Below are 115343 nucleotides of genomic sequence, written 5' to 3'. Positions count from 1 at the left end.
CGCGTCAGGGGTGCGGGCGGAGAGGACCCACGGAACCGCTTCGGGGACGTGCGCTTCCGGGGCGGCCCCGGCCTCGTACGGCTCGGACGCGCCCGCCTGCGGCTCCGGCTCCGGTTCGGTCTCCCGCAGTGCCTCCGGCTCCGGCTGTTCGACGATGATGTGCGCGTTGGTGCCGCTGAGGCCGAAGGAGGAGACGCCCGCCCGGCGCGGGCGGCCGGCTTCCGGCCAGGGCGCGGCCTCGGTGAGCAGGGAGACGGCGCCCGTGCTCCAGTCGACGTTGGGGGTCGGCTCGTCGATGTGCAGGGTGCGGGGCAGCACGCCGTGCTCCATCGCGAGCACCATCTTCATGATGCCCGCGACCCCGGCGGCGGCCTGGCTGTGGCCGATGTTGGACTTCAGCGAGCCGAGGAGCAACGGCCGCCCGGCGGCCCGGTCCTGACCGTACGTCGCCAGCAGCGCGTCGGCCTCGATGGGGTCGCCGAGGCGGGTGCCGGTGCCGTGCGCTTCGACGGCGTCCACGTCGGCGGCGGTCAGCCCGGCGTCGGCCAGCGCCCCGCGGATCACCCGCTGCTGCGCGAGTCCGCTCGGCGCGGTCAGGCCGTTGCTGGCGCCGTCCTGGTTGACGGCGGAGCCGCGGACCAGCGCGAGGACCGGGTGGCCGTTGCGGCGGGCGTCCGAGAGCCGTTCGAGGACCAGCAGGCCGACGCCCTCGGCCATGCCGAAGCCGTCCGCCGACGCGGCGAAGGACTTGCAGCGGCCGTCCTCGGCGAGCCCGCGCTGGCGGCTGAAGCCGGTGAACGACAAGGGGGTGCCGATGACGGTCGCGCCGCCGGCCAGGGCCAGCGTGCACTCCCCGGCGCGCAGCGCGCGGGCCGCCAGGTGGACGGCGACCAGGGAGGAGGAGCAGGCGGTGTCCACGGTGATCGCGGGCCCCTGGAGCCCGAGCTGGTAGGCGACCCGGCCGGACAGGACGCTGGTGGAGATGCCCGCGATGAACAGGCCCTCCAGTTCGTCGGGCACGTCGCGCATGCTGCCGCCGTACCCCTGGTACGAGGCGCCCGCGAAGATGCCCGTACGGGTGCCGTGCAGGGTGGCGGGGTCGATGCCCGCGCGTTCGATCGCCTCCCAGGAGGTCGCGAGGAGCAGCCGCTGCTGCGGGTCCATGGCCAGAGCCTCGCGCGGGGAGATCCCGAAGAAGGCGGGGTCGAACCGTCCGGCGTCGTGGACGAAGCCGCCCGCCGCCGCGTAGCTCTTGCCGGGCCGGTCGGGGTCGGCGTCGTAGAGGTCGGCCAGGTCCCAGCCGCGGTCGGCGGGGAGTTCGGTGACGGCGTCTCTGCCCTCCGCGACCAGGCGCCACAGGTCTTCGGGGGTCCGTACGCCGCCGGGGTAGCGGCAGCTCATGGCGACGATGGCGATGGGGTCGTCGTCCGGCGGCGCGGCGGCGGCCGGTACGGGCAGGGGCCCGGCGGCCGGTACGGGCAGGGCTCCGGCGGCGAGGGGCGCCCCCTCTCCCGTACTCGCGTCGCCCAGGAGGAGGGCGCCCAGGTGGCGGGCGAGGGCGGTGGCGGAGGAGTAGTCGAAGACGACGGTGACGGGCAGCTTGAGGCCGGTGGCGGCGGTGAGCCGGTTGCGCATGTCGACGGCGGTCAGCGAGTCGAAGCCCAGGTCGCGGAAGGCGCGGCCGGGGGTGACGGCGTCCGGCGAGTCGTGGCCGAGCACGCCGGCCGCGTGCGTACGGACCAGGTCGGCGAGGGTCCGGTGGCGCTCGGCCGCCGGCTGCGCCAGCAGCCTGCTCCGCAGCGCGGCGGCGGCCCCTCCCGCACCGGCCTCGTCGCCTTCCCGCTCTGCCGTCAGTACCGCTTGTACGTCCGGGAGTTCGCTGATGAGCGGACTGGGCCGGGCCGAGGTGAAGACGGGGGCGAAGCGCTCCCAGTCGACGTCGGCGACGAGCACCACGGTCTCGTCGTGGTCCAGCACCTGTTGGAGCCCGGTGATGGCGACCGGGGGCGGCATGAAGAGGATGCCGTGGCCGCGCAGCTCCTCCTCGACGAGGTTCGCGGCCATGCCGCCGCCGTCCTCGGGGCTCCAGATGCCCCACACCACCGAGGTCGCCGCCCGGCCGCGGGCGCGGCGGCGCTCGGCCAGCCCGTCGAGGTAGGCGTTGGCGGCGGCGTACGCGCCGTGGATGGCGCTGCCCCACACGCCGGAGATGGAGGAGAACAGCACGAACGCGTCGAGCGGGCCGCCTCCGCCTTCGCCTGCGCCTTCTCCGGCACCGTCGCCATCGCCGTCGCCATCGCCGTCGAAGAGCAGGTCGAGGTTGCGGGCCCCGCCGACCTTCGCGTACAGCGTCTCGGCGAACTCGGCCAGGTCGGTGTCGGGCAGCGGCACGAGCGAGCCGCCGCCCGCGGCGTGCAGGACGGTGCGGATCTCGCAGCCGTCCCGCTCCAGGCCCTCCTTGAGGGAGCGCAGCGCGGCCAGGTCGGCGACGTCGCAGGAGGCGAGGGTGGTACGGGCGCCGAGGCCGGTCAGTTCCTCGGAGAGTTCGGCGGCGCCGGGCGCGTCGGGGCCGCCGCGGCTGACCAGGACGAGGTGTTCCGCGCCGCGCCGCGCCAGCCAGCGGGCGATCTGGGCGCCGATGCCGCCCGTACCGCCGGTGATCAGGGTGGTGCCGCGGGGGCGCCAGTCGCGGGGCGCGGGGGCGTCGCCGAGCGGGGCCCGTACCAGCCGGCGGCCGTGGCAGCCCGACGCGCGGACGGCCACCTGGTCCTCGTCGCCGAGGCCGCCGGCCAGGGTCCGGCAGAGCCGGGCGGCGGTGGCGTCGTCCAGGGTGTCGGGGAGGTCGACGAGCCCGCCCCAGCGGCGCGGGTACTCCAGGGCGGCGACGCGGCCGAGGCCCCAGAGCAGGCTGGCGGCGGCGCTGACCGGCCCGTCGTCGGGGCCGGTCGCGACGGCTGCGCGGGTGGCCCACCACAGGGGCGCCTCGACTCCGGCGTCGCCGAGCGCCTGCGCCAGGGCCAGGTTCAGCGCGGTGCCCATGGGGACGGTGGTGTGGACGGGGTGGGGGTTCTCGTCCAGGCCGAGGAGGGACAGCACCCCCGCGACCGGGCCGCCCACCGCGTCCACGGTCTCGGCGAGGCGCGCCGCGAGGGTCGCGCGGTCGGTGTCCGCCTCCGTGAGGAGGAGGCGCAGGGTGACGGCCCCGGCCGTCGCGAGGGCGCGCAGGCAGCCGGCCGAGCGCGGGTCCTCGGCGTCGGCGGCCGACGACAGCACCAGCCAGGTGCCGGACGGCGCGGCGGGGGCGCCCTCCGGCAGGGCGCGCCAGTCGAGGCGGTACCGCCAGGAGTCCACCACGGACCGTTCCTGACGGCGCGTCCGCCAGTCGGTGAGGGCGGGCAGTACGACGCTCAGCGGGTCGTCCGGGCCGACGCCGATGGTCGAGGCGAGGCGGTCGAGGTCGCCGCCGCCGATCGCCTCCCAGAACCCGTCCTGGTCCGCGCCGCCGGCCCCGCCCGTGCCGCCGCCCCGCGCGCCGTCGGGGTCCTGGAGCCAGTACGAGGCGCGCTGGAAGGCGTACGTCGGCAGCGCCACGTGCCCGCCCCCGGCGCCGGGGAACACCCGTCCCCAGTCGAGCCGCAGCCCGCCGGCCCATGCCTCGCCCAGCGAGAGCAGCATGCGGTCCGGGCCGCCGTCGTCCCGCCGCAGCGTGCCGAGCGCCACGGCGGGCCCCTGCCCGGAGTCGGCGACGCCGGCGGCGTCGGCGGTCTCCTGCACGCCGAAGGTGAGGACGGGGTGCGCGCTGGGCTCCACGAAGAACCGGAACCCGGCGTCGAGCAGGGCGCGGGTGGCCTTCTCGAACTCGACGGTCTGCCGCAGGTTGCGGTACCAGTACTCGGCGTCGAGGGCCGTGGTCTCCAGCAGGTCGCCGGTGACCGTGGAGTAGAACGGCACGTCGGCCCGGCGGGGCGTCAGTTCGGCTAGTTCTGCGCGGAGTTGGCCGTGGATGTCCTCGACGTGGGCGGAGTGCGAGGCGTAGTCCACCGGTACGCGCCGGGCCCGCACCCCCCGCTCCTCGGCCCGCTCCAACAGCTCATCCAGCGCGCCCGCGTCACCCGACACCACGGTGGAGGCAGGGCCATTGACAGCGGCGACCGAAAGGCCCTGAGAATGACCGACGACAGCACCCGGCTCCACGCCGTACGAACGCCACACCGCTGCCAGCGACACCATCACCGCGAACAAGGCAGGCTGCACCACGTTGACCCGTTCCAATGACGGCGCGTCAGCCCCGGCCCGTAGAACCGCTTCCAACGACCAGTCGACGAACGGGGCCAGAGCCCGCTCACACTCGGCGATCCGAGCGGCGAACACCGGCTCCGCGTCGAGGAGTTCGGCGGCCATTCCTGCCCACTGCGAGCCCTGGCCGGGGAAGACGAACACCGTGCGGCCGGTCGTCCCGACCGCTGCCTGGATCAGGTGCGGCGCGGGCGCGCCGTCGGCCAGCGCCCGTACCCCGGCCGTCAGCGCGTCGAGGTCGGCGCCCACGACGACGGCCCGGTGGGTCAGGGCCGCGCGCGTGGTGGCGAGGGCCCGGCCGATCCCGGCGGGCGGCGGCGCGGGCGCGGCGGCATCGAGGTGGCCCAGCAGCCGCCGCGCCTGGTCGCGCAGGGCCGCCTCGCTGCGCGCGGAGAGCACCCAGGGGAGGTTCGCGGGTACGGGGGCGGGGGCGGGTGCGGCGTTGCCGTCCGGGTCGGGGGCGGCCGGGTCGCCGGCGGCTGAGTCCGAAGCGGCCGTACCAGTGGCGGTCACGGCGGGGGCGGCCACGCCTGGGGCGGTCGGTTCGACGGCGGCCGGCTCCGGGGCGTCTGGCTCGGGTACGTGTTCCAGGATCAGGTGGGCGTTGGTGCCGCTGACGCCGAACGCGGAGACGCCGGCCCGCCTCGGGCGGCCGGTCTCGGGCCACGGCTCCGACCGGCTGAGCACCCGGACCGCGCCGGCCGTCCAGTCGACCATGGGGGTGGGCTCGTCGGCGTGCAGGGTGGGCGGCAGTTCGCCGTGCGTCATGGCCAGCACGGTCTTGATGACGCCGCCCACACCGGCGGCGGCGGAGGTGTGCCCGATGTTCGACTTCAGCGAACCGAGCCACAACGGCCGTTCCGCCGGGCGGCCCTGTCCGTACGTCGCCAGGAGCGCCCGCGCCTCGATCGGGTCGCCCAGCCGGGTGCCCGTACCGTGCGCCTCCACCGCGTCGACGTCGGCGGCCGTCAGCCCCGCGTCCGCGAGCGCGGCCCGGATCACCTGGCGCTGGGCGGGGCCGCTGGGCGCGGTGAGGCCATTGCTCGCGCCGTCCTGGTTGACGGCGGAGCCGCGGACCACGGCCAGCACGGGGTGGCCGTTGCGGCGGGCGTCCGAGAGCCGTTCCAGCAGCAGCACCCCGGCCCCCTCGGACCAGCCGGTGCCGTCCGCGCCCGCGCCGAACGCCTTGCAGCGGCCGTCCGCGGACAGCGCCCGCTGCCGGCTGAAGGCGATGAAGGCGTCGGGGGTGGCCATCACGGCCACGCCGCCCGCCAGGGCGAGCGAGCAGTCGCCGGCCCGTAGCGCACGGATCGCCAGGTGCAGGGCGACCAGGGAGGACGAGCAGGCGGTGTCCACGCTCACGGCGGGCCCTTCGAGGCCCAGGGTGTAGGCGACGCGCCCGGAGGCCACGCTGCTGGCCGTCCCGGTATCCAACAGCCCTTGCACTTCCGGGAGCTGACGGGACGTCGCGCCGTAGTCATTGCCCATGGCCCCGAGGAAGACCCCCGTCGGGGTACCGCGCAGCGAGGTCGGGTCGACCCCGGCCCGTTCCACGGTCTCCCAGGCGGTCTCCAGGATCAGCCGCTGCTGCGGGTCCATCGCCAGGGCCTCGCGCGGTGAGATGCCGAAGAACTCGGCGTCGAACTCGGAGGCGTCGTGGAGGAAGCCGCCGTGCCGGGTGTAGGAGGTGCCCGGCCGGTCGGGGTCCGGGTCGTACAGGGCGTCGGTGTCCCAGCCCCGGTTGACGGGCCAGCGCGTGATGGCGTCGCGGCCGTCGGCGACGAGGTCCCAGAGCCGTTCCGGCGTGTCGGCGCCACCGGGGTAGCGGCAGCCCATGGAGACGATGGCGATCGGCTCGCGCCGGGCGTTCTCGGCGTCCCGCAGCCGCCGCTTGGCCTCGCCGAGGTCGGCGGTGGCGCGCCTGAGGTAGTCGAGCAGCTTCTTGTCGTCCAGTTTCTGGGCGTCGGACATCGGTGTCAGCTCTCTCTCACGTCTCTCAGGCGTCTCTCAGGCCATGCCGAAGTTGTCGTCGAGCAGTGCGAACAGCTCGTCGGCCGAGGCCGTGGCCATCGCGTCGGCGGAGGCCGGGTCAGGGGCGGCCACCGGGGCCGCCTCGTCGGCCGGGTGGCCGGCGGGGGCGTCTGCCGGCCTGCCGGTGGGGTCGGTGGGCCTGGCGGGTGCGGTGGAGCCGTTGGGTGCGGTGGGGCTGGTGTGACCGGTGAGGCCGTTGGCTGCGGCGGAGCCTGCTGGGTCGACGCGCCGGGTCCAGTCGCGCAGCAGGTCGGTCAGCCGGTCGCCGATCTCCTCGGTGCCGGGGGCGCCCGGCGTGAGGGCGGCGAGCTTGGCCGCCAGGTCGTCCAGCTCGGTCAGCCGGACCGGCGCTGGGACGGCGGCGCTCAGTTCGTCGTGGAGGTGGTCGGCGAGCGCGGCGGGGGTGGGGTGTTCGAAGACGACGGTCGGAGGGATGGACAGCCCGGTGGCCGTGCACAGTCGGCTGCGGAACCGCATCGCGAGCATCGAGTCGAAGCCCACGTCGGAGAAGGCGCGGTCCGGGGGTACGGCGCCGGCGCCGGGGTGGCCGAGGACCGCGGCGGCGTGCCGGGTGACCAGGTCGAGAACCGCCTGGCGGCGCCCCGGCTCGTCCAGCGACGCCAGCCGGGCCGCGAGCCGGGCGGCGGGCGACTCCACCTCGTCGGCTTCGTCGGCCGCCGAGGCGTGCTCCGGGGAGGCGTTGGCGCCGGGGGCGGCGACTCCCAGATCCGCCGTGTCGGACGCCGCGGCGAGATCCGCCGAACCGGCCGTCGCAGCGAGACCCGTCGCGTTGGCCTCAGCGGTGAGGCCCGTCGCGTTGGCCGCCGCGCTGAGGCCCGGCGTGGTGGCTTCCGCGGTGAGGTCCGGCGTGGTGGCCGGTGCCCGCTCGGCCAGGGCGAGGGCGCCGCTGCGGCCCGGGGTGGGGAGCCAGTAGCGGTCCCGCTGGAACGGGTAGGTGGGCAGCGTTACGGGCCGGGCCTCGGCGTCCTCGGGCAGCAGCGCGCGCCGGTCGAGGGGGGCGCCGGCCGCCCACGCCTCCGCCGAGGAGGCCAGCAGCCGGTCCGGGCCGCCGTCGTCGCGCCGCAGCGTCCCCACGCCCGTCACCGTCCGGCCGGCCGCCTCGGCGACGCGCTCGGCCCCGGCGAGCAGCACCGGGTGCGGGCTCACCTCGATGAGCAGATCGTGCCCCGCCACCAGCAGGGCGCCGGTGGCGCCCGCGAAGTCGACGGGTTCGCGCAGGTTGCGGTACCAGTAGTCGGCGTTCAGGAGGGTGCCGTCGATGGGCCCGCCGGTGACCGCCGAGTACATCGGTACGACGCAGGAACGCGGGCGGACCCCGGCGAGTGACTTCAGCAACTCGTCCTTGATCTCGGCTACTTGGGCGGAGTGGGCGGCGTAGTCGACGGGGATGCGCCGGGCCCGCAGGCCGTCCCGTTCGCAGGCGGACAGCAGCGCGTCGAGCCCGTCCGGCTCGCCCGCGACGACCACGGCGTCGGGGCCGTTCACGGCGGCGACGCAGCTTCCGTCGCCGTCCGCCAGCAGTTCGCGCACCCGCTCCTCGGACGCCGCGACGGACACCATGCCGCCCCGGCCGGCGATGCGGAGCAGCGCCTTGCTGCGGAGCGCCACCACCATGGCCGCGTCCGGCAGCGAGAGCGCGCCCGCCACGCAGGCGGCGGCGATCTCGCCCTGGCTGTGTCCCACCACGGCGTCGGCCCTGACGCCGATGGCTCGCCAGTACTCCGCCAGCGCGACCATCACGGCGAACAGCGTCGGCTGCACGACATCGACCCGGTCGAGTGACGGCGCGTCAGGCTCGTTGCGCAGTACGCGCGTCAAGGACCAGTCCGTATGGGGGGCCAGGGCTGCCGCGCACCTCTCGATGGCAGCGGTGAACACCGCTTCCCGGCCGAGGAGTTCACTCCCCATGCCGACCCACTGCGACCCCTGCCCCGGGAACACGAAGGCCGTCCGCCCGCCCTTCCCCCGCCCCCGGCCCGCACTGGTCAGGACCTCCCCCTCGGCAACCGCACCGAGCCAGTCCAGCAGCTCCCCCCGCCCGGTCCCGACCGCAGCCGCCCGGCAGGAGAAAGCCGTACGCGTCGTAGCAAGCGCCACCGCCACATCAGCGGGCCCCAGCCCCGAGTCCTCTTCCAGCCACACCGCCAACTGCCGCGCCTGCCGGCGCAGCGCGCCCGGGGTACGGGCGGAGAGCAACCAGGGGACGGGGGACGCTCCGACAGACGCGGGCCCGGTGGGCCCGGTGAACCCGGGCTCCTCGGTGGCGCCGGCGGACGGAGCGGCCTCAACCACCGTGACCGCACCGAGGGCATCCCGGCCCCCGGCGCCCGGAGCCTCGGGCCCGTCAACATCGTCAGCACCGTGCGAGGCCGGTGCGGCAGCAGCGCCGCGCGGGCTCGGGGCGGCGTGGTGGTGCGGAAGCGGCGCGGCCTCTGGGGCCTGTTCCAGGATGGCGTGGGCGTTCGTACCGCTCATACCGAAGGCGGAGACGCCGGCACGGCGTGGCTCGTCGCCGGTGTCCCAGGGGCGGGGGTCGGAGAGGAGCCGGACCGCGCCGGTGGACCAGTCCACGCGGCGCGACGCCTCCTCGGCGTGCAGGGTGCGCGGCAGCACTCCGTGGCGCAGGGCCATGACCGTCTTGATGACGCCGGCGACACCGGCGGCGGCCTGGGTGTGGCCGATGTTGGATTTCAGCGAACCGAGCCACAACGGCCGCCGCTGCGGGCGGTTCTGACCGTACGTCGCCAGCAGCGCCTGCGCCTCGATGGGGTCGCCGAGCGTCGTACCGGTGCCGTGCGCCTCGACCAGGTCGATCTGTTCGGGCCGCAGTCCGGCGCCCGCGAGCGCGGCGGTGATGGCCCGCTGCTGCGCGGGCCCGCTCGGCGCGGTCAGCCCGTTGCTCGCGCCGTCCTGGTTGACGGCGGTGCCGCGTACGAGCGCCAGTACGGGATGGCCCAGGCGCCGGGCGTCGGAGAGCCGCTCGACGAGCAGTACGCCCACGCCCTCGCCCCAGCCCGTGCCGTTCGCCGACTGGGCGAAGGACCGGCAGCGCCCGTCTGGCGACAGCCCCTGCTGGCGGCTGAATTCCACGAAGACGTCCGGGCTCGCCATCACGGCCGCCCCGCCGACCAGCGCGAACGAGCAGTCCCCGGACCGCAGCGCCTGCCCCGCGAGGTGGAGGGCCACCAGCGAGGACGAGCAGGCCGTCTCCACGGTCACGGCGGGCCCCTCCAGGCCCAGGATGTAGGAGATCCGGCCGGAGGCCACGCTGGTGACGGTGCCGCTGAGCAGGTGCCCTTCGACGTCGGCCGCCGGGTCCTGCGCCCCGGTCCCGTACCCCTGCGAGGCCACGCCGATGTAGACGCCGCCCTGGCCGCCGCGTACGGTCTCCGGGTCGATCCCGGCCCGTTCCAGCGCCTCCCATCCGGTCTCCAGCAGCAGCCGCTGCTGCGGGTCCATCGCCAGGGCCTCGCGCGGCGACACCCCGAAGAACTCGGCGTCGAACTCGCCCGCGCCGTCCAGGAACCCGCCGCCCGTCGCGTAGAACGTGCCCTGGCGCTCGGGGTCCGGGTCGTACAGCTCGGCCAGCGGCCAGCCACGGTCGGCGGGGAAGTCCCCGATGGCGTCCACGCCGTCGGCCACAAGCCGCCACAGGCCCTCGGGCGAGCGGACGCCGCCGGGGAAGCGGCAGGCCATCGACACGATCGCGAGCGGCTCACCGGCCGGGGCGGCGGGGGCGTCGGGGCCGTCGGGGATAGCAGCGGCATCGAAGGCAGCAGAGGCAGCAGAGTCCACAGAGACAGGCGTGGCCGCCGAGGTGGAGAGCCACCGCGCCGCGCCCCCCGAACCGGCACCCTGCGGACCGGCACTCGCCAGCCCCGCACCGTCCCGCTCGCCGCCCGTCAGCTCGGCGACCGTCAGCTCGGCGAGCAGGTGGTCGCCGAGGGCCGTGGCCGTCGGGTGGTCGAAGACCGTGGTGAGCGGCAGGGCCAGGCCGGTAACGGCGATCAGACGGTTGCGGAGTTCGACGGCGGTCAGCGAGTCGAAGCCCGCGTCGCGGAACGGCCGGTCGGCGTCGATGGACCCGGTCGAGTCATGGCCCAGCACCTCCGCCGCCTCGGCTCGTACGAGTTCGCGCAGCCGGTGCCCGCGCTCGTCCGGCGGCAGCTCCGCCAGCGCACGCCGCCACGCGTCGTGGGCGTCCGCCCCGGACTCCGCGGGGCCCTCGGCGTCGGGACCGGCGGTGGCAGCGGGCGCGGCGTCCGGGAGGCGGCGCAGCAGCGCGCTGTCGCGGGCCGACAGAAACGCCGGCAGGAAGCCCTGCCAGTCCATGTCGGCGACGACCAGTTCGCTCTCGCCGTACGTCAGCGCCCGCTGGAGCGCGTCCAGTGCCGCCGCGGGCTCCATCGGCACCAGGCCGTGCCGCCGGAGCCGGCGGCCGACGTCCCCGTGCGCCATGCCCGCGCCGGACCAGGGGCCCCAGGCGACGGAGGTCGCCGCGAGCCCCCGGGCGCACCGCGCGGCGGCGAGCGCGTCGAGGTGGGCGTTGGCCGCCGCGTAGGCGGCCTGGCCGCCGCTGCCCCAGGTCGCGGAGATGGAGGAGAAGAGGACGAAGGCGTCCAGCGACGGGCTGTCGAAGAGCGCGTCGAGGTGGTCGGCGCCGCGCGTCTTGGCGGCGGTCTCGCGCGCCACGCCGTCGGGCGTGCAGTGCTCGATCCTGGTGTCCGAGGTGAGCCCCGCGGTGTGCACGACGGCCCGTACGGTCTCCTGCTCGGCCCGCAGCCCGTCCAGGACCCGCGTCAGCGCGGCGCGGTCGGCGACGTCGCAGGCCAGGACGGTGCTACGGGCGCCGAGCGCCGACAGTTCGGCGGTCAGCTCCGCCGCGCCGGGCGATCGCGGGCCGCGCCGGCTCAGCAGTACGAGGTGTTCGGCGCCCTCCGCCGCCAGCTTCCGCGCCACGTGCGCGCCGAGCCCGCCCGTACCGCCGGTGATCAGCACGGTGCCGCGCGGCTTCCACACCTCGGCGGCGGGCCGGGCCGGAACCGACGCCCGGTCGAGCCGGCGCCCGAAGAGCCGCGCGCCCCGGACAGCGACCTGATCCTCGCCGTCCGCCCCGCCGAGCACCGCGCACATCCCGTCCAGCGCACCGTCCTCCAACTCACCGCCGTCCAACGCACCGGTCAGGTCGATCAACCCGCCCCAGAGGCGCGGGAGTTCGAGCGCGGCGACTCGTCCGAGGCCCCAGATCTGGGCCTGTACGGGGTCGATGGGGACGGAGTCGGTGGGGGCTGAGTCGGTGAGGGCGGGCTCGTACGGTCCGACTGCGGAGCCGTCGGGCAGGACAGGGGCTTCGGGCGCTGTGGCCACATGTGCTGACGCCGCATCAGGCCCGACCGGCGCCACGGCCCCGCTCGTCACGCACCACAGCGGCGCGTTCAGCTCGCGGTCGCCGAGCGCCTGAATGAGCGTCAGTGTCGCCGCGAGAGGAGCGCTCGGCGCGTCGGAGCCGAAAGCCGAGCGGCCGTCCTCCACATCCGCATGGGCATCCGCATGGGCCTCCGCATCGGCGAACGCGAGGAGGGACAGGACGCCCACCACGTCGGAGCGGTCGGCGGGCAGCAGACCGGCCAGCTCCGCGCGCCCGGTCCCGGCTGCGACCCGCAGGACCGAGACCTCGGCACCGTGCCGGACCAGGGCCTCTTCGCAGGCAAGGGCCAGCCCCGCGCAGCCCGGCCCGGCGGACCCAGTCGCCCCGTCCTCCGGGACGACGAGCAGCCAGGTCCCCGGCAGGTCGGGGGCGGGCGGGACGGCGAGGGGCTGCCAGCCCACGCGGTAGCGCAGGCGCTCGGCGGCGGCGTCGGCCGCGCGCCGGGAGCGGCGGGAGGCGAGGGCCCCCGGTACGTCCTGCAACGTGGCGCCTTCGCCAAGCCCCAGTTCGGCGGCGAAGGCCCGTACGCCGTCCGGACCGTCCAGCAGGTCCCACAGCTCGTCCGACGCGCGCCCCGCGACCGGGGTCGGTGCGGGTTCGGACGGCTGGGGCCAGAAGCGCTTGTGCTGGAAGGCGTAGGTGGGGAGGCCGACGCGGCGTACGTCCACACCGCGCCAGCCGGCCGTCCAGTCGACCGGCACGCCGCGCACGTGCAATCCGGCGAGCGCTCCCCGAACGGCCGCCGTCTCGGGCCGCCCTTCGCGCAGCACCGGCAGCGTCTCGCAGCCGTCGGCGTCCGCCAGGCAGCCGTGCAGCATGCCGGAGAGCACTCCGCCCGGCCCCAGTTCCAGGAACGTCGTCGCGCCCTCCGCCCGCAGCCGCCGGGCCCCGTCCAGGAACCGCACGGTGCCGCGCACGTGCCGTACCCAGTAGTCGGGGGAGCACAGCTCCTCGGCGGTGGCCGGCTCGCCGGTGAGGTTCGAGACCACCGCGATCCGCGGCGCGGAGTACGTCAGCCCCTCGGCGACTCGCCGGAACTCGTCGAGCATCCCGTCCATGCGGGCGGAGTGGAAGGCGTGGCTGACGGCCAGTCGCTTGGTGCGGCGGCCACGGGCGCGGAACGCCTCGGCCAGCCGCAGCACCGCTTCCGTGTCACCGGATACCACGGTGGAGTCGGGCCCGTTGACGGCGGCGATATCCGCAGCCACAAGCCCACTTGACTGCTCATCACCTACGGCACTCCGGACCTCTGCCTCCTCCGCCTCGATCGCCACCATCGCGCCGCCCTCCGGCAGCGCGTCCATCAGCCGGCCGCGCGCCGCGACCAGCGCGCAGGCATCACGCAGGTCGAGGACGCCGGCGGCGTGCGCGGCGGCCAGTTCGCCGATCGAATGGCCCATCAGCAGATCTGGCCGTACGCCCCAGTGCCGTACGAGCCGGAACAGCGCGGTCTCCAGCGCGAACAGCGCGGGCTGGGTGTAACGGGTCCGCTCCAGCAACTCCGCCTCGGGGGTCCCGTTCTCCGCGAACAGGACGTCGTGCAGCGGCACTTCGAGGTGCGGATCGAGTTCGGTCAGCACCTCGTCGAGGGCGTCGGCGAAGACGGCGTCGTCGCGGTAGAGCCGCGCTCCGGCGCCCGCGCGCTGGCTGCCCTGCCCGGGGAAGAGGAAGGCGGTGCGGCCGGGCAGCCCCGCCGTGCCGGTGAGCACCGAGGCCGGGCGGCGGCCCTCGGCGTACGCCCGCAGCGACCGCAGCACGGACTCCGGCTCCGTACCGAGGACCGCCGCCCGGTGTTCCAGCGCGGCCCGTCCGGAGGCGAGCGAGTAGGCGACGTCCGCCAGGTCCGTGTCCGGGTGGGCGGCGAGGTGGGCGTGCAGCCGTTCCGCCTGGGCCCGGAGCGCCGGGCCGGTCGCGGCGGACAGCAGCAGCGGTACGGGCAGGGGGCGAGGCCCCTCCGTACCCGCCGGCGTGCCCCTCCCCGCCGACCCGTCCGTACCCTCCGGGGCCTGTTCCAGGACCACGTGCGCGTTGGTTCCGCTGATGCCGAAGGAGGAGACGCCCGCGCGGCGCGGGCCGTCGCTCTCCGGCCAGGGCGTCCGTTCGGCGAGCAGCCGGATCGTGCCCGCGGACCAGTCGACGTGCGGGTTGGGCTCGCCGAGGTGCAGGGTGCTCGGCAGTTCGCCGTGGCCGAGCGCCAGCACCATCTTCATCACGCCCGCGACGCCCGCCGCGGCCTGCGTGTGCCCGATGTTGGACTTGACGGAGCCGAGCCACAGCGGCCGGCCGGCGGCCCGCCGCGCGCCGTAGACGGCTTGCAGCGCCTGGGCCTCGATGGGGTCGCCGAGCGTCGTGCCGGTGCCGTGCGCCTCGACCGCGTCGATCTGCTCGGGCCGCAGGCCGGCGTCGGCGAGGGCGGCACGGATGACGTTCTGCTGGGCGGGCCCGTTGGGCGCGCTGAGCCCGTTGCTCGCCCCGTCCTGGTTCACGGCGACGCCGCTGACCAGCGCGAGTACGGGGTGGCCATGGCGCCGGGCGGCCGACAGCCGCTCCAGCAGCAGCACGCCCGCGCCCTCGCCCCAGCCGGTGCCGTCGGCGTCCGCCGAGAACGCCTTGCACCGGCCGTCGGGCGCGAGCCCGCGCTGGCGGCTGAACTCCACGAAGAGCTTGGGCGTGCTCATCACGGTGACGCCGCCCGCGAGCGCCTGCTCGCAGTCGCCGCGGCGCAGCGCCTGCACAGCCAGGTGGAGGGCGACGAGCGAGGAGGAGCACGCGGTGTCGAGGGTGAGCGAGGGCCCTTCCAGGCCGAGGGTGTACGAGACGCGGCCGGAGAGGACGCTGGCGGTGTTGCCGGTGAGGAAGTGCCCCTCGGAAGCGCCCGGCGAGCCCTCCAACTGGGCGAGATAGTCCTGCCCGTTGGTGCCGAAGAACACCCCGACTTGACGCCCTCTCAGTGCGCTCGGGTCCTGCCCGGCCCGCTCGATCGCCTCCCAGGAGGTCTCCAGGAGCAGCCGCTGCTGCGGGTCCATCGCCAGGGCCTCGCGCGGCGAGATGCCGAAGAACTCGGCGTCGAATCCGCTCACATCGGCGATGAAGGCGCCCTGATCGCTGTAGGTGGTGCCCGGGTGGTCCGGGTCGGGGTCGTACAGCCCCTCCGTGTCCCAGCCCCGGTCCAGCGGCCAGTCCCCCACCGCGTCGACGCCCTCGGCCAGCAAATCCCAGAATTGCTCCGGGCGTTCGACGCCGCCGGGGAACCGGCAGCCCATGCCGACGATGGCGATGGGATCATCGTCGTCGTCGCGGGACGAGTACGGGCGTGCGTGCGCCCGGGCGTCCTCAGTCGCCGGCTCCGTAGGGGCGACGGCAGCGCCCACGGCCTCGGACAGCTCGCTGAGGAGCCGTTCGGCGAGCGCGCCCGGCGTGGGGTGGTCGAACACCACGGTGGCGGGCAGCTTGAGGCCCGTCGCGCCGCCGAGCCGGTTGCGCAGTTCCACGGCCGTCAAGGAGTCGAGGCCCAGCGCGGCGAACGCCTCGGCGGGCCGCACGGCGTCGGCCGTACGGTGCCGCAGCACGGCGGCCGTGTGGGTGCGCACCAGGTCGGTGACGCACTGGATACGGTCCTGAGCACTCGTCAGCGCGGCCAACCGCGCCCGCACGGACCCGTCCTGACCGCCCGTTCCATCACCGGCCCCGGGCACCCCGGTCGCCGCGCTCTCGCCGCCTGCGCCCGTCCCCGGCCTCGGGTCCGGCAACTCGGCCAGCAGCGCACCGGATCGCAGCCCCGTGCCCGCGGCGTACCGCCGCCAGTCGACGTCCGCCACCAGGACGAGGCCGTCGTCCTCCGCCATGGCCCGGCCGATGGCGGTGACGGCCGTGTCGGGTTCCATCACCGGCATCCCGGCGTCCCGCAGCCGCGCCGCCACCTCGCCGTCCAGCATCCCGGTCACGGCCCACGCTCCCCAGGCGATGGAGGTGCCGGGCAGGCCGTCGGCGCGGCGGAGCGCGACCAGGGCGTCCATCGCGGCGTTCGCCGCCGCGTAGTTGCCCTGCCCGGCGTTGCCGACGACGCCCATCACCGAGGAGAAGACGACGAACGCGGAGAGGTCGAGGCCCGCCGTGACCTCGTGCAGGTTCTGAGCGGCCGTCAGCTTGGCCCGCAGCGAGACGGCGAGCCGGGCGGGGGTCAGCGCGTCCAGCAGCCCGTCGTCCAGCACGCCCGCCGCGTGGAAGACGCCGGTCAGCGGGGCCTCGTCCGGGATACCGGCGACCAGCGCGGCCAGCGCCTCCCGGTCCGCGATGTCACAGGCCACGACGGAGGCTTCTACCCCCAACTCGGCTAGTTCCGCGCACAGTTCCCCCGCGCCTGGGGCGTCGGGGCCACGTCGGCTGACGAGGAGGAGCCGTTCGACGCCCTGCTCCGCGAGCCGACGGGCCGTGCACGCGCCGACGCCGCCCGTACCACCGGTCACCAGGACCGTACCGCCGCTTTCCCAGCGTCCGGCGGTCTCGTACGGGCGCGGGGGCGCGGCCAGCAGCCGCCGCCCGTGCACTCCGGTCGAGCGCACCGCCACCTGCTCCTCGTCGGCCGCCGCCGCCCCGGCCAGCACCGCGCACAGCCGGCGGGCCGCACGCTCGTCCAGCGCAGCCGCGGGCAGGTCGATGAGCCCGCCCCAGCGCTGCGGGTGTTCGAGCGCCACCGTGCGGCCGAGCGCGGCGACGGCGGCGTGCGCGGGGGCGCCGGGCCTCTCGGCCCCGCCCACGACCGCCGTGCCGCTCGTCAGCAGCCACAGCGGGGCCTCGACCCCGGCATCCCCGAGCGCCTGCGCCAGGGCGAGCGTAAGCGCCAACGCGCCTGGAAGTCCCGGGTGTTCGGGGTGGACTCGCTCCTCCCAGGCGAGGAATGAAAGCACCCCGGCGACGGGCTCCCGATCGTCGGCCTTGTCGGCCCCATCACCCCCTTCGACCCCAGCCCCGTCGACAGCCGAGGCCGTCGTGGCCGCCGTGGCCGCTGAAGCCGCTGAAGCCGCCGAGACCGCTTCCGACAGTGCGGCGGACAGTTCCTCTCGGGTCGCGCCCGGGCCGGTGGCGGTGACCACGGCCAGGCCGACGCCGGCCGCGGTGAGAGCGGCGAGGACTGCGGCCACGGCGTCGCTCGCGTGGCCTCCGGCGGGCCCGGAAGGCTCCGACTGCTGAGGGACCACGGCCAGCCACCGGCCGGTGAGCGGGACACCCGGCGAAGCCGGGATCGGCACCGGGACCGGACGCCAGCCGACGTGGTAGCGCCAGGAGTCCGCGCGCCGCTCGCGCGAGCGCACGGAGCGCCACGCGGCCAGGGCGGGAAGGACCTCCCCCAGCGCTTCGAGGCTGACCCCGAGGGTCTGGGACAGCCGCGCGGGATCCTCCCTCTCCAACCCTTCGAAGAGGTCGTCGGCGGCAGCGGCGGACGACGCCACCGGCGCGGCCGGAGGCGGAGCCTCCAGCCAGAAGCGTTCGCGCTGGAAGGGGTAGGTGGGCAGCTCCACACGGCGCGCGCCGGGGTACGTGCCGGAGAAGTCCACCGGCAGTCCGCTCGCCCACGCCTGCCCCAACGCCAGCAGCAGCCGGTCCCGGCCCCCCTCGTCACGCCGCAGCGTGCCGAGCACCACGGCCTCGACCCCGGCGGCCTCCGCCGACTCCTGCACGCCGACCGTCAGCACCGGGTGGGCGCTCGGCTCCACGAAGCACCGGAAGCCCTCCGCCAACAGCGCCCGCGTCGCCTCCTCAAAGCGCACCGTCTGCCGCAGATTGCGGTACCAGTACTCGGCGTCCAGAACAGTCGCGTCCAGTAGCCCGCCAGTGACCGTCGAATAGAACGGCACGTCAGCTTGTCGTGTCGTCAGTTCATTTAGCTCAGAAAGCAGTTGTTCGTAAATGTCCTCTACGTGCGCGCAGTGCGAGGCGTAGTCCACCGGCACGCGCCGCGCCCGCACCCCCCGCTCCTCGGCCCGCACCAGCAACGCGTCCAACGCCCCCGCGTCACCCGACACCACGGTAGAGGCGGGCCCATTGACAGCGGCGACGGACAGCTCACCGCCCCACTCACCGGCCAGCCACTCCCCCACCTCCCCGGCGGGCAGGGCGACGGACACCATGCCGCCCCGCCCGGAGAGGACCCGCAGCGCCTTGCTCCGCAGCGCCACCACCCGCGCCGCGTCCTCCAACGACAACGCCCCCGTCGACGAACGGCGCCAAAGCCCGCCCACACTCAGCAACCCGATCCGCGAACACCGGCTCCGAGTCCAGCAGTTGAGCAGCCATACCCACCCACTGCGACCCCTGTCCAGGGAAGACGAAGGCCACCTCGCCGCCCGCGCCGACCGGCCCCTGTACGAGGCCGGGGGCCGCCGAGCCGGCGGCCAAGGCGGTCAGGGCCTGCCGGAAGTCCTCCGCGTCCGTGCCGATCAGCACGGCCCGGTGCTGGTGAGCGGCCCTGCCTGTGGCCAGCGAGTAGCCCACGTCCGCGAGGCGCGAGGGAGGCACCGTGTCCGCCGCACTCGCTGTCGCGCTCGCTTCCTCGCTCAACTCTGCCTGGGCTTCGAGCAGTCGATGCGCCTGCTCCCGCAGCGCCTGCTCGCTCTTGGCGGAGAGCGGCCACGCCAGGACCGGCGATCGGTAGGGCGCACCGTCGCTCTCAGTACCCATGCCCGTGCCCATGCCCGGCGCCACCCGCCCCGCCGTCTCCTCGGGCGCGGGCGGTGCCTCTTCGAGGATGACGTGCGCGTTGGTGCCGCTGACGCCGAACGACGACACGCCCGCCCGGCGCGGCCTGTCGACGGCCTCCCAGGGGCGGGCCTCCGTGAGCAGTTCCACCGCGCCCGCCGACCAGTCCACTTCCGGGCTGGGCGTCGCGCCGTCCACGTGCAGGGTCTTCGGCATGATGGCGTGCCGCATCGCCAGCACCGTCTTGATCACGCCGCCCACGCCGGCCGCCGCCTGCGTGTGACCGATGTTCGACTTCAGCGAGCCGAGCATCAACGGCCGCTGGGCGGGGCGGTTCTGACCGTACGTCGCCAGCAGCGCCTGCGCCTCGATGGGGTCGCCGAGCCGGGTCCCCGTACCGTGCGCCTCCACCAAATCCACATCGGCGGCCCGTAGCCCGGCGTCCGTCAGCGCCGCCCGGATCACCCGCTGCTGCGACGGGCCGTTGGGGGCCGTCAGGCCGTTGCTCGCGCCGTCCTGGTTGACGGCGCTGCCGCGCACCACCGCCAGCACCGGGTGCCCGGCCCGCCGCGCGTCCGACAGCCGTTCCAGCAGCAGCATCCCGACGCCCTCGGCCAGGCCGAACCCGTCGGCGCCGGCCGCGAACGCCTTGCAGCGCCCGTCGGGCGCGAGCCCGCCCTGGCGGCTGAACTCGACGAACATGCCCACGGTGGACATCACCGTCGCGCCGCCGGCCAGGGCCATCGAGCACTCGCCGGAGCGGACAGCGCGGGCCGCGAGGTGCAAGGCCACCAGCGAGGAGGAGCACGCCGTGTCGACGGTGATCGCGGCGCCCTCCAGCCCGAGTGCGTAGGCCAGCCGACCGGACGCGACGCTTCCGGTATTGCCGGTGAGCAGGTGCCCGCCGACCTCGGCACCGTCCTGGAGACGCGGCCCGTAGTCCATGGTCATCGCGCCGATGAACACCCCGGTCCGGCTGGCACGCAGCGACGTCGGGTCGATCCCGGCCCGTTCGAAGACCTCCCATCCCGTCTCCAGGAGCAGCCGCTGCTGCGGGTCCATCGCCAGGGCCTCGCGGGGCGAGATGCCGAAGAAGCGCGCGTCGAAGTCGGCCGCCTCGTGCAGGAAGCCCGCTTCCCGCTGGTAGTAGCGGCCGGGCCGGCCCTGCTCCGGGTCGTAGTGGGCCGCCGTGTCCCAGCCCCGGTCGGTCGGGAAGGGCGTCACGGCGTCGGTGCCGTCGGCCACCAGCCGCCACAGGTCGTCGGGGGTGCCGGCGCCGCCGGGGTAGCGGCAGCCCATCCCCACGATCACGACGGGGTCGTCGTCCGCGGCGGCGTCCTTGATGCCCCCGGTCTCGTCGTCGTCTTCCGCCTCGGCCTCGGTCTCGGCCTCTGTACGGTCGCCGGTCAGTTCCGCGCCGAGCGCGTCCGCCAGGGCCCCCGGCGTCGGGTGGTCGAAGACCGCGGTGGCCGGTATCGGCAGCCCGGTGGCCGCGCCGAGCCGGTTGCGCAGCTCCACCGCCGTGACGGAGTCGAAGCCGAGGTCGAGGAACGGCTCGTCCGCCGGTACGGGCCCGGGCCGCCCCAGGAGCCCCGCGACCTCACGGGCGACGAGCTTCAGCAGCGCGGCGCGCCGCCCCGCCGCCGGAAGCGCGGCCAGCTCGGCGCGGAGCGCGCTCCCCGGAGCGTCGGCGGCCCCTTCCACACGGTATGCGAGGTCCGCGCCCCCACCGTCCGGTCCGAGAACTTCGAGCGCTTCCTGTGGTTCCCGCGCTTTCTGAACTTCCTGAGCTTCGAGCGTTTCGAGGAGTTCACGAAGTTTACGTAGTTCGCGTAGTTCGCGCAGTTGCCGGGTACGTACCGCCTCGGAGTCGGCGTGGTCAGCGGCGTTCTCGCCACGACGGTCGTCCTCCGCGTACACCGCCCGCCAGTCGGGCTCCACCCCGTGCACGCACAGCTCCCCCAGCGAGATCAGGAACCTCTTTCGGTCCCCCTGGTCCCGTCGGAGCGTCCCCATGACGTGCGCGTCGACGCCGCTCTCCTCGGCCGTGGCCTGCATGGCGGAGGTGAGGACGGTGTGCGGGCTGACCTCCAGCAGCGTGCGGTAGCCGTCGGCGAGCGCGGCTCTGGTGGCCTCCTCGAACCGCACCGTCTGCCGCAGGTTGCGGCACCAGTAGTCGGCGTCCAGGGCCGGCGCCTCCAACAACCCGCCGGTCAGCGCGGAGTAGTAGGGGAGCCGGGCGGGACGGGGCCGGATGGGCGCGAGGTCCGTACGCATCCGGGGGACGATCTCGTCGATGTGCGCGGAGTGGGCGGCGAGGCCGACCGCGACCTTCCTGGCGTGCACCCCGGCCCGTTCGAGATCCGTGAGCAGTTCCTCGGCGGCGTCGGCGTCACCGGAGACGATCACGGACCGGGGGCCGTTGACCGCGGCGACGGCCAGCCGCCCGGACCAGCGCTCCAGCCTCGGGGCCAGATCCTCCGCCGCCGCCATGACGGAGACCATCTCGCCCCGGCCGGCCAGCGTCGCCTGGGCCTGGCTCCACAGGGCGACGACCCGCGCCGCGTCGTCCAGGGACAGCGCGTCGGCGACGGCGGCCGAGGTGATCTCGCCGACGCTGTGGCCGAGTACGGCGCCGGGCTCCACACCGTACGAGCGCCAGAGCTCCGTCAGCGACAGCGTCATCGCGAACAGCACGGGCTGCACGACATCCGCGCGGCCGAGGCTCGGCGAGCCTGGCGCGCCGCGCAGCAGGTCGACCAGCGACCAGTCGGTGAAGGGTTCGAGCGCCGCGGCGCAGTCGTCCATCCGGCGCCGGAAGACCGGGGAGGTCTCCAGCAGCCGCGCCGCCATGCCGGGCCACTGCGCGCCCTGGCCCGGGTATACGAACACGGGCCCGCGGCCGTTGCCCGCGCTCGCCCGCGCGTCCGAGGCCGCGCCCGCGCCTGGCACGCCCCCGCCGCTCTGGTTCTCTCCCCCGGCTCCGCCCTCGCCCTCCCCCTCGGTCAGTCCGGGCGCGCCCCGCCCGTCGGCCAGCGCGTCCAGGAGGTCCAGGAATCCGGCACGGTCCTCCGCGACCAGCGCGGCGCGCCGCCACCCGATGCGAGCGGAACCGGCGCAAGGGGCCCCTACGCACGCGGAACCGACGACTGCGGTACCGGCGGGCGCGGGATCGGCGAACGCGGTACCGGCGAACCCGGACTCGACGAGAGCACGCCCCACCTCAACGGGGTGCCAGTCCTCCTGACGCCGGAGGTGGTCCCGCAGGCGCCGTGCCCGGGCCGCCAGCGGTCCCCTGCCGCCGCCGCTCAGCATCCACAACAGGGGCGAGCCGGAACCGGTTCCATGCACCATCGCGCCTCAGGGCTCCTTCGCAGCGAGTCGGGCCATAAGTTCGGTGCTCTCAGCGGTTGCTCCAGAGCGCGCCGGTCACCTGCGGTCTGATCGACGTCCTGGCAGCCGCTACGGGACATGCGGTTGAGATCCTGCCGGGTCGGTGTAGCAACCCGATATCGCAAGGCGCGACAGCGGCGGACGGTGTGGGCGGTCGCCGCTCGGGTACGTGCTCCGGGAAACGCGAGTGAGGTAGCCGGACAACGTAAGAGGCATGGCCGTACAAGGCAAGAGAAGTGACTGGGGGACGCCAGAGGGACGGCCGGGGGCTACCGGGTCGCATCCGCACCACATCAGCAAGGGAACGGAGTTCACGATGAAGCGCGTCATCGCCACCGCGGCGACAACCGGGCTGCTGCTCCTCACGCCGCTCGGCAGCGCCGCCGCGTCGGCCGAAGCGCCCAGCGGCGGCGTTCTGGGCACGAATGGCTATAAAAGCCTCCATCTCGGGCAGTCCGAGCAGGCCGCGGAGCGGACCGGGCTCTTGGTGGACAAGAAGGGGGGCGGCGGCTGCGCCGTCTACCGGCTGCGCCCGGCGGAGGGGAAGCCGAACCCCGGCGGCGGCGTCTTCATCGAGTCCCGCAAGGGCGTGGCGATGATCACCGGTACGGACCGGATCCACACCCCCGAGGGCGTCACCATGGGCACCGCCCTGGACCGGGTCAAGGCCGCCTACCCCCGGCTGAAGAAGATCGACGACTGGATCTACGAGACGCCCGCTCCCGGCGGGAAGCACGGCGAGCGGTACCGCGTCGCCTTCGACGAGCGGAACACCGTGTCCGACTTCGCGCTGGAGGCGGCGGACCGCGGTCGCTGCGACGGCTGAGACCGCGACACGTATGACCCAGCCGACGGCGCTGTCGGCCGGGTCATACGTGTGACGGCCTCAGTACGACCGGGAAGCGCCTCGGCCCGGAAGCACCGCGGTCCGGAAGCACCGCGGTCCAGAAACGCCGCGGCCCGGAAACGCCGCGTCCGGAAACGCCGCGGCCCGAAGGCGCACAGGCGAATACGGCCCGCCTGGGGAATCCGAAGCCCCCGCGGCGACATAGCCACGACAACCCGCGCGGCATTGCCCTCATACGGCCATTGCGCCACGCGCAACCACGCAGCCATTGCACCCCGCGCAATAGCGCCCGTGCGCCCGCCATTGCGTCGGCGCGCGGCGTTCGCCGGGTGAATGCCGAGCACCCGCCGAGAAAACATCTGACGGCTGGAGCATGAGCCTCCGTCTCCGAGTCGACCCAGAGCAATGTTTTGGTTCAGGCCAACGCAGATCGAGCTTGAGCAGGGCCCGGAAGACTGTCAAGAACTATGTGGCCCAGGTCACATATTCGTGACACCGCGTCACACAACGCTTCCGGAGCGCCTCTCCGCAGAGGTCTAGACATGATGCTTGGGGCCTTGTTAAGTTCACCTCTCATTGATCGCCACGTATACCAACTGCGTTGCTGAGAGCACCGGTTAGTCAGGCTCTCCGCACTCCCCCAGAACCCCGGCCGTGGGGCCGCCCACTAGGCGCGGCCTCGCTTCAGCGGCCGCCCATTCCCAGCGTGTCGAAACCGAATCCCGGTCAGCCGCGACCGATCCGGGCTTTCTTCCTGATGAGGCATCAGTCATGGGTCTGCCTGACTTCGCAGTATCCCCCTTACCCGGCACACACACCGAAGCGGCCGCCAAATCGTGCACCACCCACGGACGCAGCCGAGGGGATTGTCGATGAACATCACACGGACTTCGATCGAATCCCATACGCCGCCAAGGCCGGCTACGCCGTCACGCCGCGACGAACGGGCACCCCGGAGTCGCCCGAGCCGGGCCCCCTTGACATTCAGTCCGGGTCAATCCCCCTTGAGATGCATACGCCTTGAAAGACGCGCCCGCCTTGATGAGCGTCTTGACGGACGTATCGGCGGACGTCTCGACAGGCGCCTTCACGGGCGTCTTGACGGACGGCTTGACAGGAGGGGCGCCCCACCCGCCCGTCGACCACCGATCGGAGCCGCCGCCGTCGCCCGCTCATGAGCGACGGAATCCGCCGCCGGGACGAGGTGCTGCTGCGCGCGGCCTTCATCGTCTCCAGCGGCGGCGACTGGATCTTCCGGTTCGCGCTGCCGGCCCTGGTGCTCCGGCTGACCGGCTCGGCGATCTCGACGGCGCTCACCTACGCGGTCGAGTTCGTGCCCTACGTCGTCATCGGACTGTTCAGCGGGGTCGTCGCCGACCGTGCCGACCGGCGGCGGCTCATGATCCGGTGCGACGTGGCCTCCGCGGTGATCGTCACGGGGATCGGCGCGCTGTGCCTGGCCCACGCGTCGGTCGGCCCCGTCATGGCGGCCGCCTTCCTGCTGGGCTGTGTTCGGCCGTTTTCGTTCCCCGCGTTCCAGGGGTTCCTCACCGAGCGGGTCGCGCTGGAGCGGCGCGCCGCGATGAACGCCTGGCTCCAGGCGGCGGACGGCACGCTGAGCATGGTCGGCCCCGTCGCGGGCGTGGCGGTCGTCGCGCTGCTGGGGCCGACCGTGGCGAGCCTCGCGAACGCGGTCTCGTTCACCCTGTCCGCCGCGCTGATCAGCGGCACGGCGGTGCTGGCGGCCGGGCGGCGCGGGCGGTTGCCGCTGCGCGCCTGGTGCCGTTCGCTGGGCGCGGACTCGGTGGCCGGGCTGCGCGTCGTCGTCAAGAACAGGGGGCTGCTGTGGGCCACGGCGCTGCTGACGCTGTCCAACTTCTCCTTCCCCGCCGTCACGGCCAATCTGATCTACATCGTGGCGGGTCCGGACGGCCGGCTCTCCGCGTCGCTCGCGGTGGTCTCCGCGGCGCAGGGGCTCGGCGCCGTGCTGGGCGCCGCGGCCGCGCCCGCCCTGCTGCGCAGGTTCTCGGCGGGCGCGCTCATGCAGAGCGCGATGGGGGCGATGGCCGTCGCGCTGCTGCTGCCCGCCGTCCGAATCGATGTGGGCGCGCTGACCGTCTCCTGGTTTCTCGCCGGGGCCTCGACTTCACTGTTCATCGTCCCGTGGCGGACCTACCGTCAGGGGGCCGTCGACGCCGCGTACTTGGGGCGGGTCGTCGGGCTGCAACGCGCCGTGCCCTTCGCGGCCGTGCCATTGGGCGCGGTGAGCGGCGGACTGCTGCTCACCGAGTTCGGCGCCCCGGCGCTGTTCGCGGGCGCGGCCGCCGTTCAGTTCCTCGTATGGCTCGGTACCAGGTTTTCTCCGCTGGGCAGCGCGAGTTCGCCGACTGCCCCCGATACCCGGGAGGTCGCCGAACCGACCGTCGAACGCCCGGCGCCGGCCACCCCCCGCATATCCCCACCTCGCGATACCGAGCGCGTCTCGGTCATTGATCCCGTAGATATGAGGGCCCAGCATGAGGACCCGGTATGAGGGCCCGGTATGCCGCCGCCGCGAATTTCCCAAAGCTTGACCAGAACCTTGACCCGAACCCCGCCCATGCCGCTCACAGTCGATTGGCACGGAATCCCCACCGGCCTGTACCGGCCCGCACCGGCCCGGCCGGTACGGAATCGCCGCGGCCGCCCCGGCACCTGTCCGGCCCGCAACAAGCCGTTCTCCCCGCATTCCAGTGAAGCTACCGAGCGGTATCGAAGAGTCATTGAACCGGGTTCGTCCCATGGAAACCCCATGAAAACCGGCCACTTGCAAGACACGTTCACGACGAGATCGTCACGTGAGAGGGTGTGAATGCCCACATGCCACCGATATACAAGGACAGCGGGACCGTCCTGACGCGCCGGGAGCAGTTCGCGGAGTCGGGATACCTCGTTCTCCCCGGCTTGCTGCCCGAGTCGCTACGGGATCGCCTCACGGTCGAGGTGGACCACTGGGTGGACGACGGACTGCGCGCCCGCTCCATTGCCGCCTGTGTCGACCCCTCCCCCGACGATTTACTGCCGTTCCTGGAGTTGGAGCTGCCCGCCCACGGCGAACTCCTGACCTATGAGCCATTGCTGGGCGTGCTGCGGGAACTCATCGGAAGCTCATTCGTCTTCCATCATCTGCACAGCGACCGGCACAATCCCGGAATGGCCGGCAAGCCGTGGCACCACGACTACGAACCCAACGACGACGGGGACCCCTCGCTGCTGATGGTGCACACGCTGCACTACATCGGCGGCCTGGACGGCACGATAGGCAACCTCACCGTGCTGCCCGGCTCGCACCGCGAGCCCCGGAGCAAGTCCGCGCTGGCCCACCTCGGCACGGCCGAACTGCCCGGCGAGGTCGAGATCGACAGCCTGCCGCCGGGCTCGACCGTGCTCGTCAACTCGGCTCTGCTGCACGCCCGCAGGCCCGTGCCGGGCCCCGACGAGGCGGCCCGCCCCCGCTACTTCGTCGACGCGTCGTACTGCCAGACCGGTGCCCGGTGGCGGCCCGTGAAGCCCTACTGGCGGGGGATGCTCGCCCGGGCGCGGGACCTCGGCCTCGGCGGCGGCCGGTGGCCGGAGCTGTTCGCGGAGCGGCACTTCACCGAGTACGCCGAATCGCTATGAGAAGCCGGCTCGGAACGGGGGCCGGGCTCATTATGAGGAGCCGACCCGGTATCAGGAGCCGACTCACCATGAGAAGGGGCATCGCGCATGCGGTTCGTCAGTTCAGTCACCTTCGACGAGGTGCAGCGGGAATTCCGGCGGGAGCACCCCGTCGCCAGGCAGCACCAGGGAAACACCAATCAGGACACGGAGAACTGCCTGGAGTTGGCCGACAAGAGCTTCGGCCGCTGGTCGGAGGTCCGGCTGTGCCGCGCGGACGTCCTCGACGTCATGCTGCCCTGGCACCTGAGCGAGGGCGGCGCGTACGAGATGGTGCCGCGTACGGGGCTCACCGTCGGCCAGGCCGCGCGGATCGTCCGGGCGCGGGGGACGGAGTGGGCCGGGGGCAATCCGGTGTGCACGGCGAAGCTCGACCTCTTCCGGGACTCCGCGTTCACCTCGCTCTACCTCAGCACCCGCCCGGTACCGCATGACCACTACGCGGACGTGCGCGTCGGCGACGGCTTCATCCACCTCGACGGGCTGCACCGCATGGTCGCGTGGGAGCTGTCCGGCCGCCTCCCGGCCGGCGAGGAGCTGACCGCCTTCATCGCCGGAGACATCTCGTCGCGTGCCACAACCGGAGGCCAACGAACATGACGTCTGCCCTTCGATCCACCGCATCGCTGTCCGACCTGCTCATCCGCAACGCCGCGGGCCACCCGGACCGCCCCGCCCTGAGCGACGGCGACCGCACGTTCGACTACCGGTCGCTCGATGTCGTGGCGGGCCATGTCGCGGCCCGGCTGAGCGGCCTCGGCGTCGGGCGTGGCGACCGCGTGGCATTGTTCGGGGCCAGGGACGCCAGGATGTGCGCCCTGCTGTACGGGGTGCTGCGCTCGGGCGCCGCGGCGGTGCTCGTCGACGCGGGGTGGAGCGCGGCCGACGTGCTGCGGCGGCTGGCGTCGGTCGAGGCGCGCTGCGCGCTCACCACCACCCCGGCGATCCGGGCGCCCGAGCCGTACGGGACCGAGGTGCTCGACATCGACGCGCTGGCCGTCTCCGCCCCGGTGGAGTCGCCCGCCGCCGACCGCTGCCGGCCGGCGGACATCGCGTACCTCTCCTTCACATCGGGGTCGCGCGGGGAGCCGAAGGCCGTCGCGGTCACCCACGCCAACACGGTGCACTACGCGCAGGGGCTCCGCGACCGGCTGGGGCTCACCGACGCCGACGCGCCGTGCGTCGCCCACGTCACCACGCTGGCGGCCGACCTCGGCCACACGGCATGGCTGCTCGCGCTCGCGACCGCCGGTTCGGTGCACGTCGTGCCGGACGACCGGGCGCGCGACCCGGAGTCCTTCTGGGCCACGCTGCGCGCGGCGGGCGTGTCCGTGCTCAAGACGACGCCGTCGCACCTGACGGCGCTGCTGCCGGGCCGCCCGGGCGACGCCCCGGCCCTGGACACCGTGCTGCTCGGCGGCGAGCCGCTGCCGCGCGCGCTCGCCGCGGGCCTCCTCCAGCAGGGGGTCGCGGCGCGCGTCGCCAACCACTACGGACCGACCGAGACGACGGTCGGCGCCACCTGTTTCCTCGCCTCCTCGGCTGCCGAACTGCCCGCGGACGAACCGACGGTGCCCATCGGGACCGCGATCGGCGAGACGGAGCTGCGCCTGGTGCCCGCGGGCCCGGAGGGCGAGCTGCACATCGGCGGCCGGGGCGTCAGCGCGGGCTACTTCGGCCGGCCGGAGGAAACGGCGCGCAGTTTCATCCAGCGCGACGGGGCCTGGGTGTACCGGACGGGCGACGTGTGCCGTCGCCGCCCGGACGGCAACCTCGTCTTCGTCGGCCGGTCCGACCGGCAGGTCAAGGTCCGCGGCTACCGCGTCGACCCCGTCGAGATCGAGCACGCCGTCGAGCGGTTCCCCGGCGTCGCCCAGTCCGCGGTGATCGTCCGCGACACGCCGACGGGCCGTCAACTGCTGGCCGCGGTACGGCTGTCCGAGGGGCACGAGGAGGCCGCGACGATCGCCGCGCTCGGCTCGTACCTCCGCGACCGGCTGCCCGGCTACTCGGTGCCGCAGCCGATCCTCGCCGTGCCGCACTTCCCGTACGGGCCGAACGGCAAGCTCGACCGGGAGCGCCTCGCCACGGTCGTGACGGACCTCATCGCGACCCGGGCGCGCGGGGCGGGACGGGGAGGTACGGAGCTGGGCGGCGCGGGCCGGGGCGTGGTGGGTCAGAACGCCGCGGGGCAGGGCGGCGCGGGCCAGGACGGGACGGCGCACGATGTACGGGCCGGGGGGACCGCCCCGGAGCCGGCGCCGACAGCGGGAGCGGAACCAGGAACGGCGGGCACGGGACCGGAGACGGCAACGGGCCCCGGATCGGGAACGGACACGGCACCGGCTGCGGTCACCGGCCTGCCGGCCGCAGGCCCCGAGTCGGTCCCGGACCCGCGGCCGACGGGCCGGGCCGAGGAACCGTTGACCCGTGCCATAGCCGAGCTGTGGGCGGAGGCCCTCGGGCTGCCCGTCGTCGACGCGCACGCAGACGTGCTGAGCCTGGGCGGGGACTCGATCCTCGCGATGCGCACGATCGCGTTCCTGCGCCGGCGCGGCCACCGGGTCGCGTTCGAGGACTTCTACGAGCACCCGACCCCGGCCCTCCTGTCGGCGGCGGCGCTCGCGGCCCCCGACCACCCCCGGCCGCGCGCGGTCGCGGCGACCGCCGAGCGGCGTCGGCGGCTCGCGCCCGCGCAGCGGTGGCTGTTCCGGCAGCCGGTGGACGAACCGCGGCACTGGAACCAGTCCGTCGTGCTGCGCTGTGCCGTACGGGTCGACCCGCGCGCCCTGTCGGCGGCGCTCGCGGCGGTCCTGGGCCGCCATCCGGCGCTGCGGCAGCCGGTCGGCCCGGGCGGTCCGGGGGAACCGCGCCCGGTGGCCGACCTGGACGTGGTCTCCCACTCCTCGATCCGGCCGACGGGCCCCGCCGCCGTCGCCGAGACGGTGCGCAGCCTCTGCACCGAGCTGCACCGCAGCCTGGACCCGGAGGCCGGGCGGCTGCTGCGCGTCCATCTCTTCGCGGGCGGGCCCGGTGTCGAGGACCGGCTCGCGGTGATCGCTCACCACCTCGTCGTCGACGGGCTGTCCTGGCGCATCCTGCTGGACGACCTCGCCGCCGCGTACCGCGCCGAGCTGGCCGGCGCCCCGGCGGAGCTGCCGCCGACGGCCGACTTCTACGAGTGGGCCGCCGCGTCGCCGCCGGACACCGCCGCCGTGCACGGCGCGGTCGCCCCGCTGCTGCCCGTGGACGACCCGACGGGCGACGCCGAACCGGCGACGCTCACCTGGACGCTCGACGAGCGGGCGACCGAACGGCTGGTGGCCCGGCACGGGCGTGCGCAGCGGCTCGAAGCGGTCCTGCTGTCGGCGTTCGCCGACGCCATGGCGGATTGGAGCGGGCAGCCCAGTCTCGGCGTGGAGGTGGAGACGCACGGACGGGACACGCACGGACGCGGTACGAGCGGGCCGAACACGAACGGACACCCCCCGGCCGCGCAGGGCACAAGCGGGCCGGGCACGAACGGACGCGGCCCGGACGCGCACGGCACGAGCGCGCCGCGCACCGTCCCCGACGCCGGCCGGTATCTGGACACGGTCGGCTGGTTCACCGCCGTGAAGTGGGTGGCCCTCGACGCCCCCGGCGACCGGAGCGGGGAACGGCGGATTCGGGAGGCGGAGGAGCGCCTGCACCGGGCCGCGCAACTGCCGATGGACGTCGACGGCATCCGCCCCGAGGTGGCGTTCAACTACCTCGGTACGTTCCGGCTGCCCGACGAGCCGTCGCTGGGCTGGTCGGTGGCGGACGAGCAGGCCGGTTCGGCCCGCTGCACCACGGGGGACACGCTCTACCGCGTCCGCCTCACCGCCCGCGTCGTGGGCGGCAGGCTGGTGACGGACCTCGTGTACGCGTGGCCCCGGCTGTCCCACGAGAACGCGGAGCGGGTCTTCGCCGGGTTCGCCCGGACCGTGGCCGCCGCGGCGGACGCCGCGCCCGCCCCGTACGCGCGGGCGGCGGTGTCGACGTCGGGGCAGTTGCTGCACACCGGCGCCCCCGCGCCCCGCGGTCGATGGCGCGTCGTGCGGGAGCCGGTCCACGCGCTGCTCACCGGGGCCACCGGCTATCTCGGCGGTCACCTGCTCACCGAACTGGCCGAACGCGGCGCGCGGGTCACCTGTCTGGTGCGGGGCGAGAGCGACGCGGCGGCGGTCCGGCGGCTCGGCGGTGCCGCCGGCACCAGGGGCGTCGACGTGATCGCGGGCGACATCGACCGGGAGGGCCTGGGCCTGTCCCCCGCCGGGCTCGCCCGGGCCCGGGAGGCCCAGGTCGTCGTGCACGCCGCCGCGGACACGCGCCTGGTGGCCTCGCCCACGGAGCTGGAGCGGACCAACAACCTCGCGGTCCGGCGGCTGCTGGCGTGGATCGACGCCGAGGCCCCCGCGGCGCGCTTCCACCACGTGTCCACGCTCGCCGTGTCCGGCGGCGTCGACGGGCCCGTACGCCGGTTCAGCGAGGCGGACCTGAGGATTGGTCAGGTCTTCCGTACGCCGTACGAGAGGGCGAAGTTCCGGGCCGAGGAGACCGTACGCGCCTGGGCCTTGACGGGGCGTCAGGCATATATCCACCGCAGCGGCCACATAGCGGCGCACAGCCGCACCGGCGCGTTCCAGCGCAACGTCCAGGACAATCGGATCTACCAGACCGTCCGCGGCTACATCCTGGCCGGGGCGGCGCCGAGCCGGCCGTCGACGACCTTCGAGTTCTCCCATGTCGACACGGTGGCGGCGGGGATCGCGGCGATCGCGGCCCATCCGCACGCGGCGCCGGGCGTCTACCACGTCGAGACGCCGCACACGGTGGCCCACGACGAGCTGGTGGACTGGATGATCGAGCACGGCTATCCGATCAGCCTGACGGACGACGACACGTTCGCGGCGGCGCTGGCCCGCGCCGAGCGGGACGATCCGATGACGGCCCGGCTGGCGTCGACTTGGTTCCAGCTCGGCGACCGGAACGTCGCCGTGGACAGCGCGTGGACGACGTCCGTACTCGACCGGCTCGGCGTACGGTTCGCGGAGCCGAGCGCGCGGTGGTGGTCCGCGGCCCTGACCTGGGCGGCGACCGTCGGCTTCCTGCCCGCGTCGGCGCCGGCCCCGCAGTTGACCCGATGACCGCGACGACCGGAGAAGCCATTCCCCCGATGACCGCAGCGACCGGAGGACCACCGACCTGTTGAGCCCGCCCGTTCCCACCGTCCCGCCCGTTCCCTCCATTCCCTCCCCTCCCTCCCTCTTATCCGACTCTCCCGTTCCACCCGTTCCAACAGAAGGTGAAGCCATGTCCCAGCTCTCGCCCATGCTCAAGCAGGCCACCCCCGTCGTCGCCACGCGGGGTGAGGGGATGTATCTCTTCGACGCCGACGACCGGCGCTATCTCGACTTCACCTCCGGTGTCGGTGTCACCAACACGGGCCACTGCCACCCCCGCGTGGTCGAGGCCGTACAGCGACAGGCGGGCCGGCTGATCCACGGGCAGTACACGACGGTGCTGCACGACCAGTTGCTGACGCTCAGCGAGCGGCTGGGCGAGGTGCTGCCGCCCGGTCTGGACTCGCTGTTCTACATGAGCTCCGGCAGCGAGGCGGTGGAGGCGGCGCTGCGGCTCGCGCGGCACGCCACCGGCCGGCAGAACGTGATCGTCTTCGACGGCTCGTTCCACGGCCGCACCATGGGCGCGGCGGCCATGACGACGGCGGGGCACCGCTTCCGCGCCGCCATCGGCCCGGTGATGCCGGGCGTCGCGGTGGCCCCGTTCCCGGACGCCTTCCGGCTCGGACTGAGCGAGGAGGAGGCCGTCGAGCACGCCCTGCGCGGGCTGGACCGGGTGCTGGCGACGGTCAGCGCGCCGGAGGAGACGGCCGCGATGTTCGTCGAGCCGGTACTGGGCGAGGGCGGGTATGTGCCCGCGCCCGCGGGGTTCCTGACGGGACTTCGGGAACGCGCGGACCGGCACGGGATTCTGCTGGTGTTCGACGAGATCCAGACCGGGTTCGGCCGGACCGGGAAGTTCTGGGCGCACCAGTACAGCGACGGACTCGTCCCCGACATCCTGACCACGGCCAAGGGGCTGGCGAGCGGCTTCCCGCTCTCGGCGATCGCCGCGCCCGCCGCGCTGATGGCCAAGGCCAGGCCGGGGTCGCAGGGCGGTACGTACGGCGGCAACGCCGTGGCGTGCGCGGCGGCCCTCGCGACGCTCGACGTCATCCGCGAGGAGCGGCTGGTGGCGAACGCCGCCGAGCAGGGGCGGCGGCTCGCGGACGGGCTGCGGAGGATCGCCGCGGACGCCCCGGCCATCGCGGACGTACGGGCGCTGGGGCTGATGGCCGGCAGTGAGTTCTGCCGGCCCGACGGCTCCCCCGACCCGGAGGCCGCCCAGCGCGCCCAGCGCGCCGCCTCCGACCTCGGCCTCCTTCTGCTGTCCTGCGGGGTGCACGGCAATGTCATCCGCATGATCCCGGCGCTCGTGGTGAGCGCCGAGCAGATCGACGAGGCGCTGAGCCTCTGGGCGAAGGCGGTCTCGTCGTCGGCCGCGGCGGCGTGATGACCGCCCTCGTGGTCGGCCGCGGCGGCGTCCTGACCGCCGACGAGAACCACGACCGCACGCCGGGCACCCACCCGGTGGACAACCACCCGGTAATCGACCGCACACCGAACGACCGGGGCATGAGCACCCGCACACCGAACGACCGCAAGTCAGCACGGCTCCCGAAGGGATGGATCGCATCATGACCGGAACCACGATCGGCGACATTGGTTGGACCAGTGAGTATCTGGAGTCCGCACGCGATGTGTGGTCGCTGACGGTCGGCGACGCGGACCGGCGGCTGCTGGAGGCGGACTCCCTGGCCGAGCGCTGGGGCGCGGGCGAGCAGGCGTATACGGCCGTACGCTCGTTCATCGGGCGGAGCCTGGACACGGTGGGGTTCGTGAACGTCCGCAACGTCCTCTCGCCGGAGGCGTCCGACGCGGACCTCATCACGCAGCTCTCGTTCGTGCTCCGGGAGGTGGCCGCCCCCATCCCGCAGAACGCGCAGGGCGACCTGTGGACCATCCTGCGCGACCGGGACGGCGACGGCGCCACCGAGCTGGGCTTCCACTGCGACACGTGTGACCTGCTGGTGCTGCTGTGCCTCCAGCCCGCCGTGGACGGCGGCGGCAACACAAAGCTGGCCAGCGCCCGGCACGTGCACGACATCATCGAGCGGGAGCGCCCGGACGTGCTCGCCCTCCTCAAGGAGGAGTGGACCTTCGACCGGACCGGCCGGGCGGGCCAGCAGATCCTCACCACGCCCATCCTGTTCACCCAGGAGGACGGGACGATCGGCTGCTACTACCAGACCCGGACCGTACGGGCCTCCGCCGACCTCGACGCCGACCGGCTGGCGGCCCTCGACTTTCTGGACGAGGTGCTCTATCGCCCGGAGATCGCCTTCGGGATGCGGCTGGGCGCGGGCGATCTGCTGATGATCCGTAACAGCCGGGTGCTGCACGGCCGTTCGCCCTACGTCGACGTGCCCGGCCCCCAGGCCCGGCGGATTCTGCGCGCTTGGATGAACGAGCGGTGAGCGGCGAAGGGAAGACCGGCGAGGGGAAGATCGCCGTCGTCACGGGCGGCGGCAGCGGGCTCGGCCGGGCGAGCGCGCTCGCCCTCCTCGACCAGGGCTGGTCGGTGGCGCTGGCCGGGCGCCGCAAGGACACGCTGGAGGAGACGGCGGCGAGTTCGGGCGCCGGCCCGGACCGGGTGATCGCCGTGCCCACGGACATCCGGTACCCGGGCGAGGTGGCGGCCCTGTTCCAGACCGTACGGGCCCGGTTCGGCCGGCTGGACCTGCTGTTCAACAACGCGGGCGCGGCCGTGCCGCGCCGGCCGGTCGCGGACGTGGACTTCGAGGACTGGGGCCGGGTGATGGACACCACCGTCACCGGCACGTTCCTCTGCGCGCAGGAGGCGTTCCGCGTGATGCGGGATCAGTCGCCGCAGGGCGGACGCATCATCAACAACGGCGCCCCGTCCGCGCATTCGCCCCGCCCGAACGCCGTCGCCTACACCACGGCCAAACACGCCGTGCTGGGGCTGACGCGCGCCCTGTCGCTGGACGGCCGCCCGTACGGGATCTCCTGCGGGCAGATCGACGTCGGGAACGTGACCCCGGTGGACGGCAGCCCGCAGCCGCCCGCGATGCAGGGCGACGGGACGATGGCCGTGGAGGCGACGATCCCGGTCGAGCGCTTCACGGAGTCGCTGCTGCTGATGGCGTCGATGCCGCTCGACACGAATGTGCAGTTCCTGACGGTCCTGCCGACGACCATGCCCTTCATCGGCAGAGGGTGAGGCGGTGCGATGCTGATCAGCGCCCGTTCCTTCGACGAGTACCGCGCGATGTTCGCACTGTCGGACGACGATCTCGCGCTGCGCGTGCTGGACTGCCCCGGCGGATCGGCGAGCTTCACGGCCCTGGCCGGGGAGCGCGGCACCGACGCCGTCGCCGTCGACCCCCAATACGGCGCCGGCCGGGCCGAGTTGGGGGAGCTGGTGGAGCGTGAGATCGCGCACAAGCACGCGTTCATGACGGAGAACGCCGCGAAGTTCGTCTGGAGCTGGTTCGGCGACGCCGAGCGCTACACCCGGCTGCGCACGGAGGCCGCCCGCACCTTCGCGGCCGACCTGCGCGCCCGCCCGGAGCGCTATGTCGAGGGCTCGCTGCCCAGCCTGCCGTTCCCCGAGCGCTCCTTCGATCTCGTGCTCAGCTCCCATCTCCTGTTCTCCTACGGGGCCCAGCTCGACGAGGCGTTCCACCTGAGTTCGCTGATCGAACTGGCCCGCGTGGCCCGGCGGCAGGTGCGCCTCTTCCCGCTGGTGCACCACACCAGCGACATCCGGTACGAGCCGCTGGACCGGCTGCGCAAGGCGCTGGACGGCTTCGGCGTCGCCTCGCGGATCGACCGGGTCGACTACGCGTTCCAGCCCGGCGGCGACGAGATGCTGGTCCTGGAGTGCGCCGACCGGGGCGCGCTGCCGACGGCCAGGGAGGGGGCGGACGCGCACGATCCGGTGCGCTGGCGGCACCTGGGCGACGCGGCCGAGAAGCCCCGCTGACGCCGACGGCACGGCCGGCCGGCTGCCCCTCCCACCTTGAGCGGGGGGCAGCCGGCCACCCAACTGCCCCCGGTGCCAAGGCGTCAAGCCGTCAAGCCGTCAAGGCGTCAAGGCAGCGAAGCCCTCAGCGCGCGGCCGCGAGCGCCCGCACTCCCGGCGCGCACCGCTCCTTGAGGGCGTCGAGTTCACGGGACGGCAGCCTCCGGGAGGCGCCGCGCCGCCCGCTGTCGAGCAGGTCGCTCCCGGCGTCGAGCCACTGGGGCAGCGGTTCGACGCCGATGAACTCGGCGAGCCGGGTCAGCTCCTCGCGGGGCGCGTCGAGCAGGTCCTCGTAGGAGAGCCGCGTCCGCATGTCGGCGGGCACCTCGCGCAGGGACTCCTCCCCCTCGGCCACCAGCTCCGACCACAGCGCACCGAAGTCTTCGAGGGGCAGGTCCCGGTCGCGTACGAGCGCGGGGTCGAAGCGGGGGCCGAGCAGCGCCGACATCTCGGGCGGCAGCGCCCGTACGTGCTCCTCGGTCAGCTCCCTCATCTCCCGCACCCCGGCCCGGTCCCGCAGCTCCCGCAGCAGGTAGATCATCCGGAAGCCGACGTGGCGGCTCATGGACAGCGCGCAGTCGGGCCCGTCCCGGAACAGGTGCACGAACCGCGCCCGCGGAAACGCGGCCCGCAGCCGCGGCACCAGATGCGTCGAGTACCCGGAGCGCTCCACCACGGCCCCCCGCCCGAACCGCGCGCACAGCGTCCGGAACAACGCCTCGTAATGCTCCCCCGCGCTACGGGCCGGCCACCGCGGTACCTCCGCTTCGAGCTCGTCGAACAGCCCGTCCGGGTCGTCGGTGAGATGCGGCAGCACCATCAGCGACAGCGCGGGAATCCCCGTGGTCTCCACCCCGAACCGCCCCGGCTCGCGGATGTAGACGAACTCCGGCAGCGGCACCCCGCTGCGCGTCATCGCGTCGAACACCCGATTGGGCTCCGCGAGCAGTCTCCAGAACTCCCCGCCGTCCAGCTCCTCCACCGGCAGCCCGTCCGAACCCACCGAGGCCATCAGCTCGCTGAGGCTGAGCACGTCCGGATGCGCGTTCACGATATGGGAGAGCGCGGTCGACCCGCTGCGCCCCGTACCGACGACGAAGGTCAGCGTACGCATAGCCGTTCCCCTTCCACGACAGCCGGGCACCACCGTCCGCCAGGTGATCACCCGCGCCCATCCTTACCCACGGTGACCCGAGCGACCCGGTTCGTATCGGCCGAACCGCAGGGAACCGGCCGGTGCCCGATCATGGGGCGGCGCGCCCCCTCACCCCCCGCCGAAGCGCCCGACAACAGCGAAGGGCCGCATCAGATTTCTCTGATACGACCCTCTGACCTGCGACTCTTTCGAGTCGGGACGACAGGATTTGAACCTGCGACCCCTTGACCCCCAGTCAAGTGCGCTACCAAGCTGCGCCACGTCCCGATGCTCACCCGGCCTGGGCTGCTGCCTTGGCCGACCGCGCATGAGAACGATACCGCACTTCGGCGGGTGGTCGCTCCCACCTTCTGACCTGTGGGTCTGTGCGGGGCGAAGGGGCGGGGGAACGGGTGGGAGCGGGGTCGGGCGTCACCGAGCGGGCACAGCGCGCGTACGGGCGGGCGGTCAGGCTTCGGCCGCGCCCGTGAGGCCGGGGTGGGCGTCGGCGATCTTGCGGGGGGCCGCTTGGCGCCAGGAGTCGGTGAGGATGGCCCGCAGCTCGTCGGTGTCCTCCAGGGCGGCGAGCCGCACGCGCATGAAGTCGTAGTGGTCGTCGTGCCCCGGTCGCAGGAAGAACTTCTCCGGCTCCGCCGCGATCAGCTCCGCGCGCTCTTCCTTGGGGCACTTCACTCCCATGGAGGTGTCGTCGTCCGCGAGGGAGGCGAAGATCTTGCCGCCGACGCGGAAGGTGGGGCGGCCCCAGGCGAGCTTCTCCTGGGTTTCGGGGAGCGAGAGCGCGATGGCGCGGACATCCTCGGCGGTGGGCATCGGGGTCTCTCCGTTCGGCCGTTCGTGGCGACAGCGGGGCATGCCGGTGGGTGGCGCACCGGTCCGAGCTGGATCAGTACGGTACGAACGACCGTAGCGCCCGGCACTGACAACGGCTCGGGCGCGAAAGCGGAGGCCAGGGCTCCGGCGAAGGGTTCGGGCGGAGCTTCGGCGGGAGGCTCGGCGCGGCCCCGGGCCCCGGGTGTCCGCCGGGCTCGGGGCGCCCGCGTTCCGCTTACGACGATCTTGTGACGTGGTGTTGACCAAGGACCTGGGCGGGAGGCAACCTGCCCAGGTCCCACCCCTGACCCGCACGATCCCCGCGCCCCAGGAGGACAGTTGGCCACCGCCGACCCCACGGAAACCCCCGAGCCCGGCGCCCTCTCCCGGCGCAGGTTCCTCCAGACGGCGGCCGGGGCCGCCGCCGCGGCGGGCGCGGTGGTGGCCGTCCCCTCGGAGGCCCTGGCCGCCGGGACGGCCACCACCACCGCCGCCGCCGCCACGGCCACCGCGCCGGCCACCCTGTCGTTCACCGCCGCCACCAACGGCTCCGGCACCCTCTCCCCCGCCGGGGACCGCCTCGTCGTCGAGGTGCAGAACATCCTGTGGTCGATCCCCCGGGTGACCTCCGGGGGACGTGAGAAGCACGAAGGCGGTACGGCCGTCCAGCTCACCCAGCCCGATCTGGAGCCCACCCGTCCGGTCTTCTCGCCGGACGGACGGAAGCTCGCCGTCTGCGCGTACCGGGGCGGCGGCTTCCACATCTGGACGCTGCGACCCGACGGGAGCGGGCTGCGGCAGCTCACCGACGGGCCGTGGGACGACCGCGGCCCGTCCTGGTCGCCCGACGGCACCCGGATCGCGTTCGCGTCAGAGCGCGGCGGCGACCCGGTGCAGGGCAGCCCGTACCGCGTCTGGGTGGCGGACGCCCGGACCGGGTCGCTGCGGCAGATCACCGGGCTCGCGGGCCAGGAGGGTCCGCTGCAGGACGGCGCGTGGGAGGACTTCGACCCGTCCTGGTCGCCGGACGGCTCGCGGCTGCTGTTCGTACGGGCGAAGGCCGGCGAGTCCGGGCTGGATGCCCGTACGGTCGCGTCCGTGCCGGCCGACGGCGGGGGCGCGGTCGAGACCGAGCACACGGAGGAGACGGACGCGCAGGTGATGACCCCGGCGCTGTCCGCGGCGGGGCGGCTCGCGTATCTGCGGACCGCCGGCGCGGCCACGTCCGGCCACGGGTCGTGCGCCCTCGTCGTGGACGGCAAGGCCGTGGCGGTGCCCGGGGACGTGGCGCCGGTGCCGGTGCGCTGGGTGTCGCGGGACGAGGTGCTGCTGACGGTGGACGGGCGGTTCCGGCTGGTCCGGCCGGACGAGCCCGATGCCGGGACGGCGATCCCGTTCAAGGGGACGCTGTCCGTGGACCGGCCCCGCTACCGCGTCAAGCGCTACGACTTCGACGGCTACGGGGTCCGTCCGGTGCGCTCCCTGCATCTGCCCGCGCTGTCCCCGGACGCCCGGCAGGTGGCGTTCGCCGCCCTCAACTCCCTCTGGGTGGCGGACGTTTCGGGCGGCAGACCGCGCCGGATCGTACGGGCCGACCCGACCCGGTACGTACTGGCACCGTCCTGGACCGCGGACGGCAAGGCGCTCGTCTACGCGGACGACCGCGACGGGCTGCTCGCCGTGCGCCGCCGCGACCTCGCGTCCGGGAAGGAGACGGTGCTGGCGGAGGGCGGCCGGGTGCACCCGGCGCTGTCGCCCGACGGCAAGCGGCTCGCCGCCGTCGACATGTCCGGCAATCTGGTCGTACGGGACCTGGCGAGCGGCGCGGAGCGGGTGCTGGCCGCGCCGATGGGCGGCGGCGGGCTGCCGGGCAGACCGAGCTGGTCCCCCGACGGCCGCTACATCGCGCTGTGCGATCGCAACCGGCTCAACCAGCGGTTCCGCGAGGGGTACAACCTCATCCGCGTGGTGGACACGGCGACCGGGAAGGACCGGCTGCACGCCGCGGCCCCGCACGTCTCGATCTCCGACCGCTACGACTCGGGCCCCGTGTGGTCGCCGGACGGCCGCTCGATGGCGCTGATCATCGAGTCCGCCCTGTGGGTGCTGCCGGTACGGCCCGACGGGACTCCGGACGGCGCGCCGCGACGGCTCACCGACGAGGCCGCGGACCACCCGTCCTGGTCCGGGGATTCGCGTTCGCTGATGTATCTGTCGGCCGGGCGGCTGCGGCTGCTGGACGTGGCGGAGCGCTCGGCGCGTACGGTCCGGGTCGCGCTGGACTACCGGCGGCCCCGGCCCGCCGACACCGTCGTGCACGCCGGGAAGTTCTGGGACGCCACGGGGGACGCGGTCCGCGAGGACGTCGACGTGCTGGTCCAAAACGGGCGGATCGCCGCCGTGGAGCCGCACCGGGCGGGCAGGGCCGGCCGGCACACCGTGGACGCGTCGTCCGGCACCGTCATCCCGGGCCTGTGGGACTCGCACACCCACCCGTGGCAGAGCACGTACGGCGGGCGGCAGACGGCGCTGCAGCTCGCGTACGGCATCACGACGGCGGTCGCGCTCGGCGGCTTCGCCTACGAGGAGGCCCGCGTCCGCGAGGCGGTGAACGCCGGCGGGCTGGCCGGGCCCCGGCTGCTGTCGACCGGGGAGCTGCTGGACGGCTCGCGCGTCGCGTACAGCATGGGCCGCGCGCACCGCACCCCCGCCGGGCTGCGCCGCTCCCTGACCCGGGCCTCCGCGCTGGACTGGGACTTCGTCAAAACCTATGTGCGCGCGCCGTCCTGGGTGATGAAGGAGGCCGCCGAGTACGCCCACGAGGAGCTGGGGGTGCGCAGCGGCAGCCATCTGTGCACGCCGGGCGTCCAGGTCGGCCAGGACCTGACGACCCATCTCCAGGCGACGCAGCGGCTTGAGTTCGGGCACGCGGTGACCGCCGGCGGGCGCGCGTACGAGGACGTGGTCGACATCTACACGGCCACGGACTTCCATATGGTGGCGACGGTCTTCACGTCCTCCCCGCTGATCGGCGAGGCGCCGGAACTGGCCGAGGACCCGCGGGTCACGACCCTGATGCCGCCCTGGGACTCCGCGCTGGTCAAGCAGAACGCCAAGATCCCGCCCACCGCAGAGCAGTTGGACGTGCTGCGCACGGAGATCGAGAACTACCGGCGGGTGCTGGCGGGCGGCGGGCTCGTCGCCCTGGGCACGGACTCCCCGCTCGTCCCGGTCGGCCTCTCGCTCCACCTCGGGCTGCGGGCGCTGCACCGCTGCGGCCTGAGCGCCGCCGAGGCGCTGCGCATGGCGACGGTCCTGCCGGCCCGCGTCTACGGCGCGGACCGCGACCTGGGGACGCTGGAGGTCGGCAAGCTCGCGGACCTGGCGGTGGTGGACGGCGACCCGTTCGCGGACTTCGACTCGCTCGTACGGACGGTGTCCGTGCTGCGCGGCGGGGTGCCGTACGAGCAGCGGCGACTGGTCGGGGCGTACGAGGCGCGGAGCGCGGCGGCGAAGCGGGCGGCGGCGCGCCACGACGACGAGGGGTGGCTGGCGGTCGGCCGCCAGTTGCGCCGCGACTCGTGCTGCGACATGGAGGGCTGAGCGCGGGGTGCGGGCGCCCGGCCGGGGCGCCCGCACAAGCCCGCACCGCGAGCCCGTGCCCGACGGCGGGCGGGAGGTTCCTTGTCAGCCGCGGCGAGCGGGGACATTCTGGGGCGCGTGCACTGTGAACGGCAGTTTCTCCCGCCCGCCGATCATGCTCTCTCCCCGCGTACGGGCTGGACCCGCGCGCACTGGGAGGCGATGGCCGACCATCTCCTCGACGCGCTCGAACCGTACGCGACGCCGGGCCGAGCGCAGTACCGGCTGCCGGGCCGGACCAGCTCCTCCGGGGAGCTGTCGGACGGTTTGGAGGGTTTCGCCCGCTCCTTCCTGCTCGCGGCGTTCCGCGTCGCCGGCAGCGGCGCCGAGCCCGGCAGCGGGTCCGAGCCCGGCGGCGGCCGGGCGGGGCACGGCGACACGCCGGTCGAGCGGTTCGCCGAGCGGTACGCGGCCGGGCTCGCCGCCGGTACGGACCCGGCGAGCGGCGAGGCGTGGCCCGCGATCACCGACCGGTCGCAGCAGATGGTCGAGGCCGCCTCGATCGCCGTCGCCCTGTCCGAGTCGCGCCCGTGGATCTGGGACCGGCTGGACGGCGGGGTGCGGGAGCGGATCGTCGACTGGCTCGGCGGGTTCGCGGGCCGGTCCACCCATGACAACAACTGGCGGCTCTTCAAGGTCGTCGCCACGCAGTTCCTGGCGTCGGTCGGGGCGCCGCACGCGCGGGCCGACATCGAGGACGGCCTCGACCGCGTCGAGGACTGGTATCGCGGCGACGGCTGGTACAGCGACGGCGACGGCCGGAACTTCGACTACTACATCGGGTGGGCGATGCACTTCTACCCGCTGCTGTGGTCGCGGATGGCGGGCGGCGACGACGGCGGGCGCACCGCCGTCTACCAAGCGCGGCTGCGGCAATTCCTCACCACCTACCCGCACTTCTTCGGCGGCGACGGCGCTCCCGTGCACCAGGGCCGGTCGCTGACCTACCGGTTCGCCGCCGTGGCCCCGGTGTGGATGGGCGCGCTGGCCGACTGCTCGCCGCTCGCGCCGGGCCTGACCCGCCGTCTGGCCTCGGGCGCGGTGCGGCACTTCACCGAGCACGGCGTCCCCGACGGCCGCGGGCTGCTCACCCTCGGCTGGTACGGGCCCCATCTGCCCACCACGCAGGCGTACTCGGGCCCGGCGTCGCCCTACTGGGCGTCGAAGGGCTTCCTCGGCCTGCTGCTGCCGCCCGGCCACCCCGTCTGGACGGAGCGTGAACTCTCCCTGCCTGTGGAAGAGTCGGACCAGTACACGGCGCTGCCCGCGCCGGGGTGGCTGCTGCACGGCACGCGGAGCGACGGCATCGTCCGGCTCGTCAACCACGGCAGCGACCACTGGCGGCCCGGCGGCGAGCACGGCACGCACGGCGACGACCCGCACTATGCCAAGCTCGCCTACTCCTCCGCCACCGCCCCCGAGAGCGCGCCGCACGCCTGGGCGCACACCGTCGACAGCCATATCGCGCTCGTCTCCCCGGCCGGCATCCCCTCCCGGCGCGCCCGCGTCCACCCGCTGACCTGCGCGGGCCGCACCGCCTCCAGCCGGCACGCGGCCGCGCTGCCCGGCGACGCCCGCGCCCACGGCATCGAGACGACCTCGCTGGTGCACGGGCCGTACGAGATCCGGGTGCACCGCGTCGACGCCCCGCCCGGCGCCGGGGTCCGCGAGGGCGGGTACGCGGTGGCGGGCGACGAGCCGCCGCAGGCCGAGCCGGGGGCGGGCTGGGCCCTGGCCCGTACCGCCGACGGCCTGGTGAGCGCCGTGGTCGGCCTGCACGGCTGGGCGAACTCCGGGGTCCACCACGAGGCCCGGGCCAATGCCTTCGGGCCGCACTCCGCGACGCCGTACCTCACCTTCCCCGATCACCCGGGCGGCCGCACGGTGCATGTCACGCTCGTCGCGCTGACGCGGGACGGCGTCGATCCGCGGGCCCTGCGGGACGCGGCCGCCGTGACGGTGACGGGCGATCACGTGACGGTCGAGCTGCCCGGCCTGCCGCCCGCCCCGGGCAGCGCACCTGGCGGCCCGTCCGGCGGCACAGCCCACGGCGCGCCCGGCGGCCCATCCGACGGCGCGCCCGGCAGCCCGCCCGGCGACGCGTCAGGCGGCACGCCCGGCAACGCGTCCGGCGGCACACCCGCCCGTACATACGAATTTCCCGGTTCGTCCCCCTCCGGCGGCCCTGTCCTCTTGTCGTGACGGCCGCCATACCGCAGCGTTGGCGAGTGAACCGTGTGGCCGACGGGCGGCGCGGGACGGGTAGAGCCGCTGGGTGAGGAGAAGGATGAGCCAGGCACCGCACACGCCGGTCCCTTCGGGCGAGAACGCCTACGAGAACGCCCCGTACTACGAGGACGTCTCCCCGGGCGCCGGGACCCTGCCGCCCCGCGCGTGGACGGCGGCCACCGACGCGGCGCGGCTGCGGCTCGGCGGGGTGTGGCGGTTCCGGCTGTCGCCGTCCGCCACGGCGGCCGGGGACGACTTCGCGCGGCCCGGCTTCGACGCGGCGCACTGGGACGAGCTGCCCGTGCCCGCGCACTGGCCGCTGCACGGCTATGGCGCGCCCGCCTATACGAACACCGGTTACCCCTTCCCCGTCGACCCGCCCCGGCTGCCGGACGAGAACCCGACCGGGGACTACCGGCGGCTGTTCGACCTGCCCGAGGAGTGGCCCGTCGGCGAGGACGCGGTGCTGCGTTTCGAGGGGGTGGAGTCGTGCGCGCGGGTGTGGCTGAACGGGCGGGAGCTCGGCCACTTCAAGGGCAGCCGGCTGCCGCACGAGTTCGCCGTCGGCGGGCTGCTGCGGGCGCGCGGCAACGTGCTGGCGGTGCGGGTGCACCAGTGGTCGTCGGGGAGCTACCTGGAGGACCAGGACCAGTGGTGGCTCCCCGGCATCTTCCGGGAGGTGACGCTGGAGAGGCGGCCCGAGGGCGCGGTGCGGGACTTCTTCGTGCACGCCTCGTACGACCACACGAGCGGCGCGGGGACGCTGCGGGTGGAGTGCGAGCCGCAAGGCCGGGTGCTGGTACCGGAGTTGGGCATCGACATGGCCACGGGCGAGTGGACGAGCATGGCGGTGTCGCCGTGGACGGCCGAGACGCCGCGGCTGTACGCCGGGGAGCTGGTGACCGGCGGCGAGCGGATCGGGCTGCGCATCGGGTTCCGTACGGTCGAGGTGGCGGACGGCGTGCTGCGGGTCAACGGGCGCCGCGTGCTGTTCCGGGGCGTCAACCGGCACGAGTTCCATCCGGAGTCGGGCCGGGCGCTGGATCTGGAGACGATGCGCCGCGACCTGCTGCTGATGAAGCGTCACAACATCAACGCCGTCCGCACCAGCCACTACCCGCCGCACCCGGCCTTTCTCGGGCTCTGCGACGAGCTGGGGGTGTGGGTCGTCGACGAGTGCGACCTGGAGACGCACGGCTTCCACGCGCTGGGGTGGCGGGGCAACCCGGTGGACGACGAGCGCTGGACCCCGGCGCTGCTGGACCGCGCGGCGCGCATGGTGGAGCGGGACAAGAACCATCCGTCGGTGGTGATGTGGTCGCTGGGCAACGAGAGCGGTTCGGGGGCCGGGCTGTCGGCGATGGCGCGGTGGATCAGGGACCGCGACCCGTCGCGCCCGCTGCACTACGAGGGCGATCCGTCCTGCCGCGACACGGACGTCTACTCGCGGATGTACGCCGACCACGCCGAGGTCGACCGGATCGGCCGGCGGGCGGAAGAGCCTTATGAAGACAGCGAGTTGGACGCACGACGGCGCGGTCTGCCGTTCATCCTGTGCGAGTACGCGCACGCGATGGGCAACGGGCCGGGCGGGCTGTCGGAGTATCAGCGGCTGTTCGAGACGCATGAGCGGTGCCAGGGCGGGTTCGTGTGGGAGTGGATCGACCACGGCATCGCGCGGCACACGCCGGACGGGCAGCGGTACTTCGCGTACGGCGGCGACTTCGGCGAGGAGCTGCACGACGGCAACTTCTGCTGCGACGGGCTGCTGTTCCCGGACCGTACGCCGTCGCCCGGCCTGCTGGAGCTGAAGAAGGTCGTCGAGCCGGTGCGGATCGAGGCCGGCCCGGACGCGGGCACCGTACGGATCGCCAACGGCCACGACTTCGCCGACCTGTCGCATCTGGCGTTCTCCTGGTCGTACGAGATCGAGGGCGTTTCCGTGGCGGAGGGGCGGCTTGACGTGCCGTCACTGGCGCCGGGCGGGAGCACGGAGCTGAAGCTGCCCGCTCCCCCGCCCTCCTCGCGCGCGGGCGAGGCGTGGTGGACCGTACGGGCGGCGCTGACCGACCCCGCTCCATGGGCGGAGGCCGGGCACGAGGTGGCGTGGGGTCAATTTGCGGACACATCACGGCCGTTGGATGGGGGCGGGCCCATGGAAGCTACCGGTCGCACCGCGCCCCGGTCCGACGAGGAGGCCGCGTCCGTGCGGCTCGGGCCGGGCGTCTTCGACGCCGCGACCGGGGCGCTCCGCTCGCTGGGCGGTTTCCGTGTGGAGGGACCCCGGCTCGACGTGTGGCGGGCGCCGACCGACAACGACGAGGGCGCGCCGTGGCAGAGCGAGGTGCGGCACGGGCCGCTGTGGCGGCGGATCGGGCTGCACCGGATGCGCCACCGGGTGGACGAGGTGCGGGCCGACGGTGACGCGCTGCTGGTCCGGGCGCGGCTCGCCCCGGCGGGCAGCGGGCTCGGGCTGCGCGCGGAGTACCGCTGGACCTCGGACGGCGAGCGGCTGTCCCTGGTGGTGGCGGTGGCGCCGGAGGGCGACTGGCCGTGCCCCCTGCCCCGGCTCGGCGTGCGCCTGGACGTGCCCGGGGAGTTCGGCGAGGCACAGTGGTTCGGCGGCGGGCCGGGCGAGGCGTATCCGGACACCCGGGCCGCGTCGCGGATCGGGCGGTACACGATGCCGGTGGACGCGATGCAGACCCCGTACGTACGGCCGCAGGAGAACGGCGCGCGGGCGGATGTGCGGTGGGCGCGGCTCACCCGCCCGGACGGCGCGGGCGTGCGGATCGAGGGCGCACCCGCCTTCTGGTTCACGGCGCGGCGCTGGACGGCCGAGCGGCTCGACGCGGCGGCGCACACCTCCGACCTGGTGCCGGGCGAGACGGTCCGGGTCCATCTGGACCACGCCCAGCACGGGATCGGCACCCAGTCGTGCGGGCCGGGGGTGCTGCCGGAGCACTGGCTGCGGGCGGGGCCGGCGTCGTTCTCGTTCGTCTTCTCGACGGCCGGCCCCGCCCCGTCGGCGTCGTCCGCTACTTCTTGATCTCGAAGGACTCCCCGTAGACCTTCCACTTCAGCGGCGGTTCGAGGCCGAGGTTGCCGGCGTTGAGGAAGACGCGCTGCGCGGTGTCGACGCGGCTGGTGTCGCTGTGCGCCTCCTCGCTCTGCATGGCCTTCTTGCGGGCGTCGAGGAAGGCGCTGATGTACTTCTTCTCGTCGCCGCCCTGCGCCGGGGTCTTGGCCTTGGACATGGCGGTCTTGCGGATGCCGCCGAAGCTGTACTTGCTGTCGCCGGGGCCGTGCATGACGATCGCGTCGTAGTAGGCGAACTGGCCCAGCGTGCCCACGCCGTCGGCCTTGCCCTGCTTGACGGCCGGGTCGAAGTAGACGCGGTCGCGCTCGGACTCCTGCGCCTGCTGGAACACCCGGTCCTGGGCGGCCTTCTCCCACGCCTTCTCGAACGGGGCGCCGAGGCCGGCGTGCGAGTCGCTGCCGTTGACCTTGCGCAGGGCGGGGAGGAACTTGGCGAGCGGGTTGTCGGGTTTGTTCTTGGTGTAGAGCTCGACGAGTTCGAGCATGTCGCCGGTGCCCGAACAGAAGCCGATGATGCCGCCGGTGTAGCCGCGGCCGTCCTTGATGTCCTCCAGGTACTTGTAGTAGTCGCGCCAGTTGAGGTCGGAGTTCTCGGCGCTCGCGACGATCTGCATCGCGATTTCCTTCTTCTTCGGGTCGTCGAGCCCGGTCGCCTTGACGGCGGGCGCGGCGGCGCTCGTACGGGGCGCGGTCGCGTGCGGGGCCCCGGCCGCCTGGCCGACGCCGGCCAGGGCGAGGGAGGCGGGGAGCGCGATGGCCAGACCTATCAGTGCGGTACGGGCGGTCTTCGACTTCGGGGTGCGCGCGGGCATGCGGGGACTCCGTTCCCGTGTGGCTGTTAGGAAGCTTTCCTAACCATTGATAGCGGGCGCGTCACACCGGCCACAAGAGGTACGACATGAACTCCGCGCCACGTCCTCGGGTCCGTTCCCCACCGGGCGCCGCCCCGCTCGCCCGGGTACCGGACGGGGGCGCTCCCGCGCGGCCCGGCGGGCGCGGGGACGAGCCGCTCGCGCCTGCGCGCCCCACCGGGCTGCCATCGCGCCGCCGGACCAGGGATCATGCGTACTCGTACACGTCCTCATGACCTCATGATGGGAGGCAGGCCATGAGCACCCCTCACCGGCGCCGGAAGTGGCCGGTCGTCGTAGTGGCCGTCCTGGCCGTCGTAGCCCTCGCGCGCTGCGGCCACAGCTCCGACGACTCGTCCGGGGCGCGGCCCTCCGCGCCCAAGGCGTCCGGGTCGCCGACGCCCGACGCGGCGGGCGGCACCACGCCCACGCCGGGCGTCGACCAGGACCCCACGCGGTACGGCCCGCAGGTCGTCACGTACGCGAAGAAGGCGGGCGTCAATCCGCGCCTCCTCATGGCGATCCTGTACGTCGAGTCCTACAAGCCGCACGACCCCGAGCTGGAACGGGCCTGGCAGCGCATCAAGAAGGACTCCGCGTTCGGCATCGCGAACATGCACAAGGCCGCCTTCGACGAGGCCAAGCGGGGCCGGGACTTCGCCGACCGGAGCTGGGAGGACCTGCCCGGCAACCCGCGCCTGGCCATCGAGGCCGCGGCCTGGCACCTGCACGACCTCGCCGCGCAACTGCCCGCCCAGCGGTCCCGCGCGCACACCAAGGACGAGCTGCTGGCGCTGGGCTACAACGCCGGGGCGGGCAACATGGCCGCGTTCGCCCGGGGCGCGAAGCCGGGGCCGCAGGCCCAGTCCTACCTGGACCGGCTGCACCAGAACTGGGACAAGGCGGGCGATGCCGTGAAACAGCGGGGCTGAGGCGCGGCGGGCGGGGCGCGCGGCGAGGGCTTCGCACAAGGGAACGCGGGCGGGGACGCGCGCGGCGTCACGCCTGGAGCACGGCCTCTCCGGCCGGTCCCGGCCGGTCCGCCCCGCTCGCCGGGGCCGCGCCCGCGAGCAGCGGCCAGCCGCCCGCCGGGGCGGTCGCGAGCGGCCGCCACCACGGGTCGACCGGCGGCGGCGAGGCGGGTTCGAAGGGCTGGCCCGGGCGCGGGGTGGCGACCGTGGCGCCGGCCCGCTCGGCGGCGGCGACGGTGCCCTCGGCGGGCTCGTGCCAGGGGTGCGGGGCGAGGTTGAAGGTGCCCCAGTGGATCGGCAGCATGATGCCGCCGGGTGCGTCGCCGATCTCCAGCGTCTCGCCGGGCGCCCCCGACGAGCCGCCCTGGAGGTCGCGGTGGGCGCGCATGCCCTCGTCGGGCGTCATGTGGATGTCGGGCCACAGCTCGCTGTAGGCGCCGATCTGGATCATCGTGGCGTCGAACGGGCCGTACTCCGCGCCGATCTCGGCGAACCCCGGGAAGTACCCCGTGTCGCCGCTGTGGAAGACCCGGTGCTCGGGCCCGGCCACCACCCAGGAGGCCCACAGGGTGTGCTGGGTGTTGCGCAGCCCGCGGCCGCAGAAGTGCCGGGCCGGGGTCGCGGTGAGGGTCAGCCCCGCGATCTTGGCCGATTCCCGCCAGTCCAGCTCGGTCGTCTGCTCGGCCGGCACGCCCCAGTGCTCCAGGTGCGCGCCGATGCCCAGGGGCACGAAGAAGCTCGTGCCGGTCCGGGCCAGCGCCCGGACGGACGGCATGTCCAGGTGGTCGTAGTGGTCGTGCGAGATGACGACGGCGTCCACCCGGCCGAGTTCGCGCAGCGGCACGGGGGCCGGGTGCAGCCGGCGGGGGCCCACGAAGGCGAACGGCGAGCAGCGCTGCCCCCACACCGGGTCGAAGAGCACCCGCCGCCCGTCGATCTCCGCCAGCACGGTGGAGTGGCCCATCCAGGTCAGCCGCAGCCCGGAGGCGGGCGGGGCGGCCAGTTCGGCGAGGGCCGTCGGGTATACGGGAACGTTGCCGGCCGGGGCCCGCCGGGCGCGCTCCTCCTTCCTGAAGTACGTGGGCAGGTACTTCAGCATCGAGCCGGAGGGGGCGATCGAGGCGGCGACCGGGTTGGTGAACACCCCGTCGGCGAAGTTCGGCGACCGCCGGATGCGCGCCATCCGCTCTCCGGACGGGTCGGCCCCGAATGCGGCGGGTCGCAGCGCGTCGAGCGGGGAGGTTTTCGGGCGGGAGCCGGTCACGGCGCCTCCAGAGTGAGGGGGCAGGTCACCCCATTATCTGTACGGTGCGCGACCGCACGACGTGATCTTCGACAGGTCGGCGGACCCGCCGGGCGCCCCGAACGCCCCCCGGCGCCCCCGCCGCCGTCCGGGCCCGCCCCCCGTGGTGCGGGCCCGGACGGCCTCAGCCCCTTCAACCGGCGGCGCCCGCGCGGATGTTCCCCGCGCGCCGCTCCTTTGGCCTACACGGTCACGCCGAGAGCGAACGTCGCGTCCGCGCGTCGCTCACAGGCCGCTGACCCGCAGCGTGATATTGAGCCGTCCGGTGAGTCCGAGGGCGGGCGGGGCGGTCCCGGGGAGGGTCCGCGGGACCCCGTGGTAGGCGAGCCGGGAGGGGCCGCCGAAGACGAAGAGATCGCCGCTGCGCAGTTCCACGTCCGTCCAGGGCCGCCCCCTGTCGCTCGTATTGCCGAACCGGAAGACGCAGGCGTCGCCGAGGCTCAGCGAGACCACGGCCGCGTCCGACCTCTCGTCGCTGTCGCGGTGCATGCCCATCCGGGCGTCGGCGCCGTAGAAATTGATCAGCGCGATGTCGTACGGCTCCGGGGCGGCCCCGAGCGCGTCAGCGGCAGCGCGCTGGGCCAGCTCCCGCAGCCAGCCGGGGAAGGGCTTGACGGGCGCTCCGTCGCCGTCGACGACGGTACGGGCGTAGCCGTAGGGGAACCAGTGCCAGCCGAGCCCGACGGTGCGCACCGACATCTCGCCGCCGTTGGGCATCGTCACGGTCCGCAGTCCGGCGGGCGGCCTGGCCCACTCGCGACAGGCGTGCAGCAGCCGTAGCTGCTGGTCGGGATCGAGCCAGCCCGGCAGGTGCACCGCGCCGGGGGCCGGCTCGGTGACGGGCCGGGGGAAGAGTTCGCCGTCGGCTGTCATGCCTCCATGGTCCTCGACGCTCCTCGGCACGCGCGGGGCGCGGCGGGCGCTTACGGTCGCCCCATGGACTTCAACATCACCGGGGAGGAGGAGGCGCTGCTCCTGCGGGTCGCCGAGCGCCTGGCGGCGGGCGACGCCCCGTCGGAGGACGAGCTGGCCGAGGAGCTGGGCGACGACGCGCGGGGGCAATTGCGCTCGTTGGCGGACAAAGGCTGGCTCTCCCTGGAGCGGGCGGCCGAGGACGGGCCGGTGACGGTCCGTACGCTCACCCCCTTGGCCCAGGCGGCGCTGTCGAACCGGCGGGACGTCGGCGAGTGAGCGGCGCGGTCGTTCACGGGCCGGGCGGCCGGGGAGCGGGACCCCGAGGCCGGGAGGCCCCGGCGGTGGCCGTCCGGCGCCCGGCGCCGGTGCGCGGGGCCCTGAAGCCGGTGGGCCGGACGCGGGTGACCTGCCGTGACGGGCCTGGCGCGGGTGCCGCGGGTGGTGCACGCCTCCGCCATCCGCCTCGCCCCTCGGCTGTCCGACAGTCGTCTGTACGGCGGGGGCCCGGCGGTTCTAGAGTTGGCATGCCCCGGTCCCCGGCATCGCGCCATGACCTGTCTACGGACGCCGCCGCCCACGGCCGAGGTGAAGTCATTGGATCAGCAGCCGACCGCCTCGGTGTTTCTGGCACATTCCCGCCTCCACACCCGGCCGATGGTGTGGACCGTGTCCATGCGGCGGGCCGCCGGCAGCGCGGACATCGCCGCGGAGCTGCTGTGCGGGGCCCTGTCCGCCCTCGGCGCCGACCGCGCCCTCGCCGCCGCCCTCGCCCGGGCCGCCGGAGGGGCCTGCCGATTCATGGAGCAGCACAGCCCGGCGGGGCAATACCACCTGTCCGTGGGCGTCACCAGCAAGCGGTGCGCCGTGACCTGCGCCGACTACGAGGCGCCCGCGCCGTCGCCGCGGGGCGCGGGCGCGCGCGCCGACGAGCGCGGCGTCGACTCCGCTCTCCTGCGGGAGCTGACGCGCGGCGCCGCCGGGGTCGAGATCCGCGACCTCCAAGTTCGGCGCGACGCCGGCAACGGCCTCCTGGTCGCCTTCCAGGCCGGCGCGCCGCCGCCGCGCCGGGAGACGGCCGAGCGGTCCGTACGCGCCGAACGGCCGGCCGAGCCGCCCGCGGCCGCCGACGCGGGGACCGGGAAGGGGCCGGCGGTGCGGAGCGCCGGCCGCTCGCGCTGGGAGGCCCCGGCCAAGGAGCCGCGGCGGCGGACCACGCTGCTGCCGGCCGCGCGGGCGTCGAGCACGCCGTCGCCGAACGCCGCCCGGTAAGCCGCGTACGGTCCCTGAGCGGCGCCTGAGCGGCATACCCGAGGGGCGCCGGACCGGTGCCCGGCCGGTGTCCGGGCCCCGATGTCACATCGGGCGGCGGACGGTCCGTCGTAGGGGCGAGGACGACAGACCGTGCCACTCACAGGAGGCAGCATCATGGCCCGTATCTCGCTCACCCCGCGCCGTACGCTCGGCTACCGAGCCGTGTCGTGGATCTGCAGGCGCCGGTTCGGCGCCGACATCGAGCCGCTGGCGGCGGCGTCGCACAACACCCGCGTGCTGCTCACCACCAGCCGCATGGAGCAGTCCGTCGCCAAGTGGAACACGGCGGACGCCGGGCTCAAGACGCTCGCCGTGATGGCGACGGCGGCCCGCGTGGACTGCTCGTGGTGCATGGACTTCGGCTACTGGGAGAGCTTCCGGCACGGAATGGACCCCCGGAAGCTGCGCGATGTGCCCGGCTGGCGGGAGAGCACCGTCTACACCCCGGCGGAACGGGACGTCATGGAGTACGCCGAGGCCATGACCTCGACGCCGCCGACCGTGGACGACGCGCTCTTCGACCGGCTCCGCCGCCATCTCGACGAGCCCCGGCTCGTGGAACTGACCGCGATCATCGCGGTGGAGAACCTGCGGGCCCGCATGAACTCGGCGCTCGGCATCACCAGTCAGGGGTTCAAGGACCGGTGCGACGTCCCGGCCGCGAGCCCGGCGCAGCCGGCGGACGCGACAGGTTCCGCCGGGAACTGATCGGCCGCCGACCGGGCCTGACGGGGCCGTTGTCAGTGGCTCTTGGTAGAACTCTCTTCGCACGCCGTTCCTCGGTTGCGCACCGCCCGTACGCGTCAGGAGAGCTCTGCCATGTCCGATGTCGAACACCTCCAAGAGCTGCACGGTCTGCCTGTCTTCGACTTCCCGGAGCCGGATCACCGGGGCGAGCTGCCCGCCGCCGCGAGCGTGGCGTGGCGAATCGCCGCCCCGATATGGGAGGACTACGGGGAGTCCTTCGAGGCCGTCTTCGACCGGTTCCTGGCGACGGTGGACCCCTCGGCCGTACGGGCGCTGGTCATCGGCCCGTGGGGCGAACCGTACGACAACGACTCCAGCCTGGTGGTCGACCGGCTGGTGGCCGCGCGGGACCGGCTGACCGCTCTGGAGGCCGTCTTCATCGGCGATCTGGAGATGGAGGAGGCGGAGATCTCCTGGATCGAGCAGTGCGATGTGACGCCGGTGCTCACGGCCTACCCGGCGCTGCGCGAGTTCGGCGTGCGGGGCGGCACCGACCTGCGCTTCCCGGCGGTGCGCCACGAGCACCTGCGGACGCTGAGTTTCGAGACGGGCGGGCTCCCCGCCGACGTGGTCCGCGGCGTCGGGGCCAGCGATCTGCCCGCGTTGGAATACCTGGAGATGTGGCTGGGCGTCGAGGAGTACGGCGGCGACTCCACCATCGAGGACCTCGCGCCCCTCCTGGCCGGGGACCGCCTGCCGAACCTGCGTCACCTCGGGCTCCAGAACAGCGAGGAGCAGGACGCCATCGCCGCCGCCGTCGCCGCCGCGCCGGTCGTCGCGCGCCTGGAGTCGCTGGACCTGTCGATGGGGGTGCTCACGGACGACGGCGCGCGGGCGCTGCTCGAAGGCCAGTCCCTCACCCACCTCAAGTGGCTCGACCTGCACCACAATTACATCGGGGAGGAGATGGGACAGCGGCTGCGCGAGGCGCTGGAGCCGGCCGGCGTGGAGCTCGACCTCTCGGCCGACGACGCCGACGAGGACGAGTGGGACGACGGCGAGATCATGCGCTACACCGCCGTCTCCGAATGAGCGCGCCTCTCCCCCGCTTCGCGGTCGTCGGCAATCCGGACAACCGGCGGGTCACGCTGTTCACGGCGGCCGTACGGGCGGCGGGGCTGCCCGCGCCCCGCGTCCTGCCGTGGCGCGAGGTGCTGCGGGAGGGGGCGCGGTTCGCTCCGGGCGAGACGGTGCGCATCGACTCGCCCGGCGAGGACGCCGAGGTGGAGCGGCTGCTGCGCGGCGCCTCGGACCCGGCCCGCGTGGAGGGGACCGCCCGGTGGTACGCGCGGTTCTCCGACGCCGTCCGCCAGGTCGCGGCTGCCGCGGACACGGTCGGCGCGACGGTGCTCAGCTCGCCGCGGGACATCGCCGTCCTCTTCGACAAGCGGCTGTGCCACGGAGAGCTGAGCGCGGCGGGGGTGCCCGTGCCGATGTCGCCGACGTCCGGCGGCGGCGCAGAGCCGGTACGGGGCTGGGCGGACGTACGGGCCCGGCTCGCGTCCGCCGGGCTGCGGCGCGCCTTCGTGAAGTCGGCGCACGGCTCGTCGGCGTCGGGGGTGCTGGCCGTCGAGGTGGCGGGCCCCGGCCGGGTGCGCGCCACCACCTCCGTGGAGCGCTCCGCCGACGGCCGCCTCTTCAACTCCCTGCGGGTGCGGCGCTACGGCACCGAGGCGGAGGTCGCCGCGATCGTCGACGCCCTGGCGCCGGACGGTCTGCACATCGAACGCTGGCTGCCGAAGGCATCCCAGCGCGGTCGCGCCGCGGATCTGCGGGTGGTCGTCGTCGGCGGGCGCGCCACCCACGCTGTGGTGCGCACCAGCCGGTCGCCGATGACCAATCTGCACCTCGGCGGGGCGCGCGGCGATCTGGCCGCCGCCCGTGCCGCGGCGGAGGCGGCGGGGACGGCATGGCCCGAGGTGCTGGGCCGCTGCGAGGCGGCGGCGGCCTGCTTCCCGGGCACGCTGTGCGTCGGCGTGGATCTGCTGCCGGGCAGCGGCTGGCGGCGGTTCGCGGTCGGCGAGGTCAACGCCTTCGGCGATCTGCTGCCGGGGCTGACCGGGCTGGCGGGGAGCGGCGCCGAGTCCCTGGACACGTACGGCGCGCAGGTCGCCGCCGTGCTCCGGGGCGACGGGCCGGCGGCCCGTACCCCCGCTCCCCTGGCGCCCGCCGCGCACGCCGACTGACCGAGCACACCCAGCCCATGCAGAACATCCAGCACATCCAGTACATCCAGCCCATGCGGCACGACCCGTACCAGGAGCACCATGCCCACGCCGCCGTCCACGCCCCCGCCGAACCGGGCGCCCGCCGGTCCCGAACCCGGCGCGCCCTCCGGCGTGAACCCCGATATGAACGAGGTCGTGGGCAGCGACGACCTGCTGTTCGTCACGCTCGACACGCTGCGCTACGACGTGGCCGCCGAGTTGGCGGCCGCCGGACGGATACCCCATCTCGCGCGCCATCTGCCGGGCGGGCGCTGGGAGGAGCGGCACGCGCCGGGGAACTTCACCTACGCGTCGCACCAGGCGATGTTCGCGGGCTTCCTGCCCACGCCCGCCGCCCCCGGGCCGCACGAGCGGCTGTTCGCGGCCCGGTTCGCGGGCAGCGAGTCCACCGCCCCGGCCACGTACGTCTTCGACACCCCGGACCTGGTCTCCGGCCTGGCGGCGGCCGGGTACCGCACGGTGTGCGTGGGCGGGGTCGGCTTCTTCAACAAGCAGGGGGCGCTCGGCGGTGTGCTGCCGGGACTGTTCCAGGAGAGCCACTGGGAGCCGGAGTTCGGCGTCCCCTCGCCCCGGTCGTTCGAGGCGCAGGTCGAGTGCGCGGAACGGGTGGTGGCCGATCTCCCCGCAGAGCGGCGGCTGTTCCTCTTCGTGAACGTGTCGGCGCTGCACCAGCCCAACTGGTTCCATCTGCCCGGCGCGACCCGCGAGGCGGGCGACTCGCGGGCGACGCACGCCGCCGCCCTGGAGTACGTCGACCGGCACATCGGGCGGCTCTTCGCCGCCGCGAGCCGTCGCCGCCGGTGCTTCGCGATCGTCTGCTCCGACCACGGCACCGCGTACGGGGACGGCGGCTACACGGGCCACCGGCTCGGCCACGAGGCCGTCTGGACCGTCCCCTACGCCCACTTCTTCCTCGAACCCCCCATATCCGAAGAGGCCCGATGAGCACGACGACCACGACAGACACGGCGGGCGCGGCAGGCACGGCTGGCACCGCGAGCGCGGCAGGAGCGACTGGCACGATGACCGCCGCGGAGACGGCCGCGTCCGTACGCCCGTACCAGAGCTACGTCTACGCCTACCCGCACAAGACCGCCTACCGGCCGCTGCGCCCCCGGCCCGCGCTCGGCGAGCTGTGGGCGGGCGAGGACCAGCGGGCCCTCTCGCTCTATCTGCACATACCGTTCTGCGAGGTGCGCTGCGGCTTCTGCAACCTCTTCACGCGCATCGGCGCCCCGGACGGCCTGACCACCGCCTACCTCGACGCGCTGGAGCGCCAGGCGGGCGCGGTGCGCGCCGCGCTGGACGGCGGGGCGCGGTTCGCGACCGCCGCGTTCGGCGGCGGCACCCCCACCTTCCTCACCGCCGCCGAGCTGACGCGGCTGTGCGACATAGCCGAGCGGCGCATGGGCGCGGACCTGCGGGCGGTGCCGCTGTCGGTGGAGGCGTCCCCGGCGACGGCGACCGCCGACCGGCTCGCGGTGCTCGCCGAGCGCGGCACCACCCGGCTGAGCCTCGGGGTGCAGAGCTTCGTGGACGCCGAGGCGCGGGCGGCGGTGCGCCCGCAGCGCCGCGCCGACGTGGAGGCGGCGCTCGGCCGCGTCCGGGCGGCCGGCATCCCGGTCCTGAACATCGATCTGATCTACGGCATCGACGGGCAGACCGCGGACAGTTGGCGGCGCTCACTGGACGCCGCGCTCGCCTGGCGGCCGGAGGAGCTGTACCTCTACCCGCTGTACGTGCGTCCGCTGACCGGGCTGGGCCGCCAGGGGCCCGCCGGGCCGGCGGCGGACGCCGAGTGGGACGAGCGGCGGCTGCGGCTGTACCGGCAGGGCCGCGACCATCTGCTGGGCGAGGGCTACGAGCAGGTCTCGATGCGGATGTTCCGGCGCGCCGACGCGCCGGGCGCGGGCGTCCCCACCGGTCAGGGGGACCACGCGTGCCAGACGGACGGGATGGTCGGGCTGGGCTGCGGGGCCCGCTCCTACACGTCGTCCGTCCACTACTCCTTCGACTACGCCGTGGACATGCGGCAGATCCGCGCCATCGTCGACGACTACGTCGCGCGGCCGGCGGAAGAGTTCGCCCGCGCCGAGGTGGGCCACCGGATGTCCGGCGACGAGCCGCGCCGCCGCCATCTCCTCCAGTCGCTGCTCCAGGCGGAGGGCGCGTCGCTCGCCGAGTACCGGGCCCGTTTCGGCACGGACGCGGAGGCCGACTTCCCCGCCGAGCTGGCGCGGTTCGCGGCGCGCGGCTGGCTCGACGCGTCGGCCGCCCCGGAGCTGCTGCGGCTCTCGCCGGAGGGGCTGGCGCACTCGGACGCGCTCGGGCCCGAGCTGTTCTCGCCGGCGGTGCGCGCCGCGATGGCCGACTACGACCTCAAGTGATCGGCCCTCACATGAGCACACGTCATATGACTCCCCCTCACGCTCCGGGCGGCGGGCGGGATCTGACGCTCCTGTACCGGGGGCCGCTCGCGTCGTGCGACTACGACTGCCCGTACTGCCCGTTCGCCAAGCGCCGCGACAGCACGGCGGCGCTGCGGGCCGACCGCGCCGCGCTGGAGCGCTTCACCGGCTGGGCCGCCGAGCGGCGCGAGGACCGGCTGTCGGTCCTCTTCACCCCGTGGGGCGAGGGCCTGGTCCGGTCCTGGTACCGGCGCGCGCTGGTCGAGTTGAGCCGGCTGCCGCACCTTCGCCGGGTGGCGATCCAGACCAATCTGAGCTGCCGCACCGGCTGGCTCGCCGACGCCGACACGGACCGCGTCGCGCTGTGGTGCACGTACCATCCGGGCCAGACCCCGTACGGCCGATTCCTGGACCGGACCCGGGAGTTGACGGCGCTCGGCGTGCGCTTCAGCGTCGGGGTGGTCGGCCTCCCCGAGCATCTGGACGATGCCCGCAGGCTGCGCGCCGACCTCCCCGGCCACGTCTATCTGTGGGTCAACGCGGCCGAGGGGCACGTCTACCCGGACGCCGAGGCCGCCCGGTGGACGGCGCTCGACCCGCTCTTCCCGTACAGCCGCCATCCGCACACCAGCCGCGGACTGCCGTGCCGTACGGGCGAGTCGGTCGTCTCGGTGGACGGCGACGGCACGGTGCGCCGCTGCCATTTCGTCCGCGCCGAGCTGGGCAACCTCTACGACGGCTCGTACCGCGCGGCGCTGCGCCCGCGCCCCTGCCCGCTCGCCGTCTGCGACTGCCACATCGGCTATGTGCACCTGGAGTCGCTGCCCCTGTACGACGTGTTCGCGGGCGGCGTGCTGGAGCGCGTACCGGCTCAGCCCTTCTGGCCCACCCCTCCGTAGAAGGCGACGCGGGAAAGTTCCTCGACGGTGGGCGGCGCGCCGTCCGGCCGCCACAGCGGGGCCTGTACGAGGCCGGGGTCGAGGAGGTCGAACCCGTCGAAGAAGGGCACGATCTCCTCGAAGCCGCGGACGGTCAGCGAGGCGGTGGCGTTCTTGTACGCGTCGGCGGCGTCGCCGTCGACGTGCCGGTGGAAGTCGCCGGTCCCGTGGGTGAGGATGAGGTAGCTGCCGTCGGGCAGGGCGTCGCCGAGCGTGGCGACGATGCCGGCCGGGTCCTCGGCGTCCGTGATGAAGTGCAGGACGGCGACGAGCATGAGGGCCACCGGCTCGTCGAAGTCGATGAGCCGCCGGATGACGGGGTGTTCGAGGATCGCCTCCGGCTGCCGGACGTCGGCGAGCACGAACCCGGCGTTGCCCGCGTTGGTGAGCTTCGCGCCCGCGTGGACGGAGACGATCGGGTCGTTGTCCACGTAGGCGACCCGGACGTCGGGGGCCACCTCGCGCGCCACCTCGTGGGTGTTGGGCGAGGTGGGGATGCCCGTGCCGATGTCGATGATCTGCCGGATGCCGCCGCGCACGACCTCCCGGACGGCGCGGCGCAGGAAGGCCCGGTTGGCGCGGGCGCTGGGCCGCGCATCCGGGATGATCTTGATGACCTGTTCGGCCGCCTCGCGGTCGACCTGGTAGTTGTCCCAGCCGCCGAGGTAGTAGTCGTACATCCGGGCCGGGTGAGGTCTGCTGGTGTCCAGCTCCTCGGCCGAGAATCCGCGCTCGCTCACGTGCCTCTCCCTCACTCGCCGCTCATGCTCGGCCCCACGAGCAGGAAGTCGGCCTCGCCGGCCTTCGCGCCCTGGATGAATGTCTGGATCTCGTGGTGGGTGTAGATCAGCGCGGGCCCGTCCGGGTCCGTCGACTGACGCAGGGCCACCCTGCCGTCGCGCAGCCGCATGGCCTCGACACAGCTTCCGCCGTTGCCGCCGCTCCACGGCTTGTGCCAGCCCTCGCTCCCGAGGTCCTTGGCGGGCATGCCGTTGTATATGCGACCCATGGTTCAGATCTCCTTACGAATGCCACCCAGGTAGGCCTCGGTGGTGTGTGCCGGCGCGGCCTGCGCGCACATGCGGTCGAGCGCCTCCAACAGGGTGGAGACGTCGTCGCGCTGGTCGAAGTAGACGGCCCCGACGAGGTTCTCGGCGTAGGCGATGTCCGGCAGTTCCTGGATCGGGAACCGGAAGATGTGGAACGGCCCGTACATCGCCGGGTGCGGTCCGGCCGCGAACGGGATGACCTGGAGCCGTACGTTGGGCATGGCGGTGGCCTCGATGAGCCGGTCGAGCTGCTCGCGCATGACCTCGGGGCCGCCGATGCGGCGGCGCAGGACGGTCTCGTCCATGACCACCCAGAGCAGCGGCGCGTTCTCGCGGGTGAGGAGCGACTGGCGCTCCATGCGGACGGCCACGCCGCGGTCGATGTCGGCGTCGGCGGCGTGCGGCATCCCGGCGCGCAGCACCGCGCGGGCGTAGCCCTCGGTCTGCAGCAGCCCGGGTACGTAGTGGGGTTCGTAGGCGCGGATGAGGTTGGCCTCACCCTCCAGGCTGACGAACGCGCTGAACCAGTCGGGGAGCACGTCGCGGAACCGGTGCCACCAGCCGGGCTGGTTGGCCTCGCGGGCCAGCGCGACGAAGTTCTCGATCTCGTCGGAGTCGTCTATCCCGTAGATGCGCAGGAGCTTCTCGATGTACGGGATCTTGAGCCCGACCTCGGCCTTCTCCATCCGGCGGACGGTCGCGTGCGTGACGTCGAGGGCCTTGCCCGCCTGTTCGTAGCTGAGTCCGGCCTTCTCGCGCAGGTCCTGCAACCGCTTGCCCAGCACGACCCGAAGGACGGTCGGAGCGCCTACCGGCCGTGCGTCCGCCACTGTCCATCCCCTCCAACCGATGTCATATGCCCAGCAGTGTGTCACGCAGCCGGTTGAGCTAACAGTCTGTGCTTGCGATTCTGCAATTTACAGATTGAACCTTGCCACACGTGACTCACATCGCACATAGTTGCCGGGTGGCCTACTCCTATGACGCAGTCTCGTTAAGGCGCCGAGGCGGTTCGTCCGTCCAGCACCTGCAGGACGCGTTCCACCTGCCGGCCCGGAACACCTCGGTGGCCGAGGCGCGAAGACGAGTCCTCGCGCGGCTCGGCGAGTGGGGCGTGGCACAAGTGGTGTGCGAGGACGCCGAATTGGTGGTCTCCGAGCTCTTCACCAACGCCGTGCGGCACACCGACAGCGACAAGGTGAGCTGCCGGCTGCGCGTCAGCGGCGACCGCCTGCACGTCGAGGTCGCCGACCAGGGCTACGGCCCGGACCAGCCGCGGGCCAGGCTCAGCGGCGCGGACGAGGAGAGCGGGCGCGGCCTGCTGCTGGTCGGCGCCGTGTCGGACGCGTGGGGCGTGCGCCCCGGGGAGATCGGCCGGGGACGCGTCGTGTGGGCGGTACTGACGGGCGCGCGCCCGGGGTGCTGATCGCCCTTCGCGGCGCTCAAACGCTGAGCGCGCCGAGGGCGCTGCCAGGCGTACGTACGGGCCGGCGCTTCCCCTGAGCGGGCCGACCGGCACCCGGCGCGGGGCTCTCCGCGCGCCGACGCCCGCCGCGCTCGGCGGCGCGGCGGGCGGGAGCGGCGGGTCAGAGCGGCAGCAGGTCGGGGCGCTTGGGCTCGACGTGGTCGCCCGAGGACTCGCCGCGCAGCCGGCGGCCGATCCAGGGCACCAGGTACTCGCGCGCCCAGTGGATGTTGTCGCGGCGCACCTCGGCGGGTGAGCGCTGCTCCTCCGACGGCCATGCCTGGTCGGGGTCGGCGGGCACGTCCAGGCCGAGCACCTGCGCGGCGCGCAGCGCGACGCGGGTGTGCCCGTCGGGGGACAGGTGCAGCCGGTCGTCGCTCCAGGCGCGGCGGTCCTGCACCGAGCGCAGCGACCAGAGGTCGAGCACCGGGCAGTCGTGCCGGTCGGCGATGGCCCGTACGTGCGCGGTGTACGTGGCGATCTTGCCGCGCAGGTGGCGCAGGACGGGGATGCCGCGGGTGTCGAAGCCCGTGCACAGCAGCACGGTGCCGACGGCGGACGTGAGGTCGGCGACGGCGGCCTCGTAGCGCTCCGCGACATCGTCGGGGTCGCTGCCGGGGCGCAGGATGTCGTTGCCGCCGGCGCAGAACGTCACCAGGTCGGGGCCGAGCTCGATGGCGCGCGGCACCTGCTCGGCGACGATCTGGTCGAGGAGCCGGCCGCGGACCGCGAGGTTGGCGTAGCGGAAGCCCGCGGGAGCCTCCGGGCCCCGCTCGGCCTGCGAGTCCGCGCGCTGGTCGGAGAGGAGCACGGCGAGCCGGTCCGCCCAGCCGACGAAGGTGTCGTCGGGCCCGGGGTCGCCGACGCCTTCGGTGAAGCTGTCCCCGACGGCCGCGTACGACCCGATTGCGTCACTCTTGAATGTCTTCGAATCCTCTGCCACGGCTCCCCATCTTTCACCCCCGACAGTGACCTACGCCACCGTAACCAGGGGTTGACGTGCAGTGATGTATCCCACCTCGATCATTCTCCAGTAATGCGGCGAAGGTGGAATACATCAGCGGCCAGGTCGCCACTGAGCCCGGTGCGCAGCCCGCGGTGGGTGAGGACCGCTCCGCGGTGCGTCCCGCCGCGGTCCAGGTCCGTGTAGCGGGCCGCCGGATCGAGGCCGCACAGCCGCAGCGGCGGCGGTTCCTCGCCGTACCGCTGGGCCGGCAGCCAGGCGAGCACGGCGCTCTCGTCGCCGCGTACGTACTGGACGGCGGTGAGCCCGTCGCCGGGCGGTCGCAGCCGGTAGAGGTCGCCGCCCTGCACCAGCGGGCGGATCCGCTTGTACCGCTCGATCCAGCGCCGCGCCTCGTCCAGTTCCGCGGCGCTCCACCGCGTGAGGTCGCCGCCCACGCCCAGCACGCCCGCCATGGCGCTCACGAAGCGGAAGCCGAGCGGGCTGAACCGCCCGTTCATCTGCTCGTTGGGGCTGTCGGTGACCCAGGCCGCCATGATCCGGGCCGGGTGGAGCTGGCTGAAACCGTGCTGGATGGCGAGCCGATCGACGGGGTCGGTGTTGTCGGAAGTCCACATCTGGTCCGTACGGGCCGCCATGGCCAGGTCGACGCGCCCGCCGCCCCCGGAGCAGGCCTCGACGGCCACGTGCGGGTGGGCGGCGCGGAGCCGGTCCAGGAGCCCGTACACGCCCTCGACGTGGGCGGTCCACAGCCGCCGCGGGTACGGGTCGCCGGGCCAGCCGGCGTCGGTGAAGGAGCGGTTGAAGTCCCACTTGAGGTAGTCGACGGGCGCGCCGCGCAGCAAGCTGTCGAGCCGTTCCCACAGGTGGGCGCGGACGTCGTCGCGGGCGAGGTTGAGCACGAGCTGGTTGCGGAACTCGGTGCGGCGGCGGCCCTCGTGGTGCTGCGCCCAGTCGGGGTGCGCGCGGTAGAGGTCGCTGTCGGGGTTGACCATCTCCGGCTCGACCCAGACGCCGAACTCCATGCCGAGGCGGTGCACTTCGTCCGCGAGCGGCCGCAACCCTCCGGGGAAGCGGTCGGGGTTGGGCGTCCAGTCGCCGAGGCCGGCCGCGTCGTGGGTGCGCGCCCCGAACCAGCCGTCGTCCACGACGAACAGCTCCACTCCCAAGGCGGCCGCCTTGACGGCCAGTTCGCGCTGCTGCCGCTCGTCGACGCGGAAGCCGGTGGCCTCCCAGGAGTTGTAGAGCACCGGCCGGTGCCGCTCGGCGGCGGGGATGATGTGGCGGCGCTGCCAGGCGTGCCAGGCGCGGCTCGCGGCCCCGAAGCCGCCCTCGGTCCACAGCCCGGCGAAGACGGGGGTGGTCCAGGAGTCGCCGGGCGCGAGCAGCAGCAGGCCGGAGTCGTCGTGCCCGGCGCCGCCGACCGCCTGCACCGACCCGTCGGGCAGCGACTGCACGGCGATCCGCCAGGACCCGGACCAGCCGAGCGCGCACCCGTACACCTCGCCGCTCTCCTCCCCCGCGTCGCCCGCGTCGAGGGCGATCCAGGGCAGGTGGGCGTGGCCGGTGTGGCCGCGGCGGCTGCCGATGAGCTGTTCGCCGGGGGTGAGGGCGGCGCGGACCAGGCGGCTCTCGGCGCCCCACCGGCCGTGCAGGTGGGACAGGCGCCAGCCGTCGCGCGCGGGCAGCGACCAGGCGGCGGAGTCGGCGCGCAGCAGCTCCAGGGGGACGCCGTCGCGCGCGCGGGTACGGGCGTGGGTGAGGGTGACCCGGCGCTCGACGACGTCCGAGCCGGCGCGCATCCGGTAGTGCAGCGTGAGGGCGAGGTGGTGCAGCCGGTCGTGGAAGCGCAGCCGCAGCTCCTCGGGGTCGGCCTCCCAGCCGCCGAAGGCCCACTCGGTGCCGCGTACGCCGTCGGCGCGTACGGACAGGGCGGGGCGCGTGAAGCGCGGGCCCCCCTCCACCGGGTATTCCTCGCGCCCGTCGAGCGGCGATTCGAATCCGCGCGCGGCGGGGATCTTCTCTGCGGCGAGGGCCTGGGCGTCCTCGACGGTGATCCGCGGCCCCCAGTGGAGGTGCAGCAGCTCGTCGTCCTCGGTGAGGCGCAGCGCGTAGCCGCTCCGGACGCCGGACAGCAGCCATAACCGACCGTTTCCGCCGACCTCGATCACTGAGCCCCCAATCGAGCACCGCAACGCCGACAGGTCCGGACATCATCGGGCCGGGAACGGTCACGAGGCAACGCCCGAGCGGCCCCGAAACCGAACTGAGTGGCCCTCGAACCCATGTCGTATGGTCGATTCACCTGCCCTTGTCGACGAGCCGCGTCGACGGACGGAACCGAGGAGCGCCCGTGACCCAGTCGCCGCAGATCCCGTCGACCGAGCCCGAGCTGGCCGGTGTCCGCAATTTCCGGGACGTGGGCGGGCTGCCCGCCCTCGACGGCCGGCGCGTGCGACACGGCGTCCTGTTCCGCAGCGGTCACCTCGCGCACGCGACCGAGGAGGACGCCCGTTACCTCGGGTCCCTCGGCCTGCACACGATCTTCGACTTCCGCAACGCCTCCGACATCCGGGTCGAGGGCCCCGACGTCGCCCTCACCGGCGTCCGGAACGTGAACATACCGCTCAGCGACCCGGCCGAGGGCAAGGAGTTCTGGGCGATGGTCCGCGACGGCGGCCTCGACGAGCTGCGCGTCATGCTCGGCGAGGGCCAGGCGGCGGGCCGGATGTCCAGCTCGTACCGCACCATGATCACGGAGCGCACCGCCGAGCACAGCCGGCTGCTGCACGCCCTCGCCGAGGACAGCGTGCCCGCGCTGATGCACTGCGCCGCCGGCAAGGACCGCGCGGGGCTGTCCATCGCGGTCACCCTGCTCGCCGTCGGCGTGGGGCGCGACGCGATCCTCGCCGACTATCTGGAGTCCAGCGCCCCGCACCGGCGCTACAAGATCCGGCGCGGTGACAATTCGCCCGCGGCGCTGTCCCCCGAGGTCATGGAGCTGCTCGCGCCGCTCTTCGACGCCCGGGCGGAGTATCTGGCTGCCGCGTTCGAGACGATCGAGGAGCGCTGGGGCAGCACGGAGCGCTACCTCACGGAGGGGCTGGGCCTCTCCGCGCGCACCCGCGAGCTGCTGTGCTCGCGGCTGCTCACGGACTGAGCGGCGGGCCGGCGGCCCATCGGAGCAGTCGCTTTCATGGCCGCTTTCATGGCCGCTTTCCTGCACGCGGGCGGCCCGTCATGGCGCCGCGCCGCTGGTCACGGCATCCGGCGGGCGGGTGACCGCCGCGGGCGGGCGAAGAAGTCGATGATCGCGGAGTTCACCTCGTCCGGCCGTTCGAGATATCCGTAGTGTCCGCACCCGGCTATCTCCGTGTACGAGCCGCCGGGGATGCTGTCGGCGACCTCGCGGCCCAGGTGCGGGCGGGCGATCAGGTCGTCGCGGAAGGCGATGACCAGGCACGGGCAGCGCACGCGCCGGTACGCCGCCAGCCGGTCCGCAATGGCCTGGAGGCCGAGCTGGTGGCGTACGCCGGCGGGGGTGACCGGCGACATCTCGAAGATGTCGAGCCAGCCCTGGAGCCGCTGTTCGTCGTTGAGCGTGCGCGGCGACAGGTTCTGGATCGCCTGCACGTAGGCCGCGTAACGCGGCGGGAGCTTGACGTCGCTGTCGCAGAGCTCGACGTCGGCCGCGGCCATGGCGGAGATGAGCGCGTCGGCCCGGCCGCAGGTCGCCATCAGCACGGCCTGGGCGGCGAGTTCGGGCCGGGCCAGGAGCAGTTCCTGCACGATGATCGCGCCCAGCGAGAACCCGACGAGGCGGCAGGGCCCCGCGCCGAGGTGGTCGATGAGGCCGGCCACGTCCGCCGCCAGGTCGGCGAGGGTGGTGCCTTCCTCGCACGGGCCGCTCGGCCCGATGCCCCGGTTGTCGAGCGTGATCGTCTGGTAGCCGGCCGCGCGCAGCGCGGGCACCTGGTGCGAGCGCCAGACGCGGCCGGGCGCCGCGGTCCCGGTGACCAGGACGACCGGTTCTCCGGTGCCGTACACGTCATAGCCGAGGGTGGTTCCGTTGATCCTCGCCACCGGCACGCGGGGCTCCTCTCACTCGTCTCGTGGTCGGGTTTCGGCTCCGGCTGCTGCTGCGGTCCCGGCTCCGGCTTCCCCCGCGAACCGGCCGACCTTCGCGATCACGTCCTGGTCGTAGAGGCGCAGGGCCTGCTGGAGCGCGAACTCGGCGATGTAGCGGCGGAATTCCTCCGGGGGCTCCTCGGCGAGGTTCAGCATTCTGCGGTTGGCGACGACCGCCGGGGCGCTCAGCCGCTCGACGCCGCGGGCGATGGCCGCGTCCATCTCCTCCGGTTCCACGACCTCGTCGGCCACCAGCCGGGCGTCGGGTTCGCTCGCCCACAGCCGCCGGCCCTGGAGGATGATCTGCCGGGAGACGCGCGGTCCCGTGTGCCGGCCGAGCCGGAAGTTGCCGGCTCCGGGCACGATGCCCTCGCGGGCGGCGGGCAGGGTGAAGTAGGCGTCGGCGGCGGCCACCACGTGGTCGAGGACGAGGAGGAGCTGCATGCCGCCGCCGATGGCGAAGGTGTCGACGGCGCCGATCCAGGGCTTCTCGACCGTACGGGCGTGCCACGCCCCCTCGCGCCGCTCACCACACTCGCCGTCGGTCCGTACTCCGCGTACGAGCTTGTGGAGGTAGCCGACTTCGCGGCGGAGCAGGAAGCCGACCAGTGAAATGCCCCCGGCGTGCAGGCTCTTGAGGTTGATGCCCGCGCTGAAGACGCGTTTGCCGCGGTAGCGCGGGTGGGTCATCTCGCCGCCGCGCACCACCCCGACCCGCACCCGCGGGTCGAGGAGGGCGAGGTCGACGGCGGTCTCCATGTCGTCGACCTGTTCGACGTCCTCGGCGTTCAGGCAGTCGTCCCGACGCATCGTCAAATGGGCTGCTTCCCCTCGGCGTTCGAGCAGTACGGAGCGTGTACGGACCTCCCCGGTGCGGCGGAACGCGGGCAGCAGTTCCAGGGCGCGCGGGGTGGGCAGCAGCATGGTGTCGAGCAGGTGCCGGCCGGCGGCCGGGGAGCCGAGGACCGCCCGCAGGAAGATCCCCTGATCGATCTCGTACCCCTCCTTGTCCGCCTGGCGCCGCTTCCGGTCGTCCGCGATCTGACGCTCCGAGGGGAGGAGCGAGGGGTAGGCGAGGGCGGCGGCCGCGACCAGTTCGGCGAGGCGCAGCCCGACGGTACGGCCCTTCGTGAGCCGGTCGTACACGTCGGCGGCGTGCGCCTCCAGGAAGCGGACCCGCTCCGCGCGGGCCGCGTCCTTCGCCGCGGTGGCCGCGGCCCGCTGGTCGGGCGAGCGGTCACCGGGCTCCGGGAGAGCCGCCAGCAGTTCCTCGGCGCGGGCCGCGGCCTCGTACAGGCTCGGCCAGACGCCCTCGACGGCCGCCGGGGACGGCCGGACGGTGGTCACGATGCCTCCTGCGCGGTGCCGCGCAGCAGCCGGTCGCAGGCGGCCAGGTGCGGGCCGAGGGCGTCCTCGAAGCTCGTCGTCCGGGCGTCGAGCAGGAGCTGCCGGCGGATGGCGAGGTCCTTCCCCGACAGGCCGCTGACCAGCCCGGCGGCTGCCGCGACGGCCTGTTCGGGGTCGTCGACCAGCCCGTCGACGATGCCGAGCGTACGGGCCTCGGGCGCGTCGATCGGCAGGCCGAACAGCACGGCCCGGCGGGTCCGGGCGGCGCCCGCGAGCTGTACGAGCCGGAAGCCGGCCATGCCGGGCCAGGTCGCGGAGCCGTCGCCGTGCACGAGCAGCCGGGTGTCGAGGGCGGCCACGCGGATGTCGGCGGCGAGGAACACGTCGAGCGCCATGCCGCCGCACTCCCCGTGGGCCAGGGCGAGCGTGGCCATCGGGAGCCGTTCCAGCCGCCGCACGGCGCGCTCCCACTTGCTGACCAGCATGACGTCGAGGCCGCCGGCCCAGTCCCCGGCCGGGGCCCCGGTGACGTGCAGGATGACGACGCCGGAGCCGCCCCGGTCCTCGGCGCGGTCGCAGAGGCCCGCCAGGGCCTTGACGGCGGCGGGCGTCGGCGGCTCGGCGCCGTCGATCTCCGCCGTGAGCGTGTGGTCCATCGCACCCTCCGGGTTCACCATCGGATCAGCGCCGTCTCGATCGTGGAGCCGGGCCCCATGGTCATGAGCACGCCGTAGTCGCCGGCCGCCGCGACGCCCTCGTCGAGGAGCCGTTCGTAGGAGAAGAGGAACGAGCCGCTGGAGACATTGCCGTGGTCGCGCAGCACGCCGGTGGTGTGCCGCACGTCGTGGCGGGTCAGCCCGAGGTTGACGACGACGGCGTCGATGACCTTCTTGCCGCCCGAGTGGACGAGCCAGTGGGCGATGTCGCTCCGGCGCAGCCCCGTGCCCGACAGCAGCCGGTCGACGACGAGTTCCGCGTGCGCGCCGACCACGTACGGGATCAGCGGGTCGAGGTAGAAGCTGAACCGGCCCAGGTCGCGGTCCCAGTCGTAGCGCATGGCGTCGACCGCGTCCGGGATGATGCAGCTCGCGAACTTGAGGATGCCCGGGCCCGCGGGCGCGCCGTTCGAGGGCTCGCCGGGCGGCGGCCCGGCCGGGGCCAGGGGGGCCTCGGCCGGGTCCGTGCGCAGCGCGATGGCGCCGGCGCCGTCCCCGAACAGGCTGTTCACGACGGCCGTGCGCATCGTGGAGTCCATCGCGTACGCGGCGGAGCAGGCCTCCACGCACAGGACGACGGCGAGGTCGCCCGGGTTCGCGGCGGACCAGCCGGCCACCACGTTGAGGGCGTTGAGCCCCGCGTTGCAGCCCATGCCGACGATGTCGGAGCGGCTGCAGTGCCGGTCGATGCCCAGCTCGCGGATGAGGAGCGCGCTGATGCCGGGGGTGAGGAAGCCGGTGGAGGTCACACAGCACAGGTGGCGCAGGTCCGCGAGGTCGGCGCCCGCCCGGCGCAGGCAGTTCCGCAGCGCCTCGGCGCCCATGTCCAGCGCCAGGCGCTTGTGCTTGTCGAGCAGGTCGCCCTGCGGTTCCACGGGCCGTATGCCGTCGCTGCCCGGGGCGGGCAGGTCGAGGTTGCGCCGTTCTATCGCGCTGTTGAGGAACACGGAGCAGATGCGGGGGTCGGTGATCCCGAAGGCTTCGAGCACCTCTTCCTGGGAGTAGGAGGCCGGGCTGGTCGCCGTGCCCACCCCGACGATCCGGGGCCGGGCGAGCACCGCCCTCGGTTCGCGGAGGCCGGTCGCCGGGCCCGCGGTAGAGCGCGGCGCCGGGTCCAGCACCGCCATGGCCTCCATGGATTCCACACTGTCCACGCTGACGGTCATCGGAAGGTCCACCCCCACATACGTCGTTTGCTGCGCGGCCGGTGTGTGCCACGGATACTGATCACTTCGGTCGCCCTTCTCGTGCGCACCCGCTGGGCGCGGGTGTGAGTCGTCCGGTCGCCGTCCACGGAGACCGGCGGAGCATAAGAACCCGGCGGAGGATCACAGGGGGCCGCTCGCCGCCGCCTCGATGAAGCGCGCGAGGCGTGCGGTGCCCTCCGTGATCTCACGGGGCGTCACATAGCTGATGGAGAGCCGGAGTTCGTGGCTGCCGCCGCCTCCGGGGTAGAAGTAGCTCATCGGCGTCCAGATGACGCCGAACCGCTCCGCGGAGCGTACGAGCGCGGCGTTGTCCGCGCGGAACGGCACCCGGACGCCCAGGAAGAAGCCGCCCGAGGGGGTGTTCCAGCGCACGCCGAGGGCCGCGCGGCGATCGGCGGGGAGGCGGGCCTCCAGCTCCCGGAGCGTGTGCCGCAGGGCCTCGTCGTAATGGACGGCGGCCTTCGCGTTCAGCTCCGAGAGGCGGCCGCGGGCGGCCAGCAGGGCGCCCGCCACGACGGCCTGGCTCAGCGACGGCGTGTTGACCGTCACCATGCTCTTGATCTTGGCGAGTTCGTCGGCGAGCAGGCTCTCCCGGCCCGCGCCGTCCACGACCGGCTGGTCGGCGACGACGAAGCCCAGGCGGGCGCCGGGAAAGACGGTCTTGGCGAACGAGCCGATGTGCACGACCCGGCGCGCCCGGTCCAGGGACTTCAGCGTCGGCGGCGGCGGGCCCGGGCTGACCAGCCGGTACGGGCTGTCCTCCACGATGAGGAGGTCGTGGCGCGCCGCGAGCTCCAGCAGTTCGGTGCGGTCCCGCAGCCCCATCGTGGTGCCGGAGGGGTTGGAGTGGTCGGGTATGACGTAGAACGCGCGCGGCCGCCGCCCCCGCGCACGCTCCCGCTCGATCGCCGCCTCCAGCGCGTCCCGGCGGTAGCCGTCCGGCCCCTCCGGCACCGGGGTCACGGGGATGTCGAGCAGCCGGGCCGCGCCGGTGATGCCCATGAAGCTGGGGCTGGCGACCAGGACGGCGTCCTCGGGCCCGCCGACGAGCGCCCGCAGCACCAGCAGCATGGCCTCCTGGGCGCCGACGGTCACCACGACGGACTCGGGGGCGACATCGATGCGCTCGTCCGTCCGCAGCCAGTCGGCGACGATGTCGCGGATCTGCCCGGCGACGGGCCCGTACTGGTACATGAGGGTGCGGATACGCTCCGGCGAGCTCCCCCGCGCCGCCTCGTTGTCGAGATAGCCGCGGAGATAGCCGAAGATCTGCTCGGTGTCGAAGAAGCCGTCGTACGGCCGGCCGGGCGCGAAGGAGATCGCGTCCGGGTAGCGGAGCGTCACCTCGTTGAGGAACGTCATGGTGTCCAGGACGGGGTCGCTGACGCTGGAGTGCAGATCGCCTTTGCTCAGCCGCGCCACGTCGCCGGCGCGCTCCGTACGGTCGCGGTGCGGCCGTGCGCGCTCGTGGTGCGGCCGTACGCGGTCGTCGGCGCTCTGTCCGGCCATGAAATTCCCCCGTACCACCCGTGATCGAAAAAATGTCTTCCGGCGGCCTTTTACGAAGGCTTTTTCCGGCGGCCCGCCGGCCCGCCCCACAACCCCTTCCGGAAGCTCGGGTCAAACTCGGCGCCGAAGAGCCTCGAACGGACAGAGCCTGGGAGAGCATGGAAGCAGATATGGCTGCCCGTAGGGCACTGTCCAACCCATCGAATTCGCCACTTGGGCAGGGCAGCGAGAATCCCGCGCACGGCCCCGCACCGGTACGCCCGCGAAACCCGCCCGTACGCGCGCGCCCTACCAGAAGACCGGCAGCGTCTCCACCCCGTACTGCGGGGCGAACGGCCGGTACCGCAACTCCTCGGGCGGCACACCGAGCCGCAGGTCCGGAAAGCGCTCCAGCAGCCGGGCGAAAGCGATCCGCATCTGCATCCGGGCCAGCGACGCGCCGAGGCAGAAATGGACGCCGTGCCCGAACGCCACGTGGGCGGTGGTGCCGCGGGTGATATCGAGGAGGTTCGGGTCGTCGGGCGTCTCGGACCGGTTCGCCGCGATCAGCGAACAGCCCACGGCCTGACCGGCCTTGACCACCTTGCCCGCGACCGGCACATCGACGACCGCGGTACGGGGCGAGGCCGTCGAGACCACCGACACGTACCGCAGCAGTTCCTCCACCGCGCCGTCCATCAGCTCCGGCCGCTCCTTGAGCAGCGCGAGCTGTTCCGGGTGGAGCAGCAGCGCGAGCAGCCCCAGGCTCAGCGCCTGCGCGGTGCTCTCCACGGCCGCCGAGACGAGGAACGAGGCGATGCCCGCCAGTTCATGGTCGGTCAGCTCCTCGCCGTGCTCGCGGATGAGCATGCCGAGGAGGTCGTCGCTCGGTTCGGCGCGCTTGCGCACCATGACCCCGACCAGGTACCGGTCGAGCGCCTGCACGGCCGTCGCCTGCTTCTTGGCCCGACTGGTGGAGCGGATGTCGAGCATCCGGGCCAGGTCGGCCAGGTCGTCGCGGGGCAGGCCGAGCAGCCCGCAGACGACCTGTCCGGGCACCGGCCAGGCGAAGTGCCGCACCACGTCGGCCGGTTGTCCGGCCCGCTCCAGGACGGCCAGCCGGTCCGCCACGATCTCCTCGATGATGGGCTGCATCCGGCGCATTCGCCGCACGGTGAACTCGGCTGTCAGCATCTTCCGCAGCCGGGCGTGGTCCGGGCGGTCGTAATGCAGCAGATTTCCGGTGTCGAACGGCTGCCCGTCCATGGTGTGGGCCGGCCGGGGCTTGCCGGTGAACCGGTCGGCGTCGCTGAGCACCGCCTTGACCACGTCGGGCCCGGTGGCGATCCAGTCGAGCACCGCGGAACCCGAGACCTCGGCGAAGGGCGTCTCCTTGCTCATCCGGACCAGTTCGGGCAAGGGGTCGATGCCGTTGCGACGCTGGTATACGGGAACATTCGATTCCTTGGGCATCCCTGGACTCCTCTCATTTCTCGTGTCGCGTGCGCTGTGTTCGCGTCGTCGTTTCTTTCCCGTGATTCATCCGGCGCGCGGTTCCTTCTGCCGCTACCAGGCGATCGGCAGTTTCTCGATTCCGTAGATCGGCCGCGACTGCGACCGGAACCGCAGTTCTTCGCGGGGTACCGCCGGCCGGAGGCCGGGAAAGCGTTCCAGCAGCCGGGCGAAGGCGATCCGCAATTCCAGCCGGGCCAGCGGGGCGCCGACGCAGAAGTGGATGCCGTGCCCGAACCCCACGTGGGTGGTGCTGCCGCGGGTGATGTCGAAGTCGTCGACCGGCGCTTCGGGGTGCTGGGTGCGGTTCGCCGCGAACAGCGAGCAGGCCACGACCTCGCCGGCCTTCACGACGTGGCCCGCGAACTCCACGTCCACCAGCGCGGTACGGAAGTTGGCGAGCGGCACGACGGCGACGTACCGCAGCAGTTCCTCCACCGCCTGGCCCATCAGCTCCGGCCGCTCCCGGAGCTGGGCCAACTGGCCGGGGTGGTCGAGCAGCGCCAGCGTGCCCAGCCCCAGCATCCCGGCCATGTTCTCCAGGCCGGCGCCCAGGGTGGCATCGATGAGCCCCACCAGGTCGGCGTCGGTGATGGAGTCCCCGTGTTCCCGGAGCAGCATGCTGATCATGTCGTCTCCGGCCGGGTCGAGGCGCTTGCGCGCGACGAACCGGTCCAGGTAGTCCGTGAAGGCGTGCTCCGCGGCCATCACCAGTTTCCGCGGGCCGTCGCGGCGCTGGCCGAGCAGCATGTTGCGGGTGAGCTGGGGCTGGTCGTCGCGCGGGATGCCGAACAGCGCGCACGCCACCAGTCCGGGTACGGGCCAGGCGAAGTGGCGCATCAGGTCCGCCGGCGGCCCGGCCCGCTCCAGCTCCTTCAGCCGGTCCGCCACGATCTCCTCGATGACGGGTTCCATCCCGCGCATCCGGCGCGCCGTGAGCGCCGGCGTCAGCATCTTCCGGATCCGGGTGTGTTCCGGCGGGTCGTTCTGGAGCGGGTTCCCCGCCTGCGCCAGCCGCCGGGACTCCGCCGCCGTGTCGGCGACCGGGTTCGTACTGAACCGGTCCGTGTCACCGAGGATCGCCCGCACCTCGTCGAGGCCGGTGGCGATCCAGCTCTCACCGACCGGGCTCATGCCCCGGGCGAACGGCGTCTCCGCGCTGATCCGGCTCAGCTCGGGCAGCGGGTCGAGGCCGCTCCGCCGCATGTGCACGGGGACGTCCGCCGGGTTCGGCTCTCCCCGCCGCCGCCGTGCCGACGCTTCTTGAGGCTTCGTCATATGTGGTCGCCCTTCCGGTCTCCGGTCGCACCCTTCACGTCCTTCGCCCCGCCGGCCCTCGGTGCGGCGCGCAGCTTGTCGGCGACGAGGCGCCCGATGCGGGCCACGTGGGGCGCGTGGAGCAGGTCGTCGTGGCCGGCGTCGACTTCGTGCGCCGCGATCTCGCCGCCCGTGTACGGCCGCCAGCCCGCGACCGCGTCCGGCAGCCGCAGCCCCTCCGGCCGGGCCCCGAGCGCGACGAACACCGTGAGGCCGCCCGGGAAGTACCGCGGTGTGTGGCGCCGCTCCAGTTGGTACATGCGGCGCCTGATCTCCTGCATATTCGTCACGAGCGGCCCGCTCACACCCTCCGGGTAGGCGTCGTCCGCTCCCAGGACAGCGGCCACGTCGCCCTCCTCCGCTCCGGCGCGGCCATCCCCTTCGGCCTGGCCGTCCAGGTCGACCACGGAGACGGCGGCCGTCGAGTCGGGGTAGCTGTCGAGGAGCGCGAGGAGCCCGACCTTCTCCCCCAGTTCCGCCAGCCGGGTGGCGATCGCCTGGGCGATCAGCCCGCCCACGGACCAGCCGAGGAGGTGGTACGGGCCGTACGGCTGGAGGGCCCTGATCCGGTCGGCGTAGTCGGCCGCCATCTCCTCGACGCTCCGCGGCAGGGGCTCCGGGCCCGCGAGCCCGCGCGCCTGCACCCCATAGACGGGCTGGTCCGACGGCAGGTACGGGAGGAGCGCCGCGTACCGCCAGCCGAGGCCGGTGCTCTGGTGCACGCAGAACAGCGGCGGACGGTCGCCCTCGGGCCGCAGCGGGAGCAGTACGCCCAGGTCGTCGCGGTTCCTGATGGTGCGCAGCGCGGCGCCGGGCCGCTCGCCGTCCCGGCCGTCGGCCTCGGGGGTACGGTCGGCCGGTGCGGCGGACGGTCCGACCGCCGTGCCACCGGGCGCCGGGGCCGAGGCCGCTGCTGGTGCCGCCGCGCCGTTCCCGGATGCCGCCATCCGGCGGTGCTCGGCCAGCTCCGGCGGGAGGCCGACCTGGCTGAGGCGCACGTCGGGGTCGGCCGCCACCTGTTCCAGCACGCTGACGACACCGTCCGCGAGCGCCTGACCGGTGGCCGGGTCGAAGAGGTCCGTGGCGTAGCGCAGCACGCCGTCGAGGCCGGCCGGGGTCCGGTCGTCCTCCAGCCGCTCCACGAGGGAGAACGCCAGGTCCATCTCGGACGTACCCGCGTCGACGGTGAGCCGGGTGGTGTCCAGGCCCGCCAGCTCCGCCGTGTCCCACTTCTCCGCGACATCGTCCTGGACGTCGAGCAGGACCTGGAAGACGGGGTGCGCGGCCGTGGAGGGCGGCAGCGCGAGCGCCGCCACGACCCGTGCGAACGGCACGTCCCGGTGGGCGTCGGCGGGCAGGGCCGCCTCCCGGACCCGGTCGAGCAGCTCGCCGAACGCGGGGTCGCCGGAGGTGTCCGTGCGCAGCGCCACGAACTCGGTGAAGGGTCCCATCACGCCGTTCAGGCTCTCCTCCTCGTCCTGGCGCGGCAGCGCCGTCCCGAGCACGATGTCGGTGCCGGAGCCGAGCCGGGTGAGCAGCAGCGCGAGCGCCGCCTGGACCGCCATGAACGTCGTCGCCCCGTGCTCCTCCGCCGTCTCCGTCAACCTGTCGTGCGTGTCGGCGTCGAGGCTCAGCGGGGCGGATGCCACGCGCTGCGACGCCCGCGGGGGACGCGGCCGGTCGGTCGGCAGCGGCAGCGTCGCCGCCGCGTCGGCCAGGGTGTTCTGCCAGAAGGCGAGCTGATCGCCGGCCAGGCTCTCGGCCTGCCGCTCGCCCTGGAGCAGTTCGCGTTCCCACAGCGCGTAGTCGGCGAACTGCAAGGGCAGCGGGGCCCGTTCGGAGACACGGCCCTCGCGCCGGGCGCCGTAGGCCGCCACCAGGTCGCGTACGAGCACGTCCAGTGACGCTTCGTCAGCGGCGATCCGGTGCACGACGAGGAGCAGTACGTGCTCGGTCTCCGAGAGGGCGAACAGGTACTGCGCCCACGGCGTCTCCCGCGTGAGATCGAACCTGTGCCGGCCGTGTGCGGCCAACAGGCCCGGCAGCTCCGCCTCGGTCGCCGGCACCACGGAGAGCCGGGGGCGGGCGGTGTCGTCGGCGGGGTCCAGGACGTACTGGACGAGTTCGCCGTCGTCCGTACGCGCGAAGACCGTCCGCAGCACGTCCTGGCGTGCGGCGATGTCCCCGAGCGCGGCCTCCAGGCCCGGCCGGTCCAGCTCGCCGGCCAGGCGCAGCGCGAGCGGGAGCCGCAGGTCCGACTCCGGGCGCAGCCGGTCCGCCTGCCAGGTGTGCGCCTGGTTGGCGGAGAGGGGGATGGCGTCCGGGTGGTCGACCGGCCGCAGCACGGGGCGGGCCTTCGACTGGAGCATCCGGGCCACGCCGAGCGGCGTGGACGCGCCGAAGAACTGACGCATATTCAACTCGGCGCCGAACTCGGCCCTGATGCGCGCGGCGAGTCGCATCGCCAGCGTCGAGTTGCCGCCGACGTCGAAGAAGCTGTCGTCGACGCCGACCCGTTCGACGTCGAGCACCTCGGCGAAGAGGGCGCAGACGGCCTTCTCCATCTCGGTCTCCGGCGCGCGACCGGAGCCCCGCTCGCCGAAGTCGGGCACGGGCAGCGCGGCCCGGTCGAGCTTGCCGTTGGCGGTCAGCGGCAGCGCCTCCAGCGCGATGACCGCCGCCGGGATCATGTACTCCGGCAGGGCCTTGCCCATGTGCTCGTGCAGCAGAAGCTGGTCGATCTCCGGCACGGTGGGGACGATGTAGCCGAGCAGCCGCTTGTCGCCGGGCCGGTCCTCGCGCACGACGACTGCTGCCTGGGCCACATCCGGATGGGCCGCCAGGACCGACTCCACCTCACCCGGCTCGACCCGGAACCCCCGGATCTTGACCTGCTCATCCGCCCGCCCCGCGAACTCCAACAGGCCCTCGGCCGTCCACCGCGCCAGGTCCCCTGAGCGATACATCCGGAGGCCGGGCGCGAAGGGGCAGGCCACGAACCGCTCCGCCGTCAGCCCCGCACGACCCGCATAGCCGCGCGCCAGCCCGGCCCCGGCCACGTACAGCTCACCCGTCACACCGGGCGGCACCGGCCGCAGAAAATCATCCAGCACATACGTCTGAACGTTCCCGAGCGGACGGCCCACTGGCGGCGGCGCGTCCTGCGCACCGATACCGGCAGCCAGCGGCGTGGCCGTGGTGATCACGGTCGCCTCGGTCGGCCCGTACGTGTTCCAGACCTGGGCACCGGCCCGCCACCGCGCCGCCAGATCCGCCGTCAGCCGCTCCGCGCCCAGCACCCAGTTCCGTACGCCCGGCACAGCGGCCGGATCGAGGACGCCGAGGAGGGACGGAACGACGCTCGCCACGCTCACGCCCGCCGCCTCGATCATCCTGGCGAGGGCTTCCGGCTGGGTGCGTTCGTCGCTCGACGCGATGGCGAGAGTGCCGCCCGCGCCGAGGGTGACCGCCACATCCAGCACGGCCGCGTCGAAACTGAAGGACGCGAACTGAAGGGCCGTCACCCCTTCGCTCACCCCGAGTACGGGCCGCATGGCCTCCGCCAGGTTCGCCACGCCGCCGTGCGCGACGGCCACGCCTTTCGGACGGCCCGTCGACCCGGACGTATAGATCACATACGCCAACTGGCCGGGAATTGTGTGGTGTTGCGGGGCATCGGACGCCTCGATGGCTTCCGCCTCCTCGTCCAGCACCACGACACGCGCCCTGCCTTCGGCGATCGCGGCCGCCGTGTCCGCCGCCCTTCCGGCGGCCGTCAGGACGACCGAGGCGCCACTGTCCGCGACCATGTAGGCGAGCCGGTCCGCCGGATACTCCGGGTCGAGCGGTACGTACGCGCCGCCCGCCTTCCACACCGCCAGCAGCCCCACGATCATCTCCACGCCGCGCGGCAGGCACAGGCCCACCCGCGACTCCCGCCCCACACCCAGCCGGGAGAGATAGCGCGCCAGTCGATTCGCCCTACCTTCCAACTCTCCGTACGACAGCGCGGACGAGCCGCAGCGCACGGCGACGGCATCCGGGGTCGCGGCGGCCCAGGCGGCGAAGAGGTCCAGCACCGTCCGCGCCGCCCGCGGACGCGTGGTGGCGTTCCACTCCCCCACCACCCGCGAGCGCTCGTCCCCGACGAGCACGTCGATGTCGCTGAGGCGCGTGTCGGGGTCGGCCGCGACCTGGGCCAGGACCCGTGCCAGCCGGGTCGCGAGGGCCTGGGCCGTCGACTCGTCGAAGAGGTCGGCGGCGTAGAGGATGCCGCCGTCGAGCCCGTCCGGGGAACCGTCCGCGTCGCGCCGCTCGGTGAAGGTCAGGGCCAGGTCGAAGCGGGTCGGCGGCGCGGAGAACGGCGGCAGGGGACGCACCCGCAGGCCGGGCAGCTCCCACTGCGCCTCCGGTACGTTGCCGGGTCCTGATGCGCGTACGCCCCCAGATCCCGCTCCCGCAACCGGCCCAGCAGCTCCGCGAAGGACGGATCACCGCTCAGATCGGCCCGCAGCACCAGCGTATTGGCGCCCATCCGCGACAGCAGCGCCGACACGGCAGCGTGCATCACCATGAACATCGTCGCCCGGCCACGCCCCGCCAACTCCACCAACCGCGCATGCGTCACCGCGTCCACCCGCACCGGCACACTCCCACTCCGGAACGACGGCACCGCCGGCCGCGGCCGGTCCAAGGGCAACGCCAACTCCTGCGGAGCCCCCGTCAACACCTCGCGCCAGTAGTCGAGCTGACCGCTCACCAGGCTTTCCGGGTCGTCCGGATCGCCCAGCGCAGCGCGCTGCCACAGCGCGTAGTCCGCGTACTGCACGGGCAGCGGTTCCCAGTCCGGGGCCTGGCCCGCGCGCCGCGCGGCGAAGGCCGTCTCCAGGTCGCGCGCCAGCACGCCCATCGACCAGCCGTCGGACGCGATGTGGTGCGCCACGATCAGCAGTACCGACTCCGAGGGCGTGGCGCGCAGGAGGGTGGCCCGCCAGGGCAGGTCGGCGCTCATGTCGAAGCCGTGGCCCGCGTGGGCGGCGAGGGCCGCCTCCCACTCCTCCTCCCGGGCCTCCGTGACGACGAGCGGCGGGCGGCCCTCCTCGCCCTCCAGCACCTGTTGGCACGGCACGCCGTCGACGTCCGGGAAGACCGTCCGCAGGCTCTCGTGCCGGTCGGCCACGTCCCCGAGCGCCGCCTCCAGCGCCGCCACGTCCAGCTCGCCGGAGATCCGCAGGGCCAGCGGCAGGTTGTACGCGGCAGCGGCGGCCGGGTCGTCGCCCACCCGGTTGAGGAACCACATCCGCTGCTGCGCGAACGACAACGGCAGCACCGCCGGCCGTACTTGACGTACCAACACCGATCCGTCCGCGCTCCGCGCACGCTCGATCAGCCGCGCGACGCCCGCCACCGTGGGCGCGCCGAACAGCTCCCTGATGCTTACGGTGACGTCCAGCACGGACCGCACCCGCCCGAGCAGCCGCATCGCCAGCAGCGAGTCGCCGCCCAGCTCGAAGAAGCCGTCCTCGGCGCTCACCCCCGCCACCCCCAGCACCTCGCCGAACAGACTGCTGACGAGGGTTTCGGCGGGCGTCTCGGGGACGCGTCCGGCGGTGCGGCCGGCCGTCTCCGGCGCGGGCAGCGCGGCCCGGTCGAGCTTGCCGTTGGCGGTCAGCGGCAGCGCCTCCATCGCGACGACGGCCGCCGGGATCATGTAGTCCGGCAGGAGGGTACGGGCGAACTCCTCCAGCGCCGCGCCGTCGAACTCTTCGGGAGCGATGGAAGGACCGCCAGCCGTAGGGGTGGCGTCGGCGGGGACCACGTACGCCACCAGGCGCGGCTCGCCCGGCCGGTCCTCGCGCGCCACGACCGCCGCCCGGCGCACGCTCTGGTGCCGGGCCAGCACGGCCTCGACCTCGCCGGGTTCGACGCGGAAGCCCCGGACCTTGACCTGCTCGTCCGCACGGCCCGCGAACTCCAACAGCCCGCCGGCCGTCCACCGCGCCAGGTCGCCTGTGCGGTACATCCGCGCTCCGGGGGCGAACGGGCAGGCCACGAACCGCTCCGCCGTCGGAGCCGGGCGGCCCGTGTAGCCGCGTGCGAGCCCGGCCCCGGCCACGTACAGCTCGCCGACCGCGCCGACCGGGGCCGGCTTCAGGAAGCCGTCGAGGACGAAGACCTGGACGTTTCCGAGGGGTCGGCCGATCGCCGGCGGCGCGTCCTGCGGGCCGATGCCCTCCGGCAGCGGCGTGGCCGTGGTGATCACGGTCGCCTCGGTCGGGCCGTACGTGTTCCAGACCTGGGCACCGGCCCGCCACCGCGCCGCCAGGTCCGCCGTCAGCCGCTCCGCGCCCAGCACCCAGTTTCGTACGCCCGGCACGGCGGCCGGATCGAGGACGCCGAGGAGGGACGGGACGACGCTCGCCACGCTCACGCCCGCCGTCTCGATCATCCGGGCCAGCGCCTGCGGCTCCATGCGTTCGTCGCTCGACGCGATGGCGAGGGTGCCGCCCGCGCCCAGGGTGACCGCCACATCCAGCACGGCGGCATCGAAGCTGAACGACGCGAACTGAAGCGCCGTCACCCCTGCACGCGCCCCGAGTACGGGCCGCATGGCCTCCGCCAGGTTCGCCACACCGCCATGCGCGACGGCCGCGCCCTTGGGCTGCCCCGTCGACCCGGAGGTGTAGATCACGTAGGCCAACCGGGCGGAACTGAGGATGTGTTGGATCGCGTCGGACGGCTCGGCGTCGATGTCGTGCGCGGCCCGGTCCAGTTCGACCACGGCCGCGGTGCCCGCCGGAATTCCGGACAGCGTGCCGGCCAGGCCCAGCACCACGGACGCGCCGCTGTCGGCGATCATGTAGGCGAGCCGGTCCGCCGGATACTCCGGGTCGAGCGGCACGTACGCGCCGCCCGCCTTCCACACGGCGAGCAGCCCTACGATCATGTCCACGCCGCGCGGCAGGCACAGGCCCACCCGCGACTCCCGCCCCACACCCAGCCGGGAGAGATAGCGCGCCAGCCGGTTCGCCCGACCTTCCAACTCTCCGTACGACAGCGCGGCTGAACCGCAGCGCACGGCGAGAGCGTCCGGGGTGGAACGGACCCAGGCGTCGAAGTGGTCCAGCACCGTCCCCGCCGCCTGCGGCCGGGACGTGGCGTTCCACGCCTCCACCACGGCGGACCGCTCCTGCGGGCCGAGCACATCGATCTCGCTGAGGCGGATACGGGCGTTCTCCGCGACCTGTTCCAGCACTCGGGTCAGCCGGGCGGCGAGGGCCTGGGCCGTCGTCTCGTCGAAGAGGTCGGCGGCGTAGAGGATGCCGCCCTCCAGGCCGGCCGGTGAGCCGTCCGCCGCGCGACGCTCGCCGAGGGTCAGCGACAGGTCGAAGTGCGCGGGCGGCGCCGTCATGTCCTGATGCGCGTACGCCCCCAGATCCCGCTCCCGCAACCGGCCCAGCAGCTCCGCGAAGGACGGATCACCGCTCAGATCGGCCCGCAGCACCAGCGTGTTGACGAACAGCCCGCGCCCATCCGCGACAGCAGCGCCGACACGGCAGCGTGCATCACCATGAACATCGTCGCCCGGCCACGCCCCGCCAACTCCACCAACCGCGCATGCGTCGCCGCGTCCACCCGCACGGGCACACTGCCACTACGGAACGACGGCACCGCCGGCCGCGGCCGGTCGAAAGGCAGCGCCAGCTCTTGCGGGGAGTCGGCCAACGCAGCGCGCCAGTAGTCCATCTGGCGGGCTGCCAGGCTTTCTGGATCGCCCAGTTCACCCAACGCGCCCCGCTGCCACAGCGCGTAATCGGCGTACTGCACCGGCAGCGGCGACCAGTCCGGTGCCTGGCCCGCATGCCGAGCCGCGTAGGCCACTTGCACGTCCCGGCCGAGGACGCCCATCGACCAGCCGTCGGACGCGATGTGATGCGCCACGATCAGCAGTACCGAACGGGTCGCCGAGAGCGTGAACAGCCTGACCCGCCATGGGAGTTCCGTGCCGACGTCGAAGGCGTGCCGGGTGTGTTCGGTGAGGGCCTGATCGAGCTGTTCCTCCTCGGCCGCCACCGTGACGAGCCGCGGGCGCCCCGCCTCCCCCTCCAGCACCCGCTGCCGCGGGACGCCGTCGATGTCGGGGAAGACCGTCCGCAGGCTCTCGTGCCGGTCGGCCACGTCCCCGAGCGCCGCCTCCAGCGCCGCCACGTCCAGCTCGCCCGAAATCCGGAGCGCGAGCCGCATGTTGTACGCGGCAGCGGCGGCGGGGCCGTCGTCCATCCGGTCGAGGAACCACATCCGCTGCTGCGCGAACGACAACGGCACGACCGCGGGCCGCACCTGACGCTCCAGCACGGCCGCGCCCCTGCCCCGCACACCGTCGATCAGGCGCGCGACGCCCGCCACGGTCGGGGCCGCGAACAGTTCCTTGATGCTCACCGTCGCGTCCAGCACCGCCCGTACCCGTGCGATCAGCCGCATGGCAAGCAGCGAATCACCGCCCAGTTCAAGGAAGTTGTCCTCGGCCCCCACCTGGCCCAGCTCCAGCACCTCGCCGAACAGGCCGCACAGCACCTCCTCGGTGGGCGTCGCCGGGGCGCGTCCGCCTCTGGCCGCGAGCTCGGGCGCGGGCAGCGCCGCCTTGTCCAGCTTGCCGTTGGCCGTCAGCGGCAGCGCGTCCAGCGCCACCACCGCGGCCGGGACCATGTGCTCCGGCAGCCGGCGGCCCGCGTGGTCCCGCAGCTCCGCGCCGTCGATCCGGCGGCCCGCGGCGGGCACGGCGTACGCGACGAGGCGCTCGGCGCCCGGCCGGTCCTCGCGGACCACGACCGCCGCCTGATCCACCGCGCCGTGGGCGGCGAGCACGGCCGCGATCTCCCCGGGCTCGACCCGGAAGCCCCGGATCTTGACCTGCTCGTCCGCGCGCCCCGCGAACTCCAGCCGCCCGTCGGCCGTCCACCGCGCCAGGTCACCCGAGCGATACATCCGCGCCCCGGGCACGAAGGGGCAGGCCACGAACCGCTCCGCCGTCAGCCCCGGCCGACTCACGTAACCGCGGGCCAGCCCGGCCCCGGCCACGTACAGCTCACCCGTCATGCCGGGCGGCAGCGGGCGGAGCAGGCTGTCGAGGACGAAGACCCGGACGTTGCCGAGCGGCCGGCCGATCGCGGGCGGCGCGTCGTCGGGGCCGAAGCCCTCCGCGAGCAGCCCGGCCGTCGCGATGACGGTGGCCTCGGTCGGTCCGTACGCGTTCCACAGCCGCGCCCCGGCGCGCCACCGGCTCGCCAGACCAGAGGTCAGCCGCTCCCCGCCGACCAGCCAGTTCGCCACGTCGGGCACGGCCTGCCCATCGAGCAGGCGCAGCATCGAGGGCACGCCGTTCGCGACCCGCACGCCGGAGCGGCGGATCATCTCCGCCAGCGCCACGGGGTCCGTACGCTCCTCGCTCGACGCGATCGCCAGCGTGCCGCCGCCGGCCAGGGTGACGGCGACATCGAGTACGGCCGCGTCGAAGCTGAACGACACGAACTGAAGCGCCGTCACCCCCGCCGCCATACCGAGCACGGGCCGTGCGGCCTCGGCCATGTTGAGCACGCCGCCGTGGGTCAGCGCCACGCCCTTCGGCCGTCCTGTGGAGCCGGACGTGTAGATCACGTTGGCGGACTGGGTGAGGTGGGCCGGCAGGTTCAGCGGCGCGGGGGATTCGGCGGCTAGGGCGCGCTCGGTCGCGGGGGTGTCGAGGAGCACGGTGGTGGTCGGGGTCGCCGGGGCCGTCGGGATCACCGGGGTCGAGGGGGATGCGGGGGGTGTCGAGGCTGTCGCCGTGGCCGTGGCCGTTGCCGTCGCCGTCGCGGTCGCCGTCGCCGTCGCGGTCGCCGTCGCCGTCGCCGTCGCGGTCGCCGTCGTGGCCAGGATGACCGATGTGCCGCTGTCCGTGATCATGTAGGCGAGCCGGTCCGGCGGGTAATCGGGGTCGAGCGGTACGTACGCGCCGCCCGCCTTCCACACCGCCAGCAGCCCTACGACCATGTCCACGCCGCGCGGCAGGCACAGGCCCACCCGCGACTCCCGGCCCACGCCGATCCGGGAGAGATGGCGAGCCAGGCAGTTCGCCCTACCTTCCAACTCTCCGTACGACAGCTCTTCGGAGCCGCACCGCACCGCCGGCGCGTCCGGCGACCGTTCCGCCCACTCCTCGAACAGGTCCACCACGGTGCCCCGCGACACCGGCCGGGCGGTGTCGTTCCACTCCCCGATCACACGGGAGCGCTCGGCCTCGTGCAGCACGTCGATGTCGCCGACCCGCAGTACGTCGACGTCGCCGACCCGCGTCGGCGGGCCGGCGTCCGCCCGTGCCATCTGCTCCAGCACCCGCATCAGACGGCCGACGATCGACTGGACGGCCTCGTGGCCGAACAGGTCGGGGCGGTAGTCGATCTCGCAGGTCATGCGGGCGCCGGGGGTCAGGAGCAGCGTGAGCGGATAGTGCGCGGCCTCCTGCCCGCTGATGAGCCTGATGGCGAAGGAATCGGGGTCGGGGGCGTCGGCCGGGGGGCGGGGGTAGTTCTCGTACACGACCAGCGTGTCGAAGACCGCGCCGGGCCCGGCGGTCCGCTGCACCTCGGGCAGCCCGAGGTGCTGATGCGCCATCAGTGATGCTTGCTTTCCCTGTAGTTGAGTCAGCATGTCCAGTACGGGCTGACCTCCGTCGAGGCGTACGCGCACCGGCAGGGTGTCGATGACCAGTCCCACCATGGACTCGACGCCCGGCAGTTCGGCGGGCCGCCCCGCCGACGTGGCGCCGAAGACGACATCGTCCCGGCCGGTCAGCCGGGCCAGGAGCAGCGCCCACGCGCCCTGCACCACGGTGTTCACGGTCAGGTTGTGGCTCTGCGCCAACCTCGTCAGGGCCTGGGACAGGTCGGCAGACAGGCGAGTGCTCAGGTTCGCGTACGTCTCGGTCGTCCGGTCCGGGGCCGCGGGCGCCACGAGCGTCGGCCCGTCCGCCCCCGCCAGCGACGCCCGCCACGCGCTCCGCGCCGCCTCCTTGTCCTGCCGGTTCAGCCACGCCAGGTACTCCCGGTAGGACGTGGCCCGTGGCAGCCCGGCGGTGCTGCCCCCGGCCGCGTACACCGAGGTCATCTCGTTGATCAGCACCGGCAGCGACCAGCCGTCCATCAGGATGTGGTGGTGCGTGATCACCAGCCGGTGCCGCCGCGCGCCGAAGCGTACGAGCAGCAGGCGCAGCAGCGGGGGAACGCCCATGTCGAACCGGGCGGCGCGTTCCCGGGCGGAGAGCCGTTCAAGCTCGGCGAAGGCGTCGGCCTCCGCCATGCCGGAAAGGTCCGCCTCCTGCCACGGCAAGGTCACCGCCCGCGCGACGATCTGCACCGACTCGCCCGACTTGCGCTGGCGGAAGCCCGCCCGTAGCGCCGGGTGCCGGGCCAGCAGCGCCTCCCAGGTCGCCCGCAGACGGTCGGCGTCCAACGGACCGGTCAGCTCCATCGCCCGTTGCGCCTGGTAGACGTCCGGGGTCGCGCCGTCAAAGGTGGCGTGGAACAGCATCCCCTCCTGCAACGGCGAGAGTAGCCACACATCTTCGACACGGGACTGGGTCATCGCTCTTTCTCCTTACAACGAATGGTGTGCAGGGGGGCGTGCGGGACCATCGGCGTGCCCGCCGTCGAACTCGGCCTCGGCCTCGGCTTCGACATCGGCCTCGACCTCGACCTCGACAGGGAAGCCGTCCCCGAAGTCGTCCTCGAACTCGTCCTCGAACTCGTCGACTTCGTCCTGTGCGAGGGCCGGGAGGAGGAAGTCGGAGGGGGTGTGCCCGCCCGCGCCGGGGTCGGCGGTGTGCGCGGCCAGCCCGGACAGCATCGCCAGCCAGCCCTGGGCGAGCCGTTCGACCGCGCCCTCGTCCAGCAGCCCGCCGGCCCAGCCCAGGGTGAGGGTCAGCTCCGGCCCCTCCGCCGTGTCCCGGATCACCGCGCCCGCCTCCAGGGCGTGCGCCACCGGCATGCCCGGCTCGGCGGAGCCGCCCACGGCGGCCGCGCCGGCCGGCTGCCAGGCGGGGGTGGTCGTGCTCTTACTGGCGGCGAACCGGCCCAGGTAGTTGAACCCGATCTGCGGTACCGCCAGCCCGGCCAGCACCGGCCCCGTCTCCGGATCGAGATGGCGCAGCATGCCGTGGCCCAGCCCGTCGCCGGGTACGGACCGTAGTTGCTCCTTAACCGCTTTCAGCAGCTCACCGGCGGCCGGGCCGCCCGCCCGGGCACGGTGCAGATCGATACCGGCCGTCTTCAGCCGGGCCGGGTGCACGGCGGTGAACCAGCCGACCGTACGGGACAGATCGGCGCCCGCCAGCGGCTCCCGGCCGTGCCCCTCGATGTCCAGCAGCACTCCCGCGGCGGCGTTGCCGGGCGGCCGCCACTGCGCCACGGCCCCGGCCAGCGCGGAGAGCAGCACCTCGTGGACACCGCAGTGGAAGACGGCCAGCGTGCGGCTCGCCAGGGTGGCGGCATCCGGCGAGGGCACCGACCAGGAACGCTCCCGCCAGGTCGCGGCCGTATCCCGCGCCGGATCGAGCGCCCGCCGCCCCAGAAGCGGCTCGGGCTCGCCGAGCACCGCGGCCCAGGCGGGCAGCTCGGCCCGCCGCTCCTCGCTACGGGCCTGAGCCGCCAGCAGCCGGGCCCAGCGGCGGAACGACGTGCCCACGGGATCGGGCGCGGGGTCCCGGCCCGCTGCCGCCGCCTCGCACGCCGCCTGGAGGTCCGGCAGCAGAATCCGCCAGGACACGCCGTCCACCGCGAGGTGATGCGCCACCAGCACGACCCGGCCGGCCCGCCCGGCCCCGGCGTCCAGCCACACCGCCCGCACCATCACCCCGGCGGCCGGGTCCAGCCACTCGACGGCCCGCCGGGCCGCGTCCGCAGCGAGCGCGTCCAGAGCCTCGTCCGTGAGTACGGGTCGGGGCTCGGCTGGGAGTACGGGCGGGAGTACGGGCGGGGGCTCGGCCGCGAGCGCGGGCAGGGGCTCAGTCGCGAGCGCGGGCGGGGGCTCGGCCATGGGCGCGTCCAGAGCCTCGCCCATGAGTACGGGCGGGGGCGCGGCCGGGAGCACGGGCAGCGTCTCGGCCGTGGGCGCGGGCAGGGGCGCGGCCGTGGCCTCGCCGTCGAGCTCAGGCCCGGTCTCGGCCTCGGGCTCGGGGGGCTCGGGCCCGGTCTCGGGCTCAGGCCCGGTCTCGAGCTCAGGCCCGGTCTCGGCCTCGGGCTCGGAGGGCTCGCGCCCGCTCTCGGACTCACGCCCGGCCTCGGGCTCGGGCCCGGCCTCGGCTACGGCTACGGATTCCCATTTGGTCGCCCGTCGGGCCGTACCGCCCACGCGGGCGTCCGACGCCTCGCCCTCGCCCCCGGGGCCCGAGGCCACTTCGGCGTCGACGCGTACGACGAGTGCTGCCGCGTCCACCGAACCGGGCTCGGCCACCACGAAGGCGGGCTCGGGGCCGTCGAGTACCACGCGCGCTCGCAGCATGTCGTGCGCGTCCACCAGCGCGCCGACGCCGGCCGCCAGCACATCGAGGCCCAGCCCCGGAGGGGCGGTCAGCACGGACCACTGCGCGAACCGCGGGCCGGCGGCCGACGCGCCGAGCGCCCGCATCGCGGGCGTCCAGGGCACCTCGCCCACGCCGACATCGCCCGGTTCGTCCGCGGCCCCTCGGACCGGTTCCGCGACCTGCGCCAGCCGCTCCACGGTCTTCTCCTCGAAGACCTGGCGCGGGGTCACCACCCATCCGGAGCGCCGCGCCCGCGACGCGAGCTGCATCGACATGATGGAGTCGCCGCCCAGCTCGAAGAAGCTGTCCTCGGCGCTCACCCGCTCCAGCCCGAGCACTTCGGCGAACAGCGCGCACAGCAGCTCTTCGGCCGCTCCGGCGGGGGCGCGGCCCGTCGCCCGCTCGCCGAAGTCCGGGGCGGGGAGCGCGGTCTTGTCCAGCTTTCCGTTCACGGTGAGCGGCAGGGCGTCCAGGACCACCACGGCCGCCGGAACCATGTACTCCGGCACGGAACCGGCGACGTGCTCCCGCAAGACCGCCGGCCACGACGCGAGCGTCTGGGGCGACGGCGGGGGCTCGGGCGCGTGCTCGCCGCTCCGAGCGTGGCCGCCATCGGGCGCGAGATGGGCGTCGGCGGCGGGCCCGTCGCCGTTGGTACGGGCCACCACGTAGCCGATCAGCCGTTTCTCCCCCGGCCGGTCCTCGCGTACGACGACTGCTGCCTGGGCCACATCCGGATGAGCCGCCAGGACCGACTCCACCTCACCCGGCTCGACCCGGAACCCCCTAATCTTGACCTGCTCATCCGCCCGCCCCGCGAACTCCAACAACCCGCCGACCGTCCACCGAGCCAGGTCACCCGAGCGATACATCCGCGCCCCGGGCACAAAGGGGCAGGCCACGAACCGCTCCGCCGTCAGCCCCGCACGACCCACATAGCCGCGCGCCAGCCCGGCCCCGGCCACGTACAGCTCACCCGTCACACCAGGCGGCACCGGCCACAGAAAATCATCCAGCACATACGTCTGAACGTTCCCGAGCGGACGCCCCACGGGCGGGGGCGCGTCCTGCGCACCGATACCGGCAGCCAGCGGCGTCGCCGTCGTGATCACCGTCGCCTCGGTCGGACCGTACGTGTTCCACACCTGGGCACCGGCCCGCCACCGCGCCGCCAGATCCGCCGTCAGCCGCTCCGCGCCCAGCACCCAGTTCCGTACGCCCGGCACGGCAGCCGGATCGAGGACGCTCAGCAGCGACGGGACGACACTCGCCACGCTCACGCCGGCCGCCTCGATCATCCGGGCCAGGGCCTCCGGCTCCGTACGCTCCTCACTCGACGCGATCGCCAGCGTCCCGCCGCTGCCCAAGGTCACCGCCACATCCAGCACGGCCGCGTCGAAACTGAAGGACGCGAACTGAAGGGCCGTCACCCCTTCGCCCACCCCGAGTACCGGCCGCATGACCTCCGCCAGGTTCGCCACACCACCATGCGCGACCGCCACGCCCTTCGGGCGGCCCGTCGAACCGGACGTATAGATCACATACGCCAACTGGTCTGCTTCGAGCGCGCATTGGAAGGGGTCTGCCGACTCCGCCTCGATGGCCTCCGCCACCTCCCCCAGCACGACTACGCTCCGGGCGGCGCCCTCCACCACCGCGCCGGCCGTCTCGGCGGTCGTCAGGACGACCGAGGCTCCGCTGTCCCTGACCATGTAGGCGAGCCGGTCCGCCGGATACTCCGGGTCGAGCGGTACGTACGCCCCGCCCGCCTTCCACACCGCCAGCAGCCCCACGATCATCTCGACGCCACGCGGCAGGCACAGGCCCACCCGCGACTCCCGCCCCACACCCAGCCGGAAGAGATAGCGCGCCAGTCGATTCGCCCGACCTTCCAACTCTCCATACGACAGCGCTTCGGAGCCGCAGCGCACGGCGACGGCATCCGGGGTCGCGGCGGCCCAGGCGGCGAAGAGATCCAGCACCGTCCGCGCCGCCCGCGGACGCGTGGTGGCGTTCCAACCCGCCAGCAGCTCGCGTTCCGCGGGGGCCAGCAGGTCGATACGGGCCACTGGGGCCGACGGGTCGGCGGCAAGTTGCTCCAGCACCCGCATCAGCCGATCGGCGATCGCTTCTGCGGTGGGCCGGTCGTATACGTCCGGCCGGTAGTCGAGCTGGACTTCCAGCCGGTCCCCGGGGTTGGCGATGAGCGCCAGTGGATAGTGGCTGGCGTCCTGCGGACGGCCGGTGGGACGCATGGTCAAAGTGCCGGGGCCGCCAGGCTGTTCGGCCGGCCGGGGGTAGTTCTCGTACACCACCAGCGTGTCGAACTCCGCGCCGGGGCCGGCGAGGCGGTTGATCTCCGCCAGGCCCATGTACTGATGCCCCATCAGCCGGACTTGGCGTTCCTGCAACTCGGCGAGCATCTCGATGACCGGCTGCCCGGCCGTCAGAGCCACCCGCACCGGCAGCGTGTTGATGAACAGGCCGATCGCCGACTGCACCCCCGGCAGATCCGCCGGGCGCCCCGCCACCGTGCTGCCGAACACCACGTCGGAACGGCCCGCGAGCCGCGCCAGCACCAGCGCCCAGGCGCCTCGCAGCACAGTCGCCACCGTCAAGCCGTGCTCCCGGGCCAGGCCCGTCAGCGCCCGCGTCAACTCTTCGCCGCACCGCCGGAACACCGGCTCGGGCTGCATCGGCACCCGCACCGCGTCCGCCGGTGCCACGCGCGTCGGCTCGTCCGCACCCGCCAGCTCCGCCTGCCACGCGGAGCGTGTCGCCGCCACGTCCTGGCGTCCCAGCCAGGCCAGGTACTCCCGGTAGGGCAGCGCCCGAGGCAACGCGCCACGGTCGCCGCCCGCCGCGTACGCCGTCGTCAGGTCGTTGAGCATCGTCGACAACGACCAGCCGTCGAGGATGATGTGATGTGTCGTCATGACAAGCAGGTGGCGCTCTTCCCCGGTCCGGACGAGCAGCAGCCGCAGCAGCGGGGCCGTCGTCACATCGAAGCGCTCCGCCAGCTCACTCGCCGTCAGCCGCGCCATCGCCGCCGACGACTCCACCTCGGCCAGACCCGACAGGTCGGCCTCCCGCCACGGCACCGCCACCTCATGCGCGATCGCCTGCACCGCCTCGCCCGAAGCGAGCTGGTGGAAGCTCGCGCGCAGCCCCGGATGCCGGGTGAACACCGCGTCCCAGGACGCCCGTAGCCGCCCGACGTCCAGCGGCCCCTCCAGGGCGAGGGCCCGCTGCCCGCCGTACACGTCCGTCCCGTCGTCGTCGAAGGCGGAGTGGAAGAGCAGCCCTTCTTGCAGGGGCGACAGCGGCCATATGTCCACCAGCCCCGGCACCGCCGCCTCCAACTCCTCCACGCTCTCCTGCGACAGGTCGACAAGGGGGAAGTCCGAGGGCGAGTAGCCACCGACGGCGGGGGCATCGGCGGTAGCGGGGACGGTCACGTGCGCGGCGAGACCGGTCAGCATCGCCGCCCAGCCGTCGAGCAGCGCCCGCGCCGCCCCCTCGTCCAGCAGCCGCTCCGGCCAGGAGAGGGTGAGCGTCAGCTCCGGTCCCGAGCCCCCGGCCACGTCGCGCACCAGGCCCAGGATCTCCAGGGCGTGCATAACGGGCAGCTCCGCGGCGGGGTCCTGACCGTACGCGTCCGGGCTATGTCCGTACGCGTTTGGGTCCTGACCGTACGCGGCGGGGCTATGACCGTTCGCGTCTGGGCCGCCCTGACCGTACGCGGCGAGATTATGGCCGTACGCCTCTGGGCCATGACCGTACGCTGTCGGGCCCCGACCGTACGCGGCTCCGTCAGGTCCGAGCCTGCCCGGATCGGTCTCGCCGGTCACGGTCCAGTCGGCGACGGCCGCGTCCGGGCCGGGCGTCACCCCCTCGGCGGTGGAGACCCTTCCCAGGTAGTTGAACCCGATCTGCGCCGACGGCAGGTCGGCCAGTACGGGCGCGGTCTCGGCATTGAGGCGGCGCAGCATGCCGTAGCCCAGCCCGTCCCCGGGCACCGCGCGCACCTGCTCCTTTACGCGCTTGAGCACCCGACCGGCAGCGGCGCCACCCGACCGTACCTCGGCCGCGTCGACCTGCCCCGCGTCCAGCCGCACCGGCCGGACGTTGGTGAACCAGCCCACCGTCCGCGACAGGTCCGCCTCCGACGTGCGCCCGTGCCCCTCCACGTCCACCAGGAAGCCGCCACTGTCCGCATCGCGGGCGCTGTCCGCATCGCGGGCGCTGTCCGCATCGCAGCCGCCCTCCGCATCACCGCCGCCCTCCGCCCGGCCGTCTCGCCACTCGCGCACCGCGGCCGCCAGCCCGGCCAGCAGCACGTCGTCGATGCCCGCGTGGAACGCGGCCGGAACAGCGGTGAGCAGGGCCGAAGTGGCTTCGGCCGGCACCGTCGCCGAAACCCGCCGCACGGTCGCCTCGATGTCACGGCTCGGGTCCACGGGCCGATCGGTCAGCAACGTGTCGGCGCCCCGCAGCAGCTCGGACCACTCCGCCAGCTCGGCCACGCGTTCGGCGGTCGCCGCCTCGGCCGACAGGTCATGGGCCCACCGCCGGAACGACACCGGAACCAGGTCGAGCTTCGGCTGCCGTTCAGCCGCCAACTCCCCGTACGCATAGGCCAGGTCGGGCAGCAGCACCTGCCACGACACGGTGTCCACCACCAGGTGATCGGCGACCACCAGCAGCCGCCCCTGCCGCCCCGGGCCGGCGTCCAGCCACACGGCCTGAACCATCACGCCCGCCATCGGGTCCAACCGCTCCGCCGCCGCACGCACCTGCTGGTCGAGCAGGACCGGCCATGCGGCCTCCGGCCGCCCCGCCATCGCCGACGCGTCCACCCGCCGTACGAACTGGTCGCCGGGGACCGCCTCCGGGACCACCAGCCTCCGGTACGGGTCCACCTCCAACCGCGCCCGCAACACATCGTGACGGCCCATCACCACACGCACCGCGTCCGACAAGGCCGCGAAGTCGGCGTCCGCAGGCGTCACCAGGACGCTCGACTGGACCACTCGGCCCGCGTTTTCCGGGCCGACCCGGTCCAGCAGCTCGTGCATCACCGGGGTCAGCGGCACTTCGCCGACGCCGGGCAACTCGTCGCGGGGCTCCGCGCCGTCGGCCGCGTCCTCGGACACCCCGGCGACCGCCGCCAGCCCGGCCGGCGTCCGCTGCTCGAAGACCTGCCGGCTCGTGATCAGCAGACCGGCGCGGCGGGCGTTCGACACCAGCAGCATCGACATGATGGAGTCGCCGCCCAGCCTGAAGAAGCTGTCCTCGGCCCCGACCTGGTCCATGCCCAGCACCTCGCCGAACAGCGCGCACAGGAGTTCCTCCGTCGCACCGACCGGGGCCCGGCCCGGTGCCCGCTCGGCGAAGTCCGGCGCGGGCAGCGCGGCCCGGTCGAGCTTCCCGTTGGCGGTCAACGGCAGCGCGTCCAGGAGCACCACCGCCACCGGGACCATGTAGTCGGGCAGCCGAGCCCCGGCGAACTCCCTCAGCGCCGCGCCGTCGAGCACGCTGCCGGAGGAGCCGACGGGCGAACCACCGGACTCCGGGCCGGACACGCCGCCACTCCCCGGACCGGACGCGTCGTCAGCCTCCGGGCCGGACACGCGGTCAACCCCCGAACCGGACGCGTCGTCAGCCTCCGGACCGGGCACACCGTCAGCCTCCGAGTCGTAGACACCGACAGCCGCCCGGCCGGACACGCCGTCAGAGACGGTGGCGTCGCCTGCGGAAGTCGGATACGGAGACCGAGAGGAAGCAGCGACAGGGACGGCGTACGCGATCAACTGCCGTTCGCCCGGCCGGTCCTCACGGAGTACCACGGCCGCCTGGGCCACGCCGGGGTGGGAGGCCAGTACGGACTCCACCTCGCCCGGCTCGACGCGGAAGCCCCGGATCTTGACCTGCTCGTCGGCGCGCCCCGCGAACTCCAACAGCCCGTCAGCCGTCCACCGTGCCAGGTCGCCCGAGCGGTACATCCGCGCACCCGCGATGAAGGGGCACGCCACGAACCGATCCGCCGTCAGGTCCGCGCGCCCCACATAGCCGCGCGCGAGCCCGGCCCCGGCTACGTACAGCTCTCCCGTCACTCCCACGGGTACCGGCCGCAGGAACTCGTCGAGGACGTAAACCTGGGCGTTGCCGATGGGGCTCCCGATGGCGGGCGGCGCGTCCTGCGCACCGATGCCCTCCGCCAGCGGCGTGGCCGTGGTGATCACGGTGGCCTCGGTCGGGCCGTACGTGTTCCAGACCTGCGCCCCGGCCCGCCACCGCGCCGCCAGATCCGAGGTCAGCCGCTCCGCGCCCAGCACCCAGTTCCGTACGCCCGGCACGGCGGCCGGGTCCAGCACGCCCAGCAGCGACGGGACGACGCTCGCCACGCTCACGCCGGCCGCCGCGATCATCCGGGCCAGGGCCTCCGGCTCCGTACGCTCCTCACTCGACGCGATGGCGAGGGTGCCGCCGCCGCCCAAGGTCACCGCCACATCCAGCACGGCCGCGTCGAAGCTGAACGACGCGAACTGAAGCGCCGTCACCCCTTCCCCCACACCCAGCACCGGCCGCATGACCTGCGCCAGATTCGCCACACCGCCGTGCGCGACCGCCACACCCTTCGGACGACCCGTCGAACCGGACGTATAGATCACATACGCCAATTGGCCGTCCCCTATGGGCCGTTGCAGAGGCTCTGTGGACTCCAGGCGCACGGCCTCCGCCGCTTCGTCCAGCAGCAGCATCCTCAGCCCGGGCGGCACGTCGGCGGCCGTTCGCGCGGTCGCCACCACCACGGACACGCCGCTGTCGGCGGCCATGTAGGAGAGGCGGTCCGCCGGGTATTCGGGGTCGAGCGGCACGTACGCGCCGCCCGCCTTCCACACCGCCAGCAGCCCCACGACCATGTCCACCCCGCGCGGCAGGCACAGCCCCACCCGCGACTCACGCCCCACACCCAGCCTGGCCAGGTACCGCGCCAGCCGATTCGCCCGACCTTCCAACTCTCCGTACGACAACAGGTCCGCACCGCACCGCACGGCCGCCGCGTCCGGGGCCGAGCGGGCCCAGGCGGCGAAGAGTTCCGGCACCGTGCCCGCGGCCTCCAGTGGCCGAGCGGTGGCGTTCCACTCCCCCACCACGCGGGAGCGCTCCTCGGGGTCGAGGGGGTCGATGTCGCCCACCCGGGCCCCGGGGTCGGCGGCCATCTGTTCCAGCACGCGCACCAGTCGCGCGGCCACGGCCCGTACGCTCTCCTCGTCGAGCAGGTCGGGCCTGTAGTCGAGCCAGAGGCCGAGGTCGTCGGCGGGGTTCACACTGAGGGTGAGGGCAAAGTTGGTCGATTCGCGGATCTCCGTGTCCGTGAGCGTCAGCCCTTCAGCGGACGGGGGCACGGCGGGGTCGCCCGGGTAGTTCTCGAAGGCGAGCAAGGTGTCGAAGGTCGCGCCGGGCCCGGCAAGTCGCTGGATGGCGCTCAGGCCCAGGTGCTGATGGTCGAGGAGGGCCGACTGCTCCGCCTGAAGCCCGGCCAGCGTCTCGGCGACGGTCCGTCCCGGCTCCAGCACCACCCGCACCGGCACGGTGTTGATGAACAGCCCCAGCATCTCCGCCATGCCCGGCAGGTCAGCGGGCCGCCCGGCCACCGTCGCCCCGAACACCACATCACTGCGGCCCGCCAACTGGCCGACCACCACGGCCCAAGCGGCCTGCACCACCGTGTTCAAGGTGACCCCGCACACGCGGGACAGCTCGCCGAGCGCGGCCGCCAGCTCCCGTCCCGTCAGGGTCGTCACGCGCGCCGGGGCGGCCGACGTTCCCGTACCGGCCGCCGGGGCCACGAGCGTGGGCTCCTCCGCCCCCGCGAGGGCGGCCCGCCACGCCTCATTCGCCGCCGGCACGTCCTGCCGCGCGAGCCACGCCACATGCTCGCGGTGCTGGGCGGCGGCAGGCAGCCCGCGACCGCTGCCGCTCGCCGCGTAGCACGCCCACAGCTCGTCCAGCAAGATGGGCAGGGACCAGCCGTCCAGCACGAGGTGATGAAGTGTCACCATCATGCGGTGGCGGTCCGGGCCGACCTTGGCCAACAGCACGCGCAGCAACGGTGGTTCGCCGAGGTCGAAGCGCCTGGACCGCTCCTCGGCCCCCCATCGCTCCGACTCCGCCCACGCGGCCTCCGCGCCCAGGCCCGAGACGTCCTCCTCACGCCACGGCACCACCGCGTCCCGGACCACCGTCTGCACCGGCCGCCCCAGCCCCGGCACCACCCGGAAGCCCACCCGCGAGCAGCCCCTCTTGCAGGGGCGAGACCGGCAGCACCTCGACCAGCCCGGGGGCCCGCGCCTCCAGTTCCTCCACCTGACGCTGTGTGAGGTCCACGAGGGGGAAGTCGGACGGCGTGTGTCCGCCGCTCCCGGTACGCTCCACGTGCGCGGCCAGGCCGCTCAGCGCTGCCGCCCAGCCAGTCAGCAACTGCCTTACGGCGTCCGCCTCCAGCACCCGTTCCGGCCAGGCCAGAGTGAGCGTCAGCTCCGGGCCGTCGGCGGTGTCGCGTACCGCTCCCAGCGCTTCCAGGGCATGCATCACAGGGAACTCCCCGGCAACGCTGCCGTCGAGTTCGGTCGCCAGGAGCGGCTGCCAGTCGCCCTCGCGGCCGGCGATCCGGCCGAGGTAGTTGAACCCGATCTGCGCCGACGGCAGGTCGGCCAGTACGGGCGCGGTCTCGGGGTTGAGGTGGCGCAGCATGCCGTACCCACGGCCGTCCCCGGGCACGGCACGTATCTGCTCCTTTACGCGCTTGAGCACCCGACCGGCGACCGCGCCCCCTGCCCGTAGCTCGGCCGTGTCGACCTGCCCGGCGTCCAGCCGCACCGGCCGGATGCCGGTGAACCAGCCCACCGTCCGCGACAGGTCCGCCTCCGACGTCCGCCCGTGCCCTTCCACGTCGACCAGGAAGCCACCCTCCGCCTGGCGGCCCCGCCACTCGCCCACCGCGACCGCCAGCCCGGCCAGCAGCACGTCATCGATCCCGGCGTGGAACGCGACCGGGACGCCTGCCAGCACGGCGGAAGCGACATCGACGGGGAGCGTCACCGCGACGCGCCGCACGGTCGCCTCGACATCGCGGTCCGGGTCCACGGGCACGTCCGTCAGCGGCGTGTCCGCGCCGCGCAGCAGGTCGCACCAGTCCGGCAGCTCGGCCACCCGGCCCGCGTCGCCCGCCTCCGCCGACAGGTCGCGGGCCCACCGCCGGAACGACACCGGAACGGGAGCCGGCGCGGGGCGGCGGCCGTCCGCCGACTCTTCGTACGCCTCCGCCAGGTCGGGCAGCAGGACCTGCCAGGACACCGTGTCCACCACCAGGTGCTCCGCGACCACCAGCAGCCGGCCCCGCTCCCCCGGCCCGGCGTCCAGCCACACCGCCTGCACCATCACTCCGGCGGACGGATCCAGCCGCCGCGCGGCCTCCCGCACCTGCTCGCCGAGCAGATCAGCCCACTCCCCCTCGTCGAGCGGCCCTGGCCGTCCCGCCTTCGGCGACGCGTCCACCCGTCGTACGAGCCCGTCGACGGAAACCGCCGCCTCCGGCACCACCAACTGGCGGTACGGCGACGTCTCCAGTCGGGCGCGCAGCAGGTCGTGACGCCCCATCACGGCTTGCACGGCATGCTTCAGGGCTGCGAAATCCATGTCAGCCGGGGTCAACACCGCTGCCTGTTGGATGACTTGGGCTACGCGCTCCGGGCCGACCCGGTCCAGCAGCTCATGCATGACGGGCGTCAGCGGCACTTCGCCGATGCCGGGCACCTCGTCGCGGAGGTCCACGTCGCCGGCCGCCACGGCCACCGTCGCCAGCCCCGCCGGGGTCCGCTGCTCGAAGATCTGCCGGCTCGTGATCAGCAGGCCCGCGCGCCGGGCGTGCGAGACCAGCAGCATCGACATGATCGAGTCGCCGCCGAGGCCGAAGAAGCTGTCGTCGGCGCCCACCCGCTCCAGGCCCAGCACCTCGGCGAACAGTCCGCACAGCACCGCTTCGACCGCCGTCTCGGGCGCCCTGCCGTCCATCGCCGTGGTCTCGGGGGCGGGCAGGGCGGCCCTGTCGAGCTTGCCGTTCACGGTGAGCGGCAGGGAGTCCAGGACCATGAGGGCGCTCGGCACCATGTACTCGGGCAGCGCCCCGGCCGCGTACTCGCTCAGCGGCCGCACGTCGACGTCCGGCCCCTCGGGCACGACATAGCCGACCAGCCGCTGTTCGCCGGGCCGGTCCTCGCGTACGACCACCGCGGCGCGCGCGACTTCCGGATGGGCCGTCAGGACCGCTTCGATCTCGCCGGGTTCGACGCGGAAGCCGCGGATCTTGACCTGCTCGTCGGCCCGGCCGAGGAACTCGGCCTGTCCGTCGGCCGTCCACCGCGCCAGGTCGCCCGAGCGGTACATCCGCACACCGGGCACGAAGGGCGAGGCGACGAACCGCTCCGCCGTCAGCCCCGGCCGGCCCACGTAACCGCGCGCCAGCCCGGCCCCGGCCACGTACAGCTCGCCCATCACCCCGGGGGGCACCGGGCGCAGGAAGCCGTCCAGGACGAAAACCTGGACGTTGCCGATGGGGCGGCCGACCGCCGGCGGCGCGTCCTGCGCGCCGATGCCCTCCGCCACCAGGGCCGATGTCGTGATCACGCTCGCCTCGGTCGGCCCGTACGCGACCCACACCCGCGACGCGGCGCGCCACCGCGCGGCCAGGTCCGCGGTCACCCGCTCCGCGCCCACCACCCAGTTCTCGACGCCGGAGACGGCGGCCGGGTCCAGCACGCCCAGGAGCGAGGGGACGACGCTCGCCACCTTCACGCCGGCGGCGTGGATCGTCCGGGCGAGCGCTTCCGGCTCGGTGCGCTCGTCGCTCGAAGCGATCGCCAGCGTGCCCCCGGCCCCGAGGGTGACCGCCACGTCCAGGACGGCGGCGTCGAAGCTGAAGGACGCGAACTGAAGCGCCGTCACGCCCTCGGTCACGCCCAGCACGGGCCGCATGGCTTGGGCGAGGTTCGCCACGCCCCCGTGCGCGACAGCCACGCCTTTCGGGCGCCCCGTCGAACCGGACGTATAGATCACATATGCCAACTGGTGCGGGTCAACCACCGTGTTCAGTTGCGTATTTGACTGGGCGTCGATTTCGTCGGATTCGGGCTGCCCGTCCAGCGCCACGACGCGTGCCGCGCTGTCCGACACCAAGGGCGCGCTCTCCACGGTCGCCAGGACGACCGTCGCGCCGCTGTCGGCGACCATGTAGGCGAGCCGATCCGGCGGGTACTCCGGGTCGAGCGGCACGTACGCGCCGCCCGCCTTCCACACCGCCAGCAGCCCTACGATCATGTCCACCCCGCGCGGCAGGCACAGCCCCACCCGCGACTCCCGCCCCACACCCAGCCTGGTCAGGTACCGCGCCAGCCGGTTCGCCCGCCCCTCCAGCTCCCCGTATGTCAGCTCTTCGGGGCCGCATCGCACCGCCGGCGCGTGCGGCGAGCGTTGCGGCCACTGCGCGTAGAGGTCGAGGACCGTGCGCGCCGAGACCTGGAGCCCGGTGTCGTTCCACCGCTCGACGACCTGCGTGCGCTCGGCCTCGTCGAGCACATCGAGGTCGCCGATCCGGGTCCGCGGGTCCGCCGCGATCTGTCCCAGCACCCGCAGCAGCCGACCGCCCATGCGCGCGGCTTGCGACCGGTCAACACGATCCGGCTGGTAGTCGAGGTGCAGCCGCAGCACGTCGCCCGGAATGACGCCGAGCGCCACCGCGAAGTTGGTCGACCCGCGCACTTTGGCGTCCGTCAGCGTCAGCCCGTCGAGGGGCGGCGAGTCGGTCAGAGCGCCCGGGTAGTTCTCGAAGGCGAGCAAGGTGTCGAAAGTTGCGCCGGGTCCGGCAAGTCGCTGGATGGCGCTCAGGCCCAGGTGCTGATGGTCGAGGAGGGCCGACTGCTGCGCCTGAAGCCCGGCAAGCGTCTCGGCGACGGTCCGCCCCGGCTCCAGCACCACCCGCACCGGCACGGTGTTGATGAACAGCCCCAGCATCTCCGCCATACCTGGCAGGTCAGCGGGCCGCCCCGCCACCGTCGCCCCGAATACCACATCACTGCGGCCCGCCAACTGGCCGACCACCACGGCCCAAGCGGCCTGCACCACCGTGTTCAGCGTCACGCCGTGGTCCCGAGCGAGCGCGGTCAGCGCGGCCGCCAGCTCGCGGTCCGACTGGGCCGTCACCCGGCCCGGCGCGTCCGGCCGCCCCGTGGCAGCGGCCGGGGCCACGAGCGTGGGCTCCTCCGCCCCGGCGAGCGCGGCCCGCCACGCCTCGCCCGCCGCCGCCACGTCCTGCCGCGCGAACCACGCCGCATGCTCGCGATGCTGGGCGGCGGCAGGCAGTTCACGGCCGCTGCCGCCTGCCGCGTAGCATGCCCACAACTCACGGAACATGACCGGCAACGACCAGCCGTCCACCACGAGGTGATGGACGGTCACCAGCATGCGGTGGCGCTCCGCGCCGACCTTGACCAACATCACGCGCAGCAGGGGCGGTTCACCGAGGTCGAAGCGGTGCGCCCGCTCCTCGGCCCCCCATCGCTCCGACTCCGCCCACGCGGCCTCCGCCCCGAGGCCCGAGACGTCCTCCTCACGCCACGGCACCACCGCGTCCCGGACCACCGTCTGCACCGGCCGCCCCAGCCCCGGCACCACCCGGAAGCCCACCCGCAGAGCGAGTGGAAGAGCATCCCCTCTTGGAGAGGCGTGACCGGCAGCACCTCTTCCAGTCCGGGGAGGGCCGCCCGCAACTCCTCCAGTTGGCTCTGTGAGAGATCCACCAAGAGGGCGGCCGACAGGGTGTTTCCACCCCTCCCGTTCCGCCCCGCAAGGGCCGACGCCGCGTGTCCCGGCGCCGCGCTAGCGGCTTCTGACGCCCCGGCACCGGCCACCGCGGCACTGGGTGCCGCTACCGCTGCGGCCAAGCCGGCCGGGGTGCGGTGCTCGAAGATCTGACGGGTGGTGAGGGACAGACCGGTGCGCCGGGCGGCCGACACCAGCAGCATGGCGAGGATCGAGTCGCCGCCCAGCCCGAAGAAGCTGTCGTCGGGGTTCACCCCCTGCCGGCCCAGCACGTCGGCGAACAGGTCGCACAGCGCCGCTTCGAGAGGGGTACGCGCCGCCCGCGCCGGGCCCCGGTCCTCCGCCCGCGGCGCGGGCAGCGCGGCCTTGTCCAGCTTCCCGTTCACCGTGAGCGGCAACGCGTCCAGCAGTACCACCGCGCCGGGCACCATGTGCTCGGGCAGCGCCCCGGCCGCGTACGCGCGCAGAGCGAGCGGGTCGACATCCGGTGCGCCGGGCACGACGTAGCCGACCAACCGCCGCTCGCCCGGCCGGTCCTCACGCGCCACCACCGCGGCCTGGGCCACGTCCGGATGCGCCGTCAGGACTGCCTCGATCTCCCCGGGTTCGACCCGGAAGCCGCGGATCTTGACCTGCTCGTCCGCGCGTCCCACAAATTCCAACAGGCCGTCAGCCGTCCACCGCGCCAGGTCGCCCGAGCGGTACATCCGCACACCGGGCACGAAGGGCGAGGCGACGAACCGCTCCGCCGTCAGCCCCGGCCGGCCCACATAGCCGCGCGCCAGCCCGGCCCCGGCCCCGTACAGCTCGCCGACCATGCCGACGGGCACCGGCTGGAGGGCCGCGTCGAGGACGTAGACCTGAGCGTTGCCGATGGGGCTTCCGATGGCGGGCGGCGCGTCCTGCGGGCCGATGCCCTCCGGCAGCGGCGTGGCCGTGGTGATCACGGTGGCCTCGGTCGGGCCGTACGTGTTCCAGACCCGCGCTCCGGCCCGCCACCGTGCCGCCAGGTCAGAGGTCAGCCGCTCCGCGCCCAGCACCCAGTTCCGTACGCCCGGCACAGCGGCCGGATCGAGGACACCGAGGAGGGAGGGGACGACGCTCGCCACGCTCACGCCGGCCGCCGTGATCATCCGGGCCAGGGCCTCCGGCTCCGTACGCTCCTCACTCGACGCGATGGCGAGGGTGCCCCCGGCCCCGAGCGTGACCGCCACGTCCAGCACGGCCGCGTCGAAACTGAAGGACGCGAACTGAAGGGCCGTCACCCCTTCGCCCACGCCCAGCACCGGCCGCATGACCTGCGCCAGATTCGCCACACCGCCGTGCGCGACCGCCACGCCCTTCGGGCGGCCCGTCGAACCTGACGTATAGATCACATACGCCAACTGGGCCGCTGTGGGCAGGTTTTCGGTGGTCTCTGTGGCCGCTGGCCGCCTGGCTGAGTCCTCTTCAGCCGTCTCCTCCGGGACGTCCTCCAGCACGACGACGCGTGCCGCGCCGGCCGACACCTTCGCCATCGTCGCGGCCGTCGCCAGCACCACCGAGGCTCCGCTGTCGGCGACCATGAACGCCAGCCGGTCGGCGGGGTACTCCGGCGCCAGCGGTACGTACGCCCCGCCCGCCTTCCAGACCGCCAGCAGCCCTACGATCATGTCCACGTCGCGCGGCAGGCACAGCCCCACCCGCGACTCCCGGCGCACACCCAACCGCGACAGGTACCGCGCCAGCCGATTCGCCCGACTTTCCAACTCTCCGTACGACACCGCGTCCGCGCCGGCCCGAACGGCGACGGCGTCCGGGTTCTCCGCCACCCGCGCGGAGAAAAGCTCCAGAGCGGACTCCGCCTCCGCCGGCAGGCGGGGCGTCGTGCCGCATTCCCCGACGGTCAGTGAGCGTTCCGACTCGTCCAGCGTGCCGATGCGGCTCAGAGGAAGGGAAGGGGACGCTGTCGCCCCTTCCAATAGCGCGAGGAACGCTCGATGAGCGCCTTTCACCCAAGCGCGGTCGTACAGCGCGGGATTCGCCTCGAACGTGATCCGGATCGTCGCTCCATCCGCTGATTCGTGGATCAGAACGCCGAAGTCGTCGACCAGTCGATTCGAGAGGTCATGAACAGTTCCGCGGCACGGTCCGAAGCGCAGTTCCGTACCCGCTGGTGCGCCACCCACCGGAATGTCTTCGGCTGGAACGTCGCCGACTGGAATGACACGCACGTTCGGGCCGAAGCTCCGCCGGCCGTCCACCGATCGGCCCAGTTCCCGAAGAAGCCGTTCTCCCCGGAAGCGCCGATGCTCCAGTAGTTCGGCGATCGCCCGGTCCGCCTCGCCCGCGAGTTCCGCAAGGCCCGCCCCGGCCCGTACGGGAAACTGGAGGGGCAGCGCGTCAGCCGTCGCGACAGTCTCGGCGGTAGCGAATGGCGTCCGGTCCGAAATCGGCATTGTCAGTAGTGCTTCGTTCGCGCCGGCCATCCGGCCGACGAAGGCCCCGACGGCGGCGATCACCCATCGCGGCCAGCTCACGCCGCTGCGGGAAGCCTCGGCGCGCAAGCGCGCCGCCGCGGCCGGTGCCAGGGCCCCTGTCTCGCGGAGTACCGGCCGGTCGCCCCTGGCCTCGCCGTCTGCCACGCCGACGCCGTCCGACCGGTAGCCCGGAATGGCTGCGGGCTCCGGGTGGTCGGCGAAGCGCTCCAGCCAGTACGCCCGGTCGCGCGCGTAGCGCTCCGACTGCACGTACGCGGTTTCCCGCTCCATGGCCGCGCGCGGCGACGCGCCACGCGGTGCCGGGGCGGCCTCGCCGCGCGAGAGCGCCGTGTACGCCTCGGCGACACGCCGCTCCAGCAGCGCGCCCCTGGCTTCGTCCATCAGGGGCGGGCCGTAGCGGTGCGCCCAGAGGTGGCGGTCGGGGGCGAGCCGGTAGACGGTGTGGGAGAAGGCCAGTTCCGCTGCCGCGTGGGCGTTCCGTACGGCATGGGCATCCTGTGCCTCATGGACGTTCCGCGCCGCGTGGCCATCTCGTGCCGCACGGCCGCCGTCTCGTGCCGCACGAGCTTCCCGTAGGCGGAGGGCTTCCGTCCGTATGAGGTGCTCCGCCGTGCGCCGGGGGTCGCTTTCACCGCTCAGATCTACGAGCGACAGCTCGGGCTCCGGGTCGTCGGCGATCAGCCTCAGCGCACGGTCGAAGGTGTCCAGGTCGAGGGCGCCGGTCACATCGACGTACCGATGAATCGTGTCGAGCGGCACGCGGGAATTCCCCGTTTCTCGCGTCGGCCAATTGTCCTGTCGGTTACCGCCCCGCTTCATGCCGTCCCGCCGGCATTCGCCCTGCCCACGTTCGGGCAGGGGCAGCGCGTCACCATTCAGGCCGTTCATCCATTTCCCCCTCAACGGGCGGTCCCGTGCCCGAAGCGCCTACCGTTGCCGTTGCCCAGTCGGACCCCTGCCGACTGCTCGTCCCGCACTCATCCACACATCAGGCAGTGCCACACATCAGGCGGTGCCGCACATCAGGCGGTGCCGCACATCAGACGGTGCCGCTCACCGCCGAGGCGGTAACGCCCGCACCACCGCCGGCCCGTGCTCCCGCCCGGGGGAAAGGCGGCACGGATTCGCGCACGTACGGAACGTCTGTCCAGCGGCGCCGTCGGTCAGCGACGCCTGCTGAAGGGCCACCGAGGTGGCGACCCGCCCCCGTCCAGAATTTCCGGCCGCCTCCGTACGTGAGCGGCGGAAGGTGTCTGTGGTCAATGTGTTACCGCGCATCGACTCCGGAAGAGATGCGCCATTCCCAAATCCAGCTCCTTGGAATTGGACAGGCTGGCCCAAGGGATGTCAACGAATGTGATTCCGCCTCGGTTGGACGCCTGTGCATTCGCTGTGTATTCGCTGCGCGTTACGCCATCGCGAGCTGCCGGGGCGGGTCACCGCACACGTCCAATCGGGGATTTCGCGAACTTGGACAGTTGGTCACCGCACCGCGGGCATAGGCCAAAACTTAGGCAAGGCATACCTAATACGGGTTAGGCTCCTCCCGCGGGCCGCGCGGCGTGACACACGACGACGGCCCGCACGAGTTGCCGAGCGATGCAGAGTCACGTACGCGAGAGGACGGCCGTAGATGGGGCAGTTGCACGATCTCACCGCACTGGAGCAGGGCGCCGCGATACAGGCGGGGGACCTGTCCCCCGTCGAGCTGACGGAGCATTACCTGGAGCGCGTCGAGCGACTCGACGCGACCGTCGGCGCGTTCATCACGGTGACCGCCGACCTCGCGCGGCAGCAGGCGGCCGAGGCGGAACGAACGGCCCTTGCCGCCCGCCGGGAGGGCCGGAAGCTGCCGCCGCTGCACGGCGTGCCGGTGCCGGTGAAGGACGTCAACTACGTTGCGGGCGTGCGCTGCACGATGGGCTCGGCGGCGCTCGTGGACCACGTGCCGTCCGTGGACGACCACATTGCGACCAAGCTCCGCGCCGCCGGCACCGTCCTGCTCGGCAAGACCAACACCCCCGAGTTCGCCCTGCCGCCGTACACCGAGAGCCGGGTCGCGCCGCCCGCCCGCAACCCGTGGGACCTCGCACGCTCGGCGGGCGGGTCGAGCGGCGGCGCGGCGACGGCCGTCGCCTCCGGCCTGGCCCCGGTCGCGCACGGCACGGACAGCGGCGGCTCGATCCGCATCCCCTCCTCGGCCTGCGGACTCTTCGGCCTCAAGCCGAGCCGCGGCCGGGTCAGCAACGGCCCCACGCTGCACGACGTCAGCGGCATGAGCACGTCGGGCCCCTTGGCCCGTACGGTCGCGGACGCGGCGGCCCTCCTCGACGTGCTCGCCGGCCCGATGCCCGGCGATCCCTTCACCGCACCCTCCCTGCCGCCCGGCGAGACCTTCGCCCAGCACGCCCGCCGCCACCCGGGGCCGCTGCGCGTCGCCTCCATCCCCGAGCCGACCGTGCCGGGCGTACCGCTCCACCCCGACTGCCGCAAGGCCCTGGCCGAGGCGGCCGACCTCCTGCGCGAACTCGGCCACACCGTCGACGAATTGGTGCCTCCCACCGTGCCCGCCGAGGCCGGGGCCGCGCTCCTGGACGTATGGAAGGTGATGGCCGCGACCAGCCCGGTCCCGCCCGGTTCCGAGGAGTTGCTGACCCCCCTGACACGCCATCTGCGCGCGGAAGCCGCGGGGGTGTCCGGCATCGCGTACGCCCAAGGGCTCCTGGAACTCCGCAAGCTGGGCCAAATGGTCGCCGAAACCATCCAGCCGCCCGGCACCGGCTACGACATCATCCTCACCCCGACCCTGGCCCAACCCCCCGTGCCAGTCGGCTCGTTGCACGACGACGCGAACCCCGCCGCCGGTTTCGACCTGATGAGCGCGTTCACCCCGTACACGATGCTCTACAACGCCAGCGGCCAGCCCGCCGCCAGCCTCCCCCTCCACCGGAACGCCGACAACCTCCCCATCGGCATCATGCTCGCCGCCCGCTACGGCGACGAACCCACCCTCCTCTCCCTCTCCGCCCAACTGGAAGAGGCCCACCCCTGGTCCTCCCACGTCCCCGACCTGTGGTGAGAACTCGGAGCGTAGGCAAGGCTTTGGCCTTTTCGCCACCAAGGACCTGACCGTATGCCCGACGGCACCGGCGACGGACGCTGGGGGGCTGTCGCCGATGCCGTCAACCGCTGCCCACACAGCGTCTTCACAGCATGCCGGGCCGATGCTCCAGGCAGACGAGATGCGCTAGCACGGACCATCCTGCGGGCCAGGATCCAGGCCAGGGTCAGAATGCAGGCAGAGCAACGGACGCGTCGCGCAGACCGCCAGTTCCAGCGACTCCTCAAAGGTCGAACCGAGATCCCAGATCCAGCCCATGCCAGCAGCTACCACGCTTCCTCCCTCCTCCACGAAGACACTCGAATAGCTGAGCCATTCACCGATCGGGAAATAATGCCCACCGAGGACACGTTCCACCTCCACGGCGAGAGCGCGCTGACCGGATCCAGCCGCGAACGGGTCGAAGTTGTACGGCTCATCGTTGGTGAAATTGAAACCAACTCGATTAACCGGTTCAACCGACAGTCCTCCCAGTTTCGCGATGACTTCTTCAGCTAGCGGATGAATGCGGTAGCCCTCATCTTCCAATGGCTTCACCCATTGAACAGCGTCAACGGCTCTTTCTGGGTTCCACCCAGAGACAGCGAGCGCCCCGAGCGTCGCTTGGCTCAGTGAATCGAATCGAATCAAGGGCATCAGCCAATCCCCAGTTCGTTGAGGAGCCGACTGCGACGACCGCAGGGATGGGCTGGTTCACCATGACCAGCCGTACTCGATGTCGGCATGGAATCGTTCCGCGTCCTCACTGTTCGCATTGCCCCTCCCCTGGTGGCTCGGGGCCCTTCGGCAACCTGGGCCTGAAGCAGGGCCTCGGCCTCGTCGTGATCAAGGAACTCCTCGGCCACGCCCACATCGGCATCACCACCACCGTCTACGCCAACATAAGGCTCCGCCTCCAGTGAGACACCCTCGGCCTGCTCGGCACCACGCTCGACTGACGGAGCTCACGGAGACGGCCGGCACCGACGGCGACGAACCGCCGCCCTGCGCCACCCTCGTCCGCTGACGTTTCCGTCAAACGTTACAGATGCCCCGTCGATTTCATCGGCGAGGCATCTGTATTCTCTATCAGTTTCAGGTTAGGTGCCCTCCCGCGAGGAAGGGCAGGGGTGAAAATAACACCCAATTACACTGAAGTCAGTTCAGCCAGTCTCGCGCGCGCAAATTTTTGTGCACTATCTCTCATCAACTGAATGGAATCGTGGTCATCAGGGTTGCCGGTCTGGGACAGCAACGCGATGTCATCCACTTGATTTTGAAGCTCGATTTCGTACCTATCCACCCCGTCTTCCAGCTCTTCCGAGATATATTCAGCCGAGTTGAGGGCATGGTTTGAGCAACTGATCACATCCGCCAGCTTCCCAGCCGCTCTATACCTTGCCGCGTAATACAACATGGCGGCTGCATCGTAGGCGTACGCCAGCAAGCCAGGCGGCTCCTCGTCGCCCGTCAGCTCTGGAAACGAGCTGAAACTCTCGGCGATCTCATCCCAAGAGATTTGGGGCTGGGATTGCCAGAGAAGATCCATGCAGCGGATCGCCAACTCGACGTCCTGAGATCGCTCACCGTTGGCGCCTATCAGGCCGGTGAAGAGTTGAGCCGTTCGCTCTGCGCACGAGGCGACAAAAATCCTCATCTGGCCCGAACTCGCACTCTCCGAGAACTCGCGGATCGTCGACTCGATGCTTACCACCTGAAAGCCCTAATCTTTGTGCCTGATTTGTTTCTGGTAGACGCTTCCGGTTATGCGACCACCGCCCGCCCGAATGAGCGACGCGCAGGCTTCACTGCAGACACTCCTTGAGGCGCCTCCAGCGATCGAGGATCACCCCATTCCGTCGATAAATAGGAGAGCATTCTGCTCCGCATGAGTTCCGGGGATGTTTCGAGCAGGAACCGCCCTTCGGGGGTTTGCGCACTGACTACGGCAACAGTTGATTAGCTCATTGCTAGTTCGCTACCCGCTTGACCGTGAATCCCGGATACAGGGTCGGCCAAGTCTTGAGCACCGCCGCAGTTATGGACAAGGACCGGCGCAGTTCCCGCCCCCACATAATACGTGTGGTGGCATGGTTGTCGCCGCTGACGGTCAGTTTGACGAGGACCTTGCTGCCGTTGCCGATGATTGCGGAAGCCGCCCGGGGTCCGGCATCGCGTACGCCCAAGCCTTCCTGGAACTCTCGAAGCTAGGCCAAATGATCGCCGAAACCATCCAGCCGTCCGGTACCGGCTACGACATCATCCTCACCTCACCCCTGACCCAACACCCCGTGGCGGTCGGCTCGTTGCACGACGACACGAACCCCAGGGCCGGCTTCGACCCGATGAACACCTTCACGCCATTTGGGAGGCAGGGATGAGCTCCTCGTGCAAGGTGCTTCGGGGGCTGGAAGACGAGGGTCTCCTCCCACGCGCGACTCCACCCGTACCACGACGAGGCGGCACCCAACACCCTTACCCGGGCCCCTCACAGCGAAGGTTGGGTTCTGGGGGTGGAGCCTTTGGGAGGCCTCGCGAGACGCCAACGTCTCGGCGGCTCAACGCGCGCCGACGTCAGGGCAGCAGAGCGCGGCGAATTACCGCCTCGCACTGCCCTGAGCCGCTGACGTTGTCGTTCGCTACTGCCGTCACCCCCACAGAAGCCCCGCCAGGGCATGCCTGACGAGGCTTCATTTTTTGCTGAAGCAGTCGATGTTCTTGGATCTCAACAGCACCCGGGGGACGCGCTACCTCAGCATGTGACTTTCATCGAACCCAAGCTCATCTTCGATCCCCACTTCGACGGCTGCATGCCATCGGACAATGTCAGGCCATGACTGGGCCGTCATCTCACGAATACACTCATAGGCCTCCGGCGTGCCAATTTCCCCCAGAGAGGAGATGACTTTCTGACACAGCCAGTACGCCGGAGCGTCCTCGCTCACCGATTTTTCCGCTACCCGAAACAGACAGGCGACCGCGTCGACTTCTCGGATCTCGCCCAAAATATCCACGAGATCTTCTTTATTCAATCCGGCGGCATCCGAATCAAGGATCTCCTGAAGAACCTCGCAGAGGCCTGCGACCCGAAGGGAAGCGGCCAAGTTGGCGAACTTCTCAGCCCTTATCCAGTTTCCCGCACGCGCCGCTTCGCGAACCCAAGGAACGATAGCGCCAAAGACTTCAGGATGCAGGTCCGCAATGGCCTTGGCGTCCTGTTCTGTGAGAAATCCGTTCACAAGTGATTCCACTAGATCGGCTTCAGATTGTTCAGCCTTTGGTGGGGTCACCAGCCATCTACCCTTCTGAATCTAGAAATTCTCGAATTGAACACCCCGACTGATCCAGGCCTCAGACCGAAAGTATCAGCACCGCGTTCCGATTTCAGATGCACGGCATTGACATCGTGACCGATTTCTCCGGGATTTTTACCTGCCGAGACCAAGGACGTCTGCACTTGGCTCACCCAGCTCCGCTCCACCTCTGCCAATACCGCGCCCGCCCCGTCGACGCCCGGCGCAACCGGCCTCGATGCCGCGCCACCGGCCCAGTGCTGCCACAACCTGCTCTCCCCGCTGACGCTCACTCCCAGCTCCGCTGCGTGGCCCAGCGGAGCTCCCAGCAGGACGGCATGCGAGCCGGGCCAGACACCGGTCTCGGTCCGGGTCCGTAGCCGGCACCAGACCGTCACTTCGGAGCAGCCCACGGTCTGAGCCCCTGCCGTTTTATCCCGGCAGGGGCTCATCGGCATTTGCATTTCTCAGTACGACAAACGCTCCTGGAGAGCCGCTAGTCTTTCTTGGCCCATGACTCGATCAGCAACCCTCAGTTGCGCGACCTCATCAGCGGCCCCGTCTGGAGGACACGAAGAGACCACACGTTGCTGGCATTCGGTTTCCTGAGCAAAGAACATAGCAACAGGAATGTTCTGATCGAGCTGCCCCATAGCCGTCAGACAGGCATGCGCACATTTCAGGGCCGCTTCAATTTCCCCCCTCGAACGATGGAGTGCCGCATACCGCAGCGCGAGCACTGCATAGAAGGAGTAAATCTCCCCAGGATCGACAATTTCCTCATCGAAGGAATCATCAAGCTCAGGGAAATCCGACAGACAGTCCACATAACTCTGGAATTTCTTTCGCGGGACTTCGGAATTCCAGAGTTCTTCGAGCAGACGGATCACTGTATCGACGTCGTTGTCACGCCCTGGGGCATCACCGCGCAAGCCAATGAACATCTGCGCCATTCGTTCCACGCACCCCGCAACGAAGACAGCAACCTGAGCATGCGACCTTTCTCGCAGGGCTACCGCTACATCCTCGTCGACTACCACTTGAAACTCCTCTGGCGAGTTGTGGTCACACCGCTACCTCGATACACCTGGCCCATCATTTTACCGCCGGTCCCCCGGATCAACGGCGCACATATCGCCAGGCATACGTTCCGTGAGGTACCTCCCGCGACCGGAGCCCAGCCCATCTTATTAATGAATAGTAGGGCATTCTGTTCCGCGTGAGTTCCAGGAATATTGTCAGCGGCGATCTCCCCCTTACGGATAGCCGACATTTGAGCAGGCGTTAGCCCATCTCCAGAACCGGCAACAACGTTGATCGGTCCGTGCGGAGTATCCGCTCTGATCGCCGCCACCGTGCTCACCCTCTTACGGACGAACTCATCCGGCTCAGCAGAGTGAATTTCGCTTGCTCTGTCAGAGAGCCCGCAGTTATGAACCAGGACCGGCGCAGTCCCCGCCCCCACATAATACGTGTGGACACTCTCGACCGTGAGGTTGTGGACTGTCGCGTTCTGCGTCCATGCCTGGACCGCTGTGACCTGGACCCAGGTGCCGGCGCTGGTCCGGAGCCATTGGCCGGGCTTCAGGTCGCCGGCGTCGACCCATTTCTTCAGGGCGGGGACCCAGAAGGGGTGGCCTTCCGTGGCGATCAGCGCACCGGTGGTGGCGTGGTCGTCGCCGCTGACGGTCAGTTTGACGAGGTCCTTGCTGCCGTTGCCGATGATGGTGGCGACGACGGGTTCGGGCTTGGACTCGCCGGTTTCCGGGTCGGTGGCCAGGACCTTGTCGTCGGTCTTGATTTGCTCGATGGGCTTGCGGCTGCCATCGGCCATGAGCACGGTCGTGCCTGGGACGAAGCTGTTGGCCTCACAGCTCTGCGGCTGTGCTGCTTCCTTCGCCTGTTCCTTGACCTCTTCCTTGACTTCCTTCTTGATCTCTTGCTTGATGCTCTGCGAACCCTGCGGCTTCGCCTGTTTCGGCTTCGGGTTCGGTTTGGGTCTCGGCTGCGGTTTGGGGTGTGGTTTGGGCCGTTGCTTCGGGGCTTCGCGGTATTTGGCCGCGCGTTTGGGCGCCGCCTTGGCGGCCACCCGCTGCTTGACCTTGGCCGCGGCTTTCGCCGCTGCCTTTCTGGCTGCTTCAGCCCTGGCCTTGGCAGCAGCGGCCTGCGCCGCCTTCTTCTTCAGGGCCTCGGCGGCGGCACGCTTGGCTGCCTCGGCAGCGGCACGCCGTTTGGCGAGGGCGATGGCAGCGCGCTTGGCCGCCTCCCGGGCAGCGGCGATCGCTGCGCGACGGGCCGCTTCCCGTGCTGCCGCGCGGATCGCGACCTGGAGGGCGACGCGGGCGGCGATAGCGATCAGGACCGGGAAGAACTCACCGTCGGGGTCGGCCTCCGTCGCCGGTGCGTTGTTCGCGTAGGCGTACGGGTTCATCTGCTGCGGAATCCCGAAGTCGATGACCGGGTCCACCGAGACGAAGCGACCGGTGACCGGGTCGTACTCGCGAGCCCCGAGTTGGGTGAGCCCGGTGTTGTCGTCGGTTCGGCCGCCGACGAAGCCCCGTTTCCCCGGCCAGAGGCTGGGTTTGGCTCCCCGCGCCTCGCCGAAGGGGGCCAGCAGGCGTCGCTGGACCGGCGCATCCGATCCCGAGACAGGCGATGTCGTGCCCGCAAGTCTGGTGAACGGCAACACTTCCGTCTACGGGACCGCTGGCTGGCAGGTATCCAACCGTCCTCTGCTCGCTATGCCCGGCGACGCGAACAACGACGGTACGGCCGACCTGTGGGCCACAACCGCGGAGGGCACCGGCACCCTGCTGTTCCACACCACCAAGAACGGTACCCACAGCGCCCCTGTCCTCGTGGGCACCGGCGGCTGGACGGGAATCAAGGCGATCACATGAGCCGCTGACGTCCAGGCCCTGGGAACTTGCGGTTCTCCAGGGCCTGGCACGCTACGCTCCGTCGGAGCAGCGCCGGCGAGCGGGGTTCAGCGCAAGGCATGCCTGGGCCGTCCGCCGCCGGGCGGGGGTCATACGGACGAGGCCGCCCCCGAGGGGGAGTTGGGGCGGAGGGCGCTTTTGACGAGGGTGCGGCCGAAGTCCCACATGAGGCCGCTGTCCCCGTTGCCGTGGGCGTCGTCCATGACGGCGGCGAAGGCGTCGACGAAGCGGTCCACGTCGGCCTCGTCGATGATCAGCGGCGGGATGAGCTTGATGACCTCCAGGTGGTCGCCGGAGACCTGGGTGAGGATGCGGTGCTTCTGGAGCAGGGGCACGACGACCATCTGGGCGAAGAGGCCCTTGCGGGCCGCCTGGAGCATGGCCCAACGGCTGCGCAGACCAAGGGACTTGGGCTTGCCGAACTCGATCCCGATCATCAGGCCACGGCCGCGCACATCGTGCAGCAGCTCGCACTTGTCCACGAGCGCCGCGAGCCTGCCGCGCAGCAGGTCCCCGGTGTGCCGGGCCCGCGCGACGATCTGCTCGTCCTCCATGACGCTGAGCACCGCGAGCCCGGCCACCATGGCCTGGGCGTTGGAGCCGAAGCTCGCGGAGTGCACCAGGACCCGGTCCATGGAGGAGTAGACCTTCTTGAAGATCCAGTCCTTGCCGAGGGTCGCGCCGACCGGGACGTAGCCGCCCGAGAGGGACTTCGCGACGCACACCAGGTCGGGCTCCACGCCCTCCTCGTGCTGGTAGGCGAAGAAGTCGCCGGTCCGCCCGATGCCGGTCTGCACCTCGTCGGCGATCAGCAGCGCCTTGTGGCGGCGCAGCAACTCCTGCGCGGCGCGCAGGTATCCGGGCGGCGTCTCGTGCACGCCCTTGCCCTGGATGGGCTCGATGACGAAGCCGGCCACGTCGCCACGGGCCAACTCCCGCTCCAGCGCGGCCAGATCACCCATCGCGATCTCGGTGTCGGGCAGCAGCGGCGCGAATCCGTCGCGGAATCCGTCCTCGCCGTTGACGGACAGCGAACCGGTCGTCAGCCCGTGGAAGGCGTGCGTGCAGTAGAGAATCCTCGGCTTGCCGGTGGCGTAGCGCGCGAACTTCAGCGCGGTCTCCACGGCCTCCGTGCCGCTGTTGCCGAAGAAGACGCGGTCGAGGTGGGGCGCGTACGAGAGCAGCTTCTCCGCGAAGAGGCCGGGCAGCGGCTGGCAGTCGAAGCGGGTGAGGTCGGCGAGCTGGGCGTCGAGCACGTCGTGCAGCGCCTTGCGTACGACGGGGTGGTGCCGGCCCACGCCCATCACGCCGAACCCGGCGAGCATGTCCAGGTAGTCGTTGCCGTCCGCGTCCCAGAAGTGCGCGCCCTCGGCCCGTTCGTACGTCTTGTCGAAGCCGATGGTGTGCAGCATGCGCGGCAGTTGGTGGTTCAGGTGCTTCGCGTGCAGTTCATACCGCTCACCGCCGCGCTCCGCGAGGAGCTTGCCGAGGTCGAAGCCCTGCGGTCCGTCGGCTGTCATAGGTGGTTCTCCTCGCTGATCTCAAAGGCCCTCGCCGCTGCGGGGGCTGTGGTACGAGCCAGGGCCGCGCTGACGCGCCCGGCTATCTCGACGGGGGTGAGTCCGATGTCGGCCAGCACCTCGCCGCGCTTGGCGTGCGCGAGGAACTGCGGCGGGATCCCGAAGGTCCGCACCGGCAGATCCACGCCCGCGTCAGCGAGCGCCAGCGCCACGGCCGAACCGACCCCGCCGGTACGGCTGTTGTCCTCCACGACCGCCACAAGCCGGTGCCGCGACGCGAGTTCGGGCAGCGCCTCGTCGACGGGTTTGACCCAGCGCGGGTCCACGACGGTGCATCCGGTGCCGCGCGCGTGGAGCAATTCCGCTACTTCCAGGCCGACTTGGGCCATCGTTCCCACGGTGACGAGCAGTACGTCCGTACGGGCGGACGAGCCCGACAGCGAATCCGTCCCCTTATGGTCCTCCGGCCTCGCCAGCACATCCATGCCGCCCACCCTGTCGACCGCCGGTACCGGCTCGCCCACGGTCTCCTTGGGGTAGCGGATGACGGTCGGCGCGTCGTCGACGTCGATCGCCTCGCGCAGTTGCGCGCGGAGCTGGTCGGCGTCGCGCGGGGCGGCGATGCGCAGGCCGGGGACGACCTGGAGGATGGACATGTCCCACATGCCGTTGTGGGACGCGCCGTCGGTACCGGTGATGCCGGCCCGGTCGAGGACGAAGGTGACGCCGCACTTGTGCAGCGCCACGTCCATCAGGACCTGGTCGAAGGCGCGGTTCAGGAAGGTGGCGTACACGGCGAAGACGGGGTGCAGCCCGCCCGTGGCGAGGCCGGCCGCCGAGACGGCGGCGTGCTGTTCGGCGATGCCGACGTCCCAGACCCGGTCGGGGTAGGCGGCGGCGAACTTGGTCAGGCCCACCGGGTGGAGCATCGCGGCCGTGATCGCCACGACGTCGGGCCGCTCGGCCCCGATGCGTGCCATCTCGTCGCCGAACGCCGAGGTCCAGGACTGCCCGCTGGAGGGTGCGAGCGGCTCGCAGGTGAGGGGGTCCATCGCGCCGACCGTATGAAAGCGGTCGGCCTCGTCCTCCAGCGCGGGCCGGTAGCCGCGCCCCTTCTCGGTGAGGCAGTGCACGAGTACGGGGCCGTGGAAGCGTTTGGCGCGGCGGAGCGCGGATTCGACCGCGGCGATGTCATGGCCGTCGATCGGGCCGAGGTACTTGAGGCCGAGGTCCTCGAACATGCCCTGCGGGGCGAAGGCGTCCTTGAACCCCTTCTTCGCGCCGTGCAGGGACTCGTACAGCGGCTGCCCGACGACGGGCGTGCGCTGGAGGATCTGTTTGCCCCAGGACAGGACGCGTTCGTAGCCGTCCGTCGTGCGGAGGGTGGCGAGGTGGTTGGCGAGGCCGCCGATGGTCGGCGCGTACGAGCGCTCGTTGTCGTTGACGACGATGATCAGCGGGCGGTCTCTGGCCGCGGCGATGTTGTTGAGCGCTTCCCAGGCCATGCCGCCGGTGAGCGCGCCGTCGCCGATGACGGCCGCCACGTGGCGGTCCGTGCGGCCCAGCACCTCGTTGGCCTTGGCGAGGCCGTCGGCCCAGCCGAGGACGGTGGAGGCGTGGCTGTTCTCGATGACGTCGTGCTCGGACTCGGCGCGCGAGGGGTAGCCGGACATGCCGCCCTTGCCGCGCAGCTTGGAGAAGTCCTGCCGTCCGGTGAGCAGTTTGTGTACGTAGCTCTGGTGCCCGGTGTCCCACAGGATGCGGTCGGCGGGCGATTCGAAGACGCGGTGGAGGGCCAGGGAGAGTTCCACCACGCCGAGGTTGGGACCGAGGTGGCCGCCGGTCGCGGCGACCGCGTGCACGAGGAACTGGCGTATCTCCTCCGCCAGTTGGCCGAGGTTCTCCGCGGGCAGCGCCTTCAGGTCCTGCGGGCTTTTGATGTTCTCCAACAGCGACACCGACATCCCCCTCCTCGTATGTGTTCAGCCCACGGCGACGTCGGGCGTCCCGGAGGGGGCTCCCGTTGCCTCCATGTGCTCGGCGATCTTCATGGCTTCTTCGATGAGGGTCTCGACGATCTTCGATTCGGGGACGGTCTTGATGACCTCGCCCTTCACGAAGATCTGGCCCTTGCCGTTGCCGGAGGCCACCCCGAGATCCGCCTCA

Annotated in this window: 58 protein-coding genes, 1 tRNA gene and 4 pseudogenes (1 of these 63 running past the window's edge); 28 read left to right on the top strand and 35 right to left on the bottom strand. The window is 73.0% G+C overall.

Annotated features, from left to right (window positions below):
* The 3 genes and pseudogenes from IF55_RS32370 to IF55_RS40995 form a co-directional block, all read right to left on the bottom strand.
* Positions 1–6267, bottom strand: partial view of a type I polyketide synthase gene (locus IF55_RS32370; RefSeq protein ID WP_048832936.1) — the beginning only. It extends 9051 nt beyond the left edge of the window; the window shows 6267 of its 15318 coding nt (coding positions 1–6267); the start codon lies at positions 6265–6267; the stop codon falls past the left edge of the window.
* A gap of 36 nt (positions 6268–6303) precedes the next feature.
* Positions 6304–17979 (bottom strand): type I polyketide synthase, encoded by an 11676-nt coding sequence (locus IF55_RS32365; RefSeq protein WP_157857240.1) that lies wholly within the window; start codon positions 17977–17979, stop codon positions 6304–6306.
* Between the two features lie 52 nt (positions 17980–18031).
* Positions 18032–21826, bottom strand: a pseudogene (locus tag IF55_RS40995) (acyltransferase domain-containing protein); the annotation flags it as partial.
* A gap of 355 nt (positions 21827–22181) precedes the next feature.
* Between IF55_RS40995 and IF55_RS32360 the strand changes: the two are divergent.
* From IF55_RS32360 to IF55_RS32315, 10 genes are all read left to right on the top strand, one after another.
* Complete coding sequence (locus tag IF55_RS32360; RefSeq protein ID WP_030890312.1) at positions 22182–22691, top strand: hypothetical protein; 510 nt, start codon at positions 22182–22184, stop codon at positions 22689–22691.
* A gap of 1195 nt (positions 22692–23886) precedes the next feature.
* The gene (locus IF55_RS32355; protein ID WP_030890308.1) at positions 23887–25245 is read left to right on the top strand and encodes an MFS transporter; all 1359 of its coding nucleotides are present in this window, start codon (positions 23887–23889) and stop codon (positions 25243–25245) included.
* A gap of 326 nt (positions 25246–25571) precedes the next feature.
* The gene (locus tag IF55_RS32350) at positions 25572–26372 is read left to right on the top strand and encodes a phytanoyl-CoA dioxygenase family protein (protein ID WP_048832934.1); all 801 of its coding nucleotides are present in this window, start codon (positions 25572–25574) and stop codon (positions 26370–26372) included.
* A gap of 87 nt (positions 26373–26459) precedes the next feature.
* The gene (locus IF55_RS32345) at positions 26460–27011 is read left to right on the top strand and encodes a DUF6309 family protein (protein WP_030890302.1); all 552 of its coding nucleotides are present in this window, start codon (positions 26460–26462) and stop codon (positions 27009–27011) included.
* On the top strand, positions 27008–31582 hold the full coding sequence (locus IF55_RS32340) for an AMP-binding protein (protein ID WP_037966857.1): 4575 nt from the start codon (positions 27008–27010) through the stop codon (positions 31580–31582). Before IF55_RS32345 ends, IF55_RS32340 begins: the two co-directional genes overlap by 4 nt.
* Positions 31583–31748: 166 nt before the next feature.
* Complete coding sequence (locus IF55_RS32335) at positions 31749–33011, top strand: aspartate aminotransferase family protein (RefSeq protein WP_030890294.1); 1263 nt, start codon at positions 31749–31751, stop codon at positions 33009–33011.
* The gene (locus tag IF55_RS32330) at positions 33011–33199 is read left to right on the top strand and encodes a hypothetical protein (RefSeq protein WP_030890291.1); all 189 of its coding nucleotides are present in this window, start codon (positions 33011–33013) and stop codon (positions 33197–33199) included. Before IF55_RS32335 ends, IF55_RS32330 begins: the two co-directional genes overlap by 1 nt.
* On the top strand, positions 33196–34035 hold the full coding sequence (locus IF55_RS32325) for a TauD/TfdA family dioxygenase (RefSeq protein WP_030890287.1): 840 nt from the start codon (positions 33196–33198) through the stop codon (positions 34033–34035). The genes IF55_RS32330 and IF55_RS32325 overlap by 4 nt, the downstream gene beginning before the upstream one ends.
* On the top strand, positions 34032–34802 hold the full coding sequence (locus IF55_RS32320; RefSeq protein ID WP_030890284.1) for an SDR family oxidoreductase: 771 nt from the start codon (positions 34032–34034) through the stop codon (positions 34800–34802). The genes IF55_RS32325 and IF55_RS32320 overlap by 4 nt, the downstream gene beginning before the upstream one ends.
* Before the next feature lie 9 nt (positions 34803–34811).
* Positions 34812–35567, top strand: a complete 756-nt coding sequence (locus IF55_RS32315) for a methyltransferase domain-containing protein (protein WP_030890281.1) — start codon at positions 34812–34814, stop codon at positions 35565–35567.
* Positions 35568–35691: 124 nt separating this feature from the next.
* Here the strand turns inward: IF55_RS32315 and IF55_RS32310 are convergent, their stop codons facing one another.
* The 3 genes from IF55_RS32310 to IF55_RS32300 all read right to left on the bottom strand — a co-directional run bounded on the left by IF55_RS32310 (position 35692) and on the right by IF55_RS32300 (position 37572).
* Positions 35692–36720 (bottom strand): sulfotransferase family protein, encoded by a 1029-nt coding sequence (locus IF55_RS32310; protein ID WP_030890278.1) that lies wholly within the window; start codon positions 36718–36720, stop codon positions 35692–35694.
* A 235-nt stretch (positions 36721–36955) separates the two neighbouring features.
* Positions 36956–37029 (bottom strand) — tRNA-Pro (locus IF55_RS32305).
* Positions 37030–37209: 180 nt separating this feature from the next.
* Positions 37210–37572 (bottom strand): MmcQ/YjbR family DNA-binding protein, encoded by a 363-nt coding sequence (locus tag IF55_RS32300; protein WP_030890275.1) that lies wholly within the window; start codon positions 37570–37572, stop codon positions 37210–37212.
* 339 nt (positions 37573–37911) lie between these two features.
* Between IF55_RS32300 and IF55_RS32295 the strand changes: the two genes are divergently transcribed.
* The 3 genes from IF55_RS32295 (at position 37912) to IF55_RS32285 (ending at position 46492) form a co-directional block, all read left to right on the top strand.
* Positions 37912–41175 carry an amidohydrolase family protein gene (locus IF55_RS32295; RefSeq protein WP_030890272.1) on the top strand — a complete coding sequence of 1088 codons (3264 nt, stop codon included), beginning with the start codon at positions 37912–37914 and terminating at the stop codon, positions 41173–41175.
* A gap of 117 nt (positions 41176–41292) precedes the next feature.
* Positions 41293–43416, top strand: coding sequence for a DUF2264 domain-containing protein (locus IF55_RS32290; RefSeq protein WP_245661581.1), 2124 nt, complete (start codon positions 41293–41295; stop codon positions 43414–43416).
* Positions 43417–43501: 85 nt separating this feature from the next.
* Complete coding sequence (locus IF55_RS32285; RefSeq protein ID WP_048832932.1) at positions 43502–46492, top strand: glycoside hydrolase family 2 TIM barrel-domain containing protein; 2991 nt, start codon at positions 43502–43504, stop codon at positions 46490–46492.
* On the opposite strand, the gene IF55_RS32280 is transcribed toward IF55_RS32285, so the two are convergent.
* Positions 46482–47354, bottom strand: a complete 873-nt coding sequence (locus tag IF55_RS32280; RefSeq protein ID WP_030890264.1) for a chitosanase — start codon at positions 47352–47354, stop codon at positions 46482–46484. The two genes, IF55_RS32285 and IF55_RS32280, sit on opposite strands and share 11 nt — an antisense overlap.
* 296 nt (positions 47355–47650) lie before the next feature.
* Between IF55_RS32280 and IF55_RS32275 the strand changes: the two genes are divergently transcribed.
* Positions 47651–48325: a transglycosylase SLT domain-containing protein gene (locus IF55_RS32275; RefSeq protein WP_030890262.1), complete on the top strand. Its 675-nt coding sequence runs from the start codon at positions 47651–47653 to the stop codon at positions 48323–48325.
* Between the two features lie 67 nt (positions 48326–48392).
* Here the strand turns inward: IF55_RS32275 and IF55_RS32270 are convergent, their stop codons facing one another.
* Positions 48393–49628 carry an MBL fold metallo-hydrolase gene (locus IF55_RS32270; RefSeq protein WP_037966854.1) on the bottom strand — a complete coding sequence of 412 codons (1236 nt, stop codon included), beginning with the start codon at positions 49626–49628 and terminating at the stop codon, positions 48393–48395.
* Positions 49629–49892: 264 nt separating this feature from the next.
* On the bottom strand, positions 49893–50540 hold the full coding sequence (locus IF55_RS32265; protein ID WP_030890256.1) for an alpha-ketoglutarate-dependent dioxygenase AlkB family protein: 648 nt from the start codon (positions 50538–50540) through the stop codon (positions 49893–49895).
* Between the two features lie 63 nt (positions 50541–50603).
* Between IF55_RS32265 and IF55_RS32260 the strand changes: the two genes are divergently transcribed.
* From IF55_RS32260 to IF55_RS32225, 8 genes are all read left to right on the top strand, one after another.
* Positions 50604–50858 carry a hypothetical protein gene (locus IF55_RS32260; RefSeq protein WP_030890253.1) on the top strand — a complete coding sequence of 85 codons (255 nt, stop codon included), beginning with the start codon at positions 50604–50606 and terminating at the stop codon, positions 50856–50858.
* A gap of 318 nt (positions 50859–51176) precedes the next feature.
* Entirely contained in the window at positions 51177–51851 is a 675-nt protein-coding gene (locus tag IF55_RS32255; protein WP_157854544.1) for a hypothetical protein, read from the top strand.
* Between the two features lie 132 nt (positions 51852–51983).
* Positions 51984–52601 carry a carboxymuconolactone decarboxylase family protein gene (locus IF55_RS32250; protein ID WP_342668361.1) on the top strand — a complete coding sequence of 206 codons (618 nt, stop codon included), beginning with the start codon at positions 51984–51986 and terminating at the stop codon, positions 52599–52601.
* A 111-nt stretch (positions 52602–52712) separates the two neighbouring features.
* Positions 52713–53672 (top strand): STM4015 family protein, encoded by a 960-nt coding sequence (locus tag IF55_RS32245; protein WP_030890244.1) that lies wholly within the window; start codon positions 52713–52715, stop codon positions 53670–53672.
* Positions 53669–54826 carry an STM4014 family protein gene (locus IF55_RS32240; protein WP_030890241.1) on the top strand — a complete coding sequence of 386 codons (1158 nt, stop codon included), beginning with the start codon at positions 53669–53671 and terminating at the stop codon, positions 54824–54826. The genes IF55_RS32245 and IF55_RS32240 overlap by 4 nt, the downstream gene beginning before the upstream one ends.
* Before the next feature lie 165 nt (positions 54827–54991).
* Complete coding sequence (locus IF55_RS32235; RefSeq protein ID WP_037966877.1) at positions 54992–55813, top strand: STM4013/SEN3800 family hydrolase; 822 nt, start codon at positions 54992–54994, stop codon at positions 55811–55813.
* A 77-nt stretch (positions 55814–55890) separates the two neighbouring features.
* Positions 55891–57255 (top strand): STM4012 family radical SAM protein, encoded by a 1365-nt coding sequence (locus IF55_RS32230; RefSeq protein ID WP_030890235.1) that lies wholly within the window; start codon positions 55891–55893, stop codon positions 57253–57255.
* Between the two features lie 26 nt (positions 57256–57281).
* Positions 57282–58175 carry an STM4011 family radical SAM protein gene (locus IF55_RS32225; RefSeq protein ID WP_030890232.1) on the top strand — a complete coding sequence of 298 codons (894 nt, stop codon included), beginning with the start codon at positions 57282–57284 and terminating at the stop codon, positions 58173–58175.
* On the opposite strand, the gene IF55_RS32220 is transcribed toward IF55_RS32225, so the two are convergent.
* From IF55_RS32220 to IF55_RS32210, 3 genes are read right to left on the bottom strand one after another with little or no spacing between them, the layout of a single operon-like run.
* Positions 58148–58954, bottom strand: a complete 807-nt coding sequence (locus IF55_RS32220; RefSeq protein ID WP_030890229.1) for an SAM-dependent methyltransferase — start codon at positions 58952–58954, stop codon at positions 58148–58150. The two genes, IF55_RS32225 and IF55_RS32220, sit on opposite strands and share 28 nt — an antisense overlap.
* Before the next feature lie 11 nt (positions 58955–58965).
* Positions 58966–59223: a DUF397 domain-containing protein gene (locus IF55_RS32215; RefSeq protein WP_030890227.1), complete on the bottom strand. Its 258-nt coding sequence runs from the start codon at positions 59221–59223 to the stop codon at positions 58966–58968.
* Between the two features lie 3 nt (positions 59224–59226).
* Entirely contained in the window at positions 59227–60093 is an 867-nt protein-coding gene (locus IF55_RS32210; protein ID WP_030890225.1) for a helix-turn-helix domain-containing protein, read from the bottom strand.
* A gap of 137 nt (positions 60094–60230) precedes the next feature.
* Between IF55_RS32210 and IF55_RS32205 the strand changes: the two genes are divergently transcribed.
* On the top strand, positions 60231–60689 hold the full coding sequence (locus IF55_RS32205) for an ATP-binding protein (protein ID WP_245661580.1): 459 nt from the start codon (positions 60231–60233) through the stop codon (positions 60687–60689).
* 160 nt (positions 60690–60849) lie between these two features.
* Here IF55_RS32205 and IF55_RS32200 read toward each other — a convergent pair whose 3' ends face one another.
* Together IF55_RS32200 and IF55_RS32195 are read right to left on the bottom strand one after the other, a co-directional pair.
* Positions 60850–61671, bottom strand: a complete 822-nt coding sequence (locus IF55_RS32200) for an SGNH/GDSL hydrolase family protein (protein ID WP_030890221.1) — start codon at positions 61669–61671, stop codon at positions 60850–60852.
* An 80-nt stretch (positions 61672–61751) separates the two neighbouring features.
* On the bottom strand, positions 61752–63863 hold the full coding sequence (locus IF55_RS32195; RefSeq protein ID WP_030890218.1) for an alpha-galactosidase: 2112 nt from the start codon (positions 63861–63863) through the stop codon (positions 61752–61754).
* Positions 63864–64045: 182 nt separating this feature from the next.
* On the opposite strand from IF55_RS32195, the gene IF55_RS32190 reads away from it, so the two are divergent.
* Positions 64046–64852: a tyrosine-protein phosphatase gene (locus IF55_RS32190; RefSeq protein WP_030890215.1), complete on the top strand. Its 807-nt coding sequence runs from the start codon at positions 64046–64048 to the stop codon at positions 64850–64852.
* 98 nt (positions 64853–64950) lie between these two features.
* On the opposite strand, the gene IF55_RS32185 is transcribed toward IF55_RS32190, so the two are convergent.
* From IF55_RS32185 to IF55_RS36120, 13 genes and pseudogenes are all read right to left on the bottom strand, one after another.
* Positions 64951–65781 carry an alpha/beta fold hydrolase gene (locus IF55_RS32185; protein ID WP_030890212.1) on the bottom strand — a complete coding sequence of 277 codons (831 nt, stop codon included), beginning with the start codon at positions 65779–65781 and terminating at the stop codon, positions 64951–64953.
* A 12-nt stretch (positions 65782–65793) separates the two neighbouring features.
* Positions 65794–67167: a (3,5-dihydroxyphenyl)acetyl-CoA 1,2-dioxygenase DpgC gene (dpgC, locus tag IF55_RS32180; RefSeq protein WP_245661577.1), complete on the bottom strand. Its 1374-nt coding sequence runs from the start codon at positions 67165–67167 to the stop codon at positions 65794–65796.
* Positions 67164–67823 (bottom strand): enoyl-CoA-hydratase DpgB, encoded by a 660-nt coding sequence (gene dpgB / locus IF55_RS32175; protein ID WP_030890207.1) that lies wholly within the window; start codon positions 67821–67823, stop codon positions 67164–67166. The genes dpgC and dpgB overlap by 4 nt, the downstream gene beginning before the upstream one ends.
* Before the next feature lie 14 nt (positions 67824–67837).
* Positions 67838–69010 (bottom strand): 3,5-dihydroxyphenylacetyl-CoA synthase DpgA, encoded by a 1173-nt coding sequence (gene dpgA / locus IF55_RS32170; RefSeq protein WP_063764079.1) that lies wholly within the window; start codon positions 69008–69010, stop codon positions 67838–67840.
* A 201-nt stretch (positions 69011–69211) separates the two neighbouring features.
* Positions 69212–70453 carry an aminotransferase-like domain-containing protein gene (locus IF55_RS32165; protein WP_048832948.1) on the bottom strand — a complete coding sequence of 414 codons (1242 nt, stop codon included), beginning with the start codon at positions 70451–70453 and terminating at the stop codon, positions 69212–69214.
* A gap of 435 nt (positions 70454–70888) precedes the next feature.
* Complete coding sequence (locus IF55_RS32160; RefSeq protein WP_030890199.1) at positions 70889–72052, bottom strand: cytochrome P450; 1164 nt, start codon at positions 72050–72052, stop codon at positions 70889–70891.
* Between the two features lie 93 nt (positions 72053–72145).
* Positions 72146–73369 carry a cytochrome P450 gene (locus IF55_RS32155; protein ID WP_048832930.1) on the bottom strand — a complete coding sequence of 408 codons (1224 nt, stop codon included), beginning with the start codon at positions 73367–73369 and terminating at the stop codon, positions 72146–72148.
* Positions 73366–77787 carry a non-ribosomal peptide synthetase gene (locus tag IF55_RS32150; protein WP_048832929.1) on the bottom strand — a complete coding sequence of 1474 codons (4422 nt, stop codon included), beginning with the start codon at positions 77785–77787 and terminating at the stop codon, positions 73366–73368. The genes IF55_RS32155 and IF55_RS32150 overlap by 4 nt, the downstream gene beginning before the upstream one ends.
* Positions 77733–80912 carry a non-ribosomal peptide synthetase gene (locus IF55_RS36130; protein ID WP_052405182.1) on the bottom strand — a complete coding sequence of 1060 codons (3180 nt, stop codon included), beginning with the start codon at positions 80910–80912 and terminating at the stop codon, positions 77733–77735. Before IF55_RS36130 ends, IF55_RS32150 begins: the two co-directional genes overlap by 55 nt.
* Positions 80894–85027, bottom strand: coding sequence for a non-ribosomal peptide synthetase (locus IF55_RS36125; protein ID WP_052405181.1), 4134 nt, complete (start codon positions 85025–85027; stop codon positions 80894–80896). Before IF55_RS36125 ends, IF55_RS36130 begins: the two co-directional genes overlap by 19 nt.
* 12 nt (positions 85028–85039) lie before the next feature.
* Entirely contained in the window at positions 85040–95257 is a 10218-nt protein-coding gene (locus IF55_RS40990) for a non-ribosomal peptide synthetase (RefSeq protein WP_048832928.1), read from the bottom strand.
* On the bottom strand, positions 95181–99674 hold the full coding sequence (locus IF55_RS32135; RefSeq protein ID WP_157857239.1) for a non-ribosomal peptide synthetase: 4494 nt from the start codon (positions 99672–99674) through the stop codon (positions 95181–95183). The genes IF55_RS40990 and IF55_RS32135 overlap by 77 nt, the downstream gene beginning before the upstream one ends.
* A gap of 338 nt (positions 99675–100012) precedes the next feature.
* Positions 100013–103144: pseudogene (locus tag IF55_RS36120) on the bottom strand (non-ribosomal peptide synthetase); the annotation flags it as partial.
* Between the two features lie 814 nt (positions 103145–103958).
* Here IF55_RS36120 and IF55_RS32130 point away from each other — a divergent pair.
* Positions 103959–105404 carry an amidase gene (locus IF55_RS32130; RefSeq protein WP_030890183.1) on the top strand — a complete coding sequence of 482 codons (1446 nt, stop codon included), beginning with the start codon at positions 103959–103961 and terminating at the stop codon, positions 105402–105404.
* A gap of 168 nt (positions 105405–105572) precedes the next feature.
* On the opposite strand, the gene IF55_RS37845 is transcribed toward IF55_RS32130, so the two are convergent.
* A complete protein-coding gene (locus IF55_RS37845) occupies positions 105573–106082 on the bottom strand; it encodes an SUKH-3 domain-containing protein (protein WP_078645610.1) in 510 nt (169 codons plus the stop codon).
* Positions 106083–106243: 161 nt separating this feature from the next.
* Between IF55_RS37845 and IF55_RS41585 the strand changes: the two are divergent.
* A pseudogene (locus tag IF55_RS41585) lies at positions 106244–106452 on the top strand (hypothetical protein); the annotation flags it as partial.
* Positions 106453–106572: 120 nt separating this feature from the next.
* Here IF55_RS41585 and IF55_RS32120 read toward each other — a convergent pair.
* On the bottom strand, positions 106573–107139 hold the full coding sequence (locus IF55_RS32120; RefSeq protein ID WP_030890179.1) for a hypothetical protein: 567 nt from the start codon (positions 107137–107139) through the stop codon (positions 106573–106575).
* 376 nt (positions 107140–107515) lie between these two features.
* Here IF55_RS32120 and IF55_RS32115 point away from each other — a divergent pair, with 376 nt between their 5' ends.
* On the top strand, positions 107516–107806 hold the full coding sequence (locus IF55_RS32115) for a hypothetical protein (protein ID WP_030890176.1): 291 nt from the start codon (positions 107516–107518) through the stop codon (positions 107804–107806).
* Between the two features lie 366 nt (positions 107807–108172).
* On the opposite strand, the gene IF55_RS38925 is transcribed toward IF55_RS32115, so the two are convergent.
* The 3 genes from IF55_RS38925 to IF55_RS32105 form a co-directional block, all read right to left on the bottom strand.
* Positions 108173–108664: a HEAT repeat domain-containing protein gene (locus IF55_RS38925; RefSeq protein ID WP_157854542.1), complete on the bottom strand. Its 492-nt coding sequence runs from the start codon at positions 108662–108664 to the stop codon at positions 108173–108175.
* Between the two features lie 521 nt (positions 108665–109185).
* Complete coding sequence (locus IF55_RS39580) at positions 109186–109758, bottom strand: hypothetical protein (RefSeq protein ID WP_157854540.1); 573 nt, start codon at positions 109756–109758, stop codon at positions 109186–109188.
* Entirely contained in the window at positions 109752–111404 is a 1653-nt protein-coding gene (locus IF55_RS32105) for a polymorphic toxin-type HINT domain-containing protein (protein WP_245661571.1), read from the bottom strand. The genes IF55_RS39580 and IF55_RS32105 overlap by 7 nt, the downstream gene beginning before the upstream one ends.
* A gap of 55 nt (positions 111405–111459) precedes the next feature.
* Here IF55_RS32105 and IF55_RS39575 point away from each other — a divergent pair, with 55 nt between their 5' ends.
* On the top strand, positions 111460–111618 hold the full coding sequence (locus tag IF55_RS39575; protein WP_157854539.1) for a hypothetical protein: 159 nt from the start codon (positions 111460–111462) through the stop codon (positions 111616–111618).
* Positions 111619–111746: 128 nt separating this feature from the next.
* On the opposite strand, the gene IF55_RS32100 is transcribed toward IF55_RS39575, so the two are convergent.
* From IF55_RS32100 to IF55_RS32090, 3 genes and pseudogenes are all read right to left on the bottom strand, one after another.
* The gene (locus tag IF55_RS32100) at positions 111747–113177 is read right to left on the bottom strand and encodes an aspartate aminotransferase family protein (RefSeq protein WP_048832927.1); all 1431 of its coding nucleotides are present in this window, start codon (positions 113175–113177) and stop codon (positions 111747–111749) included.
* Positions 113174–115135 carry a 1-deoxy-D-xylulose-5-phosphate synthase gene (dxs, locus tag IF55_RS32095; protein WP_048832947.1) on the bottom strand — a complete coding sequence of 654 codons (1962 nt, stop codon included), beginning with the start codon at positions 115133–115135 and terminating at the stop codon, positions 113174–113176. The genes IF55_RS32100 and dxs overlap by 4 nt, the downstream gene beginning before the upstream one ends.
* A 24-nt stretch (positions 115136–115159) precedes the next feature.
* Positions 115160–115343: pseudogene (locus tag IF55_RS32090) on the bottom strand (flavodoxin-dependent (E)-4-hydroxy-3-methylbut-2-enyl-diphosphate synthase); the annotation flags it as partial.

Origin of the sequence: Streptomyces varsoviensis, assembly GCF_000718635.1 — a bacterium.
GTDB lineage: Bacteria > Actinomycetota > Actinomycetes > Streptomycetales > Streptomycetaceae > Streptomyces > Streptomyces varsoviensis.
The sequence above is the reverse complement of the archived record's forward strand: the minus strand, read 5'-3'. Positions and strand labels throughout refer to the sequence as shown.

Coding starts and splice junctions, on each gene's coding strand:
- IF55_RS32360 (WP_030890312.1), top strand. CDS start 22,182: ATGAAGCGCGTCATCGCCACCGCGGCGACAACCGGGCTGCTGCTCCTC.
- IF55_RS32355 (WP_030890308.1), top strand. CDS start 23,887: ATGAGCGACGGAATCCGCCGCCGGGACGAGGTGCTGCTGCGCGCGGCC.
- IF55_RS32350 (WP_048832934.1), top strand. CDS start 25,572: ATGCCACCGATATACAAGGACAGCGGGACCGTCCTGACGCGCCGGGAG.
- IF55_RS32345 (WP_030890302.1), top strand. CDS start 26,460: ATGCGGTTCGTCAGTTCAGTCACCTTCGACGAGGTGCAGCGGGAATTC.
- IF55_RS32340 (WP_037966857.1), top strand. CDS start 27,008: ATGACGTCTGCCCTTCGATCCACCGCATCGCTGTCCGACCTGCTCATC.
- IF55_RS32335 (WP_030890294.1), top strand. CDS start 31,749: ATGTCCCAGCTCTCGCCCATGCTCAAGCAGGCCACCCCCGTCGTCGCC.
- IF55_RS32330 (WP_030890291.1), top strand. CDS start 33,011: ATGACCGCCCTCGTGGTCGGCCGCGGCGGCGTCCTGACCGCCGACGAG.
- IF55_RS32325 (WP_030890287.1), top strand. CDS start 33,196: ATGACCGGAACCACGATCGGCGACATTGGTTGGACCAGTGAGTATCTG.
- IF55_RS32315 (WP_030890281.1), top strand. CDS start 34,812: ATGCTGATCAGCGCCCGTTCCTTCGACGAGTACCGCGCGATGTTCGCA.
- IF55_RS32310 (WP_030890278.1), bottom strand. CDS start 36,720: ATGCGTACGCTGACCTTCGTCGTCGGTACGGGGCGCAGCGGGTCGACC.
- IF55_RS32300 (WP_030890275.1), bottom strand. CDS start 37,572: ATGCCCACCGCCGAGGATGTCCGCGCCATCGCGCTCTCGCTCCCCGAA.
- IF55_RS32285 (WP_048832932.1), top strand. CDS start 43,502: ATGAGCCAGGCACCGCACACGCCGGTCCCTTCGGGCGAGAACGCCTAC.
- IF55_RS32280 (WP_030890264.1), bottom strand. CDS start 47,354: ATGCCCGCGCGCACCCCGAAGTCGAAGACCGCCCGTACCGCACTGATA.
- IF55_RS32275 (WP_030890262.1), top strand. CDS start 47,651: ATGAGCACCCCTCACCGGCGCCGGAAGTGGCCGGTCGTCGTAGTGGCC.
- IF55_RS32265 (WP_030890256.1), bottom strand. CDS start 50,540: ATGACAGCCGACGGCGAACTCTTCCCCCGGCCCGTCACCGAGCCGGCC.
- IF55_RS32260 (WP_030890253.1), top strand. CDS start 50,604: ATGGACTTCAACATCACCGGGGAGGAGGAGGCGCTGCTCCTGCGGGTC.
- IF55_RS32245 (WP_030890244.1), top strand. CDS start 52,713: ATGTCCGATGTCGAACACCTCCAAGAGCTGCACGGTCTGCCTGTCTTC.
- IF55_RS32240 (WP_030890241.1), top strand. CDS start 53,669: ATGAGCGCGCCTCTCCCCCGCTTCGCGGTCGTCGGCAATCCGGACAAC.
- IF55_RS32235 (WP_037966877.1), top strand. CDS start 54,992: ATGAACGAGGTCGTGGGCAGCGACGACCTGCTGTTCGTCACGCTCGAC.
- IF55_RS32230 (WP_030890235.1), top strand. CDS start 55,891: ATGACCGCCGCGGAGACGGCCGCGTCCGTACGCCCGTACCAGAGCTAC.
- IF55_RS32225 (WP_030890232.1), top strand. CDS start 57,282: ATGACTCCCCCTCACGCTCCGGGCGGCGGGCGGGATCTGACGCTCCTG.
- IF55_RS32215 (WP_030890227.1), bottom strand. CDS start 59,223: ATGGGTCGCATATACAACGGCATGCCCGCCAAGGACCTCGGGAGCGAG.
- dpgB (WP_030890207.1), bottom strand. CDS start 67,823: ATGGACCACACGCTCACGGCGGAGATCGACGGCGCCGAGCCGCCGACG.
- dpgA (WP_063764079.1), bottom strand. CDS start 69,010: ATGGCGGTGCTGGACCCGGCGCCGCGCTCTACCGCGGGCCCGGCGACC.
- IF55_RS32165 (WP_048832948.1), bottom strand. CDS start 70,453: ATGACGTTCCTCAACGAGGTGACGCTCCGCTACCCGGACGCGATCTCC.
- IF55_RS32160 (WP_030890199.1), bottom strand. CDS start 72,052: ATGCCCAAGGAATCGAATGTTCCCGTATACCAGCGTCGCAACGGCATC.
- IF55_RS32155 (WP_048832930.1), bottom strand. CDS start 73,369: ATGACGAAGCCTCAAGAAGCGTCGGCACGGCGGCGGCGGGGAGAGCCG.
- IF55_RS36125 (WP_052405181.1), bottom strand. CDS start 85,027: ATGACCCAGTCCCGTGTCGAAGATGTGTGGCTACTCTCGCCGTTGCAG.
- IF55_RS32130 (WP_030890183.1), top strand. CDS start 103,959: ATGGGGCAGTTGCACGATCTCACCGCACTGGAGCAGGGCGCCGCGATA.
- IF55_RS37845 (WP_078645610.1), bottom strand. CDS start 106,082: ATGCCCTTGATTCGATTCGATTCACTGAGCCAAGCGACGCTCGGGGCG.
- IF55_RS32115 (WP_030890176.1), top strand. CDS start 107,516: ATGGTTGTCGCCGCTGACGGTCAGTTTGACGAGGACCTTGCTGCCGTT.
- IF55_RS39575 (WP_157854539.1), top strand. CDS start 111,460: ATGCCCGGCGACGCGAACAACGACGGTACGGCCGACCTGTGGGCCACA.
- IF55_RS32100 (WP_048832927.1), bottom strand. CDS start 113,177: ATGACAGCCGACGGACCGCAGGGCTTCGACCTCGGCAAGCTCCTCGCG.